We start from the raw sequence: 115,343 nt of genomic DNA on the forward strand, positions 1-115,343 counted from the left end.
AATAATAAAAAAGTATCGATTGTGGATGATTTGGATTTTGAGTTATCGTTAATTCAACAAGATGATATTGACGTGAGCTACATTATGGGATTAATTCAAAACATTGATTTTATGTCGACTGTGGATGATATTATTGACCATAGTGAAAAAATCAAACAGCAAATTGAACAAGCTGCCCAATCTCAACTTCACACCAAAAAAGAATTGCTGATCAAATTCTTAGAAGAAGAAGTACCACAATTTGCACAACAAGCTAATGTTGATATGCTGACAGAATTTAACAAATTCGTTCAGGAGCAAAAAGAAAAAAGATTCAACGAAATGTCGCAAGAAGTTGATGTACCAGTTGAAAGCTTGAAGCATCAACTTAATGAATATAACTTCAGAGGCGAATGCGATTCTCGTAGCATTAACAAAGATTTAAAAGGTATACCGTTTAAAGAAAAACGTCAACGAAGAGAACAAATTATGGTTTTCATTAAAGAAATTGGCGATTACTATAAAGCACTAGATTAATAAGGGAGTAAACTTATGACAGAAGAACATCAAAATGTACAATCTCAGCAACAAGCCGAATTACAAAAACACTTGTGGGCTATTGCTAACGACTTGCGTGGAAATATGGATGCGAGTGAATTCAGAAACTATATTCTAGGACTTATTTTTTACCGCTTCTTATCAGACCGTGTTGAAGATGAAGTCACGATGTTACTTGATGGTGAAGATATCACTTATGAACAAGCCTACAACAATCCTGACTATGAAGGATTAGCAGAAGATATTGTGCAAGACTTAGGGTTCACAATTAAGCCACGTTACTTATTCAGTTCATTAATCAAGGACTGTCAAACAGGTGAATTTGATATTGAAAAATTACAAAATGCTATCAATTCAATTCAAAGTTCAACTATCGGTGAAGACTCACAAGAAGACTTCCAAGGATTGTTCGATGACATGGACTTACAATCACCAAGAATTGGGAACAATGTGGCTGAACGTAGTGAATTAATGCGTAAAGTCTTATTGAACTTGAACAATATTTCATTCCGTTCAAGTGAAATTGAAATTGATGTCCTAGGGGATGCTTATGAATACCTAATCGGTCAATTCGCTGCTTCTGCTGGTAAAAAAGCTGGCGAATTCTATACCCCTCAACAAGTTTCAAAAATTATTTCAGGTGTCGTAACTGCAGGTAAAGATGAAATTAAATCAATCTATGACCCAACAATGGGTTCAGGATCATTACTACTAACAGTTGGAGATAGAGCTCGAATTGGTCATTACTATGGCCAAGAATGGAACTCAACAACTTATAACTTGGCTCGTATGAACTTGTTAATGCACGGGATTAACTACAGTAACTTCAGTGTTAAACAAGGGGATACACTTGAAAACGACCGCTTCCCTGATGAAAAATTCGATGCTGTTGTTGCCAACCCACCATACTCGGCTAACTGGAATAATGTCGATAAGTTAACAGATGAACGTTTCCGTAAATATGGTAAAGTCGCACCAAAATCAAAAGCTGACTTAGCTTTTGTGACTCACATGCTTTACCACTTGAATGACAACGGGACAATGGCTGTTGTTCTACCTCACGGGGTGCTATTCCGAGGGGCAGCAGAAGGCGTTATCAGAAAGTACATGATTGAACAAGATAATGTGCTAGATGCGGTTATCGGTCTGCCTGCTAACTTATTCTTTGGAACTTCAATTCCTACAACCATTCTTGTGTTCAAAAAGAACCGTCCACAAACTGATATCTTATTTATTGATGCTTCAAAAGAATTTGAAAAGGGTAAAAATCAAAATAGCTTAACTCAAGCTCATATTGATAAAATCTTACAAACATATGAAGCACGTGAAGATGTGGATAAGTATGCACATGTGGCTTCACTTGATGAAATTAAAGAAAACGACTTTAACTTAAATATCCCACGTTATGTGGATACTTTTGAACCTGAACCTGAAATTGATATCAACCAAGTGAAAGCTGATATTGAAGAAGTGAACCAACAAATCGCCAAAATTGAAGCAGAACTTGCTGAAATGGAAGCTCAATTAGTGGAGACTGATGTTGATGAATAAAGAAAGATTAGTACCACAACTAAGATTTAAGGGCTTTGAAGGTGAGTGGGAGACCGAAAGAGCTGACCAATTATTTTTTAACATTTCATCAAAAAATCATATTGACCAACCAGTACTATCAGCTACTCAAGAAAATGGGTTAGTATTCAGAGAAGAAGTTGATAAAAAAATAAATTATGATGAAAAGTCTTTGTCTTCTTATAAATTAGTAGAACCCAAAGATATTGTAATTAGTTTACGTTCTTTTCAAGGTGGGTTTGAAGTTTCCAATAAAAAAGGTATAGTTAGCCCTGCTTATACAATAATTAGATATAAGAACCATGAATGGAATCCATATTTTTGGAAGGTGTTTTTTAAATCCTACAATTTTATTCAAGTACTGAAAAAAGCAACTTATGGAATTAGAGATGGTAAAAGTATAAGTTATAAGGATTTCTCATCGTTGAAGTTAAATTATACTTTTCCTGAAGAACAACAAAAAATTGGTTCTTTTTTTGAAAAAATGGACAAGTTGATTGAACTCTATAATAATAAGTTGGTTCTTAAAAAAAATGAAAAAAAATGGTTTCTGGCAAACATGTTTGTTGACCGAAAAATGATCCATCCTAAAATTAGATTTTTTACATTTAATGATAGTTGGAGGAATGGTCAATTAGGAGAAGCTATTTATGAGGTAGACAAAATTGAGGTAGACAAACCTCATAATTTTCAATTAGCTAAAGTTCAGCTGAACTTTAGAGGAATTAAAGCTACGGATGAGCATCCGAGAGTCACTGAACATTCTAGAGCGTATTATTTTAGAAATTCTGGCGAGCTTATGGTAGGTAAGCAAAATTTTCATAATGGTGGATTTGGTATAGCAGGACCAGAAATAAGTGATTACATTGCATCAAGTGCTATTTTGTCCTTTTTAAATAAGCAAAATTTTGATTTGACTTACATATACTATTTCATGTCCCGTCATGATTGGCTTATGAGAACAACTAAATATATAGGTGGTACGGGACAAAAAGAATATAGCTTAAAGTTGTTAATGCAACTAACAATTAATTTTCCCTCCCTCCCAGAACAACAAAAAATTGGTCAACTTTTCCAAAAACTTGATCAAGAAATTAATTTATACGAACAAAAGATTGAACAGCTTAAACAACTGAAAAAAGGCTATCTACAAAAGCTATTCTGTTAGGTCATCCCTTGCAAAGAAGTCAATATCGTGGAATAATAATAGTAAAGATATTGAGGGATACAGTATGACAAAGAATAGATGGATATTAGGTATCTGTACATTAATTGGTTTAATTATTGGGATAATCCTAATGAACCAACACAAAAGTGCTGTACTTGTCTTTACGTTAATGGGAATGGCAGTCGGTTATGTGATTGTCTTTTGGATTCCACAACTAAAAAGACACTTTCAAAATAAACGGTGATGGTGTTCGCCATTAAATGCAAGTATTGCTGATGACACCTGTTGAAGCTTATTTCAACAGGTGTTTTTTTGTTGCTTGGACAGATTAACTGGGGGAAGAAACATGATTTTACAAGTTTTATTATTTATATTTGGGGCGATTGGTGGGATTTGTCGCTATTTTATCGGGCAAGGGCTAATGCTTAATGGGTTTCCTATTGCCACGCTAATTACCAACTTAATTGGGGCATTTTTATTACCAATTTGGAATGACCGCCAAAAAGAACGCCCACTACTTAAAGAAGTTATAGGCGTAGGTTTCTTTGGGGCATTCACGACGTTTTCAAGTGCGATGCTTGATACGTTAACGTTGATTATTCGTGGCCAGTTTATTGCTTTATTAATTTACACGTTAATTACCGTACTCGGTGGCTTTTTGCTGGCTTATCTAGGGACATCTTTAACTGGATTTAGTCACGAACAAACTGATGAGCAAGTGATTCAACAAGAAGAGGAGGCTGATCAATAATGTGGTTTTTGATTGGGATTGCAAGTGGCGTGGGGACATTATGTCGCCGTAATTTGACAGCGTTTTTAAATGGTCGCCCGCGATTTAAGTATTCATTTTTAGCAACGATGATAATCAATATCTCTGGCAGCTTTTTACTCGGTATTTTTGCCAAAAACTATAGTTCATGGTGGGCATATCCATTACTTGGTGCAGGATTAATGGGAGGCTATACGACTTTTTCAACGTTTAATTCTGAATTAGTGCAGTTAGTTAAACAAAGAAAGTTGTTATTGTTTGTCATTCACTTGCTTATAACGTATAGCTTAGGTCTAATCTTTGTGGCATTGGGGTACTGGTTATAAAATAAGTTCAGTTCTTGTGTTATACTTTATGCTAAAACAGGAGGAGTTAAGATGAATTATCAATTACTAACACAAAAAATGCCTAGCCGAATTAAAAAAGCCTGGTTTATATCAGATATTGTTGAGGCAATCATTTCGTTGATTGTTGTGGGGACAGTTGGCAATATTTTTCCAATTCCATACAAGGAGTGGGTAATGCCAATAGTATTGATTGCTATTGTTGCTTTCTTTGTGGGGAGTTTAGTGCTGATTCCTTATCGTTATCACTTTCATCGTTATCAAATTGATGGGGATGCGATATCTTTTCAACGTGGGGTTTTCTTTAGAAAAACCGTTTATGTGCCGCTTAATCGTGTACAACATATTGAGATTGAACAAGGCCCGATACTTAAAATTTTTGATTTAGAAGAATTAATTATTCACACTGCTGCAACAAAGCATAGTATTTCAGGGCTTAATCCAAGTACAGCTTCTGAACTTCGTGAAGAAGTGACAAAACGTGCAAAGGTGGCTGATTTGAATGTATAATCACAAACGTTTTCATCCAATGGCGTTAGTGCTGGCATTGTTTAAGTCATTCAAAACGCTAGTTGGTTTTTTGATTTTGGCAATTTTAGGAGCTGCAAGTGGTCGACTAACTTTTCTATGGTTGCCAGTCCTTTATATTGTAATAGAAATTGTAAGTTACTTGACGACTTACTACACGGTTGATGAAGCAGATATCACAATTCAAAAGGGTCTTATCAAAAAAACGACAACTGTGATTCCTTATGATCGCATTCAAACAGTTCGCCAAAGCCAATGGTTTTTTTTAGCACCATTTGATTTGACGACAGTCAACATAGAAACAGCTGGCGGTAGTGATAATAAATCAGAAGCAGTACTGAAAGTTGTTCCAATTGCTGTTTTTGATTTGATTGAAAAGTATCGTAATCAAGGTCAACCGCAAAGTACATCACAAGAATTCGTAGAAAAAATACCAACTGAAACGGGTGAATCCCAAAAAAGAGCAGCAGTTAAGAAGCTACCGGCTTCACATATCTTGCTATTTGCGATTACTAATCTTAATATTTTAGCTTCGTCAGCTGTGATTGCTGGATTAGGAGCACGTATTTTAGAACATGCGGGAAGTAAAGCTAATAGCGAAGTGACTCGGGTAATGTTTAGTAGTACGCTTTATATTATTATGGGTATTTTTTCAGTCCTTATTTTAAGTTTTATCTATTCGTTGATTCGCACACTTTTGAATTATTATGATTTTCGCATTGCTCGAACAGGAAATACGTTGACTATTAAGAGTGGTCTGCTAAAAGAAAAAACGCAACAAATTCCTATTCACAAAATTCAAAATGTTCAAGTGAAAAAACATCCGATTCGTCGTTTATTTGGTTTTTCATCTATTTTAGTTTATGTGTACAGTGGTCAAGATAAACAAAGTAAAGAAGATAATAGTGACAATCATACATACTTATTTCCTATTATTAAGACAGCTGAAGTTTATTCATTCTTATCTGTTTACTTACCAGAATGGCAATTGCACACACCTAAAATCAGCTTATTAACGCAAAATCGATTATGGTACTTTATGCGTTGGACATTACTATTAATGGCAATTTTGGCGGGTTTTGAAGTTATATTTTGGCGTTTTGTACCTATTTGGGTTGTTATTTTAGTTGTGTTTTGTAGCCTATTTATTTTAGCTTGTAATTACCTACAATCTCAGGGACAAGGTTATGGTTTTAGTCAGCAACGCTTTATTTGTATTCAGCGTTATCATTTTTTAACGCAAGAAATTAATTTTTTGGATAAGAATAAAGTGCAAAATATTACACAGAGGACAACGCCATTACTTTATCGTCATCAAAAAATCGGACATCTCAAGCTACCTCTTAAAATCAGCAGTGGACATGGTGAGCAAATCAAACTGCGTTTTATTCCAATTGAAATAAGTAAACAGATAAAAGAATTCTATAAAAATTAAAAATATAATATTTTAATTTAATTAGTGAACTGTTAACTTGTGGGATATTAAAAGACTAGTGTAAACTAGATAGTGACGTGAAAAACAATTAATTAATATGTGTTTTCACTTTTAAAAAAGAGGAAGTGAGAATGTGTTGCCTAATCATTATAAATATAATCGCATTAGAAGTATGCTGTTTTTGAGCTTCTTACTTTCAATGATGTTAATCCTAGGTGCTTTTAATTTTGATACTGTTAATGCCAAAACAAGTTATGGTTTTTCTGATACTAATTATGAAAATGAGGTTGGTGAACGTGAACGAACAAATGGTAATAAGAGAAGATATCCTTTTATTGCTTCTAATATTGCTATTTCAACTCCAAGATTACAAAAGACAAGCAGTGGTCAATTTCAACTGGTCTATCAATATGGGTATCCAATGACCAGAGGTGGGGCTGAAAGGTTTTTAGAATACCGAGTGAAGTTTTCTAAAGACTTAGAGAAAATTGTTTCAGGAATTAGCATTGATCCAGTCGGAGCCAAAGCAGATCCTAGACCCCCCAATAGTAAAAAGAAATACAACTTTGAAAATAGAGTTGGACAAGATTCGGATGGCTATAAAGTTTTTTCTTCAGGAGTTTATCTTGGAAGTGGTTATAATGGCGGTGACGCTAATATTTACATCACACTAAGCCGATCATTCATACCTCAAAACACGTTTATATCGAGTTATATGATTTCAAGTACTGAAGTTGCAAGACCTGTTTATCCGTCATTTGAAGCTGTAAGGATTCTACAGTATAGCCAATTTGGAAAACAATACAACGAAGCACTATTGAAATCGGAAAAAGACCAAAATATCGATAAACTGAAAAAAACCTATGACGATTTAATCAAAAAAATAAATGATTCGAGTTTAAGTCAAAAAACAAAAGAAGCGGTCTCTTCTGACATCAAAGATATATTGGGTAAGGCTGTTCAAAAAATTAATAGTGAGACTCAATTTGAAAATAAAACATTACAGTCTATAGAAACTATTGCAGATGTAGCCATTGATAATATGAACGATGCTTATGGTAATTTAAGTGAATTTACAATCACTAGCTTGCCTAACTTAAATTTCGGTGTGCAATTAATCCAGTCTAAAAAAACAATCTATGAAACTGTAGACGATCAAGTGATTAAGGGTCTGTTGATAGTGATGAATGCCACTACACCGTCAAACATAAATGTTAACTTATCAATTTCAGATTTGAAGTCTAAAACACATACGCTAAGCGCTATGTATGCGTTGGGTAATAAGCTATATAAGCCAAATACAGCATTTGCCTTTATTTCAGGAACTCAAAGAAGTGGTGAGTTTACATTAAAAAGACAATCAAGTGAAGGAGTTAAGCTAATTGTTTACCCTGAAAACGTGTATGCCGAAACGTATACGGGGACAGCAACATGGTCAATCAGCAAAGGTCCGAGTAATTAAAAAATCCTCCTAAATTATATTTAGGGGGATTTTAGTTTTAATAGAAAATTTTATATCGCTAACTCTTTTAATGTCGCCATTACCCACGGTACATTTGAAGGATACATAACCTAAGATACCGTTATAAAATGATTTATTTCTTGAATAGAGATTAGTATAAAGCATTGATATAAGAAAAAGGAATATTTTTAATGATTTGATTAAGGATAGTGAATAGTCGTTGCTATTAACAAAAAAATTGTGGTATCATATTTAGTAAATTTTTTAGGGAAACTATAGTAAGGTTGTGAGTTTATGACAAGTAATAATATACAAAATCGCAGGGATGAACAGGCTCGTTTAGACCATGTGATAGGGGAAATTAACAAGCGTCAACAAAAACTAAATCAATCTATTAAACGTGCTAAAACAGAAGAAAAAAATCTGAATGAGCATTTTTATGATGATGTAAAAATTAATTATGTCGGTGATTCAACAACGATTGAAACTGCTTTATCCATTCGTCAGCAACAACAAATGTTGATGGAAAGAAACAATAGTTGGCAACACGCAAGTGGCCGCTTAGATGTGCTTGAAAAATTAGAAAATAATCCTTATTTTGCTCGTGTCGATTTTAAAGAAAAAGGGGAACCAGGACCTGAAACAATTTATATTGGGTTGAGTTCATTTACCAATGATAAAGATGAATTCTTGGTTTATGATTGGCGAGCACCGATTTCATCAATTTATTATGATGGAAAATTAGGGGATGTGACGTATAATTCACCTGAAGGCAAGCAAGATGTTAATTTATCATTGAAACGTCAATTTATCATTAAAGATGGACAAATTGAAAACATGTTTGATACCCAAGAAACGATTGGTGATCAAATGTTGCTTGAAGTGTTGAATGAAAAATCATCATCACAAATGAAAACAATTGTCACAACTATTCAACAAGAACAAAATGCGATTATTCGAGATACCGATTCTGATTTACTATTTGTTCAAGGAGCTGCCGGTTCGGGTAAAACGAGTGCGGTATTGCAACGTATTGCTTACTTGCTTTATCGTTATCGTGGAAACTTAACAAGTGATCAAGTGATTATGTTTTCACCTAACCAGTTGTTCAATGACTACGTACAAAATGTCTTACCTGAATTGGGTGAACAAAACATGGTGCAGATGACGTATTGGCAATTTGCATCCCGTCGTGTTCCTAGCTTCAAAGTACAAAACTTATTCCAACAGTTTGAACAAGAACAATCACCAGCTAGTGAAAAAATCACAAACTTAAAATCAAGTTACGCGTTCTTTAATTTGCTAACTCGTTATGGCAATCGTCTTGCTCGTGGTGGCGTGCAATTCCGAGATATTAAATTCCGAGGCGAACCTTTTATTGATAAGGAAAAAATCAAAGAAATTTATTACGGATTTAACAGTAATTATAAATTAATGAACCGTATTGAAGCCACAAAAGAAGAATTAATCAAAATCTTAAACCGTCGTGTTTCTTCTGAAATGAAGAAAAAATGGGTGCAAGAAATGATTGAAGGATTAAGTGAAGAGCAACTACGTATGTTTTATCAACAACCAGATCAAGAATTTGAATCAGGCGATGATGAATACAAGTTTATTGCTAAACGTATCGTCACTGAAAGCCTTGAATCAGTTGCTAAGTATATCAATAACTTCCGCTTTATTAACTTTTCTGCTCAATACAACCACTTTATGCAACAAGTCCCTCGTATTCTGGATTTAGAACAACACGGGATAACAACTGCTGAATGGCAAGCAGAAGTCAAACAAACACTTGCAAAAATCAAAGCAAAAGAATTACCGATTGAAGACGTTTCTTGTTACTTATATTTGTATGATTTATTAACAGGTAGAACAGGTGAACGTTCAATGAGATTTGTGTTTATCGATGAAATACAAGATTACACACCTTTTCAAATTGCTTATTTGAAATTCAATTTTCCAAATGCTCGTTTTACCATGCTGGGTGATTTGAACCAAACGATTTTGGCAACAGAACCAAATCAACGGTTACTAGCTGATATTTCACACTTATTTGATCCAGAAAAAACAAGTGTATCACAGTTGACGACATCTTATCGTTCAACTAAACAAGTCACAGACTTTACACGTGGTATTTTGCGTAATGGTCAAAAAATCACAGCTTTTGAACGTATCGGGCCAAAACCTGTGATGGTTTCGTGTTCAGATGAAAGCGAAATGATTGACGAATTAGCTGATCAATTGACCGCACAAGCTGATAAAGGCTTAACAACAGCGGTTATTACTAAATCACTACAAGAAAGTAAAGATGTCTTCAACTTATTGAAGCAAAAAGGTGTCAAAAGTACCCTGATTGGTTCTGAAAACCAACGTTTAGTTGAAGGAACTTTAATCGTACCCGCCTACTTAGCTAAAGGACTTGAGTTTGATAGTGTTGTAATGTATAACGCTTCAGATGCCGTTTACCAAAAAGAAAGTGAACGCCAACTGGTTTATACGATTGCTTCTCGTGCTATGCATAGTTTGGCTATTTTATATACAGGCCAAAAGAGCCGATTATTAGAAGATATTGATGAAAGTCTTTATGAAGTTAAGACAAGAGTAAAATAAAAAAACGCACATATCATGTGCGTTTTTTTATTTTACTCTAAAATTCAGCATTACCTGGTGTTCTTGGGAATGGGATAACATCACGAATGTTTTCCATACCTGTGACGTACATTAGAAGACGTTCAAAACCAACACCAAATCCTGAGTGCATAGTTTCACCGTATTTTCTAAGTTCTAGGTACCATTCATATTCTGTCGAATCTAGACCGAAGTCTTTGATTTTTTCTTCAAGAACATCATAACGTTCTTCACGTTGACTACCACCGATTAGTTCACCGATTCCAGGAACTAACATATCAACAGCGGCAACAGTTTTGCCATCTTCATTAGCACGCATGTAGAAGGCTTTTAGGTCTTTTGGATAGTCAGTTACAAATACTGGACGGTTAAAGACTTTTTCTGATAGGTAGCGTTCATGTTCTGTTTGAAGATCAATTCCCCAACTTACTGGGTACTTGAAGTCAGCATCAGCTTGTTGAAGAAGGTCAATTGCAGCTGTATAAGTAACACGAGCAAAAGGTTCTTCACTTGTTGTTTTTAGACGTTCAAGTAAAGTTTCATCGATGTTTTCATTTAAGAATTCAAGTTCTTCTTTAGCGTGATCAAGTAGGTAGTTAACCACGTATTTTAGCATAGCTTCAGCAACTTCGATATTAGCATCTAAGTCAGCAAATGCCATTTCAGGTTCAACCATCCAGAATTCTGAAGCGTGACGAGCAGTATGTGAGTTTTCAGCACGGAAAGCAGGACCAAATGTATAAATATTTTGGAAGGCTAGGGCAAAAGCTTCGCCATTTAATTGACCACTAACTGTTAGACTAGCTGGTTTTTTGAAGAAGTCTTCACTATCATCGACTTTACCTTGATCATCTTTTGGTAAATTGTTCATATCAAGTGTTGTTACTCTGAACATTTCACCAGCACCTTCTGTATCACTACTTGTGATAATTGGAGTGTTAACATAAACAAAGTTATGTTCTTGGAAGAATTGGTGGATAGCAAATGAAGCTAGTGAACGAATTTTGAAAACTGAGTAGAATGTATTTGTACGAGGACGTAAGTGAGCGATTGAACGTAGGTATTCAAAAGAATGACTTTTCTTTTGAAGTGGGTAATCGCTATCTGATTGTCCTTCAACTGTAACTGAAGTAGCCTTTACCTCAAAAGGTTGTTTAGCATCAGGTGTATCGACAACATGACCAGTTACCTTAACCGTTGTGTTAATTGGCATTTTAGTGATTTCATCATAGTTTTCTAGGTTTTTTAAGGCAATGACTTGCACATTTTTCAAAAATGACCCATCATTAAGTTCTAAGAAACTGATTTTTTTAGATGAACGAAGTGTTTTTAACCAACCGGTTAAGCTGACTTCAACTTCTTGGTCATGTGTTTGACTTTGGTATAAAGATTTTACTGAAACATTTTCCATTGGATAACCTCCATTAAGTTATGAATATTAAAGCTAAAAAGGCAAAATAAAAAGCCTTCCATCCAGTAAAGGGACGAAAGACTTCGCGGTACCACCCAAATTGTTACGAATAACCACTTTAAAAGCACAAAAAATGCTCTCTAACGATAACGGGTTAGTCACGTCTAGTCCTACTGTAATCAGTGATTAGTTCAGCTAGAAACAAAGAAAGTGTTATTCGTGTTCAAAGAGCCTAGATTGAGCTTTCACTATCCTCAATTCGCTTTATAGGGTTCAAACAGTACTCGTCTAACTTGTCGTTTTTAACTCTATTCTATAATAAGTTAAATATAACATAGTATTTTTTTTTGTAAAGGTAATTTACATGAACGCTTGACATAACCTTTAAGAAATTTTAAATGCCTTGGTCAAAGGGGTATGATTAAGCTATAATTTTAATGATTGAATTTTAAATTAAGAAAAGGGAGTCCGCATGGTTTTTTCAAAAATACTTGGAGCAACTCATAAAGTTCCAAAAACAATTGTTACAAATGACGACTTAGCACAAATTATGGAGACATCAGATGACTGGATTCAGTCTCATATCGGCATTAAAGAACGCCGCATGAGTCTTGAAGGTGAAAATACAAGCCAGCTTGCAACAGATGTCGCACTTGAACTTGTTGAACAAACAAACACCAAACCAGAAGAGATTGATTTGATTATTGTGGCCACTTTTACTCCCGATAGTTTGGCACCAGCCACAGCAGCCATTATCCAAAAAGAATTGAAAGCCAAAAATGCGTGGGCCTTTGATTTGAATACAGCTTGTTCAGGCTTTATGTCAGCGTTAAGTACGGCGGATAAATTCATCCAATCAGGTCAATATAAAAAAGTATTGGTAATTGCTTCAGACGTCAATTCAAAAATGCTTGATTTTAAAGATCGAACAAGTAGTGTGTTCTTTGGTGATGGTGCAGGTGGTGTTTTGTTAGGAACAGGTGATCAGCCACAATTTATCAATGAGAACTTATACACAGTCGATGATCAAGATTTGATTTATTCAGGTCGTGTGAATACAATCGATGATTTATCAGTGGATAATTATCCGTCAATTGGGGCTTTCCACCAGCATGGTCGTGGCGTTTATCAACAAGTTGTGTCAACAATTCCAAGTTATATTGAAAGTTTCCTAGCCCAAAACGAGCTAACTGTGGATGATATTGATTTTTATGTTACTCACCAAGCTAATTTACGTTTAATCGAGAAGTTAGCAGAATTAATCCATCAGCCAATAGATAAATTTTCTCGAAATGTTGAGTATTATGGGAATACTTCAGCTGCAGGCATGGCGATTGGATTAGCCCAGTTAATGAATAGTGAAGTTGATTTGACTGGCAAAAAAGTATTATTAGTTGGATTTGGCGCAGGATTTACTTATGGGTGTATTTTGTTACAATTTTAAAAAAGAAAGTAGAAATGTAAAATGAGTAAATTAGATATGACAAAATATCTTAAATCAGTCTCGATTTATTTTGTTTTAACCTTAATTGTTTTAAGTATCGCAACTTTTATACCCGGAGGTAATGCTTATACTTACTTCTTAATTGTAGGAGCTTGGTTCCTCGGAATCTTTATCTACGATAGCAAACGTTATCGATCATTATTGTCAGAGCAGTGGCAATTATTTAAACAATCCAAATGGAAAAATATTGTGATGATTGTTGTGTCATATATTGTTTTGCAGGCAGTTGTAGCGCTAGTGAGTCCAGTGTTTAAGCCATTTATTTCTGAAACACAAAACTTCCCAACCTTTTCATTCCCAATTGATAATTGGCTAGGCTTATTAATGACATTGATTGTGGGATTCATCAATCTTGGAGTTGCTTTTGTGGAAGAAATTGCTTTTAGATATGAAATGTTCTATCGCTTTAAGCACTTAAATAAAGTGATTTGGATTGCTTTGATGATTCTATCTAGTTTCTTATTTGGGGCTTCTCACTTCTATAACTTCAACGGTAGTCTTTTAGGAACTGTACCTTATGCTGTTGCAGGGATTGTTTTATCCTTAACTTATGTAATTTCAAAAAATATTTGGGTACCAATTATTACTCATTTACTATTTAATTCAATTTCGCTGCTCTCAGCCATTATACTGATTGTCTTCAAGCTATTTGCAGGGTAAAACAAAAAACCAACGAGTTTAAACTTGTTGGTTTTTTTGTTTTTATAGATAGTTAATTTTTACTTAATCTAAGACTTTTTAATTGTAAAAAATTGTACACAAACATATGATTATTCATAGAAAATAACAATTAATTTCAATAAAAGAATTGAGGTAATTATAATGAAAAAAAGCTTCAAATACATTTCAACGGGTTTATTAGCTTCAACATTGTTGATGAGTACACAGCAGTTAATGAATATTTCAGCGCCTACTTCTGTAGTTCAAGCTGATGAATCGATTGATAGTTGGATGCCAGATAAAAATTTACAACAAGCTGTTAAAAAACAGTTAGATACGGACAATATAACACAAACTAACATTGAAAATTTAACAGAGTTAAATATTCAAAATACAAATATCACTAATTTGAAAGGACTTGAAAAAGCAATAAATTTAAAAAAATTGAGTTTTCATAATGTTAATTTTGCTTCTGATTTAAATAGTTATGAGATGTTTAGTTATAGTGAGTTACCTGAAAGTTTAGAGATATTAGATTTGAGTGGTAATAATTTATCAAGTAATCAACTAAGTACGGGATTTAATTTATCTAACTTAAAGACATTAAATCTTAATGATAATCAAATTACAGATATTAGCTTTTATGCTAAATCTAACTTATCTAATCTGAAAGTAGTTCGAGCGGATGATAACAAAATATCAGATGTTAGTGTTTTTTCAAATCAAAGCCCGCAAATGATTGCTAATAGAAATAGTTTGCGTTATTGGACAGCAGACAATAATCAGATAACGGATTGGAGTTCATTTGTTGGGATGAACTTTGACACATCTTATGGTGATTATCCATCTAGTCGAAATCAAAAAATAAGTAAAAATTTACCTATTAAACCTCTTAAAAATAATACAATTATTCCAATAAAAAATTTAACAATTACAACAGGTGTGTCCTTTGGTGAATCAGGAACAGGAGAGGTAGTGAAGAATGATAGTTCGCGTGAAATGAATGTCTTTGTTCCAACTGGTCCGGATAGTGGAATTGGTGATAATATTAAAAGCGATAGATGGACTGATTTTTTAGATAGTATCCAATTTAAGTATGATGCAACAAATAATCAAATTTTGATGAAAGTATTAAATAATGAATCGCTACCACAATCTTTTACAATTGAAACTGAAGGATCATTTGGTCGACAACAGACACTTGTAACATACAGCATCACAGATAGCAGCCAAAGTCTATCTGTTAAAGATGTTATCCTCACAAAGGGTCAATCATTCAACAATCAAGATGCATTTGTTTCAGCAACTGATGATTATGGAGAACATGTGAGCTTTGGCAATGATATTACTGTTGAAGGTACCGTAGATACGCAAAAAGTGGGGACTTATCAAGTAACTTATAGTTACGGTAATCAAACGAAAACAGCTACGATTACGGTTAAAGAACCAGAAAATACTGATGATTCACAAAATCAATTATTGAATGCAAAATCACAAGCACGTTACCAAACAAATCAAAAAGCTAAACAAATTACAGACTACGTTAACCAATCAACTTCATTAGAAGCTGGTCAAAAACAAACAGTCAATAATTACGTTGATAATTTGAAACAGTCAGATTTGAAAAAAATTGATGATGAAACTACTTTTAATGGATTAAGAGATATCCTAAATCAATCACAACTCAAGACATCACCAAGTGATATTGAAGCTTTAATTCAAAAGCTAATTGGTGTGTCAGGAACCATTCACTATATCCCAAACTATGGTGTTCAAAATTGGACTTTTGATCAAAATGGTCAACTTCAACCACTAACTGGTAGCTATACACCAAGTAATAGTCAAGTAACTGGCTTTGATACTAAGGTCGTTGATGGCATTAGCTATATTCGAATTGGTAGTGCAAATAGTCAAACTTGGGTACAAATGCAGTATCTATCAGATTCGGTCGAAACAGACTTAACAGCAATTGCGACAGTAGGTAACACGCCAACTACGAATTACGCTGTATACTTGAGGGATGCCAGAGGTGATATGACAAGTCAAACGGTTATGCCAGGTACTTCTTGGTTAGTTTTTGCTCAAAAGAAAATCGGTGGCCAAACCTATTACCGAATTGGTAATGAAAACCAATGGATTCAGGCAGAATTTGCTAACTTAAGTTAAAATAAAAAACCAACGAGTTTAAACTTGTTGGTTTTTTTGTTTAGTTACGGTATTTTTGCTGGCAGAATAAGGACGTTTTTTAAAAGTTTTACGTTTCACTTTAGAAGCAATCAATGGAATTAATTTTTTCACTAGTAAACGGTTACCAGAATCAGAAAAATGGATACCATCTTTTTGAAGATAACGGTTAACATGTGTGCTTTTTTGCATTTCTTCAGCCAGATCAAGATAAGGTAAATGATAAGTGTGAGCCACATGCTCTGCCACTAATTCAAATTGTAAAATGCGAGGCCATGATTGGTTTGAAGCAACACGCCAGTTAGTGTATGGTGGTGAAACTAAGATAACTTTTTTAGGTCCGATTTTTTCGATGATGCGATTCAAATTAGTATTAAATCGGCCAGGTGTCATTCCAAGTTTAACAGCCGCATCATTAGCACCAAAAGCAAGGACCACAACATGTGGTTTTGCATTTAAAACGTTTAGTGATAAGTAATCTAAAGCATCATCAGTTGTGGCACCAGAAATGGAAACATTGATGACGGTGTCTTTTGGAAAAGCTTGTTGAATCGGTTTGGTGATGGCAGAAGTGTGGCGACCATTCTTGAAACCGCCCATAATGGAATCACCAAAAAGTAAGATTTTGGCCATGAGAACCCTCCTAACTTTTTGAGTTTAAAACTTTCTATCTATTTAATAGTAGATTACAATAGACCTAATGACAAATTTTTTTAAAGAGAGATTAAAAATGTTAATGAAAGAAACTTTGGTTCAATACCAATTTACCGTAGAAGAATCAGATTTGAATAGTGGTGGCATCTTGTTTGGCGGTCGCTTGATGGCTATTTTAGATAATACGATGGCAAGTGCTGCCCAAACCTTAACAACTGCCCGAATGGTGACCGGAAGTGTCGATACGATTCGCTTTATGCGTCCGATTGATTTGGGTGAAACTATCACAATTCGTGCGCAAGTTCTCCAAACTAAAAAGCGTGTAGCTGAAGTACTTGCGGCTGTCTATAATAGTCGCAATAAGCTGACTAACTATGCGGTGTTTACGTTTGTAACTGTTGACAAAGATGTCATTTTACCCACAATTGAAGGTCAAACTGATATTGAAGAATTATTACAAGAAAACTTTGAAAATCGTTTGAATGCGCGTGAAAAAACGCATCAACGCGTATTCAAATTACTAAAAAAAGGTGACTTATAATGCCCATTAAAAATTACCATGCTTTCTCAAGAGCAGATTGGCAAGATTTAATTGAGTACCATTTTGAAGAAATTATTAGCGAAGATGAATTACAAGAATTAAAAGCATTAAATGATAGTATTTCATTACAAGATGTCCGTGAAATTTATTACCCGTTGATTGAACTCTTGCAGATTCACTGGAATAATCGTCGTGATTTACACCAAAAACAAAATCAGTTTTTACAAACTAACCAACACAAAAGTCCTTTTATTATTGGAATATCAGGAAGTGTGGCAGTTGGTAAGAGTACAACGGCGAGGTTATTGAGAACGTTGATTGATCGCTTATTCCCAAAACTAAGTGTACAGTTAATGACTACTGATGGTTTTTTGTATTCTAATGAAGACTTAAAACGTCAAAACCTAACCGAACAAAAAGGATTCCCTGAAAGCTATGATATGCAGAAGTTCTATGAATTTTTATTGAAAGTTAGACAAGGGCAATCAAATGTAAAATATCCTGTCTACTCTCATAGCATTTATGATATTGTTAAAGATGAGTATGAGGTTGTGAATTGTCCTGATATTTTGATTATTGAAGGAATCAACATTTTACAGTTGCCACCTAACTCAGATATTTTTCTAACGGCATTCTTTGACTTTTCAATTTACCTAGATGCTGATGAGGAGTTAATTGAATCTTGGTTCTTGAAGCGATTTAAGACGTTATTTGATTATGCCAAAACAGATCCAACAAACTTCTATGCGAAATTTGTTGAAATGGGTGAAGAGAAGGCTTATCAAGTGGCCAAAGATGTCTGGAAAAATATCAATTTAGTCAATTTGCGTGACTATATTGCCCCAACAAAGTCACGTGCAAATGTGATTTTGCATAAGGGTGAACATCACGTGATTGACCGGGTTTTACTTCGCAAGTATTAGAAAAAGTTTATTTGAAACGTGGTACAATATCACGTATAATTTTTATTAATTAGTATAAAGGAGTGGCCAATTTGTCAAAAGCAATCGACAGTGTGCAAGCAGATAAAATTATCGTGCTTGATTATGGAAGTCAATATAATCAATTGATTACACGCAGAATTAGAGATTTAGGTGTTTACTCAGAATTACTACCTAACACAACTTCTGCCGATGAAATCAGACGCATTAATCCTAAAGGGATTATTCTTTCTGGTGGACCAATGAGTGTCTATGATGAAGGTGCTTTCAGTATTGATCCTGAAATCTTCAATCTAGGTATTCCTATCTTGGGTATTTGTTATGGTCTTCAATTAATGTCTTACAAACTGGGTGGACGTGTTGAAGCCGCAGATAACCGCGAATATGGTCGTGCCCCAATTCAAGTAACAGATGAAACAAGCCGTTTGTTTGCTAATACACCAAAAGAGCAAACAGTATGGATGAGCCACGGTGACTTAGTAATCGAAGCACCTGCCGGCTTTGACATTGTGGCAACAAGTAAAAATGCCCCAATTACAGCTATCGAAAACAAAGAATTGAATATGTATGGTATCCAATTCCATACGGAAGTTCGTCATACTGATTATGGTATGGATATCTTACGTAACTTCACATTTGAAATCTCTAAAGCTGAAGCTAACTGGACAATGGGTGACTTTATTGAACAACAAGTTGCTGAAATCCGTGAAAAAGTTGGTGACAAGAAAGTTCTTCTTGGTCTTTCAGGTGGGGTAGATTCAAGTGTTGTAGGTGTTCTACTACACAAAGCTATTGGTGATCAATTAACATGTATTTTTGTTGACCATGGTTTATTACGTAAAGGTGAAGCTGAACAAGTAATGGAAAGTTTAGAAGGAAAATTCGGACTTAACATTATTAAAGTAGATGCAAAAGACCGTTTCATGTCTAAACTTGATGGCGTTAGCGATCCAGAGAAGAAACGTAAAATCATCGGTAACGAATTTATTCGTGTCTTCGATGATGAAGCAACTAAACTAAATGGAATTGAATTCCTTGCTCAAGGAACACTTTACACAGATATCATCGAAAGTGGTACAGCTACTGCTGAAACAATCAAGAGTCACCACAACGTTGGTGGATTGCCAGAAGATATGCAATTTAGCTTGATTGAACCACTTAATACGTTATTTAAAGATGAAGTTCGTCACCTTGGTGAAGAACTAGGGATGCCTTCAGACCTTGTTTGGAGACAACCATTCCCAGGACCAGGTCTTGGAATTCGTGTTATCGGTGAACTAACTGAAGAAAAATTAAAAGCTGTTCGTGATAGTGATTACATCTTACGTGAAGAAATTAAAAACGCTGGTCTTGAACGTGAAGTATGGCAATACTTTACTGTATTACCTGGATTCCGTTCAGTTGGTGTTATGGGTGATGGTCGTACTTATGACTACACAATCGGTATTCGTGCCGTTTCTTCAATTGATGGCATGACAGCTGACTTTGCTAAAATTCCATGGGATGTGTTACAACACATTTCAGTTCGTATCGTAAATGAGGTTGAAAACATTAACCGCGTCGTCTACGATATTACATCTAAGCCACCTGCAACTATTGAGTGGGAATAATCTTAAATTTAAAAGCCTTACAATCATTTTGGTTGTAAGGCTTTTTTTGATACAAATCTTTAGAAAATATTAAGAATTGTTAAAGTCTGAACCTAAATTTAGATATATTTAGGAAGAGAAGTGTATTGATATAGGATTTAAACTATATTAATAAAATTTTTTAATAATCATTAACTTTGCTTTTTGCCTAAATAATCTGTAAAATAACTATCACTATCTTTAGATTAGTAAGTATAAGCAATAAGTGGAATTATATCGATGGGAGCGCGTATATGTATAACAAAAATAAAATACAAAAAACAAACGAAAAGAAAATAATGAAAAAAGTGAAAAAGCAATGGGTTGTGGCTTCACTTGCAACTTTTGCATTGCTAGGTGCTGGAGCCATTAGTACTGTTCAAACTGGTAGCCAGCAGGTTATGGCTGATGGATCAGGAGCAGAAATTAGTTCTGGCTCAAGCTTAAAAAATGCTAGCGATGGATATAATGATGGTATTAAAACGGCTAATTCTGAAACCGTAGACACCGTATATAATGATCAAAGTGGTGATTATAAAACAGCTTATGATAATGCTAAACAAGGTTATTTAGATGGTTGGAATTATAAAGACAAGTCTTCTGGAAATTCAGATTATGAAAGAGCTTATGATGAGGCTTATAACAACAGTCCTATAGTTCAAGGGGCTAACGCAGGTATTGAAGCAGCAAAAATTAATGGAAATTCTACAATAGAAAATAGGGAACAAAAAGATAGCTATGAAAAAGCCTATAAAGGTTTAATAGCTGGAAAAGTCAATAACAACGGTGCAAATTCTGAAATTAACCAAGATGCTATTTATCAAAAAGGTTTTGCCATTGGTAAAAATATAACAGCAGAAAAAGCTAGTCAAGAAAAAGATGGTATTGCTGCAGGTAAAGCAGCTGCTGAAGAAGATGCTTTAAATATGAGTAAAAGCTATAATTTGAGTGATAATAGTCAAAAATCCAGAGCACTTCCCAATTCAGGTAGCGAGGAATATAGACAAGCATACCAAAAAGCTTATGATGCTGTTGTGTTAGGGACTAACAATGCCGACAGTAATAGCATTGAAGAGAAGTACCGCTCTGCCTATGATACGGGTAAATCCATTAGAGATAATAATCAAACGGTTCTGGTTTCTAATGCAGAACAGCTAGATGCGTCTCTTAAAGACCAAACTATTATTGGAAGTGGATCTGAACAAAAAGACCGTATCAGCAATATTAAAGTTGTTAAAGACATTACTATGTGGTCACAAAGAGGCCGATCAGGAAAACAGTGGGATGTAAGTAATGGTGATATAGAAGTTAAAAAAAATATACTTAATTTTGATGGTGGTGGACATACAATTGATTTTGCCAATTCAAAATACGTACAAAAAAAAGCAGGGGGTGTTGTCAACATCAAAAATGCTAAAATGTACGGGATAGAATATTATGGTCCTATTAGTGCAGACATTGAAGTTAATGTGACTTATGATAATGTGAGTTATGTAGGCCCTCAACTTATAGAATCAGAAAAAACAACAGTCTATATCAAAAATAAAGTAGAGATTAATTCAAATAATTTTAACTATGAACCTAAAAACATTGTAGTAAATACTGAGGATAGAGTTCCCGAAAGTCTTTATCTAGAATTAGAATCTGCAGGAGCAAGTCAAGAAAATATTAGGGCTTCAAAAATTTATTTTGAAGAAAATAGTAATTTCAGTGGCTATACTAATAATGGAAGTGTTCTTTATTTAGTTAATGGTCCAAATGTTGAAATAAAACCAGGTGCTACTGTTAATTTATATCCTAAAGGTGATAATGCTTTAGACTATGGGTTATATATGTATGGAGGAAACTTACTTGTTTCCAAGGATGCTCGACTAAATATTGAACCTCAAAAATATAATAACGAAAAATTGGCGAGCGCACTATCCCTTGAAAACAAGGCGAAATTAATTGTTGATGGCGGGCATTTCAATGTAAAAATGGATGGAAACTTATATAATTCTAATCCGATTAACATTGGTGGTGATGTCGTTGTCCAAAATAATGGTAAATTTATCGTAGAAAAGACTGGTGGGGGAAACCAGGGGGCAAGTTTAGTAAGTACGTCAGGTGGGTTGACGGTTAAAGAAAAATCAAGCATAGGATTGTATGCTGATGGTACTGCAAATTATACTCTACTAAAAACTAGCGGTTCTGGGAAAATTGATATTCAAAATCCATCTAGTGATACATACCGGCTAAATAATCAAGAAGTCAGTGGAATAGTATTTAATCTAAGCAATAATGAAGGAGAAAGAAGTGCTATAGCTACTGGGAGTGATATCAATATTCAAAATATTACATTTGGTAGTGACAGTACGGCTTATTCGAACGTCATAATTCCATCTTCTCAAGATGGTTTAAAAACGTACCAAGCCACAAATCAAGATAGTGAAAGTAAGGATTCAGAGTTACCCAATAGTTATGCCCAATACGGTGGAGCTTCAATAAAAGAAAAGGCTAATAAAACACGCTACCTTAACTTTGGTGTTACTCCTACATTCAAATTTGATGATGATAGTATTAAGTTAGTAAAAGACGCTAAAACTGGTGCTTTAAAAATCACGGGGACCTACCGACTTTTAGATTCGTTAAAAGATACAAGTAAGAAAAAATTTCCTATTTATTTAGGTGCTACTTTGAATGGTCAAAGTGTGAATGCAACAGTTAAAAATACTGATTATAAATTAGAAGACAAAAATAATATAAAGTATAATCAAAAAATTAATAAACCTAGTGTTGCTGATGACACACCTATTTCGTTCTCTATTCTATTACCTAAAGATACTCAACGGAGTAACATTCAGTCCTTATCAGTAAATAGCCAATATTTTGTTGGTAGTGATGAATATACTTTAGATATGAGTAGAGCTACTGTAGATACGAGTGAATCTGATATCTATGATGGTGCTAGTGATTACTTGAATAATCGGACTAATTCTGGGTATCAACCTAATTTAACTAATGAAAACTTCAAAAAAGGTTATGAAAGTGCGAAATCAGGATATGAGGATGCATTAAAACAACCTGCAGTAAATAATAATAGTTCAGCATCAGATTTGACTTCATATAATCGTGGTTATGACAAAGCGAATGCTAGTAGAAATGCTGAAAACGATGGTTATCATGACGCCTTAAAGAACAGCAATAACCAGCCAGAAGATGAGCCGGAAAAATCACTTTATCAAAAAGGTCATAATCGAGGAGAAAAAGTTTTAGCAGCTATACTAGATGCAACATCAAGTCCTGTAACAAATAAACAAGAAGGACAAGGTGATATTTATGAAGATGCTTATGCCGGTGCTAGAAAAGCACAAGATGAGTCGTACGACATAGGATCCATTTCGCTTGATAGTGAAAATTATAAGGCCGGTTTCGATAACACTAAGGGTATAAAAGATGCACTTGGTGAAGAGCCAAATACAATTAACCCAGATAAAGATGGTGTCTCAGATGGCTATAGGTTGACTGCTAAAGGGATACAAGATGCCAAAAATAATTCAGAAACTTCTGAATTTAGTAATTCTGCATTTTATAAATCAGGAAAGTCTGAATATCAATCAGGTAAAGATGCGTTTTTAGCCGGTCAATCAGACCCCAAAGATGATTCTTCAAAAACTCAAACCTTCAAACAAGCTTATCAAGATGCAGAAGATGGTTATAACCAATTCAATAGCAACTCATCTGTAGATTTGAATGGAAAACCTCAAGCCTTTAAAGATGGTTATAAAACAGCTCAAGCGATTGATGACTACCTAGAAGGTAGAGGAAATCAAGAACCAAGTAACTCAGCATACAATACAGCATATACAGAAGCCGAAAAGGGTGCCAAAACATCAAATGATGCTGAACTAGTAGGCAAATCTCAAGCATTCCAAAAGTCATATAACTCAACTAAGAAACAAGCTGAAGGTGCCGATGACTTTGCAAAAGATAGCACCAAAGGAATGGATGCTGAAAAATCTAAAGATTCAAACTATAAAGCTGGATTCGAAGGTGCTCGTGATGGTCAAACAGACGGTGCCAAAGATGGTTATACCGGAAAAGCTAAAACAGAGAACGAGTTAAAACAAAAGCCGCAAGCCTATATCAAATCATACTTGGCTGCTAGTAAAGCCGCATTTCTTGCTCGTCAAGGTGCAATAGAAGCATTGAATGAAAATGATCAAAGTAAACCGGAAAATAATAATGAAGCCTATAAGTCTGGATACGAAGGTGCGAAGGACTTTATTATTAGACCTTCAGAAGGCACAAAATCTACCGAAGCAAATTACCAAACCGGATACAATCTAGCAAGAGGAATATCTGATAGATTAGCAAACAAAGCAACAGCTGTAGCAGGAGAACCAACTAATGCTTATGAGAGTGGTGTTAAATCTGTTGACGATGGTCAAAGAGATTATCAAAGTGTTTCTAAAGATACAGATCGTTATACAAATGATAAAGCATATCAAATTGGATATGACAAAGCAGAATTAGCCGTTAAAGATTATCTAGCAGGAGAATCAGCAAAAGATAACAGTCAAGGCATTTATAAAGATGCCTATGATAAAGCAGCAGCGGGTTATGATAATGTTAACAAATCAGACAATGATTCAAGTGTTCAACAGGGTAATTTATCACAAGCTTACAAGGAAGCTAGACAAGCAGCTAAAGAACAGCAAGCAGGTGCTGATAAATATCTAGCAGATACGACAAGCGCTCCTGGTGATTCGCAAGCTTCAAAAGATGGTTTTAACGGTGCAAAAGCTGGACAGCAAGATGGGGCTTCAGGAATTACTAAATCAGAATCTGATTTGAAGGCAGATAATAAGAGCAAAGCTTACAAAGATGCTTACAACAAAGCCAATCAACAAGCTAAAGAAGCACGTGATGGTGCCCAAGATGCCATTAAAAATGACTCAAGTAAGTATAATTCCGGCGTAACCAGTGCTTACAATAAAGGTTATGAAGGTGCCCAAAAAGGATTAGCAAAAGACACTAATAATGTTTCAAAAGATGCTAATACGCAGACTGGATATAACTTAGGTCAAGGGACAACCGATGCTTTAGCAAGTGGTGTGGAATCAACAACTAGCTCATCAGACCAAGGTTATCAATCAGCTTATTATGCAGTAAAAGCTGGTGCTAAGTCTTATCAAGCAGAAAATACTACTGATAGTGACAAAGATAATACCAAGAAGCAATATAATGATGATTCAGCGTATAAAGCAGGATATGATACAGCTAAACAAGCAGTTGATGACTTCGTAGATGGTAAATCGCAACAAAAATCAGATGCTTTGTATGAAGAAATTTATCAAAATGCAGTTGATGGTTATAATAATGTTCATCGAGATGATAATAAGAAAAAAGCCGATTACAAAGCTGGACAATATAGCAAAGCTTTAGGAACTGCAGGTAGTGATGACTACCAAAAACAATCAGAAAAATCTGATAAATATGGTAAGGATAAAGCTTATACAAATGGGCATGATGGTGCTCAAGAAGGAACGAAAGATGGTCTAGCAAAAGCTGAAAAAGCTGATTTAACAGGTAAATCAAAAGCATACAAAGATGCATATAATACAGCTTATCCAAAAGCAGAAGAAGCACGAAAAGGTGCAGAAGCAGCTTTAGAAAATCCAAATCAAACACCAAACGGTAATGCTGACTTTAAGTCAGGATTTGATGGGGCTAAAGCTGGATTTAGTGCACCACTTGAATCAAAGGCGACAGGACAAAATGCTCAATATGTAGCAGCTTATAATCGTGCTCAAGGAATTAAAGCAGCTTTAGCTAATCCAACTGTTGAACTATCAGGATCTGATACTCATAGTGAAAGTTATAAAGCAGGGTACAGAGATACTCAATCAGGTATGAAAGCTAGTCTAAGCAAAGACAACAAGGCAGTCGATGTGGGACAAGCTTATGTCAAAGGTTATGAAGCTATTGCTCAAGGTGTTGAATCTTACCAAGCTGGTACAACCCCAATGCCAACAGATAAAACTAAGGCATATGAAAAAGGCTACACAGAAGCACAAACAGGACATGATGATGCATTGAAGTCTGGTTTGAATAAAGAAGATGATTTATCTGGTCAATCTAAGCAATACCAAGATAGTTACAAAGCAACCAAAGCAGCCTTGCAAGGTCGTGATGACTACTTAAACAGCCGTGATAGGGTAAATACATCACAGTATGAAAGCAATCCAACCAGTCAAAAAGGTTATGATGAAGCTTATACAGGTAGTCAAGATGGTGTAAATGATTATAATAATGGTACAGTAAAAACTGAATTCTCAGGAAAATCAAAAGCATATCAAGATGCTTATAATATGATTGCGACAAGTCAAAAAGCGATGGCAGATGCTAAAGTAAATCAAGATAAGTCAAATAGTTATACTGGAGAATTAAAACTTAATTATCAAGATGCTTATAAAGCAGCTAAAGAGGCTGTGAAATCAAATTCACAAAAAGAAGTGAATGCATCAGCTAGTTATAATTATGCTTATGATTCTGTTAAAGGTGCATCAGACTATGTGAATGGTCAAGATAAACAAGAAACATCTAAGAATTATCAAGAAAGTTATGAGCAAGCAGATAAAGGTCATGATGTTTATCGAGATAATCCAATAACAGATACAACAGGTAAGAGCCAAGCCTTTATTGAAGGATTCACTAGTGCTCAAGTTGGAACTGAAGGAAGCAATGCTTATCAAAGTCAAACTGTTAAAGAATCTGGAAAAGGTCAATCTTATGAGACGGGTTATGAAGGAGCTAAGCAAGCAACTGAAGATGCTCTAGCAAAAACGCCAGCTAAAACAGACTTTTCAGATAAAACACCAGCATATCAAGATGCATATAATATAGCTTATCCAAAAGCAGAAGAAGCAAGAAAAGGTTCAGAAGAAGCATTACGAAATCCAAATCAAACACCAAACGGTAACGCTGACTTTATATCAGGATTTGATGGGGCTAAAGCTGGATTTAGTGCACCACTTGAATCAAAGGCGACAGGACAAAATGCTCAATATGTAGCAGTTTATGATCGTTATCAAGGAATTAAAGCAGCACTAGCTAATCCAACTGTCGACCTATCAGAAACTGATACTCATAGTGAAAGTTACAAAGCAGGGTACAGAGATACTCAATCAGGTATTACAGCTAGTCTAAGCAAAGACAACAAGGCAGACGATGCGGGACAAGCTTATACCAAAGGTTATGAAGCTATTGCTCAAGGTGTAAAAGCTTACCAAGCTGGTACAACCCCAATGCCAACAGATAAAACTAAGGCATATGAAAAAGGGTATACAGAAGCACAAACAGGACATGATGATGCATTGAAGTCTGGTTTGAATAAAGAAGATGATTTATCTGGTCAATCTAAGCAATACCAAGATAGTTACAAAGCAACCAAAGCAGCACTTTATGGCCAAAAAGATTATCTTAATGGTCGTAGTCAAAATAACAAAAACAAATACCCAGACTATCAAGAGTTTTATACTGAAGGTTTTGAAGGAGCCAAAGCCGGTCAAGGTAGTGGATTATCAGGTGCGTCAGCAAATACTAAAGATAAATCAGCAGCTTATAAAGTAGGTTATAAATTCGGTTATGATAGTGGTTACTCAAGCTACCTAAATAACTTAGGTAGCGGTCAGTTATCAGGAGAAAACGATGGAGAAAATGGTCGACCATTAGCAGATTTATCTATGTTTGGTGGAACTTATAGCAGTAGTTATATGGCCGCTTATAAACAAGCTTATGACAATTATCAAAATGGTATTGCACAAGCAGATAAAGACTTAACAAATGGTGTTAAAGTTGATTTAACAGGTAAGTCAAAAGCCTACATCAATGGTTATAACTCGATTAGTGCGAATATGGAGCAAACAACTGTTGCTCACGTACCTAATGAAGGGGTATTAATCTGGGACATGGTAGATGGTAAGCCGGTTCAAACAACTAGCTACGAACATCACAAAGATAGTGTTCGTGCAACTAAAGAAACAAAAGTCGTGGATGGTATTTCCTATACTAAACTAGCGAATAATAGAGGGTGGTTGCAGACTAAATATCTAGCAGATCCATCATCCAAAGCTGGTGTCGTGAATTATATTTCAGGATATGGTGTTTTGGTTTGGAATTCAGATCAGAATGCAATGAAGTCGAGTGAGATGACAGAATCATCGCTTGCAAATGTGAAAACATACGATGAAAAAGTGATTGATGGTATTTCTTATACTCGAATCAATGCCAAAGATAGTGATCAATGGGTCCAAACGCAATATCTTAAACCAGCAGAACCAACACCTACTACAGGAGTAGCAAGTGTTGGTAATGTGCCAGCCAACCATGCGATTTATTTAAGAGATAAAAATGGTAATATGACAAACCAAGCTATTTTTGCAAATACAGCATGGAAAGTCGTTAGCCAAAAACGTATTAGTGGTGAACTTTATTATTGTCTAGGAAATGACAATCAATGGATTGAAGCTAAATATGTTACAAATCTTCAATAATTAATGCTAAACAAAAAACGCATTTTCGACTAAGTCGAAGATGCGTTTTTATTATTCTTAAAAGTTAAGTAAACCTAAATAATATTGTAAACAAGATTAAAAAACGTTAAACTAGTAGGACAAGTTTTAAGAAAAGAGGGTTAGTATGTTAGTTGTTAAGGATTTAACAGTTTCTTATCAAGAAGTCCCCGTTTTAGCCAATATTAATGTGACTTTTCACTCAGGGAAAATTACAGGAATTATAGGACCAAATGGGGCAGGTAAATCAACTTTAGTGAAATCAATTCTAGGGTTAGTAAAGAAACAAAATGGCACAATTAGTTATAATGATCAATCCATTAAGACAATTCAAAAACAGATTGCCTATGTCGAACAACGTAAGAATTTAGATTTAACTTTTCCAATTAGTGTTTTTGATGTTGTACTGTCAGGAACTTACGCCAAGTTAGGCCTGTTTAAAAATCCAGGTAAGTTAGAAAAAAAGCAAGCAACTAACGCCCTTGAGCAAGTCGGATTATTAGAGTTGAAAAACCGTCAAATTGGTGAACTTTCAGGTGGGCAACTGCAACGTGTTTTTGTGGCTAGAGCTATTGTTCAAGATGCTCAAGTTGTCATTTTGGATGAACCATTTGTGGGTATCGATTTACAAAGTGAACGTGCTATTATGAATATTTTGCATGATTGGCAACAAAAGGATAAAACGATTATTGTGGTGCATCATGACTTGAATAAAGCCCCACAGTACTTTGATGATTTAGTAATTTTGAATCATGGCATTGTCGATTTTGGCCCAACATCAGCTGTTTATAAACCAGAAAATATTCAACAAGCCTTTAGTGCTGACTTGTCGCACGTTTTATTTAAAAATCGTCAGGAGGATCAGACCAAATGAGTTCTATTACTGATTTCTTACAAGCACTATCTCAATATGACTTTTTACAAAGTGCGTTACTAACGGCAATCATGGTCGGGGTCATGTCAGGAATTATTGGGAGTTTTATTATTTTGCGAGGCATGTCATTGATGGGCGATGCTATTTCACACGCTGTCTTACCAGGTGTGGCTATTGCCTATATGCTAGGCATTAATGTGCTGTTAGGTGCTTCTATATTTGGAATTATTGCAGCCATCTTGATTGGATTCGTGGCTTCTAGCACTAAAATTAAAATGGATACGTCTATTGGTATTATTTTTAGTGCTTTTTATGCTTTAGGATTCATTTTGATTTCAATGGCTGAAAGTTCCACCAATTTACATCACATTTTATTTGGAAATATTTTAGCAGTTAGTGACAGTGATATTATGACAACCGTGATTGTTTTAGGACTAGTTATTTTATTTGTTTCAATTTTTTATAAAGAATTAGTCATTACGTCATTTGACGAAGTCTACGCTAAGACTTATGGTTTAAAAGTTCAGGTCATTCACTATGGATTGATGCTAATGTTGACATTAGTGACAGTGTCGGCACTTCAGACCGTTGGCATTATTTTAGTGGTGGCTATGTTAATCACACCAGCTGCAACTGCCTTTTTATGGACGGAAAGACTATCAAACTTATTGATTTTATCCGCAGTAATGGGAACGGTATCGGCAATGATTGGGTTGTACTTAAGCTACACGCTAAATTGGGCATCGGGCCCAGCGATTGTTCTAGTTGCAGCGATTATTTTCTTTTTATCTTTCCTATTCTCTCCAAAACAAGGTGTGTTACTAAAAACACTTAAACAGCGAGGTGGCGTGAAATGAAACGAATTTTAATTAGTTTGCTTTCTGTTTTAGTAATGATTAGCAGTGTGTTTTGGTTTTTGGAAAATCGAAAAAGCAATCGTACTTCTCAACAAAATCAAAGTGAAAAATTACACATCGTGACAACCAATTCGATTCTAGAAGATATGGTTAAAACTGTGGGACAGGACCGAATTGACTTATATAGTATTGTTAAAAGAGGAACGGATCCACATGAATATGAACCTCAACCTAGTGATATTGCTAAAACGACGGAAGCTAATTTAGTGTTTTATAATGGGTTAAATTTAGAAACGGGAGGTAATGGTTGGTTTACTAAATTAGTTGAAACCAGTCATAAAGTATTCAATCAGGACGTATTTTCGGCTAGTGAGTCAGTTACGCCACAACAGTTGACGACGGATGAAAATGAAGTCGATCCCCATGCTTGGTTAAATCTTGAAAATGGTATCATTTATGTTCAAAATATTGCCAAAGTAATGAGTGAAAAAGATCCAAAAAATGCTGAATTTTATCAAGAAAATGCAACAAATTATTGTCAAAAATTATTACAGTTACATCAATCAGCTAAAGAAAAATTTGCAACTATTCCACAAAATCAGCGATTATTAGTTACTTCTGAAGGTGCATTTAAATATTTTGCTAATGCTTATCAAGTGACCCCAGTTTATATTTGGGAAATTAATACTGAATCACAAGGAACACCTGAACAAATGACAACAGTGTTGGCTAAAATTAAAGCTGCTAATGTTAAAAGCTTATTTTTAGAATCATCAGTTTCACCTAAGGCAATGGAACAAGTAGCTAAAGAAACAGGGTTGCCGATTTATTCAACATTGTTTACAGATTCTTTAGCCAAAGCAGGTAATCCAGGTGATACTTACTACAGTATGATGGACTGGAATATTACGAAAATAATTGAAGGTATGACGAAATAAAGTACGCTTTAAAAGCGTGCTTTTTTCTTTTGCAAAAAAACTTGACTTAGAGTTTACTCTAAGTAATAGACTCATATTAGAAATTATAATCAAATTGATGTGAACGTTTCAAATGTGACTTTTGAACCCGGATGTCGTAATAATTGGCACATCCATCATCAAGGTTATCAATTACTACTAGTCACAAGTGGAGAAGGTTGGTATCAAGAAGAAGGCCATTCAGCCAGAGCACTCAAACCAGGAGATGTTGTCGTTACTCATGATGGTGTCAAGCATTGGCATGGTGCTCAAAAAGATAGTTGGTTTTCACATGTTGCTATTACTAAAGGAACACCAGAATGGTTAGAAGCAGTTAGTGAAGATTGGTATCAACAGTTAGGAGAATAAAAACGACTAAGCAAACAGCAGGAAGAGATAATTTAGGTGAATTTGCGCCAAAATTTGCACAACTTAATGATGATGTATTATTTGGAGAGGTTTGGTCAAGACAAGATCAATTATCAGCCAGAGATCGTAGCATGATCACAATTTCGGCATTAATCTCAGGTGGAAACTTTCAACAATTAAAAGCTCATTTACAAATGGGACAAAAAAATGGGTTAACACAAGCAGAAGTGTCAGAAATGATTACACATTTAGCTTTTTATGTTGGTTGGCCAAAAGCTTGGTCAGCATTTACAATTGCTAAAGAAGTTTTTGATTAAATTAGTTGATGTGATAAAGGCACCAAATCATTTGAGGAGTAAAAGTTTTTAGCGTCCGATAATTTAGGTGATTTAGCTCATACTCATCAAAATTATGACTGACAATTGCATACTGACAGTCACCATTGTTAAAGGCATCAAATGCTAGTGGTTTGCTTTGAACAAATAAAGCCTTTGGTGACTTAGACGTAGCAAAAGTACTATTCATGAGTTCAGTAGTTGCTGCATGTAAGGCAATTTGATAATTCCGATTATCAAGATTTTCAAGTAAAACCATGGGCATTGTTTCGAGGCTGAAAGTCTCAATAATTGATAGTTTTTGCCAGTAGCGATAATGATAATTGGCAAAACTAGTCTGGTGTTGATGATTTTGGTAAGCAACCGGTACTAAAAAATAGTCATTCTTTAAGTCATCTAAATTTTGATAAATGTCTTCAAAAGATGAATGTAAAACAATCTTGGCTTTTTTGTTGTCAATTAACTGGTCAGCAGCTAAGTAGCTGTCAGTTGTTTTAGGTCCTAGGGTATGAATACGCATAAAAATTCCTCCAATAAAATAAAAAACACCTAGATGAATATTAGTCATCTAGGTGTTTTAATGAGTAAAAAAGACAGTTTTAAGAAAGACTTTCAACTTAAGCACTAGATGAATTAAAATTATCGCATCTAGTTATTAACTCAAGTTGACTTTAATCACTAAGATACGAACGAATAAGTGCGTTCGTATCGAGTCAACCATACGCCCGCACTACTTAAAGTGACTAAAGTTAAAAAAGAGTTGTTGTGAGTAAGTTAAATTAGTCATCAAAAACTGTCCTTTCAATTGTTTAATTGTTTTAAATTAAAACATTTTGAGAAATAAAATGCAACTCAAAAAAATCCTTACATCAAATTTGGCTTTTTGCTAGAATAGCCAATAGTTATATAATGACTTAAAAAGACACCAAAAAGGACTCAACACAATTAGTTGAGTCCTTTTTGATTTTAAAAAGAAATAATTTCAGTAACAGCTTCACTTAATGGTGTTAGGGGATGACCCAGTAGTTTTTCAAATTGATCAGAATGAAAGTTTAATTCATTATTTTCAATATCTTTTTGAATAGCTAAAAAGAATTGAGCGACTTCATTTGGTAGTCCGTTACTAGTTAAACTGTCAATAAAGTCTTGATCATTACCATATTTAATAGTGATTTTTGCTGAACTATTATGATTTAAAGCATCGACTAAATCTAAATAACTTTTGGGTTTTCCAGAAAGTTCGACAATTTCAGGAAGTGTTGCATCAAGTAATGCATTAGCTGCAGCTTCAGCATATTCGCGTTTTAATGCCCAAGCAACTTTTCCAGTTTTAGTTGTATAAGTAAAGTCTCCAGTTTGAAGAGCATGCTGTATAAGTGGCAGTTCATTTTCCAAATACCAGTTATTTCTTAAAAACGTATGGGCAATTCCAGATTCTTTAATCGCATTTTCTGTGTAAAGATGATCAGGTGCCATCATACTAGTAGAGTTTTCTAAGTTGGCTAAACTAGTGTAGACAATTTTTGAAATACCCATTGCTTTTGCAGCATCGACAACATTTTGGTGTTCAACTTTGCGATTTTCAGAATTACCAGATACAAAAAATAAAACATCAATGGCTGCAAAAGCTCTTTCAAGCGTTTGTGGTTGACTATAGTCTCCCAGACGAACTTGAAAGTTCTCTTTTTTTAGTTTGTCAGCTTTATTTTGGCTTCGAGCTAACGCAAAAAGATGATTGTTATCAACCTTATCTTTTAAGTAGGTTAAAGTTTTGTAACCTAAATCACCGGTAGCACCTGTTATTAAATAGTTCATATAAATCTCCAATCCCAAACCTGTATTTTTATAATTTACACCATCATCATAAAGAATGTGATAAGATAAGTCAAGAAATAAACACAGAGGTGTAATCATGAAGTATTCAATTCAGTTTAGCGATGCTATTCACATTTTGCTTTATATTGAAATGTACCAAGATACCGATTATCTATCGAGTGCAAAAATTGCTGAAAGTATTCAAACTAATCCCGCAAATGTTAGAAAAATAATGGGGCAATTAAAAAAGAGTCAGTTAATTGAAACAGAAGTTGGCAAAGCAAAGCCGAGGTTATCACGTGAAATAAATGAAATAACACTCTTAGACGTTTACCAAAGTATTGAAGGAAATACCAACCTAATTCAAGTTGATCAAAAAACAAATGTGGCATGTGTGGTGGGTGCTAATATTCAAGAAATTCTAGAAAAACACTATAATGAATTGCAGCAGAAAATTGAACATGAAATGTCGAAAATCAAACTCAGTACTTTGGTTAAAGATATTGCATTGACTGAATATCAAAAGCGACCACAAAATTATGATGTGATTGAAAAATATTTAAATTAAAAGGGAGTCATATGTTATATCAAAAACAAATTATGGCCGATAAAGAAAATGTCAGTTTTACGCAACAAGGATTGAAACCGATTTATCAAATTAATTCAGAAGCTAAGATTTTAATTATTGGTCAGGCTCCGGGTAAAAAAGTTCAAGATACTGGTATTTTGTTTAATGATAAAAGTGGTGAACGATTGCGAAAGTGGTTGGGTGTTGACTCTGAAACGTTTTATGATGGGCATAATTTCGCAATTATACCGATGGATTTTTACTATCCTGGAAAAGCTAAAAGTGGCGATAAGCCACCTAGAAAAACTATTGCTGAGAAGTGGCATCCTAAGTTAATTGCACAGCTACAGCAACTGCAATTAATTATTTTGATTGGCAATTATGCCCAACATTTTTATTTGCATCTAAAGCCGTCTGATAAATTAACCACAACAGTAAAGAATTATAAAATTTATTTACCAAAATACTTTCCAATTGTTCATCCGTCTCCTAGAAACAATATTTGGTTGAAAAATAATCCTTGGTTTGAAACTGAAATTATTCCAGATTTGCAAAAAAGGGTTCAAAAAATATTAAACAGATAAAAAAGCATTATGACTTAGTCATAATGCTTTTTTGGTTTGCTTTAGATTAAAGTTAACAACTCGTCAACACTTTCCTCAGTTGTTGCCCAACAAGTTACAAAGCGAATAATCATATGATCTTCGTCGTATTTTTCCCAAGGGGCAAAGTCGACTTTTTCTTTAAGGTTTGCAATAGTTTCATGATCAACAATAAAGAATTGTTGGTTAGTATGTGAGTCCATGTAAGGACGATAATCTTTTTGCAAGAACCCGTCTTTAATTCGTTTTGCCATATCAATGGCGTGTTTACTAATTTTTAGATATAAGTCATCTGTGAAGAGTGTTAAAAATTGAATTCCTGTTAAACGCCCTTTAGCAAGAAGTGCACCATGTTGTTTAACTAGAGTGGTGAAATGTTTAGGTTCGTTGTTTTTAGTGAAGACAACTGCTTCACCACACAAAGCCCCAATTTTTGTTCCACCAATATGGAAGACGTCACATAATTCGGCAACATCAGCCATAGTCATATCACATTGATCACTCATCAAGCCATAACCTAAGCGTGCGCCATCCATGAATAAGGTTAAATCATGTTTGTGGCAAGCTTTAGAAAGTGCTTTTAATTCATCGTAAGAATAAAGTGTACCGTATTCGGTTGGTTGTGAGATATAAACCATTCCTGGATGCACCATGTGTGGTTCGTTAGGATCTTTGTAGAAGTCCTTAACATATTGGTCAACTTGTTCACCAGATATTTTACCATCGACGTTTTCGATTGTTAAAACTTTGTGACCTGTGAATTCAATTGCACCCGCTTCGTGAGTAGCAATATGACCAGTATCTGGTGCGATAACACCTTCGTATTTTTTTAGAACAGAATCGATAACCACTTGGTTAGTTTGCGTTCCACCAACTAAAAAAGTGATTTGAGCCTGTGGACAATTGATGGTTTCACGAATTTTATCTGCAGCTTGTTGGCTAAAGCTATCAGTCCCATAACCGGGTTCTTGAATCATATTGGTTTCAACTAGTTTTTCAAGTACTTTAGGGTGTGCACCTTCTAAATAATCGGTTGCAAAAGATAACATTTAATTTTCCTCCGTTTATGTTTGAGACAACTTAGTAATAAGAACCATAAGTATGGTTTTAAAATTCATTATATTCCTCCACTTAAAGGATACAAAACTGGCTTCGATACTGTCAATTAAACAATACGTATTATGCCGAATACGAAATACGAAGTCTTTATATTTTGGCTAAAAATGAAACCAGCGTATAATAAAGTTGTGAACAATTCAGTTTAAAAGTGGAGGTATTGATTATGCAATATTCACAAACAAAAGCAGTTTTGAATCAACTCGTCGCTGATTTAAGTCAAATGTCGATGGTGATTCATCAAACACATTGGTATATGAGAGGAACAAATTTCTTGAAATTGCATCCCTTAATGGATAATTATAAAGATGAAATTGACGCACAATTAGATGTAATTGCTGAAAGACTCATTATATTAGGCGGTGCACCTTACTCAACTTTACAAGAGCTTTCAGACCATACTCATATTGATGATGAAAAAGGTGATTTTTCACGCACAATTCCTGAAAGGTTGAATGTATTAGCTGATGACTATCGTTATCTAGCAACGCTATATCAAGAAGGTATTGATGTCAGCGATAAAGAAAAAGACTTAGGTACTCAAGATATCTTTATCGGATTCAAAACTGCAATCGAAAAGAAAATTTGGATGCTTCAAGCTGAATTAAATAATTCTCCTCAAATTGATGATTAATAAAAAAACGCTTGCCTAGTTAGCAAGCGTTTTTTATTTTGAAATCCAATTTATGATATGATATTTTTTAATACTAAAATTAGGAGGAACTATATTTTTTGAGTAAAAGAGGTAGTTTAGTTTCATATTTAGAAAATAAGGTTAAACAATTTGAAAAAGATAAACAAGAAAAGTCACCTGGTTTAGTTTTTCTTATCCGTCATTTTAGACGCGCAACATTATTTTACTTAGGATTATTGATTATTGACTTTTTTTATGCGATGGCTATTCAAAATCAACAACAAGTAATCAACACAATGATGGGGTTTCATATCGAAATTATAAGTCGCTCTCCTTTTAAATATCACACATTGTGGACAACAAAGCTATTATTGACTTATGGCATAGTAATAGTTGTGTGGTTTGCGATTGCTCTAGTCATTAAATTGAGCCGCCATAATCAATCAAAAAAATAAGATTAAAAAAACAACAGCTTATCTGAGCTGTTGTTTTTTTAATCTTTTAAAATGGTATTGATAGCATCAATTACAGCAAATCTAAAGTTGTTTTTCTCAAGTGCGACAACGCCTTTGATAGTATCACCACCAGGTGAAGTGACGTTATCTTTTAAGATACCAGGATGTTGCTTACTTTCAGCAGCTAATGCGGCTGATCCTTTCATCATTTCAGCGATGATTTCATAAGACAATGCACGGTCCAGACCGTTTGTGACAGCGGCATCACTTAAGGCTTCGATGAAAACATCAACAAAAGCAGGACTACATCCAGCAATTGTACCAGCAATCGCCAGTTTTTCTTCAGGGACTTCAACGGTGTGTCCTAGTTGGTTAAGGAGGTTGATCGTGATACTTTCTTGACTTTGAGATAAATCTGAACTGGCGCAGTAGCTAATCATTCCTTGATTGATGGCAACTGGCGTGTTGGGGATGCATCTCAGAAGTGGCAGCTTAGGATAGACTTGCTTCATTTCACTAAATGAAACACCTGCCGCAACTGAAATTAGAGGCATGTCTTGTGGAATTAGCTGGTTCAATTCACTAAGTGTTTGAATAATTAAAGATGCAGGGGTTGCCAAAATAATAACGTCAACATCCTTGATTGATGGTAAATTTTCAATTGCAGTAATACCTAATTCATCACTTAACTTCACAGCATTTTGGTAGTGTCCTGTTTTGACCCAAATATCTTTTGGGTTTTGACCATGATTAATGAAACCTTTAATCATGGCTGTTCCCATTTTTCCAGCACCAATTAGTCCGATTTTCATTTTAAAGTCTCCTATTTTCTGTATTTTATAAGGTGATTTTATCACATTCAGCCCACAACTTTAATTGAAATTAGCAAGGATAATAGTGCTATATAAAAATTATATTAAAAATTAATGTCAGTAAAGCTATTGATTTTTTATTTTAGTCTCATGTATAATCAACAAATACTAATAAAAAATTAATTTTCGGAGGAAAGAAGATGAAAAAACGTTTTGCAGCTGCAACATTATTGATGTCAGCAGCCTTAGTGCTATCAGGATGTTCTACAGGTAGTGGCAGTAAAAGTTCAAGTGGAGAAACAAGCAATGTGAAATCTTTAAACTTTGTAGCTCAACAAGAATTGCCTACTGCGGACTTATCACTAGCGACAGATACAGTTAGTTTTACAGTTTTAAATAATGTTTATGAAGGAATTTATCGTCAAGATAAAGATGACAAATTAGAACCAGCAGGTGCAAGCCAAAAGGCTGAAATTTCAGCAGATGGTTTGACTTACAAAGTTAAATTAAGAGAAGATGCTAAATGGTCAAATGGTGATCCTGTAACGGCTAAAGACTATGTTTACAGCTGGCAAAGAATCGTAAGCCCAGAAACTGCTTCACAATATGCTTACTTATTTGCACCTGTTCAAAATGCCGAAGATATCACAGCAGGTAAAAAGGATAAAAGTGAACTAGGAATTAAAGCAACGGGAGATTATGAATTAGAAATCACGCTTAACCAAGCAACCCCGTACTTTGAAAGATTATTAGCATTTCCATCATTCTTCCCACAAAATCAAGCTGTGGCAGAAAAATTTGGTAAGGATTACACAACAAAAAGTGATAACTCTGTATATAATGGTCCTTTCAAATTAGAAGGTTTTGATGGACCAGGAACAGATACAACTTGGACATATGCTAAAAATGACCAATACTGGGATAAAAATAACGTGAAGATTGATAAGATTGACGTTAACGTTGTAAAAGAATCGTCAACTTCACTAAACTTATTTAACAGTAACCAAGCAGACGACATTGTTTTAACAGGTGAGTTAGCACAACAAAACAGAAATGATTCACAGTTTAAAGCAGTTGCAGACGCAAGAACATCATACTTGGAATATAACCAACGTGATGCTAATTCTAAATTCAAAAATGAAAACTTAAGAAAAGCGATTGGCTATTCAATTGATAGAACAGCGCTAACAAATTCAATTTTAGGTGATGGATCACAACCATCTACTGGTTTAGTACCAAAAGGAACAATGACAAGTCCTGATGGAAAAGACTTCTCAGATGTAGCGAGTGCAGGTGTTTCTTATGATGCAGCTAAAGCAAAAGAACACTGGGAAAAAGCCAAACAAGAATTAGGTATCACCTCACTTGACTTTAGTATTTTAGCTTCAGATGGTGATTCATCTAAAAAAGTTCTTGAATACTTACAAAACACGATTCAATCTAATTTAGATGGTGTGAAAGTTTCACTAAATCCAGTACCATTTTCTGTTCGTTTAGAACGATCAAAAGCTGGTAATTTTGATTTAGTATTAGGCGGATGGGGTGCTGATTACCTTGATGCATCAAGTTTCACTGACTTATTCGTAACAGGAAACTCATATAACCGTGGCCAATGGAGTAACGCTGAGTATGACAATTTAATTAACTCATCAAAAACAACTAATGTTAATGATGCAACTAAGCGTTTCGAAGACTTAGTTAATGCTGATAAATTGTTATCAAATACACAAGGTGTAACACCGCTTTACCAAGGTGTAGAAGCTCACATGGTTAATTCAAGAGTTAAAAATTATGTTTCTCACCCTGCTGGCGCTAAATTTGATTATAAATGGTTAGAAGTAGAATAATAATTAAAATAAAAAGACAAAAACTATGAAAGTAGATTTTGCCTTTTTATTTATAACCTTTTTAAACTAATTTTTAGTAAGTTATAAAGCACCGATAATAGTTAATAAATTAAGGAGATTAATATGAAACTGAAACATATAGCAGTAGCTACAATAATAACTATATCCTTGGTGCTATCAGGATGTTCAACAAGTAGACAGTCTAGTTCCCCGAGTGACAGTAATGTTAAAACTCTTAATTTTGTTGCCCAACAAGAATTACCCACAGCAGATTTATCGTTAGCAACAGATACTGTTAGCTATACAGCCTTGAATAATATTTATGAAGGACTCTACCGTCAGGATAAAGATAATAATTTAATACCTGCAGGTGCAAAAGAAAAAGGCAAGATATCTGAAGATGGATTAACATACAACTTTGATCTTAATGAAAATGCGAAGTGGTCAAATGGTGATCCTGTCACAGCACACGATTATGTTTACAGCTGGAGAAGAACGGTTAATCCACAAACTGCTTCACAATATGCTTATTTATTTGAGTCTATTAAAAATGCTAAAGAAATAAGAGATGGTAAAAAGCAAGTTGAAGATTTAGGAATTGAAGCAACTTCAGATTATCAATTAAAAATAAAACTGGGTTCTCCAGTTCCCTACTTTGAAAGATTATTAACGTTGCCATCATTTTTTCCGCAAAATCAATCAGCAGTTGAAAAATATGGCAAGGATTATGCTTTAAAGAGTGAAACATCGGTCTATAACGGTCCTTTCAAATTAGAAGGATTTTATGGACCTGGAACAGATACTGCATGGTCATATATCAAAAACGACAAATATTTTGATAAAGATAACGTTAAAATAGATAAGATTAATATGAATGTTGTAAAAGACTCTGCAACTGCTTTGAATCTTTTTCAAAATAATCAAGCGGATGATATTGTGTTGACAGGAGAATTAGCACAACAAAATCAGGCTAATCAAGCTTATCAACCATTTCTACAGGCGACTACACAATATTTAAACTTTAACCAGATTGAATCAACCTCGCCGTTTAGAAATGAAAATTTACGCAAAGCAATCTCAACAGCTATTGATCGACAAGCATTAACGGATTCAATCTTAGGTAATGGATCAATACCAGCTACAGGGTTAGTGCCCAAAAACTTAATGAAGTCGCCTACAGGTTTAGATTTTACGGAAGCAGTAGGATACACATACAATCAGTTTGATACCAAAAAAGCACAAGAGTATTTTGCAAAAGCACAAGAGGAGTTAGGAATAGACAAATTTGAATTTAGTATACTTTCTTCTGATACAGACTCGGCAAAGAAAGTTATCGAGTATCTTCAAAATGTTATTGAAAGTACACTGCCAGATGTTAAAGTCAATCTAACACCTGTACCGTTTTCGGTGAGGTTAGAACGCTCTAGAGCTGGTAACTTTGATGTTTCTATGGTTTCTTATGGTGCAGATTATCTTGATGCCTCTACTTTTACTGATTTGTTACAAAATAATAATTCAGGTCGCTGGACTAATGAGACTTATACCGAACTACTTAAATCCGCAGCAACAACCAATGTAACAAATCCGCAGAAACGTTTTGAAGACTTAGTTAATGCTGAAAAGTTAGAGTTAGAAACGCAAGCTGTCGCACCTCTTTACCAGGTTGCAGAAGCGCATATGATTAATCCAAAAATCAAGAATTATGTTGCACATCCTGCTGGTGCCAAATTTGATTACAAATGGCTAGAATTAGAGTAGTAATTTAAAAAGATAATGCAAAAGCATTATCTTTTTTGTTTTTCACTTACTAAATTATAGTTATATTATTGGCGTACTTACTAAAAAAATGTATAATCTAACAGTACTTATTTTTTAGAAGGAGTAATTAACATGCAAAAAAAATGGACAGTACTTGCCTCGCTATTAGCGGTGGGGACAATATTGTCAGGTTGTTCAACTGGCAATAGCAAACAAACTAATAATACAAATGCAAAATCACTTAACTTTGTTGTTCAGCAAGAAATGCCAACAGCAGATCTTTCTTTAGCTAGTGATACTGTTAGTTTTACAGCTTTAAATAATGTTTATGAAGGGTTATATCGTCAAGACAAAAATAACGATTTAGTTCTTGCAGGTGCAAGTGAAAAACCACAAGTATCATCTGATGGCTTAACTTATACATTTAAATTAAGACAAGACGCCAAGTGGTCAAATGGAGATTCGGTGAAAGCACAAGACTATGTTTATGGATGGCAACGAACGGTCAATCCAAAGACGGCTTCTCAATATGCTTATTTGTTTAGTGCTATCGAAAATGGAAAAGAAACAAATGCTGGTTCAAAAGATGTTTCTGAATTGGGAATCAAAGCAGTGGGTGACTATGAACTTGAAATCAAGCTTAGCCAAGCAATTCCTTATTTTGAGAGACTCTTAACATTGCCAACATTTTTCCCTCAAAATCAATCTGTAGTTGAAAAATACGGAAAAGACTACGCAATTAATAGCGATAACGCTGTTTACAATGGCCCATATGTTTTACAAAACTTTTCTGGCCCAGGAACAGATGATACTTGGACATATGCCAAAAACAATCAATACTGGGATAAAAATGTTGTTAACTTAGATAGTATTAACGTTAGCGTTGTAAAAGATTCATCAACCGCATTAAACCTATTTAAGAATAATCAAGCAGATGATGTTGTTTTAACCGGTGAACTAGCCCAACAAAATCGTAGCGATGATGCTTACCAATCAATCTTACAAGCAACAACTCAATATTTAGAGTTTAATCAACGTGATGATAACTCCGTTTTTAAAAACGAAAACTTACGAAAAGCAATTTCATATTCAATTGATCGAAAAGCGTTAACAGACTCAATTTTAGGTAACGGTTCGATTCCTTCGAGTGGATTCGTACCTAAAAATATTATGAAATCACCTGATGGCAAAGATTTTACTGACGCTGTTGGAAACTACTTGAATGAAGACGCTAATCAAGCTAAAGAATACTGGAATAAAGCTAAGCAAGAGTTAGGGATTTCAACATTGAACTTTAGTATTTTGTCTTCAGATACTGATGCTTCGAAGAAAATTGTAGAATATCTACAAAACGCAATTCAAACTAACTTAGACGGTGTTAAAGTGAACTTAACACCCGTTCCTTTTTCTGTCAGACTGGATCGTGCTGCCGCCGGAAACTTTGACTTATTAATGGGATCATATGGTGCCGATTACTTAGATGCTTCGAGTTTTACTGACCTACTTAGATCAGGTATCTCCTATAATAGAGGTCAGTGGAGTAATCAACAATACGATGAACTTGTGAAAGCGGCTGCTACAACTGATGTAAAAGACGAGCAAAAGCGTTTTGACGATTTAGTGAACGCTGAAAAGATTGTGATGTCACAACAAGGTGTGGCACCACTATATCAAGCGGTAGAAGCTCACATGATTAATCCGAAAATCAAAAATTACGCAGCTCATCCAGCTGGCGCTAAATTTGATTACAAATGGTTATCGGTTGAATAAATATATCCTAATATTAAAGATAGATTGAAAAATATTTTTTAATCTATCTTTTTATTTTGTATAGGCTAAGACAACTGTTGTTTAGGTGGTTTACTATCTAGCAAGGTTTTATAATGGATTTATTATTAAAAATTGCTATTGATTTTTTAATTTAAAATCGGGTATAATTTTAAATATATTAATATTTTTTTAAGGAACGAAGGAGCGGTAATTATGAAAAAGAGATGGACAGCGGCTGCGTTTTTAATGGCAGCTAGTTTAGTATTGTCCGGATGTTCAACGGGAAAGGGAACTCAGACATCAGGCTCAGGTAGTACTAAAGACTTGAATGTTGTTGTGCAACAAGAAATGCCAACAGCTGACTTATCTTTAGCAACTGACAATATTAGTTTTACAGCACTAAATAATGTCTATGAAGGGTTATACCGTCAAGACAAAGATAACAACTTAGAACTTGCAGGTGCTGCTGAAAAGCCTCAAGTATCAGCTGATGGCTTAACTTATACATTTAAGTTAAGAGAAAATGCAAAATGGTCTAACGGTGAACCTGTTAAAGCCCAAGACTATGTTTACAGTTGGCAAAGAACAGTAAGTCCTCAGACAGCTTCACAATATGCTTACTTGTTTGCACCAGTTGAAAACGCTGAAGACATTACATCAGGCAAAAAAGCTGCCAGTGAATTGGGAGTTAAGGCAGTTGGCGACTATGAATTACAAATTAAGTTAAATAAAGCAACACCTTACTTTGAAAGACTACTTGCCTTTCCAACATTCTTCCCACAAAGCCAATCAGTAGTTGAAAAATATGGTAAAGATTATGCTGCAACAAGTGAAAATGCAGTTTATAATGGACCATTTACACTAACTGGTTTTTCAGGAGCTGGGACAGATACTGACTGGGTATATAAAAAGAATGAAAATTACTGGGATAACAGCAATGTAAAAATCGAAAACATTAATGTTAGCGTTGTTAAAGAATCATCAACTTCATTAGGACTGTTCAACAGTGGACAAGCAGATGATGTGATTTTAACAGGTGAATTAGCACAACAAAACCGCAATAACCCAGCATTTACTGCGATACCACAAGCATCAACTAACTACTTAGAATTTAACCAACGTACAGAAAGTTCACCATTTAGAAACGAAAACTTGCGTAAAGCTATCTCATATTCAATCGATCGTGATGCTTTAACTAATTCTATTTTAGGTGATGGTTCAATTGCTTCAACAGGACTTGTACCTAAGACAACAATGGCTTCACCAGATGGTAAAGACTTCACAGCTTCTGCAGGTAAACTTGTATCATACGATGCTCAAAAAGCTAAAGAATACTGGAATAAAGCTAAACAAGAACTAGGTATTTCAACATTGAACTTTAGTCTTTTATCTTCAGATACAGATTCATCTAAAAAGTAATTGAATACTTACAAAATGCAATTCAAACAAACTTAGACGGTGTAAAAGTTAATTTAACACCAGTACCATTCTCAGTTCGTTTGGATCGTTCAACAGCTGGTAACTTTGATGTATTATTGAGTGGATGGGGAGCAGATTACCTAGACGCTTCAAGCTTTACTGACTTATTTGTATCAGGAAACTCATACAATAGAGGTCAATACAGTAATACTGAATATGATAACTATGTAAATGCAGCTTCTGGTCAAGATGCAACAGATGCTAACAAACGTTTTGAAGATTTAGTTAATGCAGATAAAGTATTAATGAATACTCAAGGTGTTGCACCACTTTACCAAAAAGCTGAAGCACACATGATTAACTCAAAAGTTAAAAACCTTGTGTCACATCCAGCAGGTGCCCAATTTGATTACAAATGGGTAGAAATTCAAAACTAATTTAAGTACTTTAAATAGTTGAATAAAAAACAGGCTGGGAATTGAATTCTCAGCCTGTTTTAAAAAAGTTAGAAAATCGTATCGATTACCAACAAAATGATACTGATTGCTAGCAAGATGATACCTGGTTGTAAGAAGAAAGCTTTATGTTCTTTTCCAATAGTGGATAGTTTCCATTCGGATTCATAATCGGTTTTTCGTTTCAGGTGAAGTGATTTTTGGAAAAAGTCAAATGATCCTGAAGAAAAAACCCATAAAAATCCACCCACGATGAAGAAGAAAAGACTTATAATAAAAAGTGTATCTGACAAATGTAGCCAGGATAAATTATTTCGCACAATTAATAAAATAAGCGAAAAAACGAGCGCGACAGAACTTATCCATAGAGATGATTTTTTAAGTTTCATAGATAATAAACCTTTCGTTTAGTTAATATGTAGTTAAATTTATCTAAATTCTGTGTATAAGTCAAAGTTTAGGAGGAAAATCATGAGTAGTTTTTGGAAGTATTTCTTTAAACGTTTGTTTTACATGGTTATTACCTTATTAATTATCATCACGATTACATTTTTCTTGATGAAGTTATTGCCGGGTAGTCCATATTCAAACATTGAAAAATTATCACCTGATCAAGTTGCACAATTAAACCGTCAAAACGGGTTAGATAAGCCAGTCATTGTGCAATACTTTAACTATATTGTTAATATGTTCCATTTAGATTTCGGGACATCTTACCAATTTAAGAACCAATCTGTTTCTGGTCTTTTAATGGGTAGAATTGGACCTTCACTACAACTAGGTTTCCAAGCTCTTGTATTCGGAACAGTTATCGGAACTTTATTAGGTGCTGTTTCAGCTATGAAGCAAAATACATGGGTTGATACAGGTGCCACTTTAATTGCAATTTTGGGTCGTTCAATTCCTAACTTTGTGTTTGCGGTTTTACTTCAATTTGTGTTTGCATTACAGCTTCACGTTTTACCAATCGCAAAATGGGAAAGTTTCTCTTACACAATCTTACCAATGATTGCACTTGCGATGTCACCTCTTGCCGATTCAGCTCGTTTTATTAGAACTGAAATGGTTGAAGTGCTTCACAGTGATTACATCGAATTGGCCCGTGCAAAAGGGTTGAGTCGTTGGCAAATTGTTTACAAACACGCGTTGAGAAACAGTTTGATTCCACTACTAACCTTACTTGGACCTTTAGCAATTGCCTTGATGACAGGATCATTAGTTGTTGAAAATATCTTTGCTATTCCTGGTATTGGTGAACAATTTGTTAAGTCAATTACAACAAATGACTATCCAACAATTATGGCAATCACAATTTTATACTCAGCCTTATTGATTTTCATTATTTTAGTTGTCGATATTCTTTACGGAATTGTGGACCCTAGAATTCGTATTGCAGAAGGGAGCAAGGATTAATTATGAGTAAAGCAAAACTAAAACAAATCGAACAAATTCCTGCTTCTGAATTTCAACCTTTAACTAAAAATACAAAAGATGAACGTGAGCAGATTTCTGCACCTTCATTAACTTTCTTACAAGATTCATGGCGTCGTCTTAAAAAGAACAAAGCGGCGATGTTTAGTTTAAGCTTATTGGTGATTATTGTTTTAATTTCGCTAATCACAATTTTCTTTTCACCAAGTGATCCAACAGCACAGAATTTGAAGTATATTAACTTACCACCAAAATTACCAGGAATCGATATCAATGGTTTAAACGGTAAAGCAATGGTTGGTGGCCAATTAGTTGATAAATATGCACAAGCTGGTATTCCAGAAGGTGTACATTATTGGCTAGGAACTGACAGTTTAGGACGAGATCTTTTAAGTCGTTTACTTGTTGGGACTAGAATTTCATTATTAATTGCGTTTGCTGCAGCTGCTTTAGATATTATCTTTGGTGTAACTTACGGATTAATTTCAGGTTTATTAGGTGGCCGTGTAGATAACATTATGCAACGTTTCCTTGAAATTATTTCAGGGATTCCTAACTTAGTTGTTATGATTTTGATGCTTGTTGTTTTAAAACCAGGTGTACTTTCAATTGTAGCAGCTATGGCGATTACTAACTGGGTGCCAATGGCACGTGTGGTTCGTGGACAAACCTTAAAACTAAAAGATCAAGAATTTGTTTTAGCTGCGACATCTTTAGGTGAAAGCCGTTCAAAAATCGCATTTAAGCATATCTTGCCAAACATCTCTAGTGTTATTATTGTTCAAATGATGTTCAGTATTCCATCAGCTATCTTCTTTGAAGCCTTCTTGAGTTTTATCGGATTAGGTATTCAACCACCAAGTGCTTCACTAGGTATGTTGTTAAGTGATGGTTACAAAACATGGCAATATTTGGGTTACCAAATGTGGATTCCAGCTATTGTGTTATCAGTTATCATGATCGGATTTAACCTATTAGCTGACGGATTACGTGATGCCTTAGATCCTAAGATGAAAGAGTGACAAGAATGAAAAAAATGTTAGAAGTTAAAAATTTAGAAATTTCTTTTGATACATTTGCCGGAAAAGTTCAAGCCATTCGTGATGTTAGTTTCGACCTTAAAAAAGGTGAAACACTCGCAATCGTAGGGGAATCCGGAAGTGGTAAATCAGTAACAACAAGAAGTTTAATGAAACTATTAGCAAGCAATGCTAATGTTGAAAACGGTGAAATTTTATTTGATGGTCAAAATATCCTGGAAAAAAGTGAAGGTGAAATGCGTAAACTACGTGGTAGTAAAATTTCAATGATTTTCCAAGATCCAATGACTTCACTAGACCCAACAATGCCAATTGGAAAACAAGTGGCAGAGCCATTGATGATTCACCACCAAGCTTCTAAAAAAGAAGCTTATGCTAAAGCTTTAGAATTACTTGAAATGGTCGGGCTACCTAACGCTAAAGACCGTTTTAAGAACTATCCTCACCAATTTTCTGGTGGACAAAGACAACGTATCGTTATTGCGATTGCCTTAATTTGTAACCCAGAAGTCTTAATTGCCGATGAACCAACAACGGCACTTGATGTGACAATCCAAGCTCAAATTCTTGAATTGTTAAAAGATTTACAGAAAAAAGTGAAAACTTCAATCGTATTCATCACCCATGATTTGGGAGTTGTAGCAAATATTGCTGACCGTGTAGCGGTAATGTATGCAGGTAAAATCGTTGAAATTGGAACAGCAGAAGAAATTTTCTATAATCCAAGACATCCTTATACATGGGGATTACTAGGATCAATGCCGTCAATTGAAGGATCAAGTTCTCGCTTGTATGCAATTCCAGGGACGCCTCCTGACTTATTGACACCACCAAAAGGTGATGCGTTCTACCCACGTAACGAATTTGCCTTGAAGATTGATGCTGAACAACAACCACCTTACTTTGAAGTGTCAAAAACACATAAAGCAGCAACTTGGTTGTTAGCACCTCAAGCACCTGAAGTAACGCCACCAGAAGAAATTCAAAAGCGTTGGCAAAAATTCGAAGAACTAAAACGTGCAAAAGAGGTGAAAGATAATGAATAATAAAGTTTTACTTGATGTTAAAAATTTAAAACAATATTTTAACGTAGGTCGTAAAGACGAAGTTAAAGCGGTTGATGACATTAGCTTTCACATTTATGAAGGAGAAACCTTTGGTTTAGTTGGTGAATCCGGAAGTGGTAAATCGACAACAGGACGTAGTATTATGCGTCTTGAACATCCAACAGCGGGTGATGTTACTTTTGATGGCCAAGATGTATTAGCATTAAAATCAAAAGAAGACATGCGTCGTTTCCGCCGTAATGTGCAAATGATTTTCCAAGATCCTTATGCTTCTTTGAACCCTAGAATGAAAGTTGAAGATATTATAGCTGAAGGGTTAGATATTAACCATTTAGTTAAAAACAAAGAACAACGTGCAAAACGTGTTAATGAGTTGCTTGAAATTGTGGGATTGAATCCAAACCATGCAACAAGATATCCTCACGAATTCTCTGGTGGACAAAGACAACGTATCGGGATTGCACGTGCGCTAGCCGTTGATCCTAAATTTATTGTAGCTGATGAACCGATTTCTGCTCTTGATGTGTCTATTCAAGCGCAAGTTGTAAACCTGTTACAAGATTTGCAAAAAGAACATAAGTTGACTTATCTATTCATCGCTCACGATTTATCAATGGTTAAACATATCAGTGATCGTATTGGTGTTATGCATCATGGAAAATTACTTGAAGTAGCTTCAAGTGATGAAATTTACTACAATGGTGTGCATCCTTATACAGAGAGTTTGCTTTCTGCTATTCCAATGCCAGACCCTGAATATGAACGCTCAAGAAAACGTGTGACTTATCAACCAATTGAAGACGACAAAGAACGTCGTATGCAAGAAATCACACCAGGACATTTTATTTACTGTTCAGATGATGAAGTTGAAATGTATCAAGATAAATTAAACAAAAAAGTAATGGCTTCCCGTTAGGGAACTGTTACTTTTTTTATTTTTGTTTTATGATAGAGATGAATAAAAAGTTAAGGGTGATTAAGAATGGAAAATTTGTTTAAACGACCTCGTAAAATCACTGAAGATATTGATGATCGCAGTGTGACTTGGTTAGAGTTATTTTATGACTTGATTTTTACAGTTGTGTTATTGGACTTGACGGAGGGGTTAGTTCATCATTTTACAATTGGTAATTTTGTGAATACGACTGTTTTATTTTTCTTGTTTTTGTGGAGTTGGAATGAGACTTCAGTGTATTTTGACGACCACGGTAATTTAGGGTTAATTAACACAATTATTATGAATCTTCAAATTATTCTAACAGGAGTTGCAACGCTCTTTATTCCAGAAGCCGTTGAAGGTGATTTTAGTCATATTTTAATTGCATTTATGGCGATTGAGCTTTTAATGATTGTGATTTGGTCGACAGTAAGCTATTTTGACAAAATTCATCGTCAAGTTGCGTTATCTTGCGTCGCACTATACACAGTCGTATTGGTTGTTTTAATAATTGGTTACTTTATTGCGCTGGACTCAGCTAAATGGTTGGTTATCATTGGATTACTAATGAACTACTTTGGGTTGCTACTTGTTTCACCTGTCATGAAAAGAGAGTACGAAGTCAATCAGATGGATTATGCGATAAAAGATTCCTTAATTGAACGCTACGGACTAATCATGATGATTACGTTAGGAGAGGTTATTGCAGGGTTTTATACGAGTCTTAAATATCCGCTTCATACCGACAAAATAGTAGGATTTATCTTAAGTGTTATTTTGATTGCGTCAGCTGCGGGGATTTTTTATCGTATTTTAGGTGATATTGAAATTAATGTAAAATCAGCTGCTAAAATGCTGGCAATGAGAATGTTATTTTTGTTAGACATTTACTTGATTATGACGAGTGGAATTGCGCTACACTTGATTCTTGAAGGTCACGATTCAATCGGGGTCAGATTATTATTCGTGTTGACTTTATTTGCTAGCATGACCATGATTTGGATTATTCGTGCAATTGCGATGTTACCTAAGAATAGACATAAGGCTTATATTTATTTAGCTATTGAAATTATTGCGTATTTAATATTAATCATGATGCCAAAACTCCTATTGCTACTGGGTGTTGACGTTTTATTAGCCTTTCATTTAATGCACTATATTAAGACAAGAGAAGAGGCCTAATATAGGATAATAACTTTTTGATAGTTAGTTGTTGACATTTGTTTAAAACCTGTTAACATAAGGGATAATATTTCGCTACTAGCCTTTCGTACTTTTATATTTTTGAAGGGAGTACTAGTAATATGTTACAACACAAAATTCAACTTAATACATTAACACAGGTTTTCACAGTTAGTGACGCTAAAGGCAACCATGCCGACGGTGCTACAATTGAAGAAGCCGTAGAAAAGTTAAATCACACACTTAGTGCTTAAGAAGATGATCAACCAGAAGTTGGGGGGTCATCTTTTTTTATTTAAAAAATTATAAAGACTGTCGGCACTAGATTAAAAATAACGTAAAATAGAATTATCTTACTTCTGATAGGAGAATTATATGGATTGGTTTTTACGCGTAATTAAGGGGATGCTAATTGGTTCTGGTTTTATCCTGCCCGGGATTAGTGGCGGAACATTAGCTGTCGTATTTGGCGTTTATGAACGTGTTATTTCATTTTTAGCCAATATTAAGAAAGATTTTAAGCAAAACGTTTTGTTTTTTATCCCACTAGGAATTGGTGGTATTTTAGGGATAATCGTATTTTCACTGTTAATGAGTGTGGCACTAGCCAAATATGAATATCAAATGCTATGGGTATTCATAGGGGCTATTGTGGGCACATTACCGACTTTATTTCGACAATCAACAGAACAAACTGAACGTACAACAGCAGATACTATCATCTTAATCACAACTGCGATTATAATGACGGTGTTCTTAATTTTTGGACAGGGATTATTTGGTCACATCCCGCAAAATTTCTTCACTTGGATTTTGTCAGGCTTTTTGATTGGACTAGGTGTAATCATCCCAGGCCTAAGTCCGTCTAACTTTTTGATTTATATGGGGATGTATCAACCAATGACAGATGGATTGAAGACTTTTGATTTAGGAGTTGTGATTCCTTTAGCCATTGGGGGGATTTTGAGCCTTGTGACATTATCTAAATTAGTTAATTTAATTCTTCAAAATTATCACTCAAAATTATTCAACTTTATAATTGGTGTCGTTATTGCGTCAACTGTTGTTATCATTCCACTTAATGTGACATATGATTTTGTAACAATTATCAGTTGTGCAGCTTTATTCCTAGTTGGAATTGGGATTGCTTATTTAATGACAAAATTAGACCAAAAAGAAAAAACTTAGGTTAATAACCTAAGCTTTTTTTAATAAGGATTAAACAGTTGGTTTATCTTTATCTGTATAAACAAAGAAAGTGATAATAAAACTGAAGATGAAAGCAACAGCACAAGCTGCAATAGCCGCAAATAGTCCTGTTAAGTTACCATCACTTGGAATATAAGTTAAGAAAGTAAAGAATCCAAGCACACCAACAGTATAAACAAGTGTATTAAATAGTCCCATAATTAAACCACCAATACCGGCACCAATCATGCTGATAACAAACGGTTTCTTGGTTGGGATTGTAACCCCAAACATAGAAGGCTCTGAAATACCAAACACACCTGTAATAAAGGCTGATAAACTAAGTGCCTTGAATTTTTTGTCTTTTGTTTTAAGCATAACACCTAAAACAGCACCAATTTGTGCGTAAAGCGCAGCAAAAGTTAAAGCCATAATAGGATCTTGTCCGACTGTTGCAATGTTGATAAAGGCAATTGGAATAATTCCCCAGTGAAGTCCTAAAACAACTAGTGGTTGCCAAAGCACACCCAGTACTAAACCAGCGATAGCAGGATTTAATTGAACAAGTGTTTGAATAATCCAGCCCATTCCTTGAGAAAGCCAAGTAGTTAAGGGTCCAATGATTAAGAAGATAAGTGGAATTGTAATAATCAATGTGCAAAATGGCACAATGAAGTTTTGAATGATTTCTGGAATCCATTTTGTGAAGAATTTTTCAAGTTTTGAAGCTAATAACACGCCGACAATAACTGGGATAACCGAACTGGTGTAGTTAACCATGATTAATGGAATCCCAAAGAATGTATCAAAAACGTGTGTTTGAAGTGGGGTATTAGCAAACAGTGTAAATAAAGGCGTAGCAGATTCTGGGCTAGCCATTTGAACAATGCTAGGATAGGTTAAAGTCGCACCAATGGTAATTCCCAGTAGTGGAGAAGTCTTAAATCGTTTTGAAGCACTGTACCCTAAAACAATAGGTAAGAAGTAGAAGAAGCCATCTGAAATGGCGTACAATACTTGGTAAGTACCACTATGACTGTCCATTAGTTTTAAAGCAGATAATGCCGACATCAATCCTTTTAGCATCCCTGTTGCAGCTAAGAATCCTAAGATAGGCATGAAGATACCTGATAAAGTATCAAGTAAGCGATTGAATAAGTTTTGCTTACCTTGTGTATCATCAGGTGTATCGAGTAATTCATAATACAGATTAGTTGCTTCTTTATCTGTCTTTAAAGAAACATGATTTTTTTCAATCACTACTGACGTCACATGGGGTAATTTTTCAAGTTTTTCAGCTTCAGGGACGCTTTCTAAATCGAAAAATAAAGAATCTTTTCGATGCCCTAAAGCCATTAATTTGTCCTTACCACCAATTAGCGCAAATAGTTCTTGGCTTAGTGTGTTCATTTGAGCACTCCTTTTTATAAAGTTTAAATTTTCCTTAAGTAAAGTTTAACGTATATCAGGGGTATTTTGCCAATAAAAAAAAGATGTGGTATAGTGTTACTTACAAAAAAGAAGTAAAAGGAGAACACAAAATGAAAGTATTTGTAGCTGGCGCAAACGGCCGTGTAGGTCGTCATGTTGTTAATAAATTAATCCAAAAGGACGATGATGTGTTGGCGGGTGTCAGAGACCCTAAAACACAATCGATTTTGCGACATGATCACGTTGCTTATGTGCCGTTTAATCTACACCAAGATATCGATCAAATGGTGGATGCCTTTTCAAATTGTGACGCGATTATTTTTGCAGCGGGTTCAGCTGGTAAAGATTTAGCAAAAGTCGATTTAGATGGTGCAGTTAAGACCATGAAAGCGGCTAAAAAAGCTGAGATTAAGCGTTATATTATGGTTAGTGCGGTCAATGCAGACCATCCTGAAACTTGGCCAGGAAAATCACTACATGATTACTATGTTGCCAAGCATTACGCTGATGAATGGTTAAGAGGAACAGACTTGAACTATGTTATTGTTCAGCCTGTCACACTAAGTGACAGACCAGCAACTGGTGAAATCGAGTCAAATTATACCGAACTATCAGATGAAATTAGCCGTGAAGATGTAGCAGAGTTTTTAGCACAAGTGGTTAGAAAACCAGGTGTTAATCGTCTGACAGTTGATATTTCAAATGGTGATGAAGCCATTCATGAAGTTATTTCAGATTTATAGTTTTATAGGAGGTTTTTAATATGAAAATTTTTGTAGTAGGTGCAAATGGTCGTGTAGGTCGTCATGTTGTTCAAAAATTAGCTCAAAAGCAAGATGAAGTGATTGCAGGTGTTCGTGACCCTAAAACACAGTCATTAGTTGAAGCTGACAATGTCAATTATGTGGAATTTAACTTACATCAAGATGCTGCCCAAATGGCTGAAGCTTTCAAGGGAAGTGAAGCGATTATCTTTGCGGCAGGATCTGCAGGTAAAGATGTCTTGAAAGTTGACCTAGATGGCGCAGTGAAAACGATGACAGCTGCTAAAGAAGCTGGCATTAAGCGTTATATTATGGTGAGTGCGGTTAACGCAGACCGTCCTGAAACATTCCCTGGTCAAGCACTACACGATTACTATATTTCAAAGCACTATGCTGATGAATGGTTGAGACAAACAGACTTAGACTATGTGATTGCGCAACCAACAGCCTTGACAGATACCCCTTCAGATGGTCTGATTAATGTAGGTCGCAAAGGGATGCAATCTGAAATTAGTCGTGAAAGTGTCGCAGAATTTTTAGCTGAAGTTGTTAGAAATAATGCGATTAACCATCAAACAATTGACTTGTCTGATGGTGAAACACCAATTTCACAAGCCATTGCTGACCTATAATTAACAAGATAAGAGGTTATTTTGCCGTGAGTAATATGCAAGCAATAGGTGTTAAAGAGTCATTACCCATCACAAATCCAGAAAGTTTAGTCGCTTTTGAAACTGAGGTTCCGCATCCAAGCGAAGATGAGCTATTAGTTCAAATTAAAGCGTTCTCAGTTAATCCAATTGATACTAAAATTCGTATGGGGCTTCGACAAGCCATTAAACGCCCACGTATTTTAGGTTTTGATGGTGTTGGAGAAGTTGTTGAGGTCGGTAAAGCTGTCAGTGATTATCAAGTCGGTGATCAAATTTATTACCTTAATTCAAAGATTAAGCCGGGTAGCAATGCTCAGTTCCAAGTAGTAAATCCTAAAATGGCAGCTCATGTGCCACAATCTGTTTCACCTAGTGAAGCTGCTGCTTTGCCGTTGGTGAGCTTGACTGCTTATGAAGCGTTGTTTGAACGACTAGCAATTCCAATGAATTCAAAAACCAAGCAATCTATTTTGATTTTGAATGGTGCAGGTGGTGTTGGTTCAATGGCAATCCAATTAGCTAAAATCGCTGGGTTGAATGTTGTCGCAAGTGCTTCAAGAGGCGAAACCAGACAATGGGTTGAATCAATGGGGGCTGATGCGGTTATTAATCATCACCACAATTTAGTAGATGAATGTGAACTACTAGGACCTGCAGCTTATGAGTTTGATTATGTTTTAGATCTACATGGGTTAGACAGTCACTTTGATGAAGTTATTGAGTTACTGGCGCCTAACGGTCGTCTTTGTACCGTAGGCGATGGTCAGTTAACCGTTGATAGCGAAGACTTTAAAACAAAAAGTTTAAGTTTAAGTTTTGAATCTGTTTTTACAAAATCATTTTATAAAACTCAAGATTTAAATTCACAACATCAAGCACTGCAACAAATTGCACAATGGATAGACGACAAAAAATTAAAGTCACCACTAACCCAAACTTTAACTGGGTTAACGGTTGAAAACATTCAACAAGCGCATGCTGTTTTGGAAACCCATCAAATGATTGGAAAATTAGTAATTGAAATTTAAAACACGTTTAAAACGTGTTTTTTTCATGTGTTCCACTAAAGTTAACATGAAAAAAACATGAAAAAACTGTCTAGATTTAAAAAGTATAAACCTTGTTAAATCAACGATTTATTGAGTTGTTAAAAAGACTTTAGTAACAAAAAATCAAAAGTTGTTGACGATATTATGTTAATCACGTTATATTTTTAAAGTCAAAAAACTTTTAATGATTTTCAAGGAGGGAATTATGCTATCTATCAGACAAGCCACTATGGCAGATTTACCAACCGTTATGAATTTAATCAATTCTGCAATCAAGGTACTTGCCGAGAGGCAGATTCCTCAATGGCACGATGGGAAGTATCCACTAACTAGTGATTTTGAAAACGATATTAATCACGGTGAAGGTTATGTCCTAGTCGATGAGGACCTAGACTCAAAAATTATAGGATATGCAGCACTAAGCTCATGTCCAGATAAAGTTTACGAAGAAGGTTCAGAAGTTAACTTCAATAACCATGTCGAATCAAACTATATGATTGTGCATCGCGTTGTTGTTGATTCTTCTGTTAAAGGAAGACGAATTGGATTGAGATTTTTAGAAATGTTACAATCTCAAGCTAACGAATTAGAGTACCACGATTTAAGAATCGATACTCATCCAAAAAATATTGCAATGAGAAAGACAATCATGCGTGCGGGATATGAAGAAGTGGGCATGATTTACCTTCCAGAAGTTGCCGATAATGAACGTGTAGCTTACCAATTATTAACAAGAGTGAGAATATAATTAAAAAAAGGTTGACTTTATAGCTGAGACAAGTTTTAATATAGACTATAGTTACAAATAATAAGTAAGTCAGTTATGAAGGGAGAAATATAGTTATGACAATGTGCTGTTGTTCAATGCCAATGTGTAAAATGCAAATCAAAGAACAAATTCAAACAACTTGTCGTGGCTAGAACTCCCTATCTTTAATTTTTTTATTATCTAAAAAAGGACAGGTATAGCCTGTCCTTTTTATTTAGGGGTTTTTAGTTGCACGCAACTTATTTTTTAAAGGAGAAACTATCATGAATAAAAGAAATAGTATTATCGGGATAATTATTGCAGTCGTCGTGGTCATTGCGGTTTTTGTAGGTGTCAATTCAGCAAAAGGTTCTGATCAAACCAATACGGCTAGCGATTCAAATCAAAAAGTGATCACAGTTGGAACTGAAGGGACTTATGCACCCTTTTCATACTTTAACGAAAAAAATGAATTAGTCGGGTTTGATGTTGATGTTGCTAAAGCAGTTTTTTCAAAATTGGGGTATCAAGTTAAATTTGAAGATGCACCTTGGGATTCAATGATTGCTTCTTTTAACGCTAAGAAAACAGATGTGGTCTTTAACCAAGTTGGGATCACACCAGAACGTCAAAAGAACTTTTTATTCACAACACCATATTCCTATTCTAGAGCCGCATTAATTGTAGCTAAGGATAATAACGAGATTAAAGACTTTGATGATTTAAAGGGTAAGAAAAGTGCACAGTCACTAACATCAAATTATGGTGCTAGAGCTGAAAGCTATGGTGCAACGTTAGTTAGTACTGATGGGTTCAGTAAAGCTGCTGATTTAGTTTCCCAAGGACGTGCAGATGCGACCTTGAATAGTGACGTTTCATTTTATGATTACTTAAAACAAAATCCAAACGCTAATATCAAAATCGTTAACCAAGTTAAAGATGCGACACCATCAGCTGCAATGTTCCAAAAAGGTAATGAAGATTTAGTTAAACAAGTTGATGAAGTTTTAGCTCAACTTAAACAAGATGGAACATTGAAGTCGATTTCGGAAAAATACTTTAACAAAGATATTACACAAGAGTAGAAGAGGGCTAGCATGGATTTAATGACAATTATTGATATGGTCAAACAAGCACTAGGGCCTATTTTTATAGCAGGACTGCAAGTGACGATTCCGCTAACTATTGTGTCATTTATCTTGGCATTAATTATTGCAGGGATTACAGCCATCGCAAGAATTTCAAATAGTCGTTTATTACGATTTGTTTTTGCAACGTATGTTTGGATTTTCAGGGGAACGCCATTAATTGTCCAATTATTCATTGCGTATTTTGGATTAGCTAGTCTAGGATTAACGCTTGATGCGTGGACAGCTGCAGTACTGACATTTGGTTTGAATAGCGGTGCTTATGCTTCTGAAGCAATTAGAGCTGCCATCTTATCAATCTCAAATGGTCAATGGGATGCCGCAAGATCACTAGGGATGTCACGTTTGAAAATTTTACAACGCGTGATTGCGCCTCAAGCTTTCAGAATCGCCTTGCCACCTTTATTTAATGAATTAATCAGCCTAGTTAAAGGAACATCACTAGCTGCAAGTATTACTTTGGTCGAAATGTTCTTGGTTTCTCAACGTGTCGCAGCTAGAACTTACCAACCACTTATTATGTATATTGTTGTTGCTTTCTTCTATTTAATGATTTCTACAATTTTAGTAGGTATTCAAAGCTACTTAGAAAAAAGAACATCAAAACATGTAGGAGGCAATACACATGCTTAGTTTAAAAAACATAAATGTTTCATTTGATCAGCAACCGGTTTTGAAAGATTTTTCAGTTGACTTCAATCAAAATCAAACAACGGTTATAGTTGGTCCATCTGGATCAGGAAAGTCAACGTTACTGCGAACAATTAATTTGCTGAACTATCCAGCAAGTGGCACGTTGAGTTTAAATGAAAATAGCTTTACATTTCCCAAGCAATACCCTGCAAAAGAAGTTAGTCGCTATCGTCAAAATTTTGGTATGGTTTTTCAAAACTTTGAATTATTTCCACACTTATCAGCTTTAGGTAATGTGATTGAAGGGCCTACACAAGTTTTAAAACAATCTAAAGCAGATGCGACTCAAAAAGCCACTGATTTGCTTAACCAAGTGGGACTTGCTCAAAAAACAGATGCTTACCCTAATGAATTATCAGGTGGACAACAGCAACGTGTAGCAATTGCCCGTGCTTTAGCAATGGAACCCGAATTTATTTTATACGATGAGCCTACGAGTGCACTTGATCCGGAATTAGAAGGTGAAGTGCTGAAGGTAATTAAGGATTTAGCCAAAAAACGCAATTCCCAAATCGTTGTTACTCATAACTTGAATTTTGCTGAAGAAATTGCGGACCACATCTTATTTTTAGAAGAAGGCCGTGTGAACTATTATGGTTCAGCTCAGGGATTCTTCAATAGTGAGAACGACCGAATCAAAAATTTCACTAAAAAAATGATGTCTTAACAAAATCTTTAAAAAAACACACGACAAAGTGTGTTTTTTTGTTGCATTTTTTTAAAAACTCTTATAAGCTATATAGGTCTGTTTAAATTATTTTTTTAGAGGAGTTTATACGTAAATGGAATATTCGCTTTGGACGCAAGTTATTGCTGAAGTTATTGGAACAGCTTTTATGGTTGCCTTAGGTAACGGTGCTGTTGCAAACGTTGAATTAAAAGGAACTAATGGCCACAAAGGTTCATGGTTTTTAATTGCCTGGGGATTTGGTATCGGTGTGATGATCCCTGCTTTAATGTTTAAATCTGTTTCTGGAGCTATTGTTAACCCAGCGATGGTTATTGGAGAACTTATTTATGGAAGTACACCACTTAACAAAGCTCTATGGTTTATTGCAGCTCAATTTGTCGGTGCAATTATTGGACAACTTGTGGTGGTTTTAATGTACTTACCATACTTAAGAAAAACAACTAATGCCGACGCTATCTACGGTATTTTCTCAACACGTGAAAAAACTGAAAGTAAATTAAGTGGTTTTATCAACGAATTTGTTGGTAGTTTTGTTCTATTTTTTGCAGCACTAACAATGTTTAACCATGCAAAAGTGAACCAATCAAATATTGCTTTTGTAGCTGTAGGATTAGGATTTTTAGTAGCAGCTTTAGTAACGTCACTTGGTGGAGCAACAGGTCCTGGATTAAACCCAGCTCGTGACCTTGGTCCACGTATTCTACACGCAATCCTACCTTTGAAAAATAAAGGAACATCTCGTTGGGAATATGCTTGGGTGCCAGTAGTTGCCCCAATCCTAGCTGCTATTGCAGCAGTTTACCTATTCCATTTTATTTTTTAATTAATTAAAAATTAGTAATAAGTCCCTCTTGCTGAGTACTTATAAGATAGCAACATGTTATCCTTATACTTGGTAAGGGGGATTTTTATGTCTGCAAAAACATCAAGAAGACTAATTAATATTGGGACTATCCTTTCTATTATTATTTTTATGGGACTCGGATGGTACTGGTATTCTCTTGGGATTTTTAACTCTCAAGAAGCTATGCAAGCTTATTTATCGGACAAACAAGTTACGGGTCCGTTTATTTTTATCTTAATTCAAATTATTCAAGTTGTGTTTCCTGTTATCCCTGGGGGGATAACACTAGTTGTAGGTGTTGTATTCTTTGGCCCATTTTGGGGATTTTGGTATAACTATATTGGGATTGGAATTGGTTCTGTTATCAACTTCTTTTTAGCCCGTTATTATGGTAAGGAATTTATCTTGAAGATAGTTTCTGAAAAAACGTATAATAAATATATAGGAAAAGTTAAGAGTCAAAAGGCTTTTGATTGGTTCTTTGCTTTGGCCATTTTGTTCCCGGTGGCACCAGATGATCTGCTCTGTTTGATTGCTGGGTTAACTAAAATGTCATTCAAAAAGTTTTTGATGGTTATTATTTTCTTGAAGCCATGGACTATTTTGGTTTATAGTTTGGCACTAGACCAAGTGATTAAGTGGATTATGCAACTGTTTGGAGGCTAGAAATCGCGTGATTTTAGAAACAAAACAAACAATTTTAAGAGGATTTGAACTAGAAGATAGCGATGTCTTGTATGAGTGGGGGCAAAACCCTATCTACAAAAAAAGAGCAGGATATCCGGAAGTTAAAACCAGACAAGATGCTGTTAACTTGTGTAAAACTTATAGAAAGAGTTCACTCACGTTTGCTATAGAATCCAAACAAACGCACGAGGTAATTGGCGTTTTTGAAGTGAATGAGCGAGGCGTTGAGGAAACATCTGGCTTAGATAGAACGAAAGAAGTCGGCTTTTTAGTTGATCAGCGTTATTGGGGTCAAGGTATCATGACTGAAGTTCTGTCTCGAATGCTCAACTACCTATTCAAAGAACTCAACCAACTCGAAGTATGGGCAGCTTGTTACATCGAAAATGAAGCTTGTCAGCATTTACTTGAAAAAGTCGGGTTTAATTATATGTATCAACTTGATTATGCACAGTTAAGCTCATTTATAAGTGATTTGTTTGAGTCGGTGGAGAATTACTATCGCTTAACACAATCAGAGTTTTTGGGTTTGGTAGATAATAGTTGAATTTGATTTTCTTTTTTAATATAATAAGATTAACAAATGATTAAAACACGTCGAAATTTTTAGACCGAGTACAGAGAGTTTACAAGTTGCTGAAAGTAAATGGTGTCTTTTTCCGATTTCGTAAGGTGGATGGGTAATGCCATACGCAAGACAGCGTTATTGTCACTAATGAGTGTAGCTTTTAGCTAAATTTGGGTGGCACCGCGAATTGACCGATTCGTCCCTTTGATGGACGCGGTCTTTTTTTATACAAAAAATTAGGAGTTGTTGAAGATGTTAGATATTAAAAGAATTCGTCAAAACCCTGAATGGGCTAAAGAACGTTTAGGTACACGTGGTATTAAGGCAGAACAAATTGATCACTTACTACAATTAGATGAAAACCGTCGTCAAATGATTGTAAAAAGTGAAGAATTGAAAAAACAAAGAAACCAAGTATCTGAACAAATTGCACAAAAGAAACGTCAAAAAGAAGATGCAACGCAAGAAATTGCTGATATGAAACAAGTTGGACAAGAAATCAAAGCATTGGATGAACAACTTAACCAATTATCAGAAGAAACAACCGATATCTTATTACGCTTGCCTAACTTCCCAGAAGAATCTGTTCCAGTTGGTGAAAGTGAAGATGATAATGTTGAACTACGTAAGTGGCACGAACCAACAGAATTCAACTATGAACCTAAAGCACATTATGAATTAGGTGAAGACTTAGGTATTTTAGATTTTGAACGTGGTGCAAAAGTTGCAGAAAGTCGTTTCCTATATTACAAAGGATTAGGTGCTAGACTTGAAAGAGCTATTTACAACTTCTTCTTAGATGAACATGCAAAAGAAGGTTATGAAGAAGTAATTCCACCATACTTGGCAAACAACGAAGCAATGACAGGGACAGGACAATTCCCTAAATTTACTGAAGATGTTTATACTATTATAGATGGGGAACGTCCACTAACACTAATTCCAACTGCAGAAGTGCCTCTAGTTAACTACTACTCACACGAAATTTTGAGTGATGACCAATTACCAACATACTTTACAGCCCTAACACCAGCATTTAGATCAGAAGCAGGAAGTGCTGGACGTGATACACGTGGTTTAATTCGCTTGCATCAGTTTAATAAGGTAGAAATGGTTAAATTTGCTAAGCCTGAAGAGTCATGGAATGAACTTGAAAAGCTAACTAAAGATGCTGAAAGTCTATTACAAAAACTTGAATTACCTTATCATGTTGTTGCACTATCAACAGGGGATGCAAGTTTCACTTCAGCTAAGACTTACGACTTAGAAGTATGGATGCCTGCACAAAACACTTATCGTGAAATTTCAAGTTGTTCAAATTGTACTGACTTCCAAGCACGCCGTGCACAAATTCGCTACCGTGATGAAGAAGGTAAGATTCAATATGTTCACACCTTGAATGGATCAGGGCTAGCTGTAGGTCGTACTGTTGCAGCTATTTTAGAAAACTATCAAAATGAAGATGGTAGTATCACCGTTCCTAAGGTGTTAGTTCCTTATATGAATGGTGTAGAAGTTATTAAATAATGTAAAAGAAGCCTACGGGCTTCTTTTTTTATGGAAATATAAGAAATGTGTTGACTTGGTATAACTAACGTGCTAATATAGTTTTTGTCGTTAAATAACGGCGCAACACAAAATAAAGAAATCAAAAAGATTTCAAAAAAGTGTTGCAACAAAACTTAATAAATGCTAATATAGTCTTTGTCGTTGAAAAGCGACAGCTAAGCAGCTCAAACGAAATTAAAAAGATTTCAAAAAAGAGTTGCAAAGCAAAAGAAAACATGGTATATTAATTAAGTCGTCAAGTTGAACAAACAAATTATTCTTTCATAAGAAAAAAATAATTTAAAAAAACTTCTTGACACTGGTTATCAGCTTTGATATAATAAAGAAGTTGTTAAACAAAGTAGACCTTTGAAAACTGAACAAAGTTTCGCATAAATGTGTGGGGGTAATTAACCCCAAGCAATGAGCGAAGTCAATTCGCTAGTAAGTTTTAAAAAGAGCAAGTCAAACAATCTAAAATGAGAGTTTGATCCTGGCTCAGGACGAACGCTGGCGGCGTGCCTAATACATGCAAGTCGAACGAGTTTGCTCTTATGATGGTAGTGCTTGCACTACTTGACTAAGAATCCAAACGAGTGGCGGACGGGTGAGTAACACGTGGGTAACCTACCCTAAAGCGGGGGATAACATTTGGAAACAGATGCTAATACCGCATAACAATAAGAATCGAATGTTTCTTATTTAAAAGATGGTTTCGGCTATCACTTTAGGATGGACCTGCGGCGTATTAGCTAGTTGGTAAGGTAATGGCTTACCAAGGCGATGATACGTAGCCGACCTGAGAGGGTGATCGGCCACATTGGGACTGAGACACGGCCCAAACTCCTACGGGAGGCAGCAGTAGGGAATCTTCCACAATGGACGAAAGTCTGATGGAGCAACGCCGCGTGAGTGAAGAAGGGTTTCGGCTCGTAAAACTCTGTTGTTAGAGAAGAAAGATAATAAGAGTAACTGTTTATTATTTGACGGTAACTAACCAGAAAGCCACGGCTAACTACGTGCCAGCAGCCGCGGTAATACGTAGGTGGCAAGCGTTGTCCGGATTTATTGGGCGTAAAGCGAGCGCAGGCGGCTAATTAAGTCTGATGTGAAAGCCTTCGGCTTAACCGGAGAAGTGCATTAGAAACTGATTAGCTTGAGTGCAGAAGAGGAGAGTGGAACTCCATGTGTAGCGGTGAAATGCGTAGATATATGGAAGAACACCAGTGGCGAAGGCGACTCTCTGGTCTGTAACTGACGCTGAGGCTCGAAAGCGTGGGTAGCAAACAGGATTAGATACCCTGGTAGTCCACGCCGTAAACGATGAGTGCTAAGTGTTGGAGGGTTTCCGCCCTTCAGTGCTGCAGCTAACGCATTAAGCACTCCGCCTGGGGAGTACGACCGCAAGGTTGAAACTCAAAGGAATTGACGGGGGCCCGCACAAGCGGTGGAGCATGTGGTTTAATTCGATGCAACGCGAAGAACCTTACCAGGTCTTGACATCTTTTGACCACCTAAGAGATTAGGTTTTCCCTTCGGGGACAAAATGACAGGTGGTGCATGGTTGTCGTCAGCTCGTGTCGTGAGATGTTGGGTTAAGTCCCGCAACGAGCGCAACCCTTATTACTAGTTGCCAGCATTAAGTTGGGCACTCTAGTGAGACTGCCGGTGACAAACCGGAGGAAGGTGGGGATGACGTCAAATCATCATGCCCCTTATGACCTGGGCTACACACGTGCTACAATGGATGGTACAACGAGCAGCGATACCGCGAGGTTTAGCTAATCTCCTAAAACCATCCTCAGTTCGGATTGCAGGCTGCAACTCGCCTGCATGAAGCTGGAATCGCTAGTAATCGCAGATCAGCATGCTGCGGTGAATACGTTCCCGGGCCTTGTACACACCGCCCGTCACACCATGAGAGTTTGTAACACCCGAAGCCGGTGAGGTAACCTTTTGGAGCCAACCGTCTAAGGTGGGACAAATGATTAGGGTGAAGTCGTAACAAGGTAGCCGTAGGAGAACCTGCGGCTGGATCACCTCCTTTCTAAGGATATACGGAAACACACATTTGAAACTTTGTTTAGTTTTGAGAGGTTTACTCTCAATCGTTGAACATTGAAAACTGAATATGATTTAAGAACCAAAAGCCGAGGTTATCGAAAAGATAATCAAACACCGCGTTTTTAAGAGTAAATTAAAGAGAAATCACAGGTTAAGTGATAAAGGGCGCATGGTGGATGCCTTGGCACTAGGAGCCGATGAAGGACGGGACAAACACCGAAATGCTTTGGGGAGTTGTAAGTAAGCTTTGATCCAGAGATATCCGAATGGGGGAACCCACTAAGAGTAATCTTAGTATCTGTATGTGAATACATAGCATGCAGGAGGAAGACGCGGGGAACTGAAACATCTCAGTACCTGCAGGAAGAGAAAGAAAAATCGATTTCCTGAGTAGCGGCGAGCGAAACGGAAAGAGCCCAAACCAAGAAGCTTGCTTCTTGGGGTTGTAGGACTACAATAACGGACTTAAATAAGATAGAAGAATGAGTTGGGAAGCTCAGCCAAAGAAGGTGACAGCCCTGTATTTGAAATCTTGTTTATACCAAAGTAGTATCCTGAGTACGGCTGGACACGAGAAATCCAGTCGGAATCCGGGAGGACCATCTCCCAAGGCTAAATACTCCCTAGTGACCGATAGCGAACCAGTACCGTGAGGGAAAGGTGAAAAGCACCCCGGGAGGGGAGTGAAATAGATCCTGAAACCATGTGCCTACAAGTAGTCAAAGCCCGTTAATGGGTGATGGCGTGCCTTTTGTAGAATGAACCGGCGAGTTACGTTATGATGCAAGGTTAAGTTGAAGAGACGGAGCCGAAGCGAAAGCGAGTCTGAATAGGGCGAATAAGTATCATGATGTAGACCCGAAACCAAGTGACCTATCCATGTCCAGGTTGAAGATGCAGTAAAATGCATTGGAGGACCGAACCCACGTACGTTGAAAAGTGCGGGGATGAGGTGTGGATAGCGGTGAAATTCCAAACGAACTTGGAGATAGCTGGTTCTCTCCGAAATAGCTTTAGGGCTAGCCTTGGAGTAAAGGATCGTGGAGGTAGAGCACTGTTTGGACTAGGGGCCCGTCAAGGGTTACTGAATTCAGATAAACTCCGAATGCCATTGATCTATATCCAGGAGTCAGACTATGAGTGATAAGATCCGTAGTCGAAAGGGAAACAGCCCAGATCACCAGTTAAGGTCCCAAAATTTATGCTAAGTGGAAAAGGATGTGGCATTGCGTAGACAACTAGGATGTTGGCTTAGAAGCAGCCATTCATTTAAAGAGTGCGTAATAGCTCACTAGTCGAGTGACGCTGCGCCGAAAATGTACCGGGGCTAAGCATAATACCGAAACTGTGGATGTGTTATTTATAACACGTGGTAGGAGAGCGTTCTAAGGGCGAAGAAGGTAGATCGTAAGGACTGCTGGAGCGCTTAGAAGTGAGAATGCCGGTATGAGTAGCGAAAGATAGGTGAGAATCCTATCCGCCGAAAGACTAAGGTTTCCTGGGGAAGGCTCGTCCTCCCAGGGTTAGTCGGGACCTAAGATGAGGCCGAAAGGCGTAATCGATGGAAAACAGGTTGATATTCCTGTACTATGATGCATTGTTTGAACAATGGAGGGACGCAGCAGGCTAAACGAATGTGCGAATGGAAGAGCACGTCCAAGCAACAAGTTTTATTATGAGTCAAATGCTTATAATTATACGGATGAGTTGTGATGGGGAGCGAAATTATAGTAGCGAAGTCGTTGATGTCACACTGCCGAGAAAAGCTTCTAGTTAGATGTATTGTACCCGTACCGCAAACCGACACAGGTAGTCGAGGAGAGAATCCTAAGGTGAGCGAGCGAACTCTCGTTAAGGAACTCGGCAAAATGACCCCGTAACTTCGGGAGAAGGGGTGCTGATTTTAAATCAGCCGCAGTGAATAGGCCCAAACAACTGTTTATCAAAAACACAGGTCTCTGCTAAATCGAAAGATGACGTATAGGGGCTGACGCCTGCCCGGTGCTGGAAGGTTAAGAGGAGAGCTTAGCGTAAGCGAAGGTTTGAATTGAAGCCCCAGTAAACGGCGGCCGTAACTATAACGGTCCTAAGGTAGCGAAATTCCTTGTCGGGTAAGTTCCGACCCGCACGAAAGGCGCAATGATTTGGGCACTGTCTCAACGAGAGACTCGGTGAAATTATATTACCAGTGAAGATGCTGGTTACCCGCGACAGGACGGAAAGACCCCATGGAGCTTTACTGTAGCTTGATATTGAGTATTTGTGAAACATGTACAGGATAGGTAGGAGTCGATGAAGTGAGAACGCTAGTTTTCATGGAGACATTGTTGGGATACTACCCTTGTTTTATGAATCCTCTAACTTTTGCCAATTATCTTGGTAGAGGACAGTGTCAGGTGGGCAGTTTGACTGGGGCGGTCGCCTCCTAAAGTGTAACGGAGGCGCCCAAAGGTTCCCTCAGAATGGTTGGAAATCATTCGCAGAGTGTAAAGGTATAAGGGAGCTTGACTGCGAGACTTACAAGTCGAGCAGGGACGAAAGTCGGGCTTAGTGATCTGGTGGTACCGCATGGAAGGGCCATCACTCAACGGATAAAAGCTACCCTGGGGATAACAGGCTTATCTCCCCCAAGAGTTCACATCGACGGGGAGGTTTGGCACCTCGATGTCGGCTCGTCGCATCCTGGGGCTGTAGTCGGTCCCAAGGGTTGGGCTGTTCGCCCATTAAAGCGGCACGCGAGCTGGGTTCAGAACGTCGTGAGACAGTTCGGTCCCTATCCGTCGCGGGCGTTGGAAATTTGAGAGGAGCTGTCCTTAGTACGAGAGGACCGGGATGGACATACCGCTGGTGTACCAGTTGTTCTGCCAAGGGCATCGCTGGGTAGCTATGTATGGACGGGATAAGCGCTGAAAGCATCTAAGTGCGAAGCCCCCCTCAAGATGAGATTTCCCATTCCTTTAAGGAAGTAAGACACCTCAGAGATGATGAGGTCGATAGGCTAAGAGTGGAAGTATAGCAATATATGGAGCGGATTAGTACTAATCAGTCGAGGACTTAACCAAGTTAAGCGGTAGGCTTTTGGAAAATAAATCATATTCAGTTTTGAGTGTTCAGCACTCAAGGTAAATAAAAGTGTGGTGGCGATAGCAAGAAGGTTACACCTGTTCTCATGCCGAACACAGAAGTTAAGCTTCTTAACGCCGAAAGTAGTTGGTGGGTGACTACCTGCGAGGATAGGACGTTGCCACGCTTTTTTTTATTCCGGTTTAGCTCAGTTGGTAGAGCACTTGACTGTTAATCAAGCTGTCGTCAGTTCGAGTCTGACAACCGGAGCTAATTGAAACACGTGAGTATCATCCGTGGTGCTCATGTATTTTTTTGGCAAAATATTTTTAATAGATTTAGTGTGGTGGCGATAGCAAGAAGGCTACACCTGTTCTCATGCCGAACACAGAAGTTAAGCTTCTTAGCGCTGAAAGTAGTTGGTGGGTAACTACCTGCGAGGATAAGACGTTGCCACGCTAGTCATTTGGAGGATTAGCTCAGCTGGGAGAGCATCTGCCTTACAAGCAGGGGGTCACAGGTTCGATCCCTGTATCCTCCATAATTAAAGGTCATAAATATTTTGTTTATGACTTTTTTTATTGTATTTAGAATTATTTTTTGATAACATTAATTTGTTATGCCGGTTTAGCTCAGCTGGTAGAGCATCGGTATCGTAAACCGAGGGTCACAGGTTCAAATCCTGCAACCGGCATTGATAACTATTTTTTATGAATTTATCATTGATTTTTATTTATAGATTCGTTATCATAATAAATGTAGTGCTACGGAGGAGTAGCGAAGTGGCTAAACGCAGCGGACTGTAAATCCGCCCCATTATTGGTTCGGTGGTTCGAATCCACTCTCCTCCATTTACTGGGTTATAGCCAAGCGGTAAGGCAACGGACTTTGACTCCGTCATGCGCTGGTTCGAATCCAGCTAACCCAATACTAGAAAACGTCCGGATTGATTTCCGGGCGTTTTTTGTTTATCTAGGATTTGTGGAGTGAGCTGTTAAACTACTTAGGAGGATGAAGAAAATGCAAGATCCAATATACATTCAAATACATAATGATATTAAGCAAAAAATTGAAACGGGGCAGTGGCAGTTAGGCCAGCGTTTGCCATCTGAGCGAAAACTATCAGAAACGTTTGGTGTCAGCAGAATGACTTTACGGCAAGCAATTTCAACATTGGCTGAAGAAGGAATATTAGAGCGCCGTCCAGGATCTGGAACTTATGTCTCAAGTCAAAAAGTTCAAGAAAAAATGACGGGGATTACGTCTTTTACAGATATGATGAAAAAACAAGGGAAAAAGCCATCAAGTCAAACAGTTACTTACCGATTGACCAAACCTTCATTAAGTGAAAAAGAAAAGCTACAGCTCAATGTGAACCAAAACGTTCTTAGAATGGAACGAATTCGATTTGCAGACGGCATTCCAATTAGTTTTGAAGTCGCCTCTATTCCTGAAAACTTAATTGGAGACTTGCATAAATCAGAAATTACAACATCCTTATACCATGCAGTTAAGCATAAAAACAAATTTGAATTAAATCATGTTGAGCAGACGATTGGGGCTACAATTGCTAATGAACAAATTGCAAAAATGTTAGATATCAAAAAAGGAGACCCTTTAGTATTACTGCGTCAAATCACACGATTAGAGGATTATCGACCTTTTGAATATGTCCGTTCGCAATATGTTGCAGAACGTTTCGAATTTTACTTTGAACGATGAAAAAAGCAGGCTATTTTTGGTATAATGAACGTTAGTATACTCGAATGAGGGATTATTTTGAAAAAAACATTAGTTAATATATTTTACAACGCCGTATATCAAGTATTTTTAGTTTTAATACCAATGATAACGGTGCCTTATTTATCACGGACACTAGGTCCAACACAAAATGGTGTATATAGTTCTGTTAACTTTACGATTCAATTTCTAATGGTGTTTTGTGCCATTGCAATGAGTCAAATTGGAACGCGTGCAGTAGCTAAAACAAGGGCCAAAAACGATCGACCAAAATTAACAGAAGCTTTTTGGGGATTGTGGTACGTCCAAGCACTATCTAGTATCGCGGTTATTATTTTAACACTGCTAGCAGTTACTATTTTTAAAGTAGAATATCAATTTTATTTCTATCTACAGATTCCATTTTTAATTTCCGCAATGTTTGACATTTCGTGGTTCTATCAAGGGCTAGAAGAGTTTGGGAAAGTAGTTTTACGAAATACAGCAGTTAAGTTATCCTCTGTTGTTTTGATTTTTCTTTTTGTGAAATCGCAGCAGGATTTATGGATTTATATGCTGATTATGTCGGTTACAACGATGTTAGGAAGCTTTGTTTTTTGGCTATCAATCAAGCGATATGTTGATCGACCTGTAAAACGATTTTATCAGTTCAGAAGCGTCATTATTGCTGTGCTTACTTTGATTATTCCACAAGCAGCAACACAAATTTATAATTCATTAGACAAACCAATTCTTAACTTTTTAAATGGTTCAGCTACTCAGGTTGGTTATTATGATTATTCTCAAAGAATTTCGACTATCTTGTTGGGAGTAATTACTTCTATCACGATTGTCATGATGCCAAAAATGGCAAGTGCCTCTAAAGAATCACAACGTGTCTTTTTGAAAAAGTCGCTTGAAATCACGACATTCTTAGCAATCATTTTTACGATTATCGTGATGATTAACACCAAAGAATTCGTGCCAGTCTTCTTTAGTGCTCAATTTGAACCAATGACGATGATATCGTACTTTGCAACGCTTCGAATTGTCTTTTTACCAATAGGGGAAGTCTTTTCAAATCAGTTTGCGTTAGCAAATAGACGTGATAAAGATTACGCTATACCTGTCATCATAGGTGCTGTATTGAGTTTGGTGTTGAACCTGATTTTAGATAAACCCTATGGTGCAGTTGGTGCAATGATCAGCTTATTGACGGTTGAATTTGTTGTTTGTTTACTCAGAATTTACATTGTTCGTGATGCTTACGATGCTAAATACGTGTTCAAAGATTTTCCTAAATTTGCGATTTTAGCAGCTGTTACGTTCGTCATCGGTAGTTTATTACCCAACTTTGTATCACAGCCTTATCTCAATATGACGATTAAGTCATTAATTGTATCGGCAGTGTACTTGGTCATCTTTATATTGATGAAATTTGAAATCGCTAATGATTTTAAGTTTCTTATTGAAAAAATTCTAAAAAGAAGAGAGTCATAACATGTCAAAAGTAGATGTATTAGGAGTTCAGTTTGATAACTATTCAGAAGAAGAATTCAAACAAAAGATTTTAGCTCAATTTTCCGAAAAAAAGTCAACCTTTACCGTGACTGCTAACCCAGAAATTGTGATGAAAGCCCGCGAAGATCAAAAATTGCTGCAGATGATTAATGAAGCTGATTTTGTAACGCCTGATGGAATTGGTATCATAAAAGCAGCTAACACATTGCAAACACCACTAAAAGAACGTGTGACAGGCTATGACTTGTTTGAGTTTTTTATGAAGCAAGCCAACCGTAAAGAGTATCGTGTCTACTTAGTAGGTGCAAAGCCAGAAGTGATTACAGCGGTTAACAAAAAAGTTCAACTGGAATATCCTCATATCAAAATAGTTGGATTGAAAGATGGTTACTTTGAAGAACCAATTGAAATCGTGGCTAAAGAAATTGATCAAGCAAAACCTGATTTTGTTTTTGCGGCTTTAGGATTTCCAAAACAAGAACAGCTATTAAACTTACTTAAAAAATTAGAACTTCCTGCTGTTATGATGGGAGTTGGTGGTAGTTTTGATGTGTTTTCAGGTCAAGTTAAACGCGCACCAAAATTATTCCAAACATTACATCTAGAATGGCTTTATCGTGCCGTTAAAAATCCAAGTCGATTCAAAAGATTGTTTATTATTCCAAAATTCCTTAAAGCAGTTAAGAAGCAGGTAAAAAGTCATGAAAATACTTCACGTTAACGCGGGGCTTGAAAATGGCGGTGGACTTTACCACATTATTCAGCTTCTAAAAGAAGCTAAATCAAAAAATGCCCCTTTTACACTATTAACACTAGCTGAAGGTCCTGTAGCGCAAGCAGCTAGAGAAGCAGGTATTAAGACTGAAACGTTTTCAAAGTCATCAAGATATCAATTGAGCATCCTAAAAGACCTTAAGAATTACATTAATGAGGGTCAATATGATATTGTGCATACGCATGGCGCGCGTGCCAACTTGTTCTTGAGCATGATACATCGTCAAATTTCTGCAAAGTGGGTCGTGACTGTTCATAGTGATCCTTTAAAGGACTTTGAATCTCATGGTGCTATTGGTAAAGTGTTCACTAAGTTAAATTGTCGTTCACTAAAAAAGGCAGATGGCGTTTTAGCAGTAACCGATAGATTCAAAAATCAACTGATTAAAGATATTAAGTTAAATCCTCAAAAAGTATCTACCATTTATAACGGAATTGCGTTTACTCAAAACCCACTACCTAAGGTGGCACATGACGGTTTTAATATTATCAATGTTGCGCGATTAGTGCCGATAAAAGGTCATAAACTATTGTTGCAAGCAATCAAAGATACCAATATCCCCAATTTAAAATTACATTTAGTCGGTGATGGTCCATTAGAAGATGAGCTTAAACAATATGTCAATGAACATCAGTTATCTAATCAGGTCGAGTTCCATGGCTATTTGAAGCAATCACAAATTAATCAACTTTATCAAACAACAGATTTAGCAGTGTTAACTTCTTATTCAGAAAGTTTCCCGTTAGTGATGTTAGAGGCTTCAGACGCTAGTGTTGCGTTATTAATGACAAAAGTTGGCGATTATCAAGTGATGATACCAAACGAAGAACATGGGTTTGTAGCAGATGTTGGCAGCGTTGAAATGATTACAAGTCAACTTAAAAAAGCTTATCAAACGTACTTGAATCAAACGTTGTCATCAATTGCTCAACGAGAACGCGATTATCTATCAACGAACTTTTCGATTGAAAATCAATTCAGCTCAATTATGAAAATTTACCATCAGCAATTAGAAGGGTGTAAAAATGACTTATAAAAAGAACTGGCTTTTAGGTTTATTTATTGCTTTTTTATCCATTCAACCATTCTTGGATATTAAATACTTTTATCAACCGCCTTTACTTAATGTATTGCCATTTGCAATACCAACAGTGATTAGAATTATCGGAATTGGTGTGCTATTTTTAGCAACATTTATAATGTTAATGAAAAACAAAGAGCGTTTATTTTTAGTGGGATATGGATTGATTGTTTTAGTTTACACGGCAGCTCACCTGTATAACGCAACAAAATTCAGTTCTGTATCACCAACAAGTTTTGGCTATTCTGTCACATCAGAAATTTTTTATTTAATTCGATTATTGTTGCCGATTTTAATGGTTGTTATTGCCTATAAAATCAAGCTATCTGATTATAAATTTGAAAAAATCATTGCCATACTGAACTTCTTGATTTCTGGATCAATAGTCTTTTCAAATTTATTTAAATTAGGAATTTCTTCTTATTCAGATGTTACCATCACGCACAGTATTTTTGATTGGTTTAATAATCCAAATATGGACTATTACTATGCAGCCACCCGTGGTTGGTTCAACTTTGCTAATGCGATATCAGGCGTTCTAGCTTTAATCGGGCCCATTGTTATTTATTTCCTACTAACCAAGCGAAATGCTAAAAATGGCTTGTCATTTGGATTATACTTCCTAGCATCAGTTATGATTGGAACTAAATCTGCTATTTATAGTTTGATTATCGTTTTAGCAGGGATGTTCGTCTTATACTTGTTTACAAGTTTAATCCAAAATAAAATGCAATTTAGCAAACTCAACTTTGCGTTTTTAAGCTTGTCACTAATTGCAGTTGTTGCGATTATGCCATTTTCGCCTTCTAGTTCGAGAGAATCAATGGATGGTCAGCAAGTGATTAATCGTGAATCAATGCGCTCAATCAAAGATTTGAGTTTTGAAGCCTATGAACGAGCAATGAACGAGGAACAAGCGCCTGAAGAAAAGCAAAAAATCAAATTAAACTTTATTAGTGAAAAATATCCCTTATATTCAATTATTCCACAATTAATTACACACTCATTACCTTATGATCAAGATCCTGACTTTTGGATTGGTGTCATGAATCATAATCGAACAGGTTATTATGATAATCGACAAATGGAACAATTAATGTTGCAACGTGTTAAATCAACTAATAACAAGAGTTTAGATAACTGGTTTGGAATCACTTATTCTCGTATGAGTAATATTTATGTGCTAGAACGTGATTTCTTAGCCCAATATTACACTATCGGAATTCTAGGATTACTTGTATTTGTCTTACCATTAGTTTTCTTAGTTATTTTTGGTGGTTTGCGAATTTTAAGACACTTTAACCGTCTGTTTAACTTGAAGAATGCGTCAATTACATTTGGATTGGGAATGATTTTCTTTATTTCGCTTTATAGTGGAAATATTTTAGATTTCTTAATTGATACATTAATTTTGGCATTTATTTTAGGTTACTGGTTGAAAGATTTAAGTCGTCAATTGAAAAAAGAAAAAGAACCACAAATTTCAATTATCGTGCCGACTTACAATCGTGCTGATATGATTGAAGGTATGCTTGAATCAATTGATTCACAGGACTATCAAAATGTACAAGTAATTATTTCTGATGATGGATCAGTTGATAATACTCAAGAAGTTGTTGAACACTTTAGTGATTATCACCAAGGATTGAAGATTAAATATATCAAAAATGAAAACGGTGATCAGTTAAACGCTATCAATCGTGCGGTTCCGTTTATTACAGGGGATATCATTTATATTTTACATTCTGATGATCGATTTTATGATAATCGTGTTTTAACTCACGTTGTTTCTGAGCTTAATGAGACAGATTATGATGGCCTTTTTGCCAATATCGTTGAGGAAAATACGACAACTAATAAAATTAAAAAACATCGAACTAAGAGTTTTTATCCAGGATATTTAACTAGTGCCAAGGCGGCACTTGGTTTGGGTCGAAACCCGTATGTTGATTTTATCTTCTTCAGAAGAGAAGCCTTTTTCAGGACAAGTTACGAGTCTTATATTGTTAATAATACTTGTGCTTGGCGGTCTTTAACGAATGAGCGTTTGAATCTAGGAAATGCTAACTACTATACATTGAAGTATCAAGTTCATGGTGACAATTATTTAGATAGTAACGATGGACAAGAAAATGTGTTGAATGGTGAATTGCGAACACTAACCAACATTTTAGCCTTTAGCTCTATTCCGTTATTCAGTATTCAAAGACAACTATTTAGAATTGTTAATAAATTAGGACTAAATGCCTTGTACTATCCAATTGTTTTACGTTCTAAAACCAAAACTGAAAAAGTAGCACCTATTACAAGACAAGCGCTTGCCTTGAGGTTAAAAGAACCAACAGAGTTATATCAAGCAATACAAGGATTCTTTGAAGCGGCCAATGACCGTTGTATTAAGTTACACATACCAGAAGATTTTAAAGTTTATGATGGTTCTGATATTCGAGAATTTAATAAGCAATTGCACCAGAATGAATTGCATGACTTGTACTACCAATTGTTCAAAGAAATGAAAGCGGGCTTTGGTTGTGTTCAAATTAAGTCAACAGATTTATCGGATGTTCAACGTCTGTTAGAATTCTTGATGATTAAAGAATATGTTAGAATTGAGGTCATTTTATGATACCGAAAAAAATCCATTACGTTTGGGTCGGTGGAAACGAAAAACCAAAAGATATTCAAAAGTGTTTACAAACTTGGAAAAAACATTTGAGCGATTATGAAATTATCGAATGGAACGAAGATAATTTTGACATCAATCAAAATCATTACTTAAAGCAAGCTTATGAAGCTAAAAAGTGGGCCTTTGTGAGTGACTATATTCGAGCAAGTGTTATCTACAAATACGGTGGGATTTACTTAGACACGGATGTTTTAGTTCTGGATGATTTAAATGATTTACGTCAAAACGCTGCTTTCGTTGGATTTGAAAATCCTGATTATCCATTTACAGCTGCTTTTGGTGCTGAAAAACATCATCCTTTAATTAAAGATATGCTAGATTATTATGACAACTTGGATTTTGATTTTGATTCCAGTGATCAAATGGCAGGTGTTAACACAGTGAGTGTTTCAGATATTTTGATTGATAAATATCATTGTCGTCCAAACAACCAAGAACAAATTCTTAAAGAAGGTATCCACGTTTATCCTGATTATGTTTTGTGTAATCCAAGCCGTGCTTCAAAAACAATTCATGTTTTTACAGGTACTTGGATGGAAGGACAAAAGAGTTGGAAACGCAAACTAGTTAAATGGATGAAATTACACGCCACAACAAAAAAACGTGCAGAATTCTACACACGTCTGTTTAAATAAGGAGAAGCAAGTATGGCTTTTGCAAGCAAAAACGATTCATTGACTTTACACACAGATTTATATCAAATTAATATGATGTACACTTACTTCAAAATGGGCTTACACGAAAAAAATGCGGTTTTCGAATGCTATTTCAGAAGTATGCCTTTTGACAGTGGATATGCGGTATTTGCAGGATTAGAACACATTATTTCTTATCTTGAGCAGTTAACATTTGATGAATCTGATTTAGAATTTTTGAAACAAAACGAAAACTACGATGAAGATTTTATTGACTACTTGAGACATTTTCAGTTTAAATGTTCGGTTAATTCAGTTGTCGAAGGTGAAATTGTGTTCAACAATGAACCGTTACTTCAAGTTGAAGGACCGCTTGCACAATGTCAGTTAATTGAAACTGCTATTTTGAATTTTGTGAATTTCCAAACGCTAGTTGCGACAAAAGCTTCTAGAATAAAATCTGCAGCTAAAGACGATATCGTACTTGAATTTGGGACACGTCGTGCACAAGAAGCAGATGCTGCAATTTGGGGAGCACGTGCTGCCTATATCGCAGGTTTTGACGCAACAAGTAATGTGCGCGCGGGCAAGTTATTTGATATTCCAGTTAGCGGGACACATGCGCATGCACTAGTACAAACTTATCAAAATGATTATGAAGCCTTTATGGCATATGCAAAAACACATCATAATTGTGTTTTTCTAGTTGATACTTATAACACATTGAGAAGTGGTGTACCAAGTGCGATTCGCGTGGCTAAAGAAATGGGAGACAAAATCAACTTCCAAGGTGTTCGAATTGATTCAGGGGACATGGCTTATATCTCTAAAAAAGTTCGCCAACAGTTAGACGAAGCTGGCTTTTACGACGCCAAGATATTTGCTTCAAATGACCTAGATGAAAAAACAATTTTAAACTTGAAAATGCAAGATGCCAAAATCGATGCGTGGGGTGTTGGAACAAAATTGATTACGGCATTTGATCAACCAGCACTAGGCGCAGTTTATAAGATCGTATCAATTGAAGACGAAAACGGTAACATGCGCGACACATTAAAATTATCAAGTAATGCTGAAAAAGTAAGCACACCTGGTAAAAAACAGGTATGGCGAATCACCAATAATCTTGAACATGAAAAGTCAGAAGGAGACTGGGTGAGCGTTTATGACGAAAATCCAAGAGACTTTGAATCACTTTACATGTTCCATCCAAAATATACTTACATCAATAAAGTTGTTGAAGATTTCAAAGCACGTCCTTTACTACAACCGATTTATGAACAAGGACAGTTAGTTTATAATCAGCCCAATATTGAGGCTATACGTGATTATGCCAAAAAATCATTGGATGCTTTGTGGGAAGAATACAAACGAGACCTGAATCCACAAGAGTATCCAGTTGACTTGTCTAAAAAATTGTATGATCATAAAATGAATTTGATTAATCAATTACGTGAAGAAAATAATTCAAAGGCGATGAAATAAAATGAGAGAAAAACAACGTGAGATTGTAGCATTTGAACAAGTTAAACCAACGATTGATGTTGAAGAAGAAGTTAGAAAATCGATTGACTTTTTGAAGGATTATCTCAAAGCACATCCTTTTTTAAAAACCTATGTATTAGGAATTTCAGGTGGCCAAGATTCAACGCTAACTGGAAAGTTAACCCAAATGGCAATTGATGAAATGCGTGAAGAAACGGGCGATGATGCCTACCAATTCATTGCAGTGAGGTTACCTTATGGTACACAAGCTGACGAACAAGATGCTATGGATGCTATTGAATTCATGAAAGCAGATCAAGTTTATCGTGTTGACATTAAAGAAAGCGTTGATGCATTGGTTAAAGCGGTTGAAGCTAACCAAACCGAAATCTCTGATTTTAATAAAGGTAACATTAAGGCGCGTGTCAGAATGACAACGCAATATGCTATTGCAGGTCAAAACCAAGGTGCAGTTGTTGGAACGGATCATTCTGCTGAAAATATCACGGGTTTTTACACCAAATACGGTGATGGTGCAGCTGATATCACACCAATTTTCAGATTAAACAAACGCCAAGGAAAAGCGCTTTTAACATTTTTAGGTGCACCAGAACATTTATACCTAAAAGAACCTACGGCAGATCTTGAAGAAGACCGCCCAGCACTTGCTGATGAAGTGGCTTTAGGCGTAACTTACGATGCCATTGATGATTATTTAGAAGGTAAGTCAGTTAGTGACCACGATGCTGAAATCATTGAAAATTGGTATGCCAAAACTGAACATAAGCGTCATATGCCAATTAGTATTTTTGATGACTTTTGGAAGTAGGACAATATTTTAATAGATAATGCTTGTCAGAACCTTTAAATTAACGCTATAATATTAATGACATAAGGGAGTAACTGGCAGAAGTATTCTGTGGTAAGTTCATCAACCTGAAACCATTGTTTCTGGACTTATCTTGAATGGTGAGACTTATGCGTGATTATTCGCGCATAAGTCTTTTCTTTTTCAGTTAGGGTTCCTAAGAGTAAAAAACGGAGGGTTATTATGGAAAATTCAAAACGAATTTACGCACTAAGCGCTTCTGAAGTTGAAAAGCAGCTTAACACCTCAAAAGAAGGGCTATCTAGTGCCGAAGCAAAAGCTCGTTTAGAAAAAGATGGATTAAACACACTTCAATCTAAACAAAGCAAATCAATGCTTCAAAAGTTCTTTGATCAATTCAAGGACTTTATGATTGTTGTTTTACTTGTTGCAGCTGTTGTTTCAGGTTTGGTTGCACAAGAGTGGGCCGATGCTATTATCATCTTAGCTGTTGTGCTAATCAATGCCGTTCTAGGTGTATTCCAAGAATCAAAAGCTGAAGAAGCAATTGAAGCGTTGAAAGAAATGTCAACGCCGAATGCAAACGTTTATCGCGATGGAAAAATGGTTTCAGTTCCAAGTGATCAAGTGGTTGTAGGAGATATTGTTTCGGTTGAAGCCGGAGATGTTGTGCCAGCAGATATTCGTTGGCTATCAACAGCCTCACTTCAAATTGAAGAATCTGCTTTGACTGGTGAATCTGTTCCAGTTGATAAAAACGACAAGGAACTAGAAGACAAAGATGTGCCAATTGGTGATCGTATTAACTTAGGTTTTATGAATAGTAACGTAACTTCAGGTCGTGGACTTGGTGTTGTAACAGCTATTGGGATGCAAACAGAAGTTGGACGTATTGCCGGTATGTTGAATGATACTGACGAAACAACAACACCACTTCAAGAAAACCTAAACTCATTAGGTAAAGTGTTAACTTTCTTGATTTTAATTATTGCGGCTTTAATTTTTGTAATTGGTCTTTTCACTAACCATGAAGGATTGCCACTACAAACAGTTGCAACTAACATGTTCTTAACAGCTATTTCACTTGCTGTTGCGGCTATTCCAGAAGGATTGCCAGCTATTGTAACCATTATTTTAGCTTTGGGAACTCAAAAGATGGCAAAACGTAATGCTTTAGTACGTAAATTGCCAGCTGTTGAAACATTAGGAAGTACTGACATTATTGCTTCAGATAAGACAGGTACTTTAACGATGAACCAAATGACTGTTGAAAAAGTTTATTACGATGGTCAAGTGCACAGCGCTGAAGACAAAATTGATGCTAATAACTCAATGTTACGTGTTATGAACATGGCTAACGATACTAAAATCGGTGGCGAATCAGAGTTAATTGGTGATCCAACTGAAACAGCTTTAGTTCAATTTGGATTAAATCATAAATTTAATATCAACTCTGTGTTAAAAGCTGAACCTCGTGTTGAAGAAGTACCTTTTGATTCTGACCGTAAATTGATGTCAACAATTCACAAAGTTGAAGGCAACCCTTACTTTGTGGCCGTTAAAGGTGCACCAGATGAATTATTAAAACGTGTAACTAAGATTCAATTAAACGGTAAAGTAACCGATATTACTGAAGAACAAAAACAAGAAATTCTAGCAACAAATACATCAATGGCTAAGCAAGCACTTCGTGTGTTGGCTATGGCTTATAAGACAGTTGACCAAATTCCAAATGACCCTTCAACTGAAACGGTTGAAAATGACTTAGTATTTGCTGGTCTAGTGGGTATGATTGACCCTGAAAGACCAGAAGCTAAACAAGCGATTGCAGAAGCTAAAGATGCTGGTATTACACCAATCATGATTACAGGTGATCACCAAGATACAGCTGAAGCGATTGCAGGTCGTCTAGGTATTATTACACCAGGTGATGATAGCCGTGTTATTACAGGTGCGCAACTAGATGAAATGACACCTGAAGAGTTTAAAGAACGTGTACCAGAATTCTCTGTTTATGCGCGTGTATCACCTGAACACAAAGTTCGTATCGTTAAAGCATGGCAAAGTCGTGGTAAAGTTGTTGCGATGACTGGTGACGGTGTTAATGATGCACCATCACTAAAAACGGCTGATATCGGTATTGGTATGGGTATCACAGGTACTGAAGTATCAAAAGGTGCTAGTGATATGGTTCTTGCTGATGATAACTTTGCAACAATCGTTCATGCTGTTCGTGAAGGACGTAAAGTTTTCTCAAATATTCAAAAATCAATTCAATACTTACTTTCAGCTAACTTAGGGGAAGTATTGACCTTATTCTTTATGACAATTTTAGGATGGGATATTCTAAAACCTGTTCAATTATTGTGGATTAACTTAGTAACCGACACATTCCCAGCGATTGCTTTGGGTGTTGAACCTAGTGAACCTGGTGTGATGAAACAAAAACCTCGTGGACGTAAATCTACTTTCTTCTCTGGTGGTGTTTCAACAGCTATCTTCTATCAAGGTATTCTAGAAGGTGCGTTAACATTAGGTGTTTATTTGATTGGTCTTCATATTGGCCCACACGTAAACGACTACGATATGTTACATGCAGATGCGTTAACAATGGCTTATGTGACACTTGGATTAATTCAGTTGTTCCACGCCTTTAACGTTAAATCTGTTCATCAATCACTTGCACAATCTAATCCATTTGCAAATAAAATGTTGAACTTAGGTATCTTAGTGTCATTTGTAATGTTAGCTATTACAATCTTTGTACCTGGATTTAACCAATTATTCCACGTAACACCACTAGACCTAGTACAATGGGCTGTTGTGTTTGCTGCTGGATTTGCAATGATTATCATTGTGGAAGCTGTAAAATTTGTTCAACGTCGCATGGGACGTCAATAATAAATAATATTGCCTAAAAAAAAGTATTCTGATATACTTTTTTGGTAAGCGGGCGTGGCGGAATGGCAGACGCGCAAGATTAAGGATCTTGTGACCAATTATGGTCGTGGAAGTTCGAGTCTTCTCGCCCGCATCATGAAAAGCATCGCGATTGACTGGATTCGGTTGGTCGAGGTGCTTTTTAAATAATGAAAAGGATAGTTATACTTAAAAAATGAAGAAAAACAACGTACTAAGTTTAACCTTAATTGCTGTTTTTACAGCTTTGATTTTGATTCAATCTTATGTACCACAGTTTGGGTATATTACAGTTATTCCGGGGTTACCAGCTATTACAACAGTGGTCTTAACGGTTTCAATTGCAGGAGCTGTTTTAGGACCTAGAATGGGTGCCATTATTGGTCTGATTTGGGGAATTATTGCCTTTATCATGGCTTACACACAGCCCGGAAGTCCAGTTAGTTTATTACTTTTCCAAAATCCGTTCATTGCAATCGTGCCACGAGTTCTAGCTGGATTAGTTAGTGGTTATGCTGTTGTGTTACTTAATAAATTCAAAGCTAACCAATTTATCTCATACGGTGTTGCTGGATTACTAGGTGCTTTGATTAATACCTTAGGTGTAATCGCAATTGCAGCGCTTGTATTTATGAACAATCCTGAAGCCTTAACACAGTACTTAGGTAATACTCAAGGCAGTCAGTCGTTGTTCTTGATATTGATTGCGGTTCTTGGTGTGAATGCCTTAACAGAAGCCGGTGTATCAATGATTGTGACGTCAGTTGTGGGTCGCGCATTGAGTAAAGCTTTCGGCTCAATTAAGTAAAATCACCTTGTCTTATCGGGGTCATCATGTTAGTATAATAGGTGTAGTTTTTGAGTGGTAATTAGGTTCGATTGTTTTTAGTAAGACTTTCTTCTACCAGTACCAAGCATTAAATACATTATTACATTTCAGGAGGAAGTTCTTATTATGGAAAATGGAACAGTAAAATGGTTTAACCCAGAAAAAGGTTACGGTTTCGTAACTCGTGAAGATGGTAGTGACGTATTCGTTCACTTCTCAGCTATCCAAAGTGAAGGTTACAAAACTTTAGAAGATGGTCAATCAGTTTCTTTCGATATCGAAGAAAGTGACCGTGGACCACAAGCAGTTAACGTTAACAAACTTTAATAGCTAAGAAAAAGCCCTGACGGGGCTTTTTTTTTATCTCTTTTTCGTGGCGTTAATTAACTACAAGGAGAATATGTTATGAAAAAGTTTATCAGATTAATCGGACTTATTTTGTCATTAAGTGTACTGACAGGATGTGCCTATCTAAATGATTACACAAATCATTCTGCACAGGTTAAGCAAGACTTTATTGACCGTATCGCAAAAGACGTCGTTGAAGTTAATCAAAATACTACAATTTTGAACAGTTTCGTTATTGCTCAAGCAGCATTAGAAAGTAACTATGGTAGAAGCGAATTGGCGCAGAACTATCACAATCTATTTGGTGTCAAAGCTGGTAGCCAATCTCAAAACAAAGTGACATTACCTACTCAAGAATATGTGAATGGTGAATATAAAACCTATAATTTAGATTTTCAGGTCTACAGTTCGGATAAACAAGCTATCAAAGCTCACCAGAAATTACTGTTGTATGGGACAACCTGGAATAGTAAGCAGTACGATAGTGTTTTGAAATCAAAAAATTATAAAGAGGCGTCTTTGGCATTACAAAAGAGTGGCTACGCTACTGATCCAGAGTATGCAGATAAAATCGTATCAGTTATTGAGGCCTATAGTTTGTATAATTACGATTGATTAGCTAAAAAATAGCAAAAATGTTCAGAACGTGTTAAGATTATTGTGAAAAATTTTTATTGAAGGTAGGACGAGAGTTTTGAAATTGCTTGAAGAAAGAATTAAAAAAGATGGCCAACTTTTAGGGGAAGAAGTACTAAAAGTTGATAGCTTTTTAAACCAACAAATAGATCCAGAACTAATGAAAGAAATGGGTAAAGAATTTTACCGTTTATTCAAAGATAACAACATCACCAAAATTTTGACAGTTGAATCATCAGGAATTGCACCTGCATTGATGGCTGGTTATGAATTTGGTGTGCCAGTGGTTTTCGCTAGAAAACATAAATCACTAACTCTAAAAGATCACTTATATTCAGCAACTGTTTACTCGTTTACAAAACAAACATCTAACGAAATTGCAATTTCACAAAAATTCTTAAGTGAAGATGACAATGTTTTACTAATCGATGACTTCTTGGCTAATGGTCAAGCTGTTAAAGGGATGCTTGAAATTTTAGAACAAGCTAACGCCTCACTTGGTGGTGTTGGAATTGTCATTGAAAAATCATTCCAAAAAGGTCGCCAAATGCTAGATGATGAAGGTATTCATGTGGAATCACTAGCCCGTATTGCTGCATTTGAAAACGGCGAAGTTAAATTTGTAGAGGAGGATTAAGAGAATGGATTCTCACAAATTTAACAATAATTTAAAATCAGCACTTTTAGGACTGCAACATTTATTAGCGATGTACTCAGGATCAATTTTGGTACCGCTATTAGTAGGTACAGCTCTAAACTTTAACTCAACACAAATGACTTATTTAGTGTCAATTGATATTTTGATGTGTGGGTTAGCAACGCTATTACAGCTTCAAATGAATCGATTCTTTGGGATTGGGTTACCTGTTGTTTTAGGGTGTGCAATTCAAGCCGTTGAACCGCTAAAAATGATTGGTTCAGAATACGGAATCCAGTATATGTACGGGGCCATTATTTTAGCCGGAATTTTTGTATTCCTAATTGCAGGTGTCTTTTCAAAAATCAGAAGACTATTCCCGCCTATTGTTACCGGAACATTAATCACAATGATTGGATTATCATTGATGCCAGTTGCTTTCCAAAACATTGGTGGGGGCAATTCTTCTGCTGAAGATTTTGCTAATCCAACTCACTTATTACTTGGATTTTTAACAGTGGCTATTGTTTTAGCAATCAATGTTTGGGGTAAAGGATTCTTCAAATCAATCGCTGTTTTGATTGGTTTGGTAGTAGGAACTGTTCTTGCAGGTCTTATGGGTCAAGTTTCTTTACAACCAGTTGCTGAAGCAAGTTGGCTACACTTCCCTCAATTGTTCTACTTTGGTGCGCCAAAGTTTGAATGGTCTTCAACGATTACGATGATTTTAGTATTATTAACAACAATGGTTGAAACAACAGGGGTTTACTTTGCTTTAAGTGATGTGACTAAACAAAAACTATCTCAAGATGATTTGAAGCGTGGTTACCGTGCTGAAGGATTATCTGTTATTTTGGGTGGATTATTCAACACATTCCCTTACACAACCTTTTCACAAAACGTTGGCTTGTTGCAATTATCAGGAATTAGAACAAGACGTCCTATTTACTACGCTGCAGGATTCTTAATTCTGTTAGGATTCTTACCTAAATTTGGTGCGCTAGCAACGATTATTCCATCACCTGTTCTAGGTGGTGCAATGCTTGTGATGTTTGGTATGGTTGCTGTTCAAGGAATCAAAATGCTAAAATTAGTTGATTTCAATAACGAAAAGAACTTATTGATTGTCGCTGTTTCATTAGGACTAGGATTAGGTGTAACTTCTTATCCACACTTCTTCAATGCCTTACCTCAAACATTCAAAATGTTATTGAGTAACGGTATTGTAATTGCTATTTTATCTTCTGTTATTTTGAATTTATTATTCAACGGGAAGAAAGGCTTAGATCACGAAACAACTGAAGCCAAAAATCCACCAGTGGATGAAGTGTAATTACGACTTTAAATAAATATGATAACAAAATAAAGATAACGACTTTTATCTCATAATAAAGGGCCAACTGTTGACAGGTTGGCTTTTTTTTATTACATTTGAAAGTAATATAATTTTATGGAGGTTTTATTCAATGTCAAATTGGGACACAAAATTTAAAAAAGAAGGGCTTACCTTCGACGATGTTTTATTAATTCCTAGAGAAAGTCACGTATTACCAAATGATGCAGATTTATCTGTACAATTAGCGGATAATTTGAAACTGAATGTCCCAATTTTAAGTGCCAGCATGGACACAGTTACTGAATCAAAAATGGCTGTTGCTATGGCTCGCCAAGGTGGACTAGGTGTTATTCACAAAAACATGAGCATTGAAGCGCAAGCTGACAACGTTTTACAAGTTAAACGTTCTGAAAGTGGCGTAATCAGTGCACCATTTTTCCTAACAGCTGACCGTACAATCAACGAAGCTGAAGCATTGATGAGTCGTTACCGTATTAGTGGTGTTCCAATTGTTGATAATGATAAAAATCGTAAATTAACAGGTATTGTAACTAACCGTGATTTAAGATTTATTACCGACATGAACCAAAAAATCGATAATGTCATGACAAAAGAAGGCTTAGTAACTGCCCCGGTAGGGACATCTTTAACAGAAGCCGAAAAAATCTTACAAGATCACCGTATTGAAAAATTACCATTGATTGATACAGATGGTCGTTTAAGTGGTTTAATTACAATCAAAGATATCGAAAACGTTAAGCAATTTCCAAATGCTGCAAAAGATGCACAAGGTCGTTTATTAGTTGCTGCAGCTGTTGGTGTTACAAGTGATACATTCGAACGTGCACAAGCGTTACTTGATGCAGGTGCTGATGCAATTATCATTGATACTGCTCACGGACATTCTGCTGGTGTTCTACGTAAAATCGCTGAAATCAGAAAAGAATTCCCTAAAGCAACTTTAATTGCCGGAAATGTTGCAACAGCTGAAGGTACAGAAGCTTTATACCAAGCAGGTGTTGATGTTGTTAAAGTTGGTATTGGTCCAGGTTCAATTTGTACAACTCGTGTGGTTGCTGGTGTGGGTGTTCCTCAAATCACAGCTATCTACGATGCTGCAAATGTTGCTAAAAAATACAACAAGACAATTATTGCCGATGGTGGTATTAAATACTCAGGTGACATTATTAAAGCGCTAGCAGCGGGTGGAAATGCAGTGATGCTAGGTAGTATGTTAGCTGGTACTGAAGAATCACCTGGTGAATTTGAAATTTACCAAGGCCGTCGTTTCAAAACATACCGTGGTATGGGAAGTCTTGCTTCAATGACACATGGTTCATCAGATCGTTACTTCCAAGGTAGCGTAAACGAAGCTAACAAGCTAGTTCCTGAAGGAATCGAAGGTCGTGTTGCATACAAAGGACCTCTTGCAGATATCATCTACCAAATGGAAGGTGGAATCCGTTCAGGTATGGGTTATGTTGGTGCAGAAAACATTCAATCACTACATGACAACGCACAATTTGTTCGTATCACTGGTGCAGGTCTTAAAGAATCTCACCCTCACGATGTTCAAATCACAAAAGAAGCCCCTAACTACAGCTTATAAGCCGATTAAAGCCGATATAACATAAAAATAACGACCATTAAAACCGGTCGTGGTGTTATTATTCGTGTTGTGTTAGACTTAGTTTATAAGATAGATCTTCAAAAGGTAGGAAATAACATTGAAAATTTTAAAAGATAGATTACTTAAAGATGGAAAAGTTATCGGGGATGATGTTTTAGAAGTTGATTCATTCTTAAAACAACAATTAGACCCTGTTTTGATGAAGCAAATGGCTGATGAATTTTACGAACGCTTTAAAGAAAAGAAAGTGACAAAGATTCTGACAGTTGAAGCTTCAGGAATTGCACCAGCTATTATGGTTGGTTACAACTTTAACGTTCCTGTTGTTTTTGGTAGAAAACAAAAATCAGTAACATTGAACGATAACATGTACTCAGCAACAGTGTTCTCATACACACATCAAACATCAAATGAAATTGTTATTTCACGTGATTTCTTATCAGCTGATGACCATGTCCTAATTATCGACGACTTCTTGGCTAACGGACAAGCAGTTGAAGGTTTATTAGACATAGTTAACCAAGCAGAAGCAACAGTAGCAGGAATTGGAATTTCTGTTGAAAAGAGCTTCCAAAAAGGTCGCAAAATGTTAGATGAACAAGGTTACCAAGTGGAATCACTTGCACGTATTTCATCTTTTGAAGGTGGAAAAGTTCACTTTTTAGGCGAAGAATAAATTAAAAAAAGGTCACAAGCTTTTAGGCTGTGATCTTTTTTTGTGTGATAAAAACTACATTTAATAATTGATTTTTGCTATACTGGTATGTATTAGCAACGTTATAAATACAAGATGAGAGTAGGCAAAATTGTGAATCAAAATGATATTTTAACTGGACTAAATGACAAGCAAAAAGAAGCTGTCCAACATACAGAAGGTCCTTTGCTCGTAATGGCTGGAGCCGGTAGTGGTAAAACAAGTGTACTAACACGTCGGATTGCATATTTAGTTGATGAAAAAAATATCAATCCTTCTCATATCTTAGCTATCACCTTTACGAATAAGGCAGCTCGAGAAATGAAAGAACGTGTTTTGGACTTGTTGGGGTCAAAAGGCCAAAGCATCTGGATTTCAACATTCCATGCCTTATGTGTTCGTATTTTGAGAACAGAAGCACCTAAGATTAATTACACCACATCATTTACAATTTCAGATCCTGCAGAACAACAAACTTTAGTGAAGCAAATCCTAAAAGAACGCAACTACGATCCTAAATTGTATAATCCAAAAGCAATCTTAGGGACAATCAGTAACGCTAAAAATGACTTATTAACACCTGAAAAATTTGCAGAAACGGTTAATAATAGTTTTGCAAAAGTGGTTTCAGAAGTATATGACCAATACCAAAAAACTTTATTTAATAATCAAGCAATGGACTTTGATGACTTGATTATGAAGACAATTGAATTGTTCAAAATTTCACCTGAAACATTACATTTTTATCAAGAAAAGTTCCAATATGTTCACGTTGATGAATACCAAGATACTAACGAAGCTCAGTACCAAATTGTTAAATTATTGAGTGCCAAATATCAAAATATTTGTGTCGTTGGAGATTCTGACCAAAGTATTTACGGTTGGCGTGGTGCTAACATGGAAAATATTATGAATTTTGAGCAAGATTACGCAAATACTAAAACAATTTTACTGGAACAAAATTATCGTAGTACATCCCATATTCTAAATGCAGCTAACAGCGTGATTGAAAATAATAATAACCGTAAACCTAAGAACCTATGGACTGACCAAGGTGATGGTGAAAAAGTGAAATATTATCGTGCACAAAACGATTTAGATGAATCATTATTTATTGTAGAAAATATTAATGAGGGAGTTGAATCTCAAAAACGTCATTATAGTGATTATGCGATTTTATACCGAACAAATGCACAATCTAGAACGATTGAAGAGGGATTTTTGAAATCATCAATTCCTTACAAAATTGTTGGTGGACATAAGTTCTACGATCGTAAAGAAATTAAAGATTTACTCGCTTATTTAAGATTAATTGATAATCCAAGCGACACAATGAGTTTGAACCGTATTATTAATACGCCAAAACGTGGAATCGGTCCTGGAACACTGGCTAAGTTGAATGACTTTGCGACAGAAAATGACTGGACCTTGCTTGAAGCGGCTAAAAATGTTGCACTATCATCTATTGGTAGTAAAGCACAAAAAGCAATGCAAGCTTTCTCAATCATGATGCAAGACTTCATTGATTATCATGACAATCATTCTATTACATCAATTGTTGAAAAAGTGCTACATCAAAGTGGTTATACACAAGACTTGAAGGACCAAAACACACTAGAATCACAAACAAGACTTGAAAATATCGATGAGTTCTTATCAGTAACTAACAAATTCGATGAAGGTTATGATGAAACTCAAACTGAACAATCTCGTTTAACTGACTTCTTAGCTGATGTTTCACTACTATCAGACCAAGATGAAGGCGAAGAAGATGAAGACGTTGTGACATTAATGACACTTCACGCTGCTAAAGGGTTAGAATTCCCCGTAGTCTTTCTAGTGGGAATGGAAGAAGGATTATTCCCATCTTCAAGAAGTCTTGGCGATGAAGATTCACTTGAGGAAGAACGTCGTTTGGCTTATGTTGGGGTGACACGTGCTAGAGAACAACTTTATTTAACTAATGCACATTCTCGTTTACTTTATGGTAGACGTCAATCTAATATGCCATCACGTTTTGTGCAAGAAATTTCATTCGACCATCTTGAAAAAATCGAACCAAAAGTGCAAGAACAACCTGATAATCCACTTAAGGACTATCACCGAAAAGCGTATTCACCAGTTTACCACAGCCACGTTGCACCAAAGAGTAAAGGGGCTGTTGGAGCTGAAAAACAACCTTGGCAAGTGGGCGATAAAGTTGCGCACAAAGCTTGGGGTGAAGGAACGGTTGTTAAAATTACAGGTAAAGGCGCTGACACCGAATTAGATATCGCATTTGAAAGCCAAGGTGTAAAACGTTTACTTGCTGAATTTGCACCAATTACGAAGAAATAAAAAAGGGATGACATAATGACAATTGAACATCCAGTATCTGAACTAACACGTCACCAAGCACAAGAAGAAGTTGTTCAGTTACGTGAAAAGCTCGATCAATGGGCACAAGAATATTATGACGAAGATAATCCATCTGTTGAAGATTATATCTATGATCAAAGTTATCACCGTCTACAAGATATCGAAAAGCGTTTTCCAGAACTTATTTCACAAGATTCGATTACGCAAAGAGTCGGTGCATCTGCTTCAACTAAACTTGAAAAGATAGAACACAATCCGCCAATGCTTTCGATGAGTGATGTTTTTTCTATGGATGAACTCGTTGAGTTCGATAAACGTGTTAAAAAGCAATTACAAACTGATGATGTCACTTATAATGTCGAACTAAAAATTGACGGGTTAGCGCTTTCCATTGTTTATGAAGAGGGTAAATTAGTTCAAGCTTCAACACGTGGAGATGGATTGATTGGTGAAAATGTTACTGACAATGTCAAAACTATTGCCGACGTTCCCAAAACATTACCTGAGCCATTATCAATGGAATTTCGTGGTGAATGTTACATGCCTAAGAAAGCGTTTGCTGATTTGAACAAGAAGCGCGAACAAGAAGGGCAACAAATTTTTGCTAATCCAAGAAATGCAGCAGCAGGTTCACTACGACAACTTGATCCAGCTGTTACCAAAAGTCGTAACTTGAGCACGTTCTTATATCACTGGGTAGCCACTGATGAAGCAGTGACCACACAAGTAGACGCACTAAAAAAAATGACAGAGCTTGGATTAAGTACCAATCCAGACTCGATTGAAGTACAGTCGATTAATGATGTCTTAAAATTCGTTGAAGAATACGAACAAAAGCGTGATAGTTTACCTTATGGTATTGATGGTGTGGTTGTTAAAGTTAACCGTTTTGATTATCAACGACAACTTGGAAACACTGTTAAAGTGCCAAGATGGCAAATTGCTTATAAGTTTGCACCTGAAGAATCGAAAACGGTTGTGCGAGATATTCAATGGACAGTAGGAAGAACAGGTGTTGTGACTCCGACTGCTATTATGGATCCTGTGCAATTAGCAGGCACAACTGTTTCAAAAGCAACGTTGCATAACCCAACCTTACTCCATCAAAAAGATGTGAGAGTATTAGATACTGTATTCATTCATAAAGCTGGCGATATTATTCCTGAAATTTCGCGTGTTGTGAAAGAAGACAGGGATGCAAATTCACAGCCTTATCAAGTACCAACGCATTGTCCATCTTGTGGTGCAGCTTTGGTTAACTTGAATGATGAAGTGGCTTTAAGGTGTGTTAATCCAATGTGTGAAGCGCAAACTACTGAAAAACTTACGCACTTTGCGTCACGTAACGCAATGGATATTACGGGACTTGGCCCTCGAATTATCAAACAATTATTTGAGAAAAAACTTATCAAAGATGTTGCAGGGCTTTATCAGCTTAAGGAAGATGACTTACTAGTTCTAGATAAATTTGGTGAAAAATCAGCGCACAATTTAGTCGAATCAATCAACCAAAGTCGCAATAATTCTCTTGAGAAATTGCTATTTGGATTAGGTATTCGCAATGTTGGTGCAAAGGTTGCTCAGATTATTTGTGAAAAATATGACAATATCGACAACTTGATGCAAGCTACTTCTGAAGACTTGCAACAAATTGATACGGTCGGTCAAGTGATTGCAGATGCGATTACATTGTATTTCAAACAAGATCAAGCACAAAAACTGATTGAAGAGCTAAAAGAGTCAGGTGTCAATATGACTTATCTTAAGCCAGAAGCACCGGCAAGTGATAATGAATTCTTCAATCAAAAAACAATCGTGATAACAGGAACACTTTCTCACTATAAACGTAAAGAATTAGCAACGCTCTTGCAGTCTTATGGTGCTAATGTGACCTCTTCTGTTTCAAAAAACACTGATTTATTGATTTATGGTGAAAATGCCGGATCAAAATACACTAAAGCAACAGACTTGGGTGTTGAAGTGATGGATGAAGCAACCTTGATTGCTAATTTACAAGAGTAGGAGGCTGTATTTTGAAGAAAATCGCATATCTTATACAGCTCATAATTTTAATGATTGTTTTGACAGGTTGTGGCAATCTGCAAAATTCCAACTTGGCGAATAATAATTCTGCTCAAGTACAAAATACGTTCCAAATCACAGGAACGACCAATGACAATACGTATAATGTGTTGCTCCAAGATGGACGCTACAAATCTAGTCCTTCTCGTGGTGCAACAGCAACAATGCTTAATTCAGTTGATGTTACAGGAATGGAATCAGGCTTGGTTCAAATTTCAAAACAAGCCTTCTCAACTGAAAAGTATGTCTTTCAAGAAGGCCAACAAATTAGCCAAAGTGAAGTTTATAATTGGTTAAGTCGCTATGATGAAAAGAATAATCCAGAAGGACTTAATCCAACTAAAAATTCTGAAACAGATGCAGATAAGCGGACACCCGTTTACTTAGAACAACTACTTGAACAAAACTATCTGACAGGTTCGGGTAATAATTATAGTGTTCAAGGCATCAGTTTAACGCTTGCGATGAATTCTGTTGACTACTATCAAAAAGAAACAGATGGTCCAACTTATAGCACAAAAATTTCTCGTGAAGATCAAGAAAAACATGGGAAAGAAATGGCTCAAAAAATTATCGAACGCTTGCGACAAAAAGAAGGTCTTAAGAACATTCCAATTGTAATTGCTTTGTATTCTCGTCCAAGTGTTGATAGTTTGACTGGTGGTTCATATTTTGCCACAACAACGGTTAATGGTGATAGTAGCTCAATTAACAATTGGCAAACAATTGATAATCAAACACAAGTTTTTCCAATTGTTTCAAGCTCTGAAAAAGCCATTAACAGTTCAGATCTTGAAGCTTTCCAAAACTTCAAGTCTATCGTGCAAGGTTATTTCCCTAACTTAAGTGGGGTTATTGCCAAAAGTAACTATGAAAATGGTAAACTTAATTCAATGACTATAACTGTGAATACACAGTTTTATGGTTATCAGCAGATTAATAGTTTTACTAAGTTAATTTCTAATAGTGCTGAAAAATATTTACCTAAAAATGTGCCGATTGAAATTAAAGTGCAGGCTGTTGGTGAAGTTCAATCGGTAGTAATTCGAGACAGTAGCAATTATAATTTCTATAGTCATGTATTTAGTAATGAAAATTAGCGGAGGTATTCAATGATTTCTAAAGAAGAAATTGCGCACGTTGCGGCGCTTTCAAGATTAAAATTTAGCGAAGAAGAGCTAGAAATGTTCACACCCCAAATGGACGAAATTATCGCCATGGCTGGACAATTGCAGGAAGTGGATACAACAGATGTTGTGCCAACTAACTTAATTGTTGATGAAGAAAATGTCTTCAGAAATGATGAAGTTGAAAAAATGCAAACACGTGAAGAATTACTTAAAAACGTACCTGAAACAAAAGACGGCTTAATCAGAGTGCCTTCAATTATTGACAAGGAGGATGACAATCAATAATGAATTATTTAAACGAATCAATTGATCAATTACACCAAGACTTAGTTGATCAAAAATTGTCAGCTAAAGAACTTGCAACTAACACACTAGATAACATCAAAAAAACAGATGATAAATTCAATTCTTTTATTTCATTGAACGAAAATGCACCAAAAGAAGCTGAAGCTATCACAGAATTTGATACCCCTTTGGCAGGAATTCCAATCGCTGTTAAAGATAATATTGTAACAACAGAAATGAAAACAACAGCAGCTAGTCGTATGCTTGAAAACTTTGTATCGGTTTATGATGCAACAGTTGTTTCAAAACTAAAAGACCAAAAAGCTGTTATCATTGGTAAACCAAACTTGGATGAGTTTGCAATGGGTTCATCTACTGAAACATCATACTTTGGTGTTTCAAAGAATCCTTGGGACCAAACTAAAGTTCCTGGTGGTTCTTCAGGTGGTTCAGCAACAGCCGTAGCTAGTGGTCAAGTTATTGCTGCACTTGGTTCAGATACGGGTGGTTCAATTCGCCAACCTAGTGCTTTCACTGGTATTTTTGGAATTAAACCAACTTACGGCCGTGTGTCACGTTGGGGATTAATTGCCTTTTCTTCAAGTTTAGATCAAATCGGTGTAATGACAAAACGTGTTAAAGATGCTGCTTACGTTCTAAATGCAATTAGTGGCCATGATGAACGCGATTCAACAAGTTCAATGCGTGAAGTTCCTGATTTCACTAAAGCACTTAACAAAGATGTTAAAGGTCTAAAAATTGCTGTTCCTAAGGAATACTTTGAAATCGGTGTTTCTGACGAAGTTAAACGCGTGGTTAACGAAGCCATTAAAGTTTACGAAGAAAACGGTGCAATCGTTGAAGAAGTTAGCTTGCCACATACTAAATATGTGATTCCAACTTACTACTTGATTGCTTCTAGTGAAGCTTCATCAAACTTACAACGTTTTGATGGTATTCGTTATGGATTCCGTGCAAGTGATGTGAAGAGCTTAGCTGATGTTTATGTCAAGACTCGTTCTGAAGGATTCGGAGACGAAGTTAAACGTCGTATTATGTTGGGTACATTCTCACTTTCAGCTGGAACATACGATGCTTACTTCAAAAAAGCTGCTCAATTGAGAACATTAATCAAACAAGACTTTGACCGTCTATTTGAAAAATATGACTTAGTAATGGGACCAACTGCACCAACAACTGCTTTTGGTATTGATGCTAAGAATGATGATCCAATGACAATGTATGCTAACGATATTCTAACAATCTCAGCAAACATGGCCGGAATTCCAGCCGCAAGTATCCCTGCAGGACTTGCTTCAGATAACATGCCTGTTGGTCTTCAAATCATGGCACAACGCTTTGATGAAGAAGCAATCTTTAATGCTGCAAGCTTCTACGAAGATTACAGTAAATTCTATGAAAAAGTTCCTAGTGAAATGGAGGACAAATAATGAATTTTGAAACAACTATTGGGCTTGAGGTCCACGTTGAATTAAAAACAAACACTAAAATGTTCAGTCCAAGTCCAGTGCAATACGGAGCAGAACCAAATACAAACACTAACGTAATTGATTTTGGTTATCCTGGTGTATTGCCAACTGTGAATAAAGAAGCTTACCGTCTAGGTATTATGGTTGCTTCAGCTATGCACGCTAATGTGTCACCTTACACACACTTTGACCGTAAGAACTACTTCTACCCAGATAATCCTAAAGCTTACCAAATCACGCAATCAGAATTTCCATTAGCTACTGGTGGTTATATCGAAATTGAAGTGAATGGTTATACTAAAAAAATTCGCTTAGAAGAAATGCACGTTGAAGAAGATGCTGGTAAGAATACTCACGGTACAGATGGGTATTCATCTGTTGACTTGAACCGTCAGGGAACACCATTGATTGAAATTGTGTCAAAACCTGATATTGCAACACCAGATGAAGCACAAGCTTACCTTGAAAAACTACGTCAAATCGTTCAATTTACAGGCGCTTCAGACGTTAAGATGGAAGAAGGATCAATGCGTGTGGATACTAACATTTCACTACGTCCAATTGGTCAAGAAGAACTAGGTGAAAAAGCTGAGCTTAAAAACTTAAACTCATTTAACCACGTTCGTTTAGGTCTTGCTTATGAAGAAAAACGTCAAACTGAAATTTTACTTGCAGGTGGCGAAATCAAACCTGAAACACGTCGTTTTGACGAAACAACAGGTCAAACTTACTTACTACGTGTGAAAGAAGGGAAAGACGATTACCGTTACTTCCCAGAACCTGATATTCCAGGATTCCATGTGGCTGATTCATGGGTTGACGAAATTAGATCACAAATTCCAGAAATGCCAGATGTTCGTCGTAAACGTTATGTTTCTGAACTAGGTATTCCTGAATATGATGCTAATATTTTGACCCAAACTAAAGAAATGTCTGACTTCTTTAATGAAACAGTTGAACATGGTGGGGATGCAAAACTAGCTTCTAACTGGTTAATGGGTGAAGTAAATGCTTACTTGAACACCAACAAAATTGACTTGTTAGAATCAAACCTAACACCTGAAAACTTAGCCACAATGATTAAATTAATCAAAGATGGGACAATTTCTTCAAAAATTGCGAAAAAAGTTTTCCAAGAAACAATTAAAAACGGAACAGAACCAAAGGCTTGGGTTGAAGAAAAAGGACTTGTTCAACAATCTGATCCAGCAGTTCTAGTGCCATTAATCAATGACATCTTGGATAACAATGAACAATCTATTGAAGACTACAAGAATGGTAAAGACCGTGCAATCGGATTCTTAGTGGGTCAAATTATGAAAGCAACTAGAGGTCAAGCGAACCCTAAAGTTGTGAATAAGATTTTGCTAGAAGAATTAGACAAGAAGTAAGGGTAGGCGATTTGAGTGCCAAAAGCCAGATTAATTTATAACCCGACTTCTGGACATTATCCTGTTACGAAAAGCATTGTTGATATTTTAGCTGTGCTTGAAAAAGCGGGATTTGAAGCGAGTTCGTTTCAGACAACTGCAGAAGTTGATTCGGCTAAAAACGAAGCAATTCGTGTCGCAAAAGCAGGATTTGATTTAATCGTTTCGGCTGGAGGAGACGGCACACTTGATCAAGTGATTAATGGGATTGCCCCATTAGAAACGCGACCTAAAGTGGCCGTGATTCCAGCAGGAACAGCCAATGATTTTGCAAGAGCATTGCATATCCCAAGAAATAATTTCAAAGCAGCAGCTGAAGTTGTTTTGAAAGGACAAACACAAAAGTTAGATATTGGCCGAGCTTACTCAAGTAACCATAGTCAATACTTTGTGAATAATGCCGGCGGTGGGCATGTGACAGAAGTAACTTACGCGCCGACTTGGCAACAAAAATCCGTTTTTGGATATAGTGCCTACTTGCTGAAAGCTATTAAACTATTAGCAGGTTTACAGTCTCGAAAAATGCGCCTGACCTATGACACAGGCGTTTACGAGGGGGACACCGTTTTATTCTTATTAGGATTGACCAATTCAATTGGTGGATTTGAAAAGATATTGCCTGTTCCTGAATTTTCAGATGGATACTTTGGCCTGCTAATTGTAAAGCCAACGCAGTTGACACGATTGTTTCGATTGATTAAGTTGGCTGTCAAAAATCGCAAACATCTTGATGATGATGATGTTATTTTTGTCAAAACAAAGACGCTCGAAGTTGAACTACTTGATCAAAATAGTCATGGAAATGACGTTAATATTGATGGTGAAAAAGGAACAGCCTTTCCATTATCATTTGAGAATTTGACGCAACATATCGAGTTTTATGTTAATTTTTAAATGTACTAAAAAAACTGTACCTAAACTATTGGGTACAGTTTTTTAGAGCCTAGGAGATAATATGTTAAATAAGAACCAAGAAATACAATTGACTATCACTGATTTAAGTTACGAAGGGATGGGAGTTGCTCATACTGACGAAGGCATGACTTTGTTCGTGGATAATGCTTTGCCAGGTGAAGTTGTTACTGCCAAAATTTTGAAATTGAAGAAAGGGTTTGGCTTTGCAAAAACTGTATCAATTGAAACCAAAAGCCCAGACCGTGTTGAAATGTCTTCAAACAAGTGGGCACAGACAGGGATTGCACCTCTTGCACACTTAACTTATGACAAACAACTTGAATTCAAAACTAAACAAGTTAAAAAATTAGTTGAAAAGAATAAATTAGATATCGATGTTTTGGATACTATTGCATCACCTAATGAATTAGGCTACCGTAATAAAGCGCAAGTTCCTGTTCGCCAAGTTAATGGTCAACTTGAAGTTGGATTTTTCAGAAAACGTTCTCATGATTTAGTCGTGATGGAAGACTTCTTAATTCAAGATTCAAAAATCGATAACACAATTAAAGGTGTTCGTGAAATTCTACGCCAATACGACATTACAGGGTATGATGAACGCAATCATCGTGGTCAAGTGAAGAATATTATTGTTCGTCGTGGTTACTTCACTGGCCAAATCATGGTAATTTTGGTTTGTTTAGACAAAAAATTCAAACACCTACCTGAAATTGCGGATGCAATTGAACAGTTAGAAGAAGTGAAAAGTGTTTACTTGAATCATAACCCACAAAAAACAAACGTTATTATGGGTAAGAAGAACCGTTTATTAGCGGGTAATTCATACATTACAGATAAAATTGGTGATCAAACCTTTATGATTTCACCACAATCATTCTTCCAAATTAACTCAAGCCAAACGCCAACACTTTACCAAAAAGCGGTTGAAATGGCCCAATTAAACGAAGATGATGAAGTACTAGATACTTATTCAGGTATTGGAACAATTGGTCTTTCTGTTGCCAAAGAAGTGAAGAGTGTGACAGGGGTTGAAGTGGTGAAATCAGCTGTTGATGATGCCAAGAACAATGCAACCTTAAACCACATTACTAACTCTGAATTCTTCTTAGGTAAGTCAGAAGAATACATGAATCATTGGGCAGAAGAAGGCAAAAAAGCAACGGTTGTAATTGCCGATCCACCAAGAAAAGGTGTGACAAGTGAATTCATTCAATCAACTGCTAAAATTGCACCTCGTAAAGTGATTTACATTTCATGTAATCCAGCTACTTTGATGCGTGATATTAAAGAATTCGAAGACTACGGTTATACAACAAAAACAATTCAACCTGTTGATATGTTCCCTATGACACAACATGTGGAATGTGTGACAGTGCTTGAGAAAAACTAAATTCAATTTAAAATACCTAGGCTATATTGCAATAGTCTGGGTGTTTTTTATTTAAAAATCAGTTAAGTTAACTGTAATAGTGAAAGTAATAGTCACAATCATGATACGCTTAATGCTCAACTAGAAATCTCTTGGAGGAGAACAAATGAAGATAGTAAAGAAATATCATGTTTTATTGCTACTGATTGCGATAGTTTACATGGCAATAGTGTTGACGTATACACTATTCCCGCAATCGAGTCTTAATCAGTTTTTATCAACACAACTTGGACTTGCACAGTTTTATGCATTTTCCGTCTTTTTTGGTGTTGTGATGGGGATTTTTTCATTACTTATGATGGGAATGACTAGTTACAAGAAAGGCTATCGCAGACCACCATTTTTTATTTGGGCAGTTATGATGGTGCTATCAGGTATTTTAGTGATAGGTGGAACTGGCGGACACTTCAGTCATGATCAGCCAGTTGATTCAAACCAGCCATCGTTCAAAATTGTAGAATACAATTCAGCTAATCAACTTAATTCCACTAATATTCAAACTATTTTTGGCGAGTATAACACTGATATTGCGGTTTTTCCTGAGTTTGATGAGCGACCTTCAGAAGCAGGGGCTAATGAGCGCATTAAGCAACTATTTAAGGCGGCTAATGTGAATTATGACCATTATGACGTGTTTATTTCTGACCATCCAACAGGAGTAGCAGGAGTGACGACAATCGTCAAAAAGTCATTTGCTCAATTCACGCAACAAAGAGAAGTGCCACAACCAACATTTAAAAGTGTTAATTTGAAATCTCAAACTGCAAATGTTCCAAGCATTATTGGGCTTCATGCTGCACCACCGATTCCAGGATACTTGATGAATTACTGGCAAAAAGATTTGCAGGTGATTAGCAATCAACTAGCCAACCAAAATCCTGATAGTATTCTAATTGGCGATTTCAATGCAAATATGAATCATGGATTATTGACGACGATTGCAACACATGAAGATGGGGTAAATGCACTCCCCACATTTGAAAGAGGGACATGGCCAGCCTCTAAACTACCAGCATACTTTAGAACACCAATTGATCATGTTTTAATTCCTAAAAATCAATATAGTGTCAAAAATATTAAGCTCCAAGACTTAAAAACTTCAGACCATATGGCAATCTTTATGGAAGTGCAAAAAAATAAAGCCTAGGCAACTGCCTAAGCTTTATTTTTTTTGTGATAGTAATAATAAACAGGAAGACCTGTTAGAGTCACTAAGATACCAATAATTGATAATTGGAATTGTGTGATGAAGGTTGCGACCACGATAAAGCCACCACCCAAGATTGAAATGATTGGAATGATTGGATAGAACAGCACCTTGTAAGGACGTTCAAGTTTTGGTTCACGTTTTCGCAAGATTAAAACAGCAATTGAAATTAAAGTGGTGAAGGTCCACATGACGAAGACCAACATGTTGGTTAAGTTGTCAAAATTACCTAAGAATAATAATAGAATAGAAATACCACAAATAAGTAGTCCTGAAACCATCGGAACACCAAAGCGGTTGAGTTTCTTGAAATACTGACTAAATGGGAGTTGGTTGCTTTGAGCAAGTGTGTAAGGTAAACGCATCCCTGTCATCACAAACCCATTAATTGTGCCATAAACAGAAACTAAAATACCAATTGTCACTAAACGCCCGCCTAGGTTACCAAACAGTACACGAGAGCTATCAAAAGCAGCGTTTGGATTACCTGCTAGTTGTTCGATAGGGAGACTTGATAAAAACGCAAAGTTGATAAGTAAATAAACAACCGTTACCAGACTTAATCCTAAGATAATGGCTTTAGGCAAGTCCTTGCTAGGATGTTTCAATTCTCCAGCCATATTTCCCACATTAATCCAGCCTTCATAAGCATACATTGCTGAAAGCAACCCACCACTTAAAGCAACAAAGAATGGGACATCATGTCCAGAAGTGATAGGGAACAATTCAACAGGCATTTTTGGATCATGGAATAAGCCGACGATTACAATCAAAGCAACAGGAATTAATTTAACAATCAAAGAGACCACTTGTAGAATTCCTGAAGCTTTGTTCCCAATAAAGTTAATCAATGCAATAGAAGCTAAACAAAGAACCGCAAATGGAATAGTCCAGTGATTGTTGATACCTAGTAAAACGATTAATTGTTGTGAAAAAACGAGCATTAATGACGCAATCGATGCAGGAAAATAAATTAAGATTTGTGCCCATCCATACAAAAAGCTCAGTGGCTTACCATAGGTATATTCAATGTATTTAATGGGACCACCTGTAACAGGCAAAGCCGTTGCTAACTCTGCAACAGTTAATCCACTTGCAATTGACAAAATTCCAGCAAAAAACCAAACAAATAAAGTCATGCTAGTTGATTGTGTCAATTGTGTGATTGATGAAATTTTGAAGAAAATACCGGATCCAATAACAATTCCCATAACGGTGGATAGCGCTTGTGAGAATTTAAGATTCTTTTTCATTTCTTGTGACATAAACTAAAAACTCCTAAAAATAACCAATAAAAAAAGTCTTCTTAATTAAGAAGACTTTTCATTTTTTCTTTTTTGATAAAAATAAATGGGTAGTCCAATTAAAGTGACGAGTATCCCAATTAGTGATAACTCAAATTGTGTAATTAATGTTGAAACGACAATGAACAGTCCACCTAAGATTGAGATAGCAGGAATAACTGGGTAGAATAGCACTTTATAAGGACGTTCAAGTTCTGGCTCACGTTTTCTAAGGATGATAACACCAATTGATAGTAGTGTTGTAAAGCTCCAAATCACAAAAACAAGCATGTCTGTTAATAAGTTGAAGCTACCTAGGAAAATCATAAGAAATGTAATAGCTAAAGTGAATAGTCCTGAAACATAAGGTGCACCTGATTTATTTAATTTTTTGAAGGTATTACTAAATGGTAAACTACCATTTGAAGCCAATGTATAAGGAACACGAATACCAGTCATTGTATAACCGTTAATCGTACCGTACACTGAAACTAAAATACCTAATGTTACTAAACGGCCACCAAATTCACCAAAGAATAAACGGGAACTATCAAAAGCGGCATTACCATTACCAGCTAACTGATCGACTGGTAGTGCTGAAACAAATGCATAGTTAATCAATACGTAGATTAAGGTTACTAAACTTAGTCCCAAAATAATGGCTTTAGGCAGGTCTTTTTTAGGGTTCTTCATTTCACCAGCCATATTACCAACATTAATCCAACCATCATAAGCAAACATTGTGGCTAGTAATCCACCACTTAGTGCAGTAAAGAAGGGAGTTCCTTCGCCTGAAGTGATTGGGAATAATGAAGGATTAACAGGACTTGGCTTGAATAAACCAAAACCGATAATTAAAACAATAGGAATAAGTTTGGCAATCATTGTGATGCTTTGCAATTTACCGGAGACTTTATTCCCAACAAAGTTCAGTAGCATAATCGATGTTGAAACAATTAGTGCAATAGGCACGATCAGTGATTGACTAATGCCAAAAAGACTAGCAAATTGTTCACCAAAGATGATACTTAAAGCGGCAATATTGGCAGGGAAGTAAATGGCCATTTGTGACCATCCAAATAGAAATCCTGCAGGCTTACCGTAAGTATATTCAATATACTTTGTTGGCCCACCCGTAACAGGAAGGGCAGTTGCTAATTCTGAAACAGTTAATCCGCTGGCAATGGATAATAGCCCGGCTAAAACCCACACAAAAACAGTTAAACTAGCAGACTGCGTTGAACTGGCAACACTAGATATTTTGAAAAATACCCCGGCACCAATCACAATTCCCATAACAGTTGAGAGGGCTTGTGAGAAATTCATGGTCTTCTTTAAATTATTAGACATCTAACGATTCCACCTTCTTATTTAAATATTTTTTCAATTAATCATTATACAGAAAATTAAAATAGGAAGATAGATGATTAATCAATAAAAAATTGATAATATTTCATTGAACGTTTACCAAATCATAAAAAATATGAGAAAATATAATAACCGTCATTTTTAACAAAATTAATAGATTAGGATGATCAATTCTATGAACTATAGTGAAAATATACAAAACATTTTAAAAGAACAAAACATAACAGAAACAACAGAAATTCAAAGTAGAAGTTACCAGTCCATTATCGAAGGGGCTTCTGTTGTGGGGCTTTCACCTACAGGAACTGGGAAGACTTATGCTTATGGCTTGCCATTAATTGAGAAAACAAATCCTGGCGATTATCAAGCAATTATTATTTTAGAACCAACGAATGAATTAGCCGTGCAGGTGAGGGATGCCTTGCAACCTTTTGCTAAAGCACAAGGTCTTAAAACAATGGCACTAGTTGGTAGTGGAAATCGTAAACGCCAAATTGAAAACTTGAAAAAGAAAAAGCCTGAAATTATTATTGCAACTTTAGGCCGTTTGTTTGATATGGTAACTGAAAATAAAATCAAACCACAAAAGGCGAATGCGTTAGTACTAGATGAAGCCGATGACCTATTGGTGCTTGATTCAATTGATATGATTGGGTCATTTTCAGATGATATGCCAGAAGACTCCCAAATTTTATTATTTGGTGCAACAGATTCTGAAACAACTCGTAACCCAGAAGAAGTGTTTGGAAATGCTTTCATTTTAGTAGATGTTAGACCAGACATTACAAAAAACAATATTCACCACCGCTTCTTGAAGGTAAGTAATGAAAACAGATTAGACGTTTTAACACGACTATCTTCTGTTGATGATTTTTCAGCAATTGTTTTCTTTAGTAGTGTGGCTTCACTTGAAAAAGTAGCCCAAACTATGTCACATCGTGCTTTGAAATTCGGTGTTTTAGCAAATAACGAAAACAAAATGCAAAGGCAACGTGCTATTTCTGATTTGCAAAAAGGTAAAATTGATGCGATTTTTGCGACAGATATTGCGTCAAGAGGGATGGATATCAAGAATCTAAAATATGTTATCAACTATGACTTACCTCAGTCACAAGAGTCTTATATTCACAGAGCGGGAAGAACAGGCCGTATGGATGCAGAAGGAACAGTTATTTCAATGGGGAATAACCATGATTTCCGTGACTTGAAGAAACTAGCTAATTTAGGCGATCAATTGCAAAAAATATATCTAGTTGGTCATCACTTAACCACAGATAAACCATTTGCACAGCCTAAAAAAGAACGAGAAGCACAAGCTAACGAACAAAAAGAAACACATATCAATCAAACACGTGAAGAATTGCAAAATAAAACAGATAAACCAGAAAAAGAATTCAAAAAAGCGATTCAATCTAATCCAAAACCAAAGAAAAAAGTGAAGAAGAATCGCAAACGTCGACAAAAAAATAAAGGCTACCATGGAAAGAAAGCCTAGCACTAATTCAACACAAAAAAAGCTAGACTTTATAACCAAATATAGTCTTAAAATGGTAGATAGCCTAAAGCACTTGAGATGGCTATTAGCCTTAAAACAAACACTAGATGTATTGATGATTGTGGCCTTGCTAGGGTCAATGACAATCTTGCTTCAGAATTTTTCAAATGTGTTTTTGAGCTATTTTCATCTGTCATTTTTGAAAGACTTCTTATTTTGGCTTGGGCCAATTAATCAGGCTATTTGGGTTTTAACGCTGCCAATATATAGCTTTTGGTTTATCTTAGTTTGGAGCTATTTTCTAGCCTTATTTTATGATAATGATGCTGTATTAGGATCAATAATCGGTGTGTCATCTTATTTGTTAGCTAGTGGTTTTTTGAATTTCAATTTTAAAGTCACTTGGCAAAACTTATCAACGCAAAATCTATTTTTTGCGTTTTTCGTGAGCACGATTTTTGTGGTCATTTACAATTTTATGACTAAATTGCAATTTCAACTTAGCATTATGCCTGGAAGGTTTACGTGGTTTTACAAAAAGCTGAGTCATTTGACGTCATTTTTGGTGACATTTTCGCTAATGTTTATTTACTTTAGAGAAACACCCAAAGCACTACACATAGCTTTAAAAGAGATATTCGGTGGTGCACAAGCTAACTTAGCTATGATGAGTCAAAATTTCATTGTGGTGTTAGTGCTATTGTTATTAATTCAGCTTTATTGTTATTTCAACTTTCAAGGAAATAACTTGATGATAACGATTGTCGAATTTATTTATCTGACCAGTCAAAATTTCAATATTGAAGCTGCCAATTATCACCAACTACCGCAGTATTTAATGACAAAATCAACACTTGATATTTATGTATTCATTGGTGGTGTTGGGAGTACATTGGCCTTTGTTTTAGGGGTTTTATTTTTCTCAAAAATCCCTGAAAGACGGCGAGTAGCAAAATATTCACTGGCACCAGGCATATTCAATTTAAATAGTTCAACTTTATTTGGCATTCCGGTTATTTTAAATAAACGCTACTTCGTGCCATTTATGATTACGCCAATAATTAGTTTGATGACTACTTATTGCGCCTTATCCTTAAGGTGGATTGACCCTGTTCAAGTCGCATTGCCAAGTATAGTGCCACCTTTTCTAAATGGTTTTTTGGCGACTAATTTAGATTTGAATTCACTTGTCTTAATATTAACTAACTTTTTGATTTCGTTAGTTATTTGGACAACTTATATTAAAAAAGAAAATGATGACTACAAAAGTGCGAACTGATACTTTTAACTTTTACTTAAAGTGTTATAATAAAAAAGTATTGGCCTCGTAGCTCAGCAGGATAGAGCAACTGCCTCCTAAGCAGTAGGTCATCAGTTCAATTCTGATCGGGGTCATCAAAAAAAGCCGTGCGGGGTAAACCGCGCGGCTTTTTTATTTGAGTAAAAAATAGATAGCAATAACTGCTAGAAGTGTAAAAACAATTGCCAGCGGAAATAAAATTTTGACATAATCAAAATGTTTTCGTGTAGCAAAGGCAAAGACATAGCAAAATGCAGCTAATGAAATCAAAAAACTGGCAATGAGAAGTAAAGGAAAAGACAGCATTAGAAGGCCCATTCACCATTTTTGAATATTTGGAAACGTGAGCCATCTGTTGAAATACCTTCAATGTTCATTTTGTCAGATCCTACCATGAAATCAACGTGGGTTTGACTCACATTCAATCCGTTTTGACGTAATTCAATTGGCGACATTTTAGTCCCATTTTCGATAGTAAATGGATAAGCAGCACCAATTGCGACGTGGTTTGATGCATTTTCGTCAAACAAGGTATTGAAAAAGATGATTTGAGATTGTGAAATCGGTGAAGAGTAAGGTACTAAAGCAACTTCACCTAATGATTTAGCGCCATCATCGGTTTGAACAAGATGTTCCAATGTTTCTTGACCTTTATCGGCTGTGATTTCAGTAATTTGACCATCTTTGAAAGTGACTTTGATGCCTTCAATAAGTTGGCCGCTGTAAGACAATGGTTTTGTGGAAGCAATCACACCATTAATTTTTCGAAAATCAGGGGAAGTGAAAACTTCTTCTGTAGGCATATTCGGCATGAATGCTTCACCATCAGCATTAACAGCACCTGCACTATGCCAAATATGGTTTTTGGGTAGCCCAATTTCGATATCTGTCACATCACTAGTGTAGTGAAGCGCAGTAAATTGTTTGTCATTTAAAATGGCAGATTTTTGGCGAAGTGTATTTTTGTGATCTTCCCATGCTTTAATTGGGTCATCAGCGTAAATACGGGTAGTTTTGAAAATTTCATGCCACAATTGGTCAACTGCTTCAGCAGCAGAAACGTCAGGGAACACGTGTTTTGCCCAGCCTTCACTAGCAGCTCCTACAATTGTCCAGCTAATATCATTATTTTGCGTAGCACGACGAAGTGGAAGCATTCCCTTAGTTAGCGCACCTTGCATTTTAGCCAAACGTTGTTGGTCAACATCGCTTAAGGCATCTGGATTGTTTGAAATAACAGAGATACGTTTAACTTTTTTATCAAGCCATTCATTAATTTGTTCTTCTTGTGATTTTGAGAAGGTTTCTAAGCGATTTTCATCAGCATAAAGTAAATTAAGGCGATTTAAGGTTTCATCTTGCCACTTTACAATGACTTCAGCAGCCCCTTTTTGATATGTTTTTTCAGTCAGTAAGTGTGCAAATTTAGTTTGGTCAGTTGCAATTTGCAAAACAATGGTATCACCAGGTTTAACGGCTACCCCGGTTTCAATCGTCAGGTCAGCATATTTAGCAAGTAATGTATCGAAATTTGGTAGTGTCATCATTGAGCTCCTTATTTAAGTTTAGTAATAGTTATTTTATCATGTTTTTTGGCTATAAATGTAATTGTTTTTTGCTTATAATGAACTTAAAACTTATAATGATTAAAGTTGATAAATCATGGAGGTATTTCATTGGGAAATAAAGTAAAAGTAATGACCGTTTTTGGTACAAGACCAGAAGCAATTAAAATGGCGCCACTTGTTTTGGAATTGAAAAGTCGCCCAGAAGAATTTGAAGAAATTACAGTCGTCACAGCGCAACACCGTGAAATGTTAGATCAAGTTTTAGAAATTTTTGAAATCAAACCCGATTATGATTTTAATATTATGAAAGCTGGTCAGACATTAAGCCAAATTACCAGCCGTGTGATGTTAGATCTTGAAAAGGTAATCATGGAAGAACAACCTGATATTGTCTTGGTTCATGGTGATACGACAACATCATTTGCAGCAAGTCTATCAACTTTCTATCAACAAAAAGTCCTAGGACACGTTGAAGCTGGTCTTAGAACTTGGAATAAATACTCACCATTTCCAGAAGAAATGAACCGTCAATTGACTGACGTTTTAACTGACATCTACTTTGCGCCAACATTCAAAAGTAAAGCAAACTTACTACAAGAAAATCATCCAGAAGAAGATGTATTTGTGACAGGGAACACAGCAATTGATGCATTGAAACAAACTGTTCAACGCGACTATCACCACAGTGTGTTAGATGAAATTGCTGAAGATAAACGTATGATTTTGGTTACTATGCACCGTCGTGAAAACCAAGGAGAACCGATGCGTCGCGTTTTCAAAGTAATGAAAGACGTTGTCGATCAACATGATGATGTTGAAATTGTTTACCCTGTTCACTTGAGTCCAGCTGTTCAAAAAGTTGCTCAAGAAGTATTGGGTAATGATGACCGTATTCACTTGATTCAACCGCTTGATGTTGTTGATTTTCATAACTTAGCTAAAAGAAGCTACTTCATCATGACTGATTCTGGTGGTGTTCAAGAAGAAGCACCTTCACTTCAAAAACCAGTTTTAGTTTTACGTGATACAACAGAACGTCCAGAAGGTGTTGAAGCAGGTACGTTAAAACTTGTTGGAACAAACGAAGCAGAAGTTAAGTCTGCTATGATGACATTATTAAATGATAAAGAAATTTATCAAGCAATGGCTGAAGCGCAAAATCCATATGGTGATGGTACTGCGTCAAAACGTATTGCTGATGCAATTTCTTACCACTTTAATCGTGACTCATTAGAACGTCCAGAGGACTTCAAAGCCTAACAAAAAAGCAATCAACTTAAGTTGATTGCTTTTTATTTGTGGTTAGCTTCGTAGAAGTTAACAACTTTTTCAGTAAATTGTTCAATATTTTCGATATCTTCTAAATCAGGTGCCAAATTAATTTTTAGGCTTTCAGCAGCTTGAACACCACCGATTTTCAAAAAGGCTTTAGTAAAGTCATCAACGGTAATGCAGTAAGCATCTTCGTAGAAAACATCTCCTGAACCTGCGACCGCAAAGATCTTATCAGTTAAATCAATCTCAAGTAAATCTTCGTAAAAGTCTAAAGCTTCATCAGGTAATTCACCTTCACCATAAGAATAAGGGACCATAAATGCAATATCATATTCAGAAAATTCATTTACATCACTAAACGTAATATCAGACATGTCAGTTTCAATACCCATGTCTTGAAGCTTCTCATCGATAATAGAAGCGACTTCTTCATTATTACCGGTCATACTAGCGTAGACAATTTTAGCAGTTGTCAAAGTAAAATCCTCCTTATACATTCAAAATAACTGGGGATAGACGTCTTATATTATAACAGAATATCGCTTGTATTGATTGATAATTGTCATAGGTTTTAGCAGGGGTATTTTTTTAATGAACAAAAAACGTTATAATAGATATGATATGATTCAAATAGTAAAGATTAAAATATAAAGGAGTTTTATTTTGATTACATTAAAATCACGTCGAGAATTAGAAGGAATGGCTAAATCTGGACAATTACTAGCACAAACACACTTAGGAATCAAAAAGTTAATTAAACCTGGTATTTCATTATATGAAATTGAAGAATTTGCAGATAATTTCATTACTGAAAATGGTGGTATCCCATCAGAAAAGGGTTTTGAAGGTTATAAATACGCAACTTGTGTCAGCGTAAATGATGAAATTGCACATGCAACACCTAGAAAAGATGTCTTTTTACAAGAAGGGGACGTTGTCTCTGTTGATATGACAATCAATCTTGATGGTTATGAAAGTGATTCATGCTGGACATATGCAGTTGGCGAAATTTCAAAAGAAGATCAAGATTTAATGGATATCGCACACAAAGCACTTTACCTTGGAATTGACCAAGCACAAGTGGGTAATCGTATTGGTGACATTGGTTATGCCATCCAACAATTCACAGAAGTTGAAAACAACTATGGTGATGTTCGTGAACTAATCGGTCACGGTATTCAACCAACTATGCACGAAGAACCTGAAGTACCTCACTTTGGTAAAAAAGGTCGCGGGTTACGTCTAAAAGAAGGTATGACAATTACAATTGAACCCATGATTACACAAGGTTCATGGGAAATGGTGAGTCGTGTTGTTGATGATCCAGATGATGATTGGGTATACTATGTTACAGAAGATGGTTCAAAATGTGCACAATATGAACACACAATCGCAATTACAGCAGACGGTCCAAAAATTTTAACTTCACAAGATCCGGAATTTGATAAAAAGTATTTATTTAAATAATGAAAAAACCTTTTTATGGGTATCGAAAAGAACACCTGACGCATCAAAAGCCCAAAAAGCGCCACCCTGTTAAACGTGGAGTTAAAAAGCCAAAGCACTCTCGTCTGGGCTACTTGTTTAATACATTATCTGAAGTATTAGCTAGTGGTGAGATTAATCAAAATGCGATTGTAATTGCTTATTTTGCGTTGTTCTCATTGTTCCCATTATTGTTGTTAGCAGCTTATATGCTGAGTTTGTTTAATATTAGTGCAACTGTTGAACCGATTGTTGAATATATCAGTCTTATTCTGCCAAAAGAAGTTGCACCATACATAAGTCCTATTATCAAGCAAGTTGTTCAACCACCAAGTGGTGGATTCCTATCATTTGGGGTTATCGTTGCATTATGGGCATTTAGTGGACTGATTAATTCGATTAAAGTGGCTTTGAACAAAGTCTATCGTGTTCAAGAAGTTGTTAAAGAGCAGTCCTTTTGGGTTTCTATTGTTAATCGAATTGTTTCATTTGCATTAACAGCGACTTTAATTTTAGGATTAGTTTTAATTTTATTCACTTTGATTTTTGGTCAGCAGATTTTAGAATTGTTAGCCCCAATTTTCAATTTTTCAATGGATCCGATTTATCAAATTAGCAGTTATCGTTGGCCCGTTATTATTGTTGTTTTAGGTGTTATTGTAGGGTATCTTTATTATTTTCTACCTAACATTTCACTCAAAAAACGTAGTATTTGGCCGGGTGTGTTTTTGACAATTATCGGATGGGGCGTTTTGTCTCAAGGATTTAGTTTTTACTTGGAGCATTTTAGCCGGAGTTTAACCAATTACGGTATTATCGGAACATTTATTATTTTCATGCTGTGGTTGAACTTTAGTGCACTTGTATTTTTGGTGGGGGCTGTATTGAACTCAACCATTGATCATACGTTACATGGGAATGTCGATTATAAATCGAGTCGTATAATTGAGTTATTTAAGAAGAAAAAAACAAAATAAGGCGGTATCTTATGAAAAAAGTAAGAAAAGCGGTTATTCCTGCTGCCGGTTTAGGAACAAGATTTCTACCAGCAACTAAAGCAATTGCCAAAGAAATGATGCCAATTGTGGATAAACCAACTATTCAGTTTATTGTTGAAGAAGCAAAAGCTTCAGGTATTGAAGATATTTTGATTGTGACAGGAAAAACGAAACGTCCAATTGAAGACCACTTTGATTCAGCTCCTGAATTAGAGTTGACACTTGAAAAAGATCACAAAACAGATCTTTTAAAAGTGGTGACTGATGTAACCACTTTAGGTGTGAATATTTACTTTACTAGACAGCCTCATCCAAAGGGATTAGGGGACGCAATCTATCGTGCTAAGTCATTCATCGCTGATGAACCATTTGTTGTTTTACTAGGTGATGACTTGATGAATGATAAGACACCGCTAACTAAACAGTTAATTGATTGCTACAACGACACACATGCAGCAACAATTGCAGTTATGAAAGTTCCTCACGAAGAAGTGAGCAAGTATGGTGTGATTGAACCAGACGTTCAATCAAGACCAGGACTATTCAATGTTAAATCTTTTGTTGAAAAACCAAAAGTAGAAGAAGCACCATCAGATCTTGCAATTATTGGTCGTTACTTATTAACACCTGAGATTTTCAACATATTAGAAAATCAAAAACCAGGACGTGGTAACGAAATTCAATTGACTGATGCTATTGACACAATGAACAAGACACAACGCGTTTTTGCGCACGTCTTTGAAGGCCAACGTTTTGATGTTGGTAATAAATTTGGTTACCTTCAAACGTCAATTTCATATGGGTTGAAGCACCCTGAAACAAAAGATGAATTGCGTCAATATATTAAAGATTTAGCTAAGGAACTTGAAGCTGAAGAAAAGAAAAACTAGACTAGGATTAGTCGATTTTGATCAATTCTCAGACCATAAATGACGTGTTCGTTTTGGTCTAAGTCACAAACTTTGATAAAAGCAGTTTTATCATCAAAACGAATAAGCAACTTTTCAATTTCGGATTTTTTCAGAGGTTGATGAGTTGCTTCTTTTGTATAAAAAATACAAATTTGTTGATTATAATCGATGGCTGAAACAGGTAGAAGCGTTTCGTTATTTTTAAAGTACAAGTTAAAGTAATCTGATAAATCTTGTATAAATTGTAAAAAATCAATAATACGCATAAAACTATCTCCTTACTAAACCATAAAATATGGAGGGTTAATCATGACACCTTTTTATAAATTAAGTATACCAGACCGCCGAAAGTGGTTAGTAGACCATGACTTGATTTCACCAACTCAAAGTGAACAATATGCAAATGAATATGAGCTATCTCTAAGTCAATTGACTCATTTTAGTGAAAATGTCATCAGTCAGTTAGCTTTCCCGCTAGGTGTGTTAAAAGAAATAAACGTAAATGACAATAACTTCACAGTACCAATGTCGACCGAAGAACCTTCAGTGGTGGCTGCAGCTAATCATGGTGCAAAGTTGATGCTAAAAAATGGGATTACTGCTAAAAGTTATCGAACGGGCATTTATGGTCAAGTTGTATTAACTGACGTTAATGGACAACACGTTGATTGGATCCGTGATGATTTGCACCAAGCTAAGCAAGATTTACTAACACAGTTTTCAAGTTTAGTTAACTATGGTGGTGGTATTGAAGAAATAACCGTAATTACTGAAAATTATCCGTTTTTAGAAATTAGATTCAAAATTAATCCCGCACAAGCTATGGGTGCTAATAAAGTTAATGCTATTTTGGAAGCCTACGCTCAGCGATTAAAAACAAAGTTTGACTTAGATAGCGAGTTTGCGATTTTGAGCAATGCACCAGCGCAATTTGTGACAGCTAAAGCTGAAATCGATTTTGAAACACTTGCTAAAGGTACTATTTCAGGTGAACAAATCGCACATAAAATTGCTAAAATGAGTGAGTTTGCAAAAGTGAACACTTACCGTGCTGTCACCCACAATAAAGGAATTATGAATGGTGTAGATGCAGTTCTACTAGCGACAGGAAATGACTTTAGAGCAGTTGAAGCAAGTGTTCATATGCACGCTTCTTCTACAGGACAGTATACGGCTTTAAGTCAGTGGCAAGTTTGCGACCACAAACTTATCGGTGAGCTAACATTACCAATGCCAATTGGCGTTGTTGGGGGTTCAATTACAAGTCGCCAACTTATCAAAAACAATTATGATTTGATGAATCAACCATCAGCTGAACAACTCAGTGAAATAATTGCTAGTGTTGGTTTAGCTAATAACTTGGCTGCTTTATACGCATTAGTGACAGATGGTATTCAAAAAGGTCATATGAAATTGCAGTTGCAAAATATGTTGTTGAATCTAGGTGCCTTTGAATCTGAAATACCAGAATTAATTCAGAAAATGCAACGCGCAAAAAACTATCAGCAAGATTATGCTAAGCAATTATTGAAAGAAATGAGGAACTAAAATGACAACTGTTGGAATTGACCAAATCGGCGTTTATACGCCAGCACAATATATTGAAACAACCGAATTAGCCAAGAGACGTCAAGTTGATCCAGATAAATTTACAATTGGAATTGGACAAGACCAAATGGCCGTACCTAATCCAACAACTGATATCGTTTCAATGGGTGCCAATGCAGCACGCATATTTTTGTCAAAAGTGGATGTAAATCAAATTGGATTGTTAGTTGTCGGAACAGAAAGTGGGATTGACCAGTCAAAAGCTTCGGCGCTATTTATCAAATCAATTTTAAACTTGCCTAATCATATGCGCTCTTTTGAAGTTAAAGAGGCCTGTTTTGGAGCAACAGCTGGTATCATGATGGCACAGGACTATGTGAAATCTCATCCTGGAAAAACAGCACTAGTGATTGCGTCAGATATTTCACGCTATGGATTAAACACTGGGGGAGAAGTCACACAAGGTGCAGGTGCAGTTGCAATGTTAATTAGTGAACAACCACGAATTGTTGAATTTTTACCTCAATCTGCTTCATATAGCGATGATGTTAATGATTTTTGGCGTCCAAATTATAGTGCAACAGCTTTTGTGGATGGCAAATATTCAACAGAAAAATATTTAGAATTTTTCACCCACACTTTCAATGACTATCTCAAACAAACAGGTTTAAAAGTTGCAGACTTTGAAGCTCTAACTTATCACTTACCATTTACAAAAATGGGAATCAAAGCACAGCGTGTGGCATTAGAAGGACAAGATGAGGCTACTCAAGCAAGATTATCACGTCATTTTGAAGAAAGCGCCAAATATTGTCGTCAGATTGGGAACCTTTATACTGGTTCATTGTACTTAAGTTTGGTAAGCTTATTACATCAGGGTAACTTAAACTCGGGTGATTTAGTTGGATTTTATAGTTATGGTTCGGGTTCTGTAGCGGAGTTTTATGCAGGGCGCTTAGTAGAAGGCTATCAAAATGAATTGCAAGCTAATAAGATGGCGCAATTTTTAACCTCAAGACAATTATTATCAATTGATGAGTATGAAGCTATTTATACTGAATGTGGCAAAATCCGAACAGATGACTATGAACTTACTCCCGAAGCAGTCGTTTCTGATGGTGAAGTTTATTTTGCAGGAGTCAAAGATCATTTAAGACAGTATAAAGTTAAAGGAGCTTAATCATGATGTTTATGTTTTACGGTATGCGCCCAGAAGAAAAAGAATATGTTACTTCTTGGAGCCAAAAGAATAATATTCAAGTTAAAACCACAACTGAAATTTTAACTGCCCAAACAGTTGAACAAGCTGAAGGTGCCGACGGCATTGTGGCGTTACAAACACAGGCCTATCCAAAAGAAGTATTTGATAAAATGGGACAAATGGGAATCAAAAGTTTGTCACTAAGAAATGTTGGGACAGAAAATGTAGACAAAGAAGCTGCTAAAGCAAACAACGTCCGCATCTCAAATGTTCCTGCCTATTCACCAAATGCGATTGCAGAATTTGCTGTCTTAAGTATGATGCAATTGCTTAGACAAGCTAAAGAAGTTATCCAATACGTTGAAGATGGCAAACTTAAAGAAGCTGTTGCATTAGTTGGTAAAGAATTATCAGCTCAAACAGTTGGTGTTGTTGGAACTGGTCGCATTGGAAAACGTGTTGTTGATATCCTTCAAGGTATGGGAGCAAAGGTAATCGCTTATGATCCTGCTTTCCATCAACCTGGTATTGATTACGTTGACGACTTAGATGATTTATTGAAACAAGTTGATGTTGTGACACTTCATTTACCAGGGATGCCAGCAACTGAACACTTAATCAATGAACGTAACATGAGCTTAATGAAGCCAACAGCTTACTTAGTGAATGCGGCTAGAGGAATGATTGTTGAAACACGTGCTTTAATTAACGCACTAAAAGAAGGCCGTTTAGCTGGTGTTGCACTGGATACATTTGAAAATGAAGATGAATTAGGTAAGGCAATGGCTGAAGGTCATGATAATCAAGACCCTCAATATCAAGCACTTAAAGCAATGGATAACGTTATTTTGACACCTCATATTGCTTAT

General features: G+C 36.0%; 93 protein-coding genes, 7 tRNA genes, 4 rRNA genes, 2 pseudogenes and 1 riboswitch (2 of these 107 running past the window's edge). Of the genes and pseudogenes, 93 read left to right on the forward strand and 13 right to left on the reverse strand.

The window, feature by feature from the left end:
* From JNUCC72_RS00795 to helD, 10 genes are all read left to right on the forward strand, one after another.
* Nucleotides 1-516, forward strand: partial view of a type I restriction endonuclease subunit R gene (locus JNUCC72_RS00795; protein WP_454143975.1) — the end only. 2,370 nt of this gene lie to the left of the window's left edge; 516 of the gene's 2,886 nt are visible here — the last part of the coding sequence; its start codon lies off the left edge, out of view; it ends in the stop codon at nucleotides 514-516.
* Between the two features lie 15 nt (nucleotides 517-531).
* Nucleotides 532-2,088 carry a type I restriction-modification system subunit M gene (locus JNUCC72_RS00800; protein WP_454143977.1) on the forward strand — a complete coding sequence of 519 codons (1,557 nt, stop codon included), beginning with the start codon at nucleotides 532-534 and terminating at the stop codon, nucleotides 2,086-2,088.
* Nucleotides 2,081-3,274, forward strand: a complete 1,194-nt coding sequence (locus JNUCC72_RS00805; RefSeq protein WP_454143979.1) for a restriction endonuclease subunit S — start codon at nucleotides 2,081-2,083, stop codon at nucleotides 3,272-3,274. The genes JNUCC72_RS00800 and JNUCC72_RS00805 overlap by 8 nt, the downstream gene beginning before the upstream one ends.
* A gap of 64 nt (nucleotides 3,275-3,338) precedes the next feature.
* A complete protein-coding gene (locus tag JNUCC72_RS00810) occupies nucleotides 3,339-3,518 on the forward strand; it encodes a hypothetical protein (protein WP_056974249.1) in 180 nt (59 codons plus the stop codon).
* A riboswitch (Fluoride riboswitch) is annotated at nucleotides 3,505-3,566 on the forward strand. It overlaps the preceding gene by 14 nt.
* Before the next feature lie 54 nt (nucleotides 3,567-3,620).
* Entirely contained in the window at nucleotides 3,621-4,025 is a 405-nt protein-coding gene (locus tag JNUCC72_RS00815; RefSeq protein ID WP_454143981.1) for a fluoride efflux transporter FluC, read from the forward strand.
* A complete protein-coding gene (locus tag JNUCC72_RS00820; protein ID WP_454143983.1) occupies nucleotides 4,025-4,369 on the forward strand; it encodes a fluoride efflux transporter FluC in 345 nt (114 codons plus the stop codon). The genes JNUCC72_RS00815 and JNUCC72_RS00820 overlap by 1 nt, the downstream gene beginning before the upstream one ends.
* Before the next feature lie 51 nt (nucleotides 4,370-4,420).
* On the forward strand, nucleotides 4,421-4,897 hold the full coding sequence (locus tag JNUCC72_RS00825; RefSeq protein ID WP_056974252.1) for a PH domain-containing protein: 477 nt from the start codon (nucleotides 4,421-4,423) through the stop codon (nucleotides 4,895-4,897).
* A complete protein-coding gene (locus JNUCC72_RS00830; protein WP_454143985.1) occupies nucleotides 4,890-6,350 on the forward strand; it encodes a PH domain-containing protein in 1,461 nt (486 codons plus the stop codon). The genes JNUCC72_RS00825 and JNUCC72_RS00830 overlap by 8 nt, the downstream gene beginning before the upstream one ends.
* Nucleotides 6,351-6,486: 136 nt before the next feature.
* Complete coding sequence (locus JNUCC72_RS00835) at nucleotides 6,487-7,812, forward strand: hypothetical protein (protein ID WP_454143987.1); 1,326 nt, start codon at nucleotides 6,487-6,489, stop codon at nucleotides 7,810-7,812.
* Nucleotides 7,813-8,106: 294 nt separating this feature from the next.
* A complete protein-coding gene (gene helD / locus JNUCC72_RS00840; protein ID WP_454143989.1) occupies nucleotides 8,107-10,422 on the forward strand; it encodes an RNA polymerase recycling motor HelD in 2,316 nt (771 codons plus the stop codon).
* 37 nt (nucleotides 10,423-10,459) lie between these two features.
* Here helD and asnS read toward each other — a convergent pair whose 3' ends face one another.
* Complete coding sequence (gene asnS, locus JNUCC72_RS00845; protein WP_454143991.1) at nucleotides 10,460-11,851, reverse strand: asparagine--tRNA ligase; 1,392 nt, start codon at nucleotides 11,849-11,851, stop codon at nucleotides 10,460-10,462.
* Between the two features lie 472 nt (nucleotides 11,852-12,323).
* Between asnS and JNUCC72_RS00850 the strand changes: the two genes are divergently transcribed.
* From JNUCC72_RS00850 to JNUCC72_RS00860, 3 genes are all read left to right on the forward strand, one after another.
* Nucleotides 12,324-13,295 carry a beta-ketoacyl-ACP synthase III gene (locus tag JNUCC72_RS00850; protein WP_454143993.1) on the forward strand — a complete coding sequence of 324 codons (972 nt, stop codon included), beginning with the start codon at nucleotides 12,324-12,326 and terminating at the stop codon, nucleotides 13,293-13,295.
* A 21-nt stretch (nucleotides 13,296-13,316) separates the two neighbouring features.
* Complete coding sequence (locus tag JNUCC72_RS00855) at nucleotides 13,317-14,015, forward strand: CPBP family intramembrane glutamic endopeptidase (protein WP_454143995.1); 699 nt, start codon at nucleotides 13,317-13,319, stop codon at nucleotides 14,013-14,015.
* Between the two features lie 162 nt (nucleotides 14,016-14,177).
* Complete coding sequence (locus tag JNUCC72_RS00860) at nucleotides 14,178-16,181, forward strand: leucine-rich repeat domain-containing protein (RefSeq protein WP_454143997.1); 2,004 nt, start codon at nucleotides 14,178-14,180, stop codon at nucleotides 16,179-16,181.
* An 18-nt stretch (nucleotides 16,182-16,199) separates the two neighbouring features.
* Here JNUCC72_RS00860 and JNUCC72_RS00865 read toward each other — a convergent pair whose 3' ends face one another.
* Complete coding sequence (locus JNUCC72_RS00865; protein ID WP_339968094.1) at nucleotides 16,200-16,832, reverse strand: SGNH/GDSL hydrolase family protein; 633 nt, start codon at nucleotides 16,830-16,832, stop codon at nucleotides 16,200-16,202.
* Nucleotides 16,833-16,929: 97 nt separating this feature from the next.
* Between JNUCC72_RS00865 and JNUCC72_RS00870 the strand changes: the two genes are divergently transcribed.
* The 9 genes and pseudogenes from JNUCC72_RS00870 to JNUCC72_RS00910 all read left to right on the forward strand — a co-directional run bounded on the left by JNUCC72_RS00870 (nucleotide 16,930) and on the right by JNUCC72_RS00910 (nucleotide 31,891).
* Nucleotides 16,930-17,394 carry an acyl-CoA thioesterase gene (locus tag JNUCC72_RS00870; RefSeq protein ID WP_454144000.1) on the forward strand — a complete coding sequence of 155 codons (465 nt, stop codon included), beginning with the start codon at nucleotides 16,930-16,932 and terminating at the stop codon, nucleotides 17,392-17,394.
* Complete coding sequence (coaA, locus tag JNUCC72_RS00875) at nucleotides 17,394-18,317, forward strand: type I pantothenate kinase (protein ID WP_454144002.1); 924 nt, start codon at nucleotides 17,394-17,396, stop codon at nucleotides 18,315-18,317. The genes JNUCC72_RS00870 and coaA overlap by 1 nt, the downstream gene beginning before the upstream one ends.
* Before the next feature lie 71 nt (nucleotides 18,318-18,388).
* Nucleotides 18,389-19,945 (forward strand): glutamine-hydrolyzing GMP synthase, encoded by a 1,557-nt coding sequence (gene guaA, locus JNUCC72_RS00880; protein ID WP_454144004.1) that lies wholly within the window; start codon nucleotides 18,389-18,391, stop codon nucleotides 19,943-19,945.
* Nucleotides 19,946-20,217: 272 nt separating this feature from the next.
* Entirely contained in the window at nucleotides 20,218-28,500 is an 8,283-nt protein-coding gene (locus tag JNUCC72_RS00885; protein WP_454144006.1) for a hypothetical protein, read from the forward strand.
* A 145-nt stretch (nucleotides 28,501-28,645) separates the two neighbouring features.
* Nucleotides 28,646-29,392 carry a metal ABC transporter ATP-binding protein gene (locus JNUCC72_RS00890; protein WP_454144008.1) on the forward strand — a complete coding sequence of 249 codons (747 nt, stop codon included), beginning with the start codon at nucleotides 28,646-28,648 and terminating at the stop codon, nucleotides 29,390-29,392.
* Nucleotides 29,389-30,249, forward strand: a complete 861-nt coding sequence (locus JNUCC72_RS00895; RefSeq protein ID WP_454144010.1) for a metal ABC transporter permease — start codon at nucleotides 29,389-29,391, stop codon at nucleotides 30,247-30,249. Before JNUCC72_RS00890 ends, JNUCC72_RS00895 begins: the two co-directional genes overlap by 4 nt.
* Nucleotides 30,246-31,187, forward strand: a complete 942-nt coding sequence (locus JNUCC72_RS00900) for a metal ABC transporter solute-binding protein, Zn/Mn family (RefSeq protein WP_454144012.1) — start codon at nucleotides 30,246-30,248, stop codon at nucleotides 31,185-31,187. Before JNUCC72_RS00895 ends, JNUCC72_RS00900 begins: the two co-directional genes overlap by 4 nt.
* Nucleotides 31,188-31,280: 93 nt before the next feature.
* Nucleotides 31,281-31,574 (forward strand): annotated as a pseudogene (locus tag JNUCC72_RS00905) (cupin domain-containing protein); the annotation flags it as partial.
* Nucleotides 31,550-31,891: a carboxymuconolactone decarboxylase family protein gene (locus tag JNUCC72_RS00910; protein ID WP_454144014.1), complete on the forward strand. Its 342-nt coding sequence runs from the start codon at nucleotides 31,550-31,552 to the stop codon at nucleotides 31,889-31,891. The pseudogene JNUCC72_RS00905 and the gene JNUCC72_RS00910, both read left to right, overlap by 25 nt.
* Nucleotide 31,892: 1 nt before the next feature.
* Here the strand turns inward: JNUCC72_RS00910 and JNUCC72_RS00915 are convergent, their stop codons facing one another.
* Both JNUCC72_RS00915 and JNUCC72_RS00920 read right to left on the reverse strand, forming a co-directional pair.
* The gene (locus tag JNUCC72_RS00915) at nucleotides 31,893-32,429 is read right to left on the reverse strand and encodes a hypothetical protein (RefSeq protein ID WP_454144016.1); all 537 of its coding nucleotides are present in this window, start codon (nucleotides 32,427-32,429) and stop codon (nucleotides 31,893-31,895) included.
* Nucleotides 32,430-32,875: 446 nt separating this feature from the next.
* A complete protein-coding gene (locus tag JNUCC72_RS00920; protein ID WP_454144018.1) occupies nucleotides 32,876-33,724 on the reverse strand; it encodes an SDR family oxidoreductase in 849 nt (282 codons plus the stop codon).
* Between the two features lie 97 nt (nucleotides 33,725-33,821).
* Here JNUCC72_RS00920 and JNUCC72_RS00925 point away from each other — a divergent pair, with 97 nt between their 5' ends.
* On the forward strand, nucleotides 33,822-34,292 hold the full coding sequence (locus JNUCC72_RS00925; RefSeq protein WP_454144020.1) for an Rrf2 family transcriptional regulator: 471 nt from the start codon (nucleotides 33,822-33,824) through the stop codon (nucleotides 34,290-34,292).
* Between the two features lie 11 nt (nucleotides 34,293-34,303).
* The gene (locus JNUCC72_RS00930) at nucleotides 34,304-34,876 is read left to right on the forward strand and encodes a uracil-DNA glycosylase family protein (RefSeq protein WP_454144022.1); all 573 of its coding nucleotides are present in this window, start codon (nucleotides 34,304-34,306) and stop codon (nucleotides 34,874-34,876) included.
* A gap of 41 nt (nucleotides 34,877-34,917) precedes the next feature.
* Here JNUCC72_RS00930 and JNUCC72_RS00935 read toward each other — a convergent pair whose 3' ends face one another.
* The gene (locus tag JNUCC72_RS00935; RefSeq protein ID WP_454144024.1) at nucleotides 34,918-35,943 is read right to left on the reverse strand and encodes a threonine aldolase family protein; all 1,026 of its coding nucleotides are present in this window, start codon (nucleotides 35,941-35,943) and stop codon (nucleotides 34,918-34,920) included.
* A 233-nt stretch (nucleotides 35,944-36,176) separates the two neighbouring features.
* Here JNUCC72_RS00935 and JNUCC72_RS00940 point away from each other — a divergent pair, with 233 nt between their 5' ends.
* Entirely contained in the window at nucleotides 36,177-36,644 is a 468-nt protein-coding gene (locus tag JNUCC72_RS00940) for a Dps family protein (protein ID WP_454144026.1), read from the forward strand.
* A 98-nt stretch (nucleotides 36,645-36,742) separates the two neighbouring features.
* Nucleotides 36,743-37,099 carry a hypothetical protein gene (locus JNUCC72_RS00945; protein WP_454144028.1) on the forward strand — a complete coding sequence of 119 codons (357 nt, stop codon included), beginning with the start codon at nucleotides 36,743-36,745 and terminating at the stop codon, nucleotides 37,097-37,099.
* Between the two features lie 38 nt (nucleotides 37,100-37,137).
* On the opposite strand, the gene proC is transcribed toward JNUCC72_RS00945, so the two are convergent.
* Nucleotides 37,138-37,911: a pyrroline-5-carboxylate reductase gene (proC, locus tag JNUCC72_RS00950; RefSeq protein ID WP_454144030.1), complete on the reverse strand. Its 774-nt coding sequence runs from the start codon at nucleotides 37,909-37,911 to the stop codon at nucleotides 37,138-37,140.
* 200 nt (nucleotides 37,912-38,111) lie between these two features.
* Here proC and JNUCC72_RS00955 point away from each other — a divergent pair, with 200 nt between their 5' ends.
* The 4 genes and pseudogenes from JNUCC72_RS00955 (at nucleotide 38,112) to JNUCC72_RS00970 (ending at nucleotide 45,142) form a co-directional block, all read left to right on the forward strand.
* Nucleotides 38,112-39,758, forward strand: a complete 1,647-nt coding sequence (locus JNUCC72_RS00955) for a peptide ABC transporter substrate-binding protein (protein ID WP_454144032.1) — start codon at nucleotides 38,112-38,114, stop codon at nucleotides 39,756-39,758.
* Nucleotides 39,759-39,881: 123 nt separating this feature from the next.
* On the forward strand, nucleotides 39,882-41,516 hold the full coding sequence (locus JNUCC72_RS00960; protein ID WP_454144034.1) for a peptide ABC transporter substrate-binding protein: 1,635 nt from the start codon (nucleotides 39,882-39,884) through the stop codon (nucleotides 41,514-41,516).
* A 132-nt stretch (nucleotides 41,517-41,648) separates the two neighbouring features.
* The gene (locus JNUCC72_RS00965; RefSeq protein ID WP_454144036.1) at nucleotides 41,649-43,286 is read left to right on the forward strand and encodes a peptide ABC transporter substrate-binding protein; all 1,638 of its coding nucleotides are present in this window, start codon (nucleotides 41,649-41,651) and stop codon (nucleotides 43,284-43,286) included.
* 213 nt (nucleotides 43,287-43,499) lie between these two features.
* A pseudogene (locus JNUCC72_RS00970) lies at nucleotides 43,500-45,142 on the forward strand (peptide ABC transporter substrate-binding protein).
* Between the two features lie 68 nt (nucleotides 45,143-45,210).
* On the opposite strand, the gene JNUCC72_RS00975 reads toward JNUCC72_RS00970, so the two are convergent.
* A complete protein-coding gene (locus tag JNUCC72_RS00975; protein WP_454144038.1) occupies nucleotides 45,211-45,549 on the reverse strand; it encodes a DUF3899 domain-containing protein in 339 nt (112 codons plus the stop codon).
* Nucleotides 45,550-45,631: 82 nt separating this feature from the next.
* Between JNUCC72_RS00975 and opp3b the strand changes: the two genes are divergently transcribed.
* From opp3b to JNUCC72_RS01010, 7 genes are all read left to right on the forward strand, one after another.
* Entirely contained in the window at nucleotides 45,632-46,573 is a 942-nt protein-coding gene (gene opp3b, locus JNUCC72_RS00980) for an oligopeptide ABC transporter permease (protein WP_454144040.1), read from the forward strand.
* A gap of 2 nt (nucleotides 46,574-46,575) precedes the next feature.
* Nucleotides 46,576-47,613 (forward strand): ABC transporter permease, encoded by a 1,038-nt coding sequence (locus JNUCC72_RS00985; protein WP_454144042.1) that lies wholly within the window; start codon nucleotides 46,576-46,578, stop codon nucleotides 47,611-47,613.
* Nucleotides 47,614-47,618: 5 nt separating this feature from the next.
* A complete protein-coding gene (locus tag JNUCC72_RS00990; protein WP_454144044.1) occupies nucleotides 47,619-48,677 on the forward strand; it encodes an ABC transporter ATP-binding protein in 1,059 nt (352 codons plus the stop codon).
* Nucleotides 48,670-49,614, forward strand: coding sequence for an ABC transporter ATP-binding protein (locus JNUCC72_RS00995; protein WP_454144046.1), 945 nt, complete (start codon nucleotides 48,670-48,672; stop codon nucleotides 49,612-49,614). The genes JNUCC72_RS00990 and JNUCC72_RS00995 overlap by 8 nt, the downstream gene beginning before the upstream one ends.
* Nucleotides 49,615-49,680: 66 nt before the next feature.
* Nucleotides 49,681-50,817, forward strand: a complete 1,137-nt coding sequence (locus tag JNUCC72_RS01000; RefSeq protein ID WP_454144048.1) for a low temperature requirement protein A — start codon at nucleotides 49,681-49,683, stop codon at nucleotides 50,815-50,817.
* 122 nt (nucleotides 50,818-50,939) lie between these two features.
* Entirely contained in the window at nucleotides 50,940-51,071 is a 132-nt protein-coding gene (locus tag JNUCC72_RS01005) for a hypothetical protein (RefSeq protein ID WP_454144050.1), read from the forward strand.
* Between the two features lie 121 nt (nucleotides 51,072-51,192).
* Nucleotides 51,193-52,005 (forward strand): DUF368 domain-containing protein, encoded by an 813-nt coding sequence (locus JNUCC72_RS01010; protein WP_454144052.1) that lies wholly within the window; start codon nucleotides 51,193-51,195, stop codon nucleotides 52,003-52,005.
* Nucleotides 52,006-52,035: 30 nt separating this feature from the next.
* Here the strand turns inward: JNUCC72_RS01010 and JNUCC72_RS01015 are convergent, their stop codons facing one another.
* Nucleotides 52,036-53,415 carry a PTS transporter subunit EIIC gene (locus JNUCC72_RS01015; RefSeq protein ID WP_454144054.1) on the reverse strand — a complete coding sequence of 460 codons (1,380 nt, stop codon included), beginning with the start codon at nucleotides 53,413-53,415 and terminating at the stop codon, nucleotides 52,036-52,038.
* A gap of 131 nt (nucleotides 53,416-53,546) precedes the next feature.
* Here JNUCC72_RS01015 and JNUCC72_RS01020 point away from each other — a divergent pair, with 131 nt between their 5' ends.
* The 46 genes from JNUCC72_RS01020 to JNUCC72_RS01245 all read left to right on the forward strand — a co-directional run bounded on the left by JNUCC72_RS01020 (nucleotide 53,547) and on the right by JNUCC72_RS01245 (nucleotide 99,982).
* Nucleotides 53,547-54,179 carry an SDR family oxidoreductase gene (locus JNUCC72_RS01020; protein WP_454144056.1) on the forward strand — a complete coding sequence of 211 codons (633 nt, stop codon included), beginning with the start codon at nucleotides 53,547-53,549 and terminating at the stop codon, nucleotides 54,177-54,179.
* Between the two features lie 20 nt (nucleotides 54,180-54,199).
* On the forward strand, nucleotides 54,200-54,832 hold the full coding sequence (locus JNUCC72_RS01025; RefSeq protein WP_454144058.1) for an SDR family oxidoreductase: 633 nt from the start codon (nucleotides 54,200-54,202) through the stop codon (nucleotides 54,830-54,832).
* A gap of 35 nt (nucleotides 54,833-54,867) precedes the next feature.
* Nucleotides 54,868-55,881, forward strand: coding sequence for a zinc-binding alcohol dehydrogenase family protein (locus JNUCC72_RS01030; protein WP_454144674.1), 1,014 nt, complete (start codon nucleotides 54,868-54,870; stop codon nucleotides 55,879-55,881).
* Between the two features lie 226 nt (nucleotides 55,882-56,107).
* Nucleotides 56,108-56,650 (forward strand): GNAT family N-acetyltransferase, encoded by a 543-nt coding sequence (locus JNUCC72_RS01035; protein WP_454144060.1) that lies wholly within the window; start codon nucleotides 56,108-56,110, stop codon nucleotides 56,648-56,650.
* 284 nt (nucleotides 56,651-56,934) lie between these two features.
* Nucleotides 56,935-57,735 carry an amino acid ABC transporter substrate-binding protein gene (locus JNUCC72_RS01040; RefSeq protein WP_454144062.1) on the forward strand — a complete coding sequence of 267 codons (801 nt, stop codon included), beginning with the start codon at nucleotides 56,935-56,937 and terminating at the stop codon, nucleotides 57,733-57,735.
* Nucleotides 57,736-57,756: 21 nt separating this feature from the next.
* Nucleotides 57,757-58,431 carry an amino acid ABC transporter permease gene (locus tag JNUCC72_RS01045; protein ID WP_454144676.1) on the forward strand — a complete coding sequence of 225 codons (675 nt, stop codon included), beginning with the start codon at nucleotides 57,757-57,759 and terminating at the stop codon, nucleotides 58,429-58,431.
* Nucleotides 58,424-59,158, forward strand: a complete 735-nt coding sequence (locus JNUCC72_RS01050) for an amino acid ABC transporter ATP-binding protein (RefSeq protein WP_454144064.1) — start codon at nucleotides 58,424-58,426, stop codon at nucleotides 59,156-59,158. The genes JNUCC72_RS01045 and JNUCC72_RS01050 overlap by 8 nt, the downstream gene beginning before the upstream one ends.
* 115 nt (nucleotides 59,159-59,273) lie before the next feature.
* Entirely contained in the window at nucleotides 59,274-60,005 is a 732-nt protein-coding gene (locus JNUCC72_RS01055; protein WP_454144066.1) for an MIP/aquaporin family protein, read from the forward strand.
* Nucleotides 60,006-60,092: 87 nt separating this feature from the next.
* Nucleotides 60,093-60,692, forward strand: coding sequence for a TVP38/TMEM64 family protein (locus JNUCC72_RS01060; RefSeq protein ID WP_454144068.1), 600 nt, complete (start codon nucleotides 60,093-60,095; stop codon nucleotides 60,690-60,692).
* A 7-nt stretch (nucleotides 60,693-60,699) separates the two neighbouring features.
* Nucleotides 60,700-61,260 carry a GNAT family N-acetyltransferase gene (locus JNUCC72_RS01065; RefSeq protein WP_454144070.1) on the forward strand — a complete coding sequence of 187 codons (561 nt, stop codon included), beginning with the start codon at nucleotides 60,700-60,702 and terminating at the stop codon, nucleotides 61,258-61,260.
* A 273-nt stretch (nucleotides 61,261-61,533) separates the two neighbouring features.
* A complete protein-coding gene (serS, locus tag JNUCC72_RS01070) occupies nucleotides 61,534-62,808 on the forward strand; it encodes a serine--tRNA ligase (RefSeq protein ID WP_454144072.1) in 1,275 nt (424 codons plus the stop codon).
* 496 nt (nucleotides 62,809-63,304) lie between these two features.
* Nucleotides 63,305-64,876: ribosomal RNA gene (locus JNUCC72_RS01075) — 16S ribosomal RNA — on the forward strand.
* A gap of 166 nt (nucleotides 64,877-65,042) precedes the next feature.
* Nucleotides 65,043-67,955: ribosomal RNA gene (locus tag JNUCC72_RS01080) — 23S ribosomal RNA — on the forward strand.
* A gap of 71 nt (nucleotides 67,956-68,026) precedes the next feature.
* A 5S ribosomal RNA gene (gene rrf, locus JNUCC72_RS01085) occupies nucleotides 68,027-68,143 on the forward strand.
* Between the two features lie 10 nt (nucleotides 68,144-68,153).
* Nucleotides 68,154-68,226 (forward strand) — tRNA-Asn (locus tag JNUCC72_RS01090).
* Nucleotides 68,227-68,298: 72 nt separating this feature from the next.
* Nucleotides 68,299-68,415 (forward strand): 5S ribosomal RNA (gene rrf / locus JNUCC72_RS01095).
* Together the 16S, 23S and 5S rRNA genes with 5 tRNA genes alongside form the textbook arrangement of a ribosomal RNA operon.
* Before the next feature lie 9 nt (nucleotides 68,416-68,424).
* Nucleotides 68,425-68,497, forward strand: a tRNA-Val gene (locus tag JNUCC72_RS01100).
* A gap of 80 nt (nucleotides 68,498-68,577) precedes the next feature.
* Nucleotides 68,578-68,650 (forward strand) — tRNA-Thr (locus tag JNUCC72_RS01105).
* A gap of 74 nt (nucleotides 68,651-68,724) precedes the next feature.
* Nucleotides 68,725-68,807 (forward strand) — tRNA-Tyr (locus tag JNUCC72_RS01110).
* 5 nt (nucleotides 68,808-68,812) lie between these two features.
* A tRNA-Gln gene (locus JNUCC72_RS01115) sits at nucleotides 68,813-68,884 on the forward strand.
* Between the two features lie 92 nt (nucleotides 68,885-68,976).
* Nucleotides 68,977-69,678 carry a GntR family transcriptional regulator gene (locus tag JNUCC72_RS01120; RefSeq protein ID WP_454144074.1) on the forward strand — a complete coding sequence of 234 codons (702 nt, stop codon included), beginning with the start codon at nucleotides 68,977-68,979 and terminating at the stop codon, nucleotides 69,676-69,678.
* A 57-nt stretch (nucleotides 69,679-69,735) separates the two neighbouring features.
* On the forward strand, nucleotides 69,736-71,175 hold the full coding sequence (locus JNUCC72_RS01125; protein WP_454144076.1) for an oligosaccharide flippase family protein: 1,440 nt from the start codon (nucleotides 69,736-69,738) through the stop codon (nucleotides 71,173-71,175).
* 1 nt (nucleotide 71,176) lies between these two features.
* On the forward strand, nucleotides 71,177-71,917 hold the full coding sequence (locus JNUCC72_RS01130; RefSeq protein WP_454144078.1) for a WecB/TagA/CpsF family glycosyltransferase: 741 nt from the start codon (nucleotides 71,177-71,179) through the stop codon (nucleotides 71,915-71,917).
* A complete protein-coding gene (locus tag JNUCC72_RS01135) occupies nucleotides 71,898-73,007 on the forward strand; it encodes a glycosyltransferase family 4 protein (RefSeq protein ID WP_454144080.1) in 1,110 nt (369 codons plus the stop codon). Before JNUCC72_RS01130 ends, JNUCC72_RS01135 begins: the two co-directional genes overlap by 20 nt.
* A complete protein-coding gene (locus JNUCC72_RS01140) occupies nucleotides 72,997-75,678 on the forward strand; it encodes an O-antigen ligase family protein (protein ID WP_454144082.1) in 2,682 nt (893 codons plus the stop codon). Before JNUCC72_RS01135 ends, JNUCC72_RS01140 begins: the two co-directional genes overlap by 11 nt.
* Nucleotides 75,675-76,373, forward strand: coding sequence for a glycosyltransferase family 32 protein (locus JNUCC72_RS01145; RefSeq protein ID WP_454144084.1), 699 nt, complete (start codon nucleotides 75,675-75,677; stop codon nucleotides 76,371-76,373). Before JNUCC72_RS01140 ends, JNUCC72_RS01145 begins: the two co-directional genes overlap by 4 nt.
* A 12-nt stretch (nucleotides 76,374-76,385) precedes the next feature.
* Entirely contained in the window at nucleotides 76,386-77,858 is a 1,473-nt protein-coding gene (locus JNUCC72_RS01150) for a nicotinate phosphoribosyltransferase (RefSeq protein WP_454144086.1), read from the forward strand.
* 1 nt (nucleotide 77,859) lies between these two features.
* The gene (gene nadE, locus JNUCC72_RS01155; RefSeq protein ID WP_454144088.1) at nucleotides 77,860-78,687 is read left to right on the forward strand and encodes an NAD(+) synthase; all 828 of its coding nucleotides are present in this window, start codon (nucleotides 77,860-77,862) and stop codon (nucleotides 78,685-78,687) included.
* 222 nt (nucleotides 78,688-78,909) lie between these two features.
* Nucleotides 78,910-81,588: a calcium-translocating P-type ATPase, PMCA-type gene (locus tag JNUCC72_RS01160; protein ID WP_454144090.1), complete on the forward strand. Its 2,679-nt coding sequence runs from the start codon at nucleotides 78,910-78,912 to the stop codon at nucleotides 81,586-81,588.
* Between the two features lie 48 nt (nucleotides 81,589-81,636).
* A tRNA-Leu gene (locus tag JNUCC72_RS01165) sits at nucleotides 81,637-81,721 on the forward strand.
* A gap of 81 nt (nucleotides 81,722-81,802) precedes the next feature.
* Nucleotides 81,803-82,414, forward strand: a complete 612-nt coding sequence (locus JNUCC72_RS01170; RefSeq protein ID WP_454144092.1) for an ECF transporter S component — start codon at nucleotides 81,803-81,805, stop codon at nucleotides 82,412-82,414.
* Between the two features lie 147 nt (nucleotides 82,415-82,561).
* Complete coding sequence (locus JNUCC72_RS01175; RefSeq protein ID WP_056974321.1) at nucleotides 82,562-82,762, forward strand: cold-shock protein; 201 nt, start codon at nucleotides 82,562-82,564, stop codon at nucleotides 82,760-82,762.
* 78 nt (nucleotides 82,763-82,840) lie between these two features.
* Nucleotides 82,841-83,398: a glycoside hydrolase family 73 protein gene (locus JNUCC72_RS01180; protein ID WP_454144095.1), complete on the forward strand. Its 558-nt coding sequence runs from the start codon at nucleotides 82,841-82,843 to the stop codon at nucleotides 83,396-83,398.
* Nucleotides 83,399-83,477: 79 nt separating this feature from the next.
* Nucleotides 83,478-84,056: a xanthine phosphoribosyltransferase gene (locus JNUCC72_RS01185; RefSeq protein WP_454144097.1), complete on the forward strand. Its 579-nt coding sequence runs from the start codon at nucleotides 83,478-83,480 to the stop codon at nucleotides 84,054-84,056.
* A 4-nt stretch (nucleotides 84,057-84,060) separates the two neighbouring features.
* Nucleotides 84,061-85,389 (forward strand): nucleobase:cation symporter-2 family protein, encoded by a 1,329-nt coding sequence (locus tag JNUCC72_RS01190; RefSeq protein ID WP_454144099.1) that lies wholly within the window; start codon nucleotides 84,061-84,063, stop codon nucleotides 85,387-85,389.
* 133 nt (nucleotides 85,390-85,522) lie between these two features.
* The gene (gene guaB / locus JNUCC72_RS01195) at nucleotides 85,523-87,001 is read left to right on the forward strand and encodes an IMP dehydrogenase (RefSeq protein ID WP_454144101.1); all 1,479 of its coding nucleotides are present in this window, start codon (nucleotides 85,523-85,525) and stop codon (nucleotides 86,999-87,001) included.
* Nucleotides 87,002-87,119: 118 nt separating this feature from the next.
* The gene (locus JNUCC72_RS01200; RefSeq protein WP_454144103.1) at nucleotides 87,120-87,698 is read left to right on the forward strand and encodes a xanthine phosphoribosyltransferase; all 579 of its coding nucleotides are present in this window, start codon (nucleotides 87,120-87,122) and stop codon (nucleotides 87,696-87,698) included.
* A 132-nt stretch (nucleotides 87,699-87,830) separates the two neighbouring features.
* A complete protein-coding gene (gene pcrA / locus JNUCC72_RS01205; RefSeq protein WP_454144105.1) occupies nucleotides 87,831-90,053 on the forward strand; it encodes a DNA helicase PcrA in 2,223 nt (740 codons plus the stop codon).
* Between the two features lie 15 nt (nucleotides 90,054-90,068).
* Complete coding sequence (ligA, locus tag JNUCC72_RS01210; RefSeq protein WP_454144107.1) at nucleotides 90,069-92,096, forward strand: NAD-dependent DNA ligase LigA; 2,028 nt, start codon at nucleotides 90,069-90,071, stop codon at nucleotides 92,094-92,096.
* Between the two features lie 11 nt (nucleotides 92,097-92,107).
* Complete coding sequence (locus JNUCC72_RS01215; RefSeq protein ID WP_454144109.1) at nucleotides 92,108-93,256, forward strand: CamS family sex pheromone protein; 1,149 nt, start codon at nucleotides 92,108-92,110, stop codon at nucleotides 93,254-93,256.
* Between the two features lie 12 nt (nucleotides 93,257-93,268).
* Complete coding sequence (gene gatC / locus JNUCC72_RS01220) at nucleotides 93,269-93,571, forward strand: Asp-tRNA(Asn)/Glu-tRNA(Gln) amidotransferase subunit GatC (RefSeq protein ID WP_339970207.1); 303 nt, start codon at nucleotides 93,269-93,271, stop codon at nucleotides 93,569-93,571.
* Complete coding sequence (gene gatA / locus JNUCC72_RS01225) at nucleotides 93,571-95,022, forward strand: Asp-tRNA(Asn)/Glu-tRNA(Gln) amidotransferase subunit GatA (RefSeq protein ID WP_454144111.1); 1,452 nt, start codon at nucleotides 93,571-93,573, stop codon at nucleotides 95,020-95,022. Before gatC ends, gatA begins: the two co-directional genes overlap by 1 nt.
* Nucleotides 95,022-96,452 (forward strand): Asp-tRNA(Asn)/Glu-tRNA(Gln) amidotransferase subunit GatB, encoded by a 1,431-nt coding sequence (gatB, locus tag JNUCC72_RS01230; protein ID WP_454144113.1) that lies wholly within the window; start codon nucleotides 95,022-95,024, stop codon nucleotides 96,450-96,452. Before gatA ends, gatB begins: the two co-directional genes overlap by 1 nt.
* A gap of 15 nt (nucleotides 96,453-96,467) precedes the next feature.
* Complete coding sequence (locus JNUCC72_RS01235; RefSeq protein ID WP_454144115.1) at nucleotides 96,468-97,385, forward strand: diacylglycerol kinase; 918 nt, start codon at nucleotides 96,468-96,470, stop codon at nucleotides 97,383-97,385.
* 61 nt (nucleotides 97,386-97,446) lie between these two features.
* Entirely contained in the window at nucleotides 97,447-98,796 is a 1,350-nt protein-coding gene (gene rlmD, locus JNUCC72_RS01240; RefSeq protein WP_454144117.1) for a 23S rRNA (uracil(1939)-C(5))-methyltransferase RlmD, read from the forward strand.
* 145 nt (nucleotides 98,797-98,941) lie between these two features.
* A complete protein-coding gene (locus JNUCC72_RS01245) occupies nucleotides 98,942-99,982 on the forward strand; it encodes an endonuclease/exonuclease/phosphatase family protein (protein WP_454144119.1) in 1,041 nt (346 codons plus the stop codon).
* Nucleotides 99,983-99,990: 8 nt separating this feature from the next.
* Here JNUCC72_RS01245 and JNUCC72_RS01250 read toward each other — a convergent pair whose 3' ends face one another.
* Nucleotides 99,991-101,295 (reverse strand): APC family permease, encoded by a 1,305-nt coding sequence (locus JNUCC72_RS01250; protein ID WP_454144678.1) that lies wholly within the window; start codon nucleotides 101,293-101,295, stop codon nucleotides 99,991-99,993.
* 57 nt (nucleotides 101,296-101,352) lie between these two features.
* The gene (locus JNUCC72_RS01255) at nucleotides 101,353-102,675 is read right to left on the reverse strand and encodes an APC family permease (RefSeq protein WP_454144121.1); all 1,323 of its coding nucleotides are present in this window, start codon (nucleotides 102,673-102,675) and stop codon (nucleotides 101,353-101,355) included.
* A gap of 193 nt (nucleotides 102,676-102,868) precedes the next feature.
* Here JNUCC72_RS01255 and JNUCC72_RS01260 point away from each other — a divergent pair, with 193 nt between their 5' ends.
* From JNUCC72_RS01260 to JNUCC72_RS01270, 3 genes are all read left to right on the forward strand, one after another.
* Nucleotides 102,869-104,188, forward strand: coding sequence for a DEAD/DEAH box helicase (locus JNUCC72_RS01260; protein WP_454144123.1), 1,320 nt, complete (start codon nucleotides 102,869-102,871; stop codon nucleotides 104,186-104,188).
* Between the two features lie 52 nt (nucleotides 104,189-104,240).
* Nucleotides 104,241-105,467: a PTS transporter subunit EIIC gene (locus tag JNUCC72_RS01265; RefSeq protein ID WP_454144125.1), complete on the forward strand. Its 1,227-nt coding sequence runs from the start codon at nucleotides 104,241-104,243 to the stop codon at nucleotides 105,465-105,467.
* A 42-nt stretch (nucleotides 105,468-105,509) separates the two neighbouring features.
* Nucleotides 105,510-105,583 (forward strand) — tRNA-Arg (locus JNUCC72_RS01270).
* A 210-nt stretch (nucleotides 105,584-105,793) separates the two neighbouring features.
* Here JNUCC72_RS01270 and JNUCC72_RS01275 read toward each other — a convergent pair.
* The gene (locus tag JNUCC72_RS01275) at nucleotides 105,794-107,032 is read right to left on the reverse strand and encodes an aminopeptidase (RefSeq protein WP_454144127.1); all 1,239 of its coding nucleotides are present in this window, start codon (nucleotides 107,030-107,032) and stop codon (nucleotides 105,794-105,796) included.
* A 153-nt stretch (nucleotides 107,033-107,185) separates the two neighbouring features.
* Here JNUCC72_RS01275 and wecB point away from each other — a divergent pair, with 153 nt between their 5' ends.
* Entirely contained in the window at nucleotides 107,186-108,316 is a 1,131-nt protein-coding gene (gene wecB / locus JNUCC72_RS01280; RefSeq protein WP_454144680.1) for a non-hydrolyzing UDP-N-acetylglucosamine 2-epimerase, read from the forward strand.
* Nucleotides 108,317-108,348: 32 nt separating this feature from the next.
* On the opposite strand, the gene JNUCC72_RS01285 is transcribed toward wecB, so the two are convergent.
* The gene (locus JNUCC72_RS01285) at nucleotides 108,349-108,807 is read right to left on the reverse strand and encodes a flavodoxin (protein WP_454144129.1); all 459 of its coding nucleotides are present in this window, start codon (nucleotides 108,805-108,807) and stop codon (nucleotides 108,349-108,351) included.
* Nucleotides 108,808-108,994: 187 nt separating this feature from the next.
* Here JNUCC72_RS01285 and map point away from each other — a divergent pair, with 187 nt between their 5' ends.
* The 3 genes from map to galU are packed head-to-tail and all read left to right on the forward strand — an operon-like array spanning nucleotide 108,995 to nucleotide 111,704.
* Nucleotides 108,995-109,798, forward strand: a complete 804-nt coding sequence (gene map / locus JNUCC72_RS01290) for a type I methionyl aminopeptidase (RefSeq protein WP_454144131.1) — start codon at nucleotides 108,995-108,997, stop codon at nucleotides 109,796-109,798.
* The gene (locus JNUCC72_RS01295; protein WP_454144133.1) at nucleotides 109,798-110,793 is read left to right on the forward strand and encodes a YihY/virulence factor BrkB family protein; all 996 of its coding nucleotides are present in this window, start codon (nucleotides 109,798-109,800) and stop codon (nucleotides 110,791-110,793) included. The genes map and JNUCC72_RS01295 overlap by 1 nt, the downstream gene beginning before the upstream one ends.
* Nucleotides 110,794-110,804: 11 nt before the next feature.
* Nucleotides 110,805-111,704, forward strand: coding sequence for a UTP--glucose-1-phosphate uridylyltransferase GalU (gene galU, locus JNUCC72_RS01300; RefSeq protein WP_454144135.1), 900 nt, complete (start codon nucleotides 110,805-110,807; stop codon nucleotides 111,702-111,704).
* Here galU and JNUCC72_RS01305 read toward each other — a convergent pair.
* Nucleotides 111,701-111,991 carry a hypothetical protein gene (locus JNUCC72_RS01305; protein WP_454144137.1) on the reverse strand — a complete coding sequence of 97 codons (291 nt, stop codon included), beginning with the start codon at nucleotides 111,989-111,991 and terminating at the stop codon, nucleotides 111,701-111,703. The two genes, galU and JNUCC72_RS01305, sit on opposite strands and share 4 nt — an antisense overlap.
* Nucleotides 111,992-112,034: 43 nt before the next feature.
* Here JNUCC72_RS01305 and JNUCC72_RS01310 point away from each other — a divergent pair, with 43 nt between their 5' ends.
* The 3 genes in view from JNUCC72_RS01310 to JNUCC72_RS01320 are tightly spaced (at most 2 nt apart) and all read left to right on the forward strand, a layout consistent with a single transcriptional unit that may run on beyond the window.
* On the forward strand, nucleotides 112,035-113,273 hold the full coding sequence (locus tag JNUCC72_RS01310; RefSeq protein ID WP_454144139.1) for a hydroxymethylglutaryl-CoA reductase, degradative: 1,239 nt from the start codon (nucleotides 112,035-112,037) through the stop codon (nucleotides 113,271-113,273).
* A 1-nt stretch (nucleotide 113,274) separates the two neighbouring features.
* Complete coding sequence (locus JNUCC72_RS01315) at nucleotides 113,275-114,453, forward strand: hydroxymethylglutaryl-CoA synthase (protein ID WP_454144141.1); 1,179 nt, start codon at nucleotides 113,275-113,277, stop codon at nucleotides 114,451-114,453.
* A gap of 2 nt (nucleotides 114,454-114,455) precedes the next feature.
* Nucleotides 114,456-115,343 carry the 5' portion of an NAD(P)-dependent oxidoreductase gene (locus JNUCC72_RS01320; RefSeq protein ID WP_454144143.1) on the forward strand. Its footprint extends 99 nt past the window's final position, so the window shows 888 of its 987 coding nt (coding positions 1-888); it begins with the start codon at nucleotides 114,456-114,458; the stop codon falls past the right edge of the window.

The organism is Holzapfeliella sp. JNUCC 72, from assembly GCF_053668685.1.

What these genes read in the sequence shown, in the direction of transcription:
- JNUCC72_RS00895 (WP_454144010.1), top strand. Translation starts at nt 29,389, where the DNA reads ATGAGTTCTATTACTGATTTCTTACAAGCACTATCTCAATATGACTTT.
- JNUCC72_RS01305 (WP_454144137.1), bottom strand. Translation starts at nt 111,991, where the DNA reads ATGCGTATTATTGATTTTTTACAATTTATACAAGATTTATCAGATTAC.
- galU (WP_454144135.1), top strand. Translation starts at nt 110,805, where the DNA reads ATGAAAAAAGTAAGAAAAGCGGTTATTCCTGCTGCCGGTTTAGGAACA.
- JNUCC72_RS01175 (WP_056974321.1), top strand. Translation starts at nt 82,562, where the DNA reads ATGGAAAATGGAACAGTAAAATGGTTTAACCCAGAAAAAGGTTACGGT.
- JNUCC72_RS01315 (WP_454144141.1), top strand. Translation starts at nt 113,275, where the DNA reads ATGACAACTGTTGGAATTGACCAAATCGGCGTTTATACGCCAGCACAA.
- JNUCC72_RS01050 (WP_454144064.1), top strand. Translation starts at nt 58,424, where the DNA reads ATGCTTAGTTTAAAAAACATAAATGTTTCATTTGATCAGCAACCGGTT.
- JNUCC72_RS01245 (WP_454144119.1), top strand. Translation starts at nt 98,942, where the DNA reads ATGAAGATAGTAAAGAAATATCATGTTTTATTGCTACTGATTGCGATA.
- JNUCC72_RS00955 (WP_454144032.1), top strand. Translation starts at nt 38,112, where the DNA reads ATGAAAAAACGTTTTGCAGCTGCAACATTATTGATGTCAGCAGCCTTA.
- JNUCC72_RS00885 (WP_454144006.1), top strand. Translation starts at nt 20,218, where the DNA reads ATGTATAACAAAAATAAAATACAAAAAACAAACGAAAAGAAAATAATG.
- gatA (WP_454144111.1), top strand. Translation starts at nt 93,571, where the DNA reads ATGAATTATTTAAACGAATCAATTGATCAATTACACCAAGACTTAGTT.
- JNUCC72_RS00985 (WP_454144042.1), top strand. Translation starts at nt 46,576, where the DNA reads ATGAGTAAAGCAAAACTAAAACAAATCGAACAAATTCCTGCTTCTGAA.
- JNUCC72_RS01255 (WP_454144121.1), bottom strand. Translation starts at nt 102,675, where the DNA reads ATGTCTAATAATTTAAAGAAGACCATGAATTTCTCACAAGCCCTCTCA.
- opp3b (WP_454144040.1), top strand. Translation starts at nt 45,632, where the DNA reads ATGAGTAGTTTTTGGAAGTATTTCTTTAAACGTTTGTTTTACATGGTT.
- coaA (WP_454144002.1), top strand. Translation starts at nt 17,394, where the DNA reads ATGCCCATTAAAAATTACCATGCTTTCTCAAGAGCAGATTGGCAAGAT.
- asnS (WP_454143991.1), bottom strand. Translation starts at nt 11,851, where the DNA reads ATGGAAAATGTTTCAGTAAAATCTTTATACCAAAGTCAAACACATGAC.
- serS (WP_454144072.1), top strand. Translation starts at nt 61,534, where the DNA reads ATGTTAGATATTAAAAGAATTCGTCAAAACCCTGAATGGGCTAAAGAA.
- JNUCC72_RS01020 (WP_454144056.1), top strand. Translation starts at nt 53,547, where the DNA reads ATGAAAGTATTTGTAGCTGGCGCAAACGGCCGTGTAGGTCGTCATGTT.
- JNUCC72_RS00850 (WP_454143993.1), top strand. Translation starts at nt 12,324, where the DNA reads ATGGTTTTTTCAAAAATACTTGGAGCAACTCATAAAGTTCCAAAAACA.
- JNUCC72_RS01260 (WP_454144123.1), top strand. Translation starts at nt 102,869, where the DNA reads ATGAACTATAGTGAAAATATACAAAACATTTTAAAAGAACAAAACATA.
- JNUCC72_RS00940 (WP_454144026.1), top strand. Translation starts at nt 36,177, where the DNA reads ATGCAATATTCACAAACAAAAGCAGTTTTGAATCAACTCGTCGCTGAT.
- proC (WP_454144030.1), bottom strand. Translation starts at nt 37,911, where the DNA reads ATGAAAATCGGACTAATTGGTGCTGGAAAAATGGGAACAGCCATGATT.
- JNUCC72_RS00890 (WP_454144008.1), top strand. Translation starts at nt 28,646, where the DNA reads ATGTTAGTTGTTAAGGATTTAACAGTTTCTTATCAAGAAGTCCCCGTT.
- JNUCC72_RS01120 (WP_454144074.1), top strand. Translation starts at nt 68,977, where the DNA reads ATGCAAGATCCAATATACATTCAAATACATAATGATATTAAGCAAAAA.
- JNUCC72_RS01000 (WP_454144048.1), top strand. Translation starts at nt 49,681, where the DNA reads ATGGAAAATTTGTTTAAACGACCTCGTAAAATCACTGAAGATATTGAT.
- JNUCC72_RS00865 (WP_339968094.1), bottom strand. Translation starts at nt 16,832, where the DNA reads ATGGCCAAAATCTTACTTTTTGGTGATTCCATTATGGGCGGTTTCAAG.
- ligA (WP_454144107.1), top strand. Translation starts at nt 90,069, where the DNA reads ATGACAATTGAACATCCAGTATCTGAACTAACACGTCACCAAGCACAA.
- JNUCC72_RS00995 (WP_454144046.1), top strand. Translation starts at nt 48,670, where the DNA reads ATGAATAATAAAGTTTTACTTGATGTTAAAAATTTAAAACAATATTTT.
- JNUCC72_RS01310 (WP_454144139.1), top strand. Translation starts at nt 112,035, where the DNA reads ATGACACCTTTTTATAAATTAAGTATACCAGACCGCCGAAAGTGGTTA.
- JNUCC72_RS01045 (WP_454144676.1), top strand. Translation starts at nt 57,757, where the DNA reads ATGACAATTATTGATATGGTCAAACAAGCACTAGGGCCTATTTTTATA.
- JNUCC72_RS00830 (WP_454143985.1), top strand. Translation starts at nt 4,890, where the DNA reads ATGTATAATCACAAACGTTTTCATCCAATGGCGTTAGTGCTGGCATTG.
- helD (WP_454143989.1), top strand. Translation starts at nt 8,107, where the DNA reads ATGACAAGTAATAATATACAAAATCGCAGGGATGAACAGGCTCGTTTA.
- JNUCC72_RS00800 (WP_454143977.1), top strand. Translation starts at nt 532, where the DNA reads ATGACAGAAGAACATCAAAATGTACAATCTCAGCAACAAGCCGAATTA.
- JNUCC72_RS01180 (WP_454144095.1), top strand. Translation starts at nt 82,841, where the DNA reads ATGAAAAAGTTTATCAGATTAATCGGACTTATTTTGTCATTAAGTGTA.
- JNUCC72_RS01025 (WP_454144058.1), top strand. Translation starts at nt 54,200, where the DNA reads ATGAAAATTTTTGTAGTAGGTGCAAATGGTCGTGTAGGTCGTCATGTT.
- JNUCC72_RS01030 (WP_454144674.1), top strand. Translation starts at nt 54,868, where the DNA reads ATGCAAGCAATAGGTGTTAAAGAGTCATTACCCATCACAAATCCAGAA.
- guaB (WP_454144101.1), top strand. Translation starts at nt 85,523, where the DNA reads ATGTCAAATTGGGACACAAAATTTAAAAAAGAAGGGCTTACCTTCGAC.
- JNUCC72_RS01135 (WP_454144080.1), top strand. Translation starts at nt 71,898, where the DNA reads ATGAAAATACTTCACGTTAACGCGGGGCTTGAAAATGGCGGTGGACTT.
- JNUCC72_RS01190 (WP_454144099.1), top strand. Translation starts at nt 84,061, where the DNA reads ATGGATTCTCACAAATTTAACAATAATTTAAAATCAGCACTTTTAGGA.
- gatB (WP_454144113.1), top strand. Translation starts at nt 95,022, where the DNA reads ATGAATTTTGAAACAACTATTGGGCTTGAGGTCCACGTTGAATTAAAA.
- JNUCC72_RS01275 (WP_454144127.1), bottom strand. Translation starts at nt 107,032, where the DNA reads ATGACACTACCAAATTTCGATACATTACTTGCTAAATATGCTGACCTG.
- JNUCC72_RS01295 (WP_454144133.1), top strand. Translation starts at nt 109,798, where the DNA reads ATGAAAAAACCTTTTTATGGGTATCGAAAAGAACACCTGACGCATCAA.
- JNUCC72_RS01250 (WP_454144678.1), bottom strand. Translation starts at nt 101,295, where the DNA reads ATGAAAAAGAATCTTAAATTCTCACAAGCGCTATCCACCGTTATGGGA.
- JNUCC72_RS00935 (WP_454144024.1), bottom strand. Translation starts at nt 35,943, where the DNA reads ATGTTATCTTTTGCAACCGATTATTTAGAAGGTGCACACCCTAAAGTA.
- JNUCC72_RS01150 (WP_454144086.1), top strand. Translation starts at nt 76,386, where the DNA reads ATGGCTTTTGCAAGCAAAAACGATTCATTGACTTTACACACAGATTTA.
- JNUCC72_RS00925 (WP_454144020.1), top strand. Translation starts at nt 33,822, where the DNA reads ATGAAGTATTCAATTCAGTTTAGCGATGCTATTCACATTTTGCTTTAT.
- JNUCC72_RS01035 (WP_454144060.1), top strand. Translation starts at nt 56,108, where the DNA reads ATGCTATCTATCAGACAAGCCACTATGGCAGATTTACCAACCGTTATG.
- JNUCC72_RS01140 (WP_454144082.1), top strand. Translation starts at nt 72,997, where the DNA reads ATGACTTATAAAAAGAACTGGCTTTTAGGTTTATTTATTGCTTTTTTA.
- JNUCC72_RS00825 (WP_056974252.1), top strand. Translation starts at nt 4,421, where the DNA reads ATGAATTATCAATTACTAACACAAAAAATGCCTAGCCGAATTAAAAAA.
- JNUCC72_RS01145 (WP_454144084.1), top strand. Translation starts at nt 75,675, where the DNA reads ATGATACCGAAAAAAATCCATTACGTTTGGGTCGGTGGAAACGAAAAA.
- JNUCC72_RS00960 (WP_454144034.1), top strand. Translation starts at nt 39,882, where the DNA reads ATGAAACTGAAACATATAGCAGTAGCTACAATAATAACTATATCCTTG.
- JNUCC72_RS00810 (WP_056974249.1), top strand. Translation starts at nt 3,339, where the DNA reads ATGACAAAGAATAGATGGATATTAGGTATCTGTACATTAATTGGTTTA.
- rlmD (WP_454144117.1), top strand. Translation starts at nt 97,447, where the DNA reads ATGTTAAATAAGAACCAAGAAATACAATTGACTATCACTGATTTAAGT.
- JNUCC72_RS01010 (WP_454144052.1), top strand. Translation starts at nt 51,193, where the DNA reads ATGGATTGGTTTTTACGCGTAATTAAGGGGATGCTAATTGGTTCTGGT.
- nadE (WP_454144088.1), top strand. Translation starts at nt 77,860, where the DNA reads ATGAGAGAAAAACAACGTGAGATTGTAGCATTTGAACAAGTTAAACCA.
- JNUCC72_RS01060 (WP_454144068.1), top strand. Translation starts at nt 60,093, where the DNA reads ATGTCTGCAAAAACATCAAGAAGACTAATTAATATTGGGACTATCCTT.
- JNUCC72_RS00965 (WP_454144036.1), top strand. Translation starts at nt 41,649, where the DNA reads ATGCAAAAAAAATGGACAGTACTTGCCTCGCTATTAGCGGTGGGGACA.
- JNUCC72_RS00930 (WP_454144022.1), top strand. Translation starts at nt 34,304, where the DNA reads ATGTTATATCAAAAACAAATTATGGCCGATAAAGAAAATGTCAGTTTT.
- JNUCC72_RS00990 (WP_454144044.1), top strand. Translation starts at nt 47,619, where the DNA reads ATGAAAAAAATGTTAGAAGTTAAAAATTTAGAAATTTCTTTTGATACA.
- JNUCC72_RS01015 (WP_454144054.1), bottom strand. Translation starts at nt 53,415, where the DNA reads ATGAACACACTAAGCCAAGAACTATTTGCGCTAATTGGTGGTAAGGAC.
- JNUCC72_RS01055 (WP_454144066.1), top strand. Translation starts at nt 59,274, where the DNA reads ATGGAATATTCGCTTTGGACGCAAGTTATTGCTGAAGTTATTGGAACA.
- JNUCC72_RS00805 (WP_454143979.1), top strand. Translation starts at nt 2,081, where the DNA reads ATGAATAAAGAAAGATTAGTACCACAACTAAGATTTAAGGGCTTTGAA.
- JNUCC72_RS01265 (WP_454144125.1), top strand. Translation starts at nt 104,241, where the DNA reads ATGGTAGATAGCCTAAAGCACTTGAGATGGCTATTAGCCTTAAAACAA.
- JNUCC72_RS01130 (WP_454144078.1), top strand. Translation starts at nt 71,177, where the DNA reads ATGTCAAAAGTAGATGTATTAGGAGTTCAGTTTGATAACTATTCAGAA.
- JNUCC72_RS00900 (WP_454144012.1), top strand. Translation starts at nt 30,246, where the DNA reads ATGAAACGAATTTTAATTAGTTTGCTTTCTGTTTTAGTAATGATTAGC.
- JNUCC72_RS00855 (WP_454143995.1), top strand. Translation starts at nt 13,317, where the DNA reads ATGAGTAAATTAGATATGACAAAATATCTTAAATCAGTCTCGATTTAT.
- JNUCC72_RS00920 (WP_454144018.1), bottom strand. Translation starts at nt 33,724, where the DNA reads ATGAACTATTTAATAACAGGTGCTACCGGTGATTTAGGTTACAAAACT.
- JNUCC72_RS00975 (WP_454144038.1), bottom strand. Translation starts at nt 45,549, where the DNA reads ATGAAACTTAAAAAATCATCTCTATGGATAAGTTCTGTCGCGCTCGTT.
- JNUCC72_RS00860 (WP_454143997.1), top strand. Translation starts at nt 14,178, where the DNA reads ATGAAAAAAAGCTTCAAATACATTTCAACGGGTTTATTAGCTTCAACA.
- JNUCC72_RS00870 (WP_454144000.1), top strand. Translation starts at nt 16,930, where the DNA reads ATGTTAATGAAAGAAACTTTGGTTCAATACCAATTTACCGTAGAAGAA.
- JNUCC72_RS01040 (WP_454144062.1), top strand. Translation starts at nt 56,935, where the DNA reads ATGAATAAAAGAAATAGTATTATCGGGATAATTATTGCAGTCGTCGTG.
- JNUCC72_RS01160 (WP_454144090.1), top strand. Translation starts at nt 78,910, where the DNA reads ATGGAAAATTCAAAACGAATTTACGCACTAAGCGCTTCTGAAGTTGAA.
- JNUCC72_RS01005 (WP_454144050.1), top strand. Translation starts at nt 50,940, where the DNA reads ATGTTACAACACAAAATTCAACTTAATACATTAACACAGGTTTTCACA.
- wecB (WP_454144680.1), top strand. Translation starts at nt 107,186, where the DNA reads ATGACCGTTTTTGGTACAAGACCAGAAGCAATTAAAATGGCGCCACTT.
- JNUCC72_RS00820 (WP_454143983.1), top strand. Translation starts at nt 4,025, where the DNA reads ATGTGGTTTTTGATTGGGATTGCAAGTGGCGTGGGGACATTATGTCGC.
- JNUCC72_RS00915 (WP_454144016.1), bottom strand. Translation starts at nt 32,429, where the DNA reads ATGCGTATTCATACCCTAGGACCTAAAACAACTGACAGCTACTTAGCT.
- gatC (WP_339970207.1), top strand. Translation starts at nt 93,269, where the DNA reads ATGATTTCTAAAGAAGAAATTGCGCACGTTGCGGCGCTTTCAAGATTA.
- JNUCC72_RS00815 (WP_454143981.1), top strand. Translation starts at nt 3,621, where the DNA reads ATGATTTTACAAGTTTTATTATTTATATTTGGGGCGATTGGTGGGATT.
- JNUCC72_RS01170 (WP_454144092.1), top strand. Translation starts at nt 81,803, where the DNA reads ATGAAGAAAAACAACGTACTAAGTTTAACCTTAATTGCTGTTTTTACA.